The organism is Streptomyces purpureus, from assembly GCF_014648195.1.
GTDB lineage: Bacteria > Actinomycetota > Actinomycetes > Streptomycetales > Streptomycetaceae > Streptomyces > Streptomyces purpureus.
This window is the reverse complement of sequence record NZ_BMQQ01000001.1, coordinates 257,720-369,563: the sequence shown is the minus strand read 5'-3', so window position 1 is coordinate 369,563 and position 111,844 is coordinate 257,720. Positions and strand designations below refer to the sequence as shown.

Annotated in this window: 103 protein-coding genes and 2 pseudogenes (1 of these 105 only partly in view); 54 read left to right on the top strand and 51 right to left on the bottom strand. The window is 72.9% G+C overall.

The features are described from left to right. Both IEZ01_RS01665 and IEZ01_RS01660 read left to right on the top strand, forming a co-directional pair. On the top strand, window positions 1-305 hold the final stretch of the coding sequence (locus IEZ01_RS01665; RefSeq protein ID WP_019890991.1) for an ABC transporter permease. Its footprint begins 451 nt before the window's first position; only the last 305 of its 756 coding nucleotides appear in the window; the start codon falls outside the window, past its left edge; it ends in the stop codon at window positions 303-305. Further along, complete coding sequence (locus IEZ01_RS01660; RefSeq protein ID WP_189199444.1) at window positions 302-2,233, top strand: TOMM precursor leader peptide-binding protein; 1,932 nt, start codon at window positions 302-304, stop codon at window positions 2,231-2,233. The genes IEZ01_RS01665 and IEZ01_RS01660 overlap by 4 nt, the downstream gene beginning before the upstream one ends. Window positions 2,234-2,323: 90 nt before the next feature. Here the strand turns inward: IEZ01_RS01660 and IEZ01_RS01655 are convergent, their stop codons facing one another. Next, complete coding sequence (locus tag IEZ01_RS01655) at window positions 2,324-2,497, bottom strand: thiazolylpeptide-type bacteriocin (protein ID WP_007268044.1); 174 nt, start codon at window positions 2,495-2,497, stop codon at window positions 2,324-2,326. 149 nt (window positions 2,498-2,646) lie between these two features. Here IEZ01_RS01655 and IEZ01_RS01650 point away from each other — a divergent pair, with 149 nt between their 5' ends. Then, window positions 2,647-3,903 carry an amidohydrolase gene (locus IEZ01_RS01650; RefSeq protein WP_189199441.1) on the top strand — a complete coding sequence of 419 codons (1,257 nt, stop codon included), beginning with the start codon at window positions 2,647-2,649 and terminating at the stop codon, window positions 3,901-3,903. A 62-nt stretch (window positions 3,904-3,965) separates the two neighbouring features. On the opposite strand, the gene IEZ01_RS01645 is transcribed toward IEZ01_RS01650, so the two are convergent. The 4 genes from IEZ01_RS01645 to IEZ01_RS01630 form a co-directional block, all read right to left on the bottom strand. Beyond that, window positions 3,966-5,687: an acyl-CoA dehydrogenase family protein gene (locus IEZ01_RS01645; RefSeq protein ID WP_189199439.1), complete on the bottom strand. Its 1,722-nt coding sequence runs from the start codon at window positions 5,685-5,687 to the stop codon at window positions 3,966-3,968. Between the two features lie 39 nt (window positions 5,688-5,726). After that, window positions 5,727-6,293, bottom strand: a complete 567-nt coding sequence (locus IEZ01_RS01640) for a PadR family transcriptional regulator (RefSeq protein ID WP_019890986.1) — start codon at window positions 6,291-6,293, stop codon at window positions 5,727-5,729. Window positions 6,294-6,355: 62 nt separating this feature from the next. After that, complete coding sequence (locus IEZ01_RS01635) at window positions 6,356-8,449, bottom strand: SpoIIE family protein phosphatase (protein ID WP_019890984.1); 2,094 nt, start codon at window positions 8,447-8,449, stop codon at window positions 6,356-6,358. Window positions 8,450-8,548: 99 nt separating this feature from the next. Then, on the bottom strand, window positions 8,549-9,697 hold the full coding sequence (locus IEZ01_RS01630) for a PP2C family protein-serine/threonine phosphatase (RefSeq protein WP_189199437.1): 1,149 nt from the start codon (window positions 9,695-9,697) through the stop codon (window positions 8,549-8,551). Between the two features lie 257 nt (window positions 9,698-9,954). Here IEZ01_RS01630 and IEZ01_RS01625 point away from each other — a divergent pair, with 257 nt between their 5' ends. After that, window positions 9,955-10,833 carry a hypothetical protein gene (locus tag IEZ01_RS01625; protein WP_028798206.1) on the top strand — a complete coding sequence of 293 codons (879 nt, stop codon included), beginning with the start codon at window positions 9,955-9,957 and terminating at the stop codon, window positions 10,831-10,833. Here the strand turns inward: IEZ01_RS01625 and IEZ01_RS01620 are convergent. Then, a complete protein-coding gene (locus tag IEZ01_RS01620) occupies window positions 10,799-12,106 on the bottom strand; it encodes a cytochrome P450 (RefSeq protein ID WP_189199435.1) in 1,308 nt (435 codons plus the stop codon). The two genes, IEZ01_RS01625 and IEZ01_RS01620, sit on opposite strands and share 35 nt — an antisense overlap. Before the next feature lie 92 nt (window positions 12,107-12,198). Here IEZ01_RS01620 and IEZ01_RS01615 point away from each other — a divergent pair, with 92 nt between their 5' ends. Beyond that, entirely contained in the window at window positions 12,199-12,441 is a 243-nt protein-coding gene (locus tag IEZ01_RS01615; RefSeq protein WP_189199433.1) for a hypothetical protein, read from the top strand. Between the two features lie 73 nt (window positions 12,442-12,514). On the opposite strand, the gene IEZ01_RS01610 is transcribed toward IEZ01_RS01615, so the two are convergent. The 6 genes from IEZ01_RS01610 to IEZ01_RS01580 form a co-directional block, all read right to left on the bottom strand. Beyond that, the gene (locus IEZ01_RS01610; RefSeq protein ID WP_019890980.1) at window positions 12,515-12,790 is read right to left on the bottom strand and encodes an SH3 domain-containing protein; all 276 of its coding nucleotides are present in this window, start codon (window positions 12,788-12,790) and stop codon (window positions 12,515-12,517) included. 202 nt (window positions 12,791-12,992) lie between these two features. Then, complete coding sequence (locus IEZ01_RS01605; protein ID WP_158685729.1) at window positions 12,993-13,130, bottom strand: hypothetical protein; 138 nt, start codon at window positions 13,128-13,130, stop codon at window positions 12,993-12,995. Window positions 13,131-13,236: 106 nt separating this feature from the next. After that, window positions 13,237-14,124, bottom strand: coding sequence for an alpha/beta fold hydrolase (locus IEZ01_RS01600; RefSeq protein ID WP_189199431.1), 888 nt, complete (start codon window positions 14,122-14,124; stop codon window positions 13,237-13,239). A 225-nt stretch (window positions 14,125-14,349) separates the two neighbouring features. Beyond that, window positions 14,350-14,601 carry a helix-turn-helix domain-containing protein gene (locus IEZ01_RS01595; RefSeq protein ID WP_189199429.1) on the bottom strand — a complete coding sequence of 84 codons (252 nt, stop codon included), beginning with the start codon at window positions 14,599-14,601 and terminating at the stop codon, window positions 14,350-14,352. 118 nt (window positions 14,602-14,719) lie between these two features. Next, a complete protein-coding gene (locus IEZ01_RS01585) occupies window positions 14,720-14,857 on the bottom strand; it encodes a hypothetical protein (protein ID WP_189199425.1) in 138 nt (45 codons plus the stop codon). Window positions 14,858-15,566: 709 nt separating this feature from the next. Then, on the bottom strand, window positions 15,567-16,043 hold the full coding sequence (locus IEZ01_RS01580) for a hypothetical protein (RefSeq protein ID WP_189199423.1): 477 nt from the start codon (window positions 16,041-16,043) through the stop codon (window positions 15,567-15,569). A 135-nt stretch (window positions 16,044-16,178) separates the two neighbouring features. On the opposite strand from IEZ01_RS01580, the gene IEZ01_RS01575 reads away from it, so the two are divergent. Then, the gene (locus IEZ01_RS01575; RefSeq protein WP_189199421.1) at window positions 16,179-17,390 is read left to right on the top strand and encodes a hypothetical protein; all 1,212 of its coding nucleotides are present in this window, start codon (window positions 16,179-16,181) and stop codon (window positions 17,388-17,390) included. On the opposite strand, the gene IEZ01_RS01570 is transcribed toward IEZ01_RS01575, so the two are convergent. Together IEZ01_RS01570 and IEZ01_RS01565 are read right to left on the bottom strand one after the other, a co-directional pair. After that, window positions 17,375-18,670 (bottom strand): hypothetical protein, encoded by a 1,296-nt coding sequence (locus tag IEZ01_RS01570; protein ID WP_229832592.1) that lies wholly within the window; start codon window positions 18,668-18,670, stop codon window positions 17,375-17,377. The genes IEZ01_RS01575 and IEZ01_RS01570 overlap by 16 nt on opposite strands. A 45-nt stretch (window positions 18,671-18,715) precedes the next feature. Next, the gene (locus IEZ01_RS01565; protein WP_189199419.1) at window positions 18,716-19,915 is read right to left on the bottom strand and encodes an MFS transporter; all 1,200 of its coding nucleotides are present in this window, start codon (window positions 19,913-19,915) and stop codon (window positions 18,716-18,718) included. A gap of 129 nt (window positions 19,916-20,044) precedes the next feature. Between IEZ01_RS01565 and IEZ01_RS01560 the strand changes: the two genes are divergently transcribed. After that, window positions 20,045-20,293, top strand: coding sequence for a hypothetical protein (locus IEZ01_RS01560; protein WP_019890970.1), 249 nt, complete (start codon window positions 20,045-20,047; stop codon window positions 20,291-20,293). A 121-nt stretch (window positions 20,294-20,414) separates the two neighbouring features. Here the strand turns inward: IEZ01_RS01560 and IEZ01_RS01555 are convergent, their stop codons facing one another. Beyond that, window positions 20,415-21,326 (bottom strand): hypothetical protein, encoded by a 912-nt coding sequence (locus tag IEZ01_RS01555; RefSeq protein WP_019890969.1) that lies wholly within the window; start codon window positions 21,324-21,326, stop codon window positions 20,415-20,417. Further along, on the bottom strand, window positions 21,323-21,757 hold the full coding sequence (locus tag IEZ01_RS01550; protein ID WP_019890967.1) for a hypothetical protein: 435 nt from the start codon (window positions 21,755-21,757) through the stop codon (window positions 21,323-21,325). Before IEZ01_RS01550 ends, IEZ01_RS01555 begins: the two co-directional genes overlap by 4 nt. Before the next feature lie 238 nt (window positions 21,758-21,995). Here IEZ01_RS01550 and IEZ01_RS01545 point away from each other — a divergent pair, with 238 nt between their 5' ends. Together IEZ01_RS01545 and IEZ01_RS01540 are read left to right on the top strand one after the other, a co-directional pair. Then, entirely contained in the window at window positions 21,996-25,319 is a 3,324-nt protein-coding gene (locus IEZ01_RS01545) for a CHAT domain-containing protein (protein ID WP_229832590.1), read from the top strand. A gap of 188 nt (window positions 25,320-25,507) precedes the next feature. Then, complete coding sequence (locus IEZ01_RS01540; RefSeq protein ID WP_229832588.1) at window positions 25,508-26,557, top strand: tetratricopeptide repeat protein; 1,050 nt, start codon at window positions 25,508-25,510, stop codon at window positions 26,555-26,557. An 8-nt stretch (window positions 26,558-26,565) separates the two neighbouring features. On the opposite strand, the gene IEZ01_RS01535 is transcribed toward IEZ01_RS01540, so the two are convergent. Then, the gene (locus tag IEZ01_RS01535; protein ID WP_189199415.1) at window positions 26,566-26,826 is read right to left on the bottom strand and encodes an outer membrane protein assembly factor BamB family protein; all 261 of its coding nucleotides are present in this window, start codon (window positions 26,824-26,826) and stop codon (window positions 26,566-26,568) included. Between the two features lie 166 nt (window positions 26,827-26,992). Next, complete coding sequence (locus IEZ01_RS01530) at window positions 26,993-28,087, bottom strand: hypothetical protein (RefSeq protein WP_189199413.1); 1,095 nt, start codon at window positions 28,085-28,087, stop codon at window positions 26,993-26,995. A 1,123-nt stretch (window positions 28,088-29,210) separates the two neighbouring features. Here IEZ01_RS01530 and IEZ01_RS01525 point away from each other — a divergent pair. Then, entirely contained in the window at window positions 29,211-31,970 is a 2,760-nt protein-coding gene (locus IEZ01_RS01525; RefSeq protein ID WP_229832586.1) for a LuxR C-terminal-related transcriptional regulator, read from the top strand. A gap of 67 nt (window positions 31,971-32,037) precedes the next feature. On the opposite strand, the gene rfbB is transcribed toward IEZ01_RS01525, so the two are convergent. From rfbB to IEZ01_RS01505, 4 genes are all read right to left on the bottom strand, one after another. Beyond that, window positions 32,038-33,021 carry a dTDP-glucose 4,6-dehydratase gene (gene rfbB, locus IEZ01_RS01520; protein ID WP_028798202.1) on the bottom strand — a complete coding sequence of 328 codons (984 nt, stop codon included), beginning with the start codon at window positions 33,019-33,021 and terminating at the stop codon, window positions 32,038-32,040. Further along, entirely contained in the window at window positions 33,018-34,082 is a 1,065-nt protein-coding gene (locus tag IEZ01_RS01515; protein ID WP_019890959.1) for a glucose-1-phosphate thymidylyltransferase, read from the bottom strand. The genes rfbB and IEZ01_RS01515 overlap by 4 nt, the downstream gene beginning before the upstream one ends. A 115-nt stretch (window positions 34,083-34,197) precedes the next feature. After that, entirely contained in the window at window positions 34,198-35,424 is a 1,227-nt protein-coding gene (locus IEZ01_RS01510; protein WP_019890958.1) for a cytochrome P450, read from the bottom strand. Further along, window positions 35,421-36,722 carry a glycosyltransferase gene (locus IEZ01_RS01505; protein WP_019890957.1) on the bottom strand — a complete coding sequence of 434 codons (1,302 nt, stop codon included), beginning with the start codon at window positions 36,720-36,722 and terminating at the stop codon, window positions 35,421-35,423. Before IEZ01_RS01505 ends, IEZ01_RS01510 begins: the two co-directional genes overlap by 4 nt. 366 nt (window positions 36,723-37,088) lie before the next feature. On the opposite strand from IEZ01_RS01505, the gene IEZ01_RS01500 reads away from it, so the two are divergent. From IEZ01_RS01500 to IEZ01_RS01420, 17 genes are all read left to right on the top strand, one after another. Continuing rightward, window positions 37,089-38,603, top strand: coding sequence for a flavin monoamine oxidase family protein (locus IEZ01_RS01500; protein ID WP_229832584.1), 1,515 nt, complete (start codon window positions 37,089-37,091; stop codon window positions 38,601-38,603). After that, complete coding sequence (locus IEZ01_RS01495) at window positions 38,600-41,935, top strand: ferritin-like domain-containing protein (protein WP_189199411.1); 3,336 nt, start codon at window positions 38,600-38,602, stop codon at window positions 41,933-41,935. Before IEZ01_RS01500 ends, IEZ01_RS01495 begins: the two co-directional genes overlap by 4 nt. A gap of 46 nt (window positions 41,936-41,981) precedes the next feature. Beyond that, on the top strand, window positions 41,982-43,238 hold the full coding sequence (locus tag IEZ01_RS01490) for a cytochrome P450 (protein ID WP_189199409.1): 1,257 nt from the start codon (window positions 41,982-41,984) through the stop codon (window positions 43,236-43,238). Between the two features lie 85 nt (window positions 43,239-43,323). Next, window positions 43,324-44,148 (top strand): class I SAM-dependent methyltransferase, encoded by an 825-nt coding sequence (locus tag IEZ01_RS01485; protein ID WP_019890953.1) that lies wholly within the window; start codon window positions 43,324-43,326, stop codon window positions 44,146-44,148. 3 nt (window positions 44,149-44,151) lie between these two features. Next, complete coding sequence (locus IEZ01_RS01480) at window positions 44,152-45,570, top strand: NDP-hexose 2,3-dehydratase family protein (protein WP_189199407.1); 1,419 nt, start codon at window positions 44,152-44,154, stop codon at window positions 45,568-45,570. Window position 45,571: 1 nt separating this feature from the next. Beyond that, window positions 45,572-46,582 (top strand): SDR family oxidoreductase, encoded by a 1,011-nt coding sequence (locus tag IEZ01_RS01475; protein ID WP_189199405.1) that lies wholly within the window; start codon window positions 45,572-45,574, stop codon window positions 46,580-46,582. Window positions 46,583-46,613: 31 nt separating this feature from the next. Beyond that, the gene (locus tag IEZ01_RS01470) at window positions 46,614-47,723 is read left to right on the top strand and encodes a DegT/DnrJ/EryC1/StrS family aminotransferase (RefSeq protein ID WP_189199403.1); all 1,110 of its coding nucleotides are present in this window, start codon (window positions 46,614-46,616) and stop codon (window positions 47,721-47,723) included. 15 nt (window positions 47,724-47,738) lie between these two features. After that, window positions 47,739-48,362: a dTDP-4-dehydrorhamnose 3,5-epimerase family protein gene (locus IEZ01_RS01465; RefSeq protein WP_019890947.1), complete on the top strand. Its 624-nt coding sequence runs from the start codon at window positions 47,739-47,741 to the stop codon at window positions 48,360-48,362. A gap of 71 nt (window positions 48,363-48,433) precedes the next feature. Then, window positions 48,434-49,276, top strand: coding sequence for a methyltransferase domain-containing protein (locus tag IEZ01_RS01460; protein ID WP_028798198.1), 843 nt, complete (start codon window positions 48,434-48,436; stop codon window positions 49,274-49,276). 67 nt (window positions 49,277-49,343) lie between these two features. Continuing rightward, the gene (locus IEZ01_RS01455; protein WP_189199401.1) at window positions 49,344-50,969 is read left to right on the top strand and encodes an FAD-dependent monooxygenase; all 1,626 of its coding nucleotides are present in this window, start codon (window positions 49,344-49,346) and stop codon (window positions 50,967-50,969) included. A 169-nt stretch (window positions 50,970-51,138) separates the two neighbouring features. Further along, entirely contained in the window at window positions 51,139-51,675 is a 537-nt protein-coding gene (locus tag IEZ01_RS01450; protein WP_189199399.1) for a hypothetical protein, read from the top strand. Window positions 51,676-51,744: 69 nt separating this feature from the next. After that, a complete protein-coding gene (locus IEZ01_RS01445; RefSeq protein WP_189199396.1) occupies window positions 51,745-52,581 on the top strand; it encodes a DUF4097 family beta strand repeat-containing protein in 837 nt (278 codons plus the stop codon). Between the two features lie 121 nt (window positions 52,582-52,702). Then, entirely contained in the window at window positions 52,703-53,689 is a 987-nt protein-coding gene (locus IEZ01_RS01440) for an ATP-binding cassette domain-containing protein (RefSeq protein WP_189199394.1), read from the top strand. Then, on the top strand, window positions 53,686-54,477 hold the full coding sequence (locus tag IEZ01_RS01435) for an ABC transporter permease (protein WP_019890941.1): 792 nt from the start codon (window positions 53,686-53,688) through the stop codon (window positions 54,475-54,477). Before IEZ01_RS01440 ends, IEZ01_RS01435 begins: the two co-directional genes overlap by 4 nt. Before the next feature lie 91 nt (window positions 54,478-54,568). Beyond that, window positions 54,569-55,783, top strand: a complete 1,215-nt coding sequence (locus IEZ01_RS01430; protein ID WP_019890940.1) for a cytochrome P450 — start codon at window positions 54,569-54,571, stop codon at window positions 55,781-55,783. Window positions 55,784-55,787: 4 nt separating this feature from the next. Continuing rightward, complete coding sequence (locus IEZ01_RS01425) at window positions 55,788-56,003, top strand: ferredoxin (RefSeq protein ID WP_019890939.1); 216 nt, start codon at window positions 55,788-55,790, stop codon at window positions 56,001-56,003. 401 nt (window positions 56,004-56,404) lie between these two features. Further along, window positions 56,405-58,678 carry an MMPL family transporter gene (locus tag IEZ01_RS01420; RefSeq protein ID WP_019890938.1) on the top strand — a complete coding sequence of 758 codons (2,274 nt, stop codon included), beginning with the start codon at window positions 56,405-56,407 and terminating at the stop codon, window positions 58,676-58,678. 42 nt (window positions 58,679-58,720) lie between these two features. Here IEZ01_RS01420 and IEZ01_RS01415 read toward each other — a convergent pair whose 3' ends face one another. From IEZ01_RS01415 to IEZ01_RS01380, 8 genes are all read right to left on the bottom strand, one after another. Further along, the gene (locus IEZ01_RS01415; RefSeq protein ID WP_019890937.1) at window positions 58,721-60,790 is read right to left on the bottom strand and encodes a SpoIIE family protein phosphatase; all 2,070 of its coding nucleotides are present in this window, start codon (window positions 60,788-60,790) and stop codon (window positions 58,721-58,723) included. A 123-nt stretch (window positions 60,791-60,913) separates the two neighbouring features. Beyond that, on the bottom strand, window positions 60,914-62,095 hold the full coding sequence (locus IEZ01_RS01410; protein ID WP_019890934.1) for a cation:proton antiporter: 1,182 nt from the start codon (window positions 62,093-62,095) through the stop codon (window positions 60,914-60,916). Window positions 62,096-62,099: 4 nt separating this feature from the next. After that, window positions 62,100-62,579 carry a cation:proton antiporter regulatory subunit gene (locus tag IEZ01_RS01405; protein ID WP_019890933.1) on the bottom strand — a complete coding sequence of 160 codons (480 nt, stop codon included), beginning with the start codon at window positions 62,577-62,579 and terminating at the stop codon, window positions 62,100-62,102. Window positions 62,580-62,720: 141 nt separating this feature from the next. After that, window positions 62,721-63,866 (bottom strand): hypothetical protein, encoded by a 1,146-nt coding sequence (locus tag IEZ01_RS01400; protein WP_229832582.1) that lies wholly within the window; start codon window positions 63,864-63,866, stop codon window positions 62,721-62,723. Next, on the bottom strand, window positions 63,863-65,068 hold the full coding sequence (locus IEZ01_RS01395) for a hypothetical protein (protein ID WP_019890931.1): 1,206 nt from the start codon (window positions 65,066-65,068) through the stop codon (window positions 63,863-63,865). The genes IEZ01_RS01400 and IEZ01_RS01395 overlap by 4 nt, the downstream gene beginning before the upstream one ends. A 218-nt stretch (window positions 65,069-65,286) precedes the next feature. Further along, on the bottom strand, window positions 65,287-65,880 hold the full coding sequence (locus tag IEZ01_RS01390; RefSeq protein WP_019890930.1) for a hypothetical protein: 594 nt from the start codon (window positions 65,878-65,880) through the stop codon (window positions 65,287-65,289). Between the two features lie 70 nt (window positions 65,881-65,950). Next, window positions 65,951-68,194, bottom strand: coding sequence for a DUF6571 family protein (locus tag IEZ01_RS01385; protein WP_189199383.1), 2,244 nt, complete (start codon window positions 68,192-68,194; stop codon window positions 65,951-65,953). 12 nt (window positions 68,195-68,206) lie between these two features. Further along, window positions 68,207-68,665: a hypothetical protein gene (locus tag IEZ01_RS01380; RefSeq protein WP_189199380.1), complete on the bottom strand. Its 459-nt coding sequence runs from the start codon at window positions 68,663-68,665 to the stop codon at window positions 68,207-68,209. Between the two features lie 456 nt (window positions 68,666-69,121). Between IEZ01_RS01380 and IEZ01_RS01375 the strand changes: the two genes are divergently transcribed. Next, window positions 69,122-70,135 (top strand): PP2C family protein-serine/threonine phosphatase, encoded by a 1,014-nt coding sequence (locus IEZ01_RS01375; protein ID WP_019890927.1) that lies wholly within the window; start codon window positions 69,122-69,124, stop codon window positions 70,133-70,135. A 43-nt stretch (window positions 70,136-70,178) separates the two neighbouring features. After that, window positions 70,179-70,706 carry a MarR family winged helix-turn-helix transcriptional regulator gene (locus IEZ01_RS01370; RefSeq protein WP_019890925.1) on the top strand — a complete coding sequence of 176 codons (528 nt, stop codon included), beginning with the start codon at window positions 70,179-70,181 and terminating at the stop codon, window positions 70,704-70,706. Here the strand turns inward: IEZ01_RS01370 and IEZ01_RS01365 are convergent. Further along, complete coding sequence (locus IEZ01_RS01365; protein WP_028798194.1) at window positions 70,664-71,320, bottom strand: hypothetical protein; 657 nt, start codon at window positions 71,318-71,320, stop codon at window positions 70,664-70,666. The genes IEZ01_RS01370 and IEZ01_RS01365 overlap by 43 nt on opposite strands. 176 nt (window positions 71,321-71,496) lie before the next feature. On the opposite strand from IEZ01_RS01365, the gene IEZ01_RS01360 reads away from it, so the two are divergent. Next, the gene (locus IEZ01_RS01360; RefSeq protein ID WP_019890923.1) at window positions 71,497-71,796 is read left to right on the top strand and encodes a DUF3040 domain-containing protein; all 300 of its coding nucleotides are present in this window, start codon (window positions 71,497-71,499) and stop codon (window positions 71,794-71,796) included. 88 nt (window positions 71,797-71,884) lie between these two features. Here the strand turns inward: IEZ01_RS01360 and IEZ01_RS01355 are convergent, their stop codons facing one another. Continuing rightward, on the bottom strand, window positions 71,885-72,178 hold the full coding sequence (locus tag IEZ01_RS01355) for a hypothetical protein (protein WP_063828511.1): 294 nt from the start codon (window positions 72,176-72,178) through the stop codon (window positions 71,885-71,887). A 265-nt stretch (window positions 72,179-72,443) separates the two neighbouring features. Here IEZ01_RS01355 and IEZ01_RS01350 point away from each other — a divergent pair, with 265 nt between their 5' ends. The 7 genes from IEZ01_RS01350 to IEZ01_RS01320 all read left to right on the top strand — a co-directional run bounded on the left by IEZ01_RS01350 (window position 72,444) and on the right by IEZ01_RS01320 (window position 79,847). Continuing rightward, complete coding sequence (locus tag IEZ01_RS01350) at window positions 72,444-74,294, top strand: NAD-binding protein (protein ID WP_019890921.1); 1,851 nt, start codon at window positions 72,444-72,446, stop codon at window positions 74,292-74,294. Between the two features lie 123 nt (window positions 74,295-74,417). Further along, window positions 74,418-76,340: a glycoside hydrolase family 15 protein gene (locus IEZ01_RS01345; RefSeq protein ID WP_019890920.1), complete on the top strand. Its 1,923-nt coding sequence runs from the start codon at window positions 74,418-74,420 to the stop codon at window positions 76,338-76,340. A 186-nt stretch (window positions 76,341-76,526) separates the two neighbouring features. Continuing rightward, window positions 76,527-77,291: a YhjD/YihY/BrkB family envelope integrity protein gene (locus tag IEZ01_RS01340; RefSeq protein WP_229832577.1), complete on the top strand. Its 765-nt coding sequence runs from the start codon at window positions 76,527-76,529 to the stop codon at window positions 77,289-77,291. Between the two features lie 56 nt (window positions 77,292-77,347). Beyond that, a complete protein-coding gene (locus IEZ01_RS01335) occupies window positions 77,348-77,488 on the top strand; it encodes a hypothetical protein (protein WP_019890917.1) in 141 nt (46 codons plus the stop codon). A gap of 32 nt (window positions 77,489-77,520) precedes the next feature. Next, complete coding sequence (locus tag IEZ01_RS01330) at window positions 77,521-77,991, top strand: cation:proton antiporter regulatory subunit (RefSeq protein WP_019890916.1); 471 nt, start codon at window positions 77,521-77,523, stop codon at window positions 77,989-77,991. A 4-nt stretch (window positions 77,992-77,995) separates the two neighbouring features. Continuing rightward, window positions 77,996-79,240, top strand: a complete 1,245-nt coding sequence (locus IEZ01_RS01325; RefSeq protein ID WP_189199376.1) for a cation:proton antiporter — start codon at window positions 77,996-77,998, stop codon at window positions 79,238-79,240. 283 nt (window positions 79,241-79,523) lie between these two features. Beyond that, window positions 79,524-79,847, top strand: a complete 324-nt coding sequence (locus IEZ01_RS01320; RefSeq protein WP_189199374.1) for a HEAT repeat domain-containing protein — start codon at window positions 79,524-79,526, stop codon at window positions 79,845-79,847. A 129-nt stretch (window positions 79,848-79,976) separates the two neighbouring features. Here the strand turns inward: IEZ01_RS01320 and IEZ01_RS01315 are convergent, their stop codons facing one another. The 4 genes from IEZ01_RS01315 to IEZ01_RS01300 all read right to left on the bottom strand — a co-directional run bounded on the left by IEZ01_RS01315 (window position 79,977) and on the right by IEZ01_RS01300 (window position 82,533). Then, complete coding sequence (locus IEZ01_RS01315) at window positions 79,977-80,330, bottom strand: hypothetical protein (RefSeq protein ID WP_189199353.1); 354 nt, start codon at window positions 80,328-80,330, stop codon at window positions 79,977-79,979. Window positions 80,331-80,332: 2 nt separating this feature from the next. Continuing rightward, entirely contained in the window at window positions 80,333-80,842 is a 510-nt protein-coding gene (locus IEZ01_RS01310) for a TetR/AcrR family transcriptional regulator (protein WP_189199351.1), read from the bottom strand. Between the two features lie 141 nt (window positions 80,843-80,983). Next, on the bottom strand, window positions 80,984-81,775 hold the full coding sequence (locus tag IEZ01_RS01305; RefSeq protein WP_229832576.1) for a DUF2785 domain-containing protein: 792 nt from the start codon (window positions 81,773-81,775) through the stop codon (window positions 80,984-80,986). Between the two features lie 332 nt (window positions 81,776-82,107). After that, window positions 82,108-82,533 carry a winged helix-turn-helix transcriptional regulator gene (locus IEZ01_RS01300; protein WP_189199349.1) on the bottom strand — a complete coding sequence of 142 codons (426 nt, stop codon included), beginning with the start codon at window positions 82,531-82,533 and terminating at the stop codon, window positions 82,108-82,110. 119 nt (window positions 82,534-82,652) lie between these two features. Between IEZ01_RS01300 and IEZ01_RS01295 the strand changes: the two genes are divergently transcribed. The 3 genes and pseudogenes from IEZ01_RS01295 to IEZ01_RS01290 all read left to right on the top strand — a co-directional run. Further along, entirely contained in the window at window positions 82,653-83,585 is a 933-nt protein-coding gene (locus IEZ01_RS01295) for an NADP-dependent oxidoreductase (protein WP_229832574.1), read from the top strand. A gap of 58 nt (window positions 83,586-83,643) precedes the next feature. After that, window positions 83,644-83,782 (top strand): annotated as a pseudogene (locus tag IEZ01_RS36185) (IS982 family transposase); the annotation flags it as partial. 296 nt (window positions 83,783-84,078) lie between these two features. Beyond that, a pseudogene (locus IEZ01_RS01290) lies at window positions 84,079-84,234 on the top strand (IS701 family transposase); the annotation flags it as partial. Between the two features lie 142 nt (window positions 84,235-84,376). Here the strand turns inward: IEZ01_RS01290 and IEZ01_RS01285 are convergent. Further along, window positions 84,377-85,342, bottom strand: coding sequence for a pirin family protein (locus IEZ01_RS01285; RefSeq protein WP_019890910.1), 966 nt, complete (start codon window positions 85,340-85,342; stop codon window positions 84,377-84,379). A 137-nt stretch (window positions 85,343-85,479) separates the two neighbouring features. On the opposite strand from IEZ01_RS01285, the gene IEZ01_RS01280 reads away from it, so the two are divergent. Next, entirely contained in the window at window positions 85,480-85,848 is a 369-nt protein-coding gene (locus IEZ01_RS01280; RefSeq protein WP_019890909.1) for a tetratricopeptide repeat protein, read from the top strand. A 7-nt stretch (window positions 85,849-85,855) separates the two neighbouring features. On the opposite strand, the gene IEZ01_RS01275 is transcribed toward IEZ01_RS01280, so the two are convergent. Further along, the gene (locus IEZ01_RS01275; protein WP_189199347.1) at window positions 85,856-86,689 is read right to left on the bottom strand and encodes an HAD-IIA family hydrolase; all 834 of its coding nucleotides are present in this window, start codon (window positions 86,687-86,689) and stop codon (window positions 85,856-85,858) included. A gap of 99 nt (window positions 86,690-86,788) precedes the next feature. On the opposite strand from IEZ01_RS01275, the gene IEZ01_RS01270 reads away from it, so the two are divergent. Continuing rightward, the gene (locus tag IEZ01_RS01270) at window positions 86,789-88,132 is read left to right on the top strand and encodes a phosphoribosyltransferase family protein (RefSeq protein ID WP_019890907.1); all 1,344 of its coding nucleotides are present in this window, start codon (window positions 86,789-86,791) and stop codon (window positions 88,130-88,132) included. Window positions 88,133-88,449: 317 nt separating this feature from the next. Here the strand turns inward: IEZ01_RS01270 and IEZ01_RS01265 are convergent, their stop codons facing one another. Further along, window positions 88,450-89,319 carry an alpha/beta fold hydrolase gene (locus IEZ01_RS01265; RefSeq protein ID WP_189199345.1) on the bottom strand — a complete coding sequence of 290 codons (870 nt, stop codon included), beginning with the start codon at window positions 89,317-89,319 and terminating at the stop codon, window positions 88,450-88,452. A gap of 205 nt (window positions 89,320-89,524) precedes the next feature. Here IEZ01_RS01265 and IEZ01_RS01260 point away from each other — a divergent pair, with 205 nt between their 5' ends. The 5 genes from IEZ01_RS01260 to IEZ01_RS01245 all read left to right on the top strand — a co-directional run bounded on the left by IEZ01_RS01260 (window position 89,525) and on the right by IEZ01_RS01245 (window position 94,048). Further along, on the top strand, window positions 89,525-90,091 hold the full coding sequence (locus IEZ01_RS01260; RefSeq protein ID WP_019890905.1) for a hypothetical protein: 567 nt from the start codon (window positions 89,525-89,527) through the stop codon (window positions 90,089-90,091). Window positions 90,092-90,465: 374 nt separating this feature from the next. Further along, a complete protein-coding gene (locus IEZ01_RS01255; protein WP_189199343.1) occupies window positions 90,466-91,296 on the top strand; it encodes a hypothetical protein in 831 nt (276 codons plus the stop codon). Window positions 91,297-91,429: 133 nt separating this feature from the next. After that, window positions 91,430-92,530 (top strand): enoyl-CoA hydratase/isomerase family protein, encoded by a 1,101-nt coding sequence (locus tag IEZ01_RS01250; RefSeq protein WP_019890902.1) that lies wholly within the window; start codon window positions 91,430-91,432, stop codon window positions 92,528-92,530. Further along, the gene (locus tag IEZ01_RS35570; RefSeq protein WP_019890901.1) at window positions 92,523-92,657 is read left to right on the top strand and encodes a DUF6841 family protein; all 135 of its coding nucleotides are present in this window, start codon (window positions 92,523-92,525) and stop codon (window positions 92,655-92,657) included. The genes IEZ01_RS01250 and IEZ01_RS35570 overlap by 8 nt, the downstream gene beginning before the upstream one ends. Before the next feature lie 146 nt (window positions 92,658-92,803). Continuing rightward, complete coding sequence (locus IEZ01_RS01245) at window positions 92,804-94,048, top strand: cytochrome P450 (RefSeq protein WP_019890900.1); 1,245 nt, start codon at window positions 92,804-92,806, stop codon at window positions 94,046-94,048. Between the two features lie 75 nt (window positions 94,049-94,123). On the opposite strand, the gene IEZ01_RS01240 is transcribed toward IEZ01_RS01245, so the two are convergent. Further along, window positions 94,124-94,423, bottom strand: coding sequence for a DUF1876 domain-containing protein (locus IEZ01_RS01240; protein ID WP_019890898.1), 300 nt, complete (start codon window positions 94,421-94,423; stop codon window positions 94,124-94,126). A 203-nt stretch (window positions 94,424-94,626) separates the two neighbouring features. After that, window positions 94,627-96,063, bottom strand: a complete 1,437-nt coding sequence (locus IEZ01_RS01235) for a dihydrolipoyl dehydrogenase family protein (RefSeq protein WP_028798189.1) — start codon at window positions 96,061-96,063, stop codon at window positions 94,627-94,629. A gap of 127 nt (window positions 96,064-96,190) precedes the next feature. Here IEZ01_RS01235 and trxA point away from each other — a divergent pair, with 127 nt between their 5' ends. Beyond that, window positions 96,191-96,577, top strand: a complete 387-nt coding sequence (gene trxA / locus IEZ01_RS01230; RefSeq protein ID WP_019890896.1) for a thioredoxin — start codon at window positions 96,191-96,193, stop codon at window positions 96,575-96,577. A 174-nt stretch (window positions 96,578-96,751) separates the two neighbouring features. On the opposite strand, the gene IEZ01_RS01225 is transcribed toward trxA, so the two are convergent. From IEZ01_RS01225 to IEZ01_RS01205, 5 genes are all read right to left on the bottom strand, one after another. Next, on the bottom strand, window positions 96,752-97,939 hold the full coding sequence (locus IEZ01_RS01225; RefSeq protein WP_189199341.1) for a thiolase family protein: 1,188 nt from the start codon (window positions 97,937-97,939) through the stop codon (window positions 96,752-96,754). A gap of 116 nt (window positions 97,940-98,055) precedes the next feature. Then, entirely contained in the window at window positions 98,056-98,325 is a 270-nt protein-coding gene (locus IEZ01_RS01220) for a hypothetical protein (protein WP_028798188.1), read from the bottom strand. 66 nt (window positions 98,326-98,391) lie between these two features. Then, entirely contained in the window at window positions 98,392-99,468 is a 1,077-nt protein-coding gene (locus tag IEZ01_RS01215; RefSeq protein WP_229832571.1) for a LacI family DNA-binding transcriptional regulator, read from the bottom strand. A gap of 229 nt (window positions 99,469-99,697) precedes the next feature. Beyond that, complete coding sequence (locus IEZ01_RS01210) at window positions 99,698-100,870, bottom strand: mandelate racemase/muconate lactonizing enzyme family protein (RefSeq protein WP_158685727.1); 1,173 nt, start codon at window positions 100,868-100,870, stop codon at window positions 99,698-99,700. 131 nt (window positions 100,871-101,001) lie between these two features. Next, window positions 101,002-101,823 (bottom strand): TIGR02452 family protein, encoded by an 822-nt coding sequence (locus IEZ01_RS01205; RefSeq protein ID WP_028798187.1) that lies wholly within the window; start codon window positions 101,821-101,823, stop codon window positions 101,002-101,004. Between the two features lie 181 nt (window positions 101,824-102,004). On the opposite strand from IEZ01_RS01205, the gene egtA reads away from it, so the two are divergent. Genes egtA through egtD form a run of 4 tightly spaced genes read left to right on the top strand, consistent with a single transcriptional unit; the run spans window position 102,005 to window position 106,306 of the window. Continuing rightward, window positions 102,005-103,282, top strand: coding sequence for an ergothioneine biosynthesis glutamate--cysteine ligase EgtA (gene egtA, locus IEZ01_RS01200; RefSeq protein WP_019890888.1), 1,278 nt, complete (start codon window positions 102,005-102,007; stop codon window positions 103,280-103,282). Beyond that, entirely contained in the window at window positions 103,279-104,589 is a 1,311-nt protein-coding gene (egtB, locus tag IEZ01_RS01195) for an ergothioneine biosynthesis protein EgtB (RefSeq protein WP_019890887.1), read from the top strand. Before egtA ends, egtB begins: the two co-directional genes overlap by 4 nt. Then, a complete protein-coding gene (gene egtC / locus IEZ01_RS01190) occupies window positions 104,589-105,344 on the top strand; it encodes an ergothioneine biosynthesis protein EgtC (protein WP_019890886.1) in 756 nt (251 codons plus the stop codon). The genes egtB and egtC overlap by 1 nt, the downstream gene beginning before the upstream one ends. After that, on the top strand, window positions 105,341-106,306 hold the full coding sequence (gene egtD / locus IEZ01_RS01185; protein ID WP_019890885.1) for an L-histidine N(alpha)-methyltransferase: 966 nt from the start codon (window positions 105,341-105,343) through the stop codon (window positions 106,304-106,306). Before egtC ends, egtD begins: the two co-directional genes overlap by 4 nt. Here the strand turns inward: egtD and IEZ01_RS01180 are convergent. From IEZ01_RS01180 to IEZ01_RS01170, 3 genes are all read right to left on the bottom strand, one after another. Continuing rightward, window positions 106,201-107,097 (bottom strand): lysophospholipid acyltransferase family protein, encoded by an 897-nt coding sequence (locus tag IEZ01_RS01180; protein ID WP_019890884.1) that lies wholly within the window; start codon window positions 107,095-107,097, stop codon window positions 106,201-106,203. The genes egtD and IEZ01_RS01180 overlap by 106 nt on opposite strands. Beyond that, window positions 107,094-107,870 (bottom strand): GNAT family N-acetyltransferase, encoded by a 777-nt coding sequence (locus tag IEZ01_RS01175; protein ID WP_019890883.1) that lies wholly within the window; start codon window positions 107,868-107,870, stop codon window positions 107,094-107,096. The genes IEZ01_RS01180 and IEZ01_RS01175 overlap by 4 nt, the downstream gene beginning before the upstream one ends. Window positions 107,871-108,043: 173 nt before the next feature. Further along, window positions 108,044-109,294, bottom strand: a complete 1,251-nt coding sequence (locus IEZ01_RS01170) for an extracellular solute-binding protein (RefSeq protein ID WP_019890881.1) — start codon at window positions 109,292-109,294, stop codon at window positions 108,044-108,046. A gap of 203 nt (window positions 109,295-109,497) precedes the next feature. Here IEZ01_RS01170 and IEZ01_RS01165 point away from each other — a divergent pair, with 203 nt between their 5' ends. Further along, entirely contained in the window at window positions 109,498-109,713 is a 216-nt protein-coding gene (locus tag IEZ01_RS01165; protein ID WP_019890880.1) for a dodecin, read from the top strand. 138 nt (window positions 109,714-109,851) lie between these two features. Here IEZ01_RS01165 and IEZ01_RS01160 read toward each other — a convergent pair whose 3' ends face one another. Further along, a complete protein-coding gene (locus IEZ01_RS01160) occupies window positions 109,852-110,340 on the bottom strand; it encodes a phosphatase domain-containing protein (protein ID WP_019890879.1) in 489 nt (162 codons plus the stop codon). Window positions 110,341-110,402: 62 nt separating this feature from the next. On the opposite strand from IEZ01_RS01160, the gene IEZ01_RS01155 reads away from it, so the two are divergent. Further along, window positions 110,403-111,422, top strand: a complete 1,020-nt coding sequence (locus IEZ01_RS01155; RefSeq protein WP_019890878.1) for an MsnO8 family LLM class oxidoreductase — start codon at window positions 110,403-110,405, stop codon at window positions 111,420-111,422. 48 nt (window positions 111,423-111,470) lie between these two features. Here IEZ01_RS01155 and IEZ01_RS34585 read toward each other — a convergent pair. Next, window positions 111,471-111,844 (bottom strand): tyrosinase family protein (locus IEZ01_RS34585; RefSeq protein WP_229832569.1); only part of this gene is annotated, 374 nt, incomplete at its 5' end.

Sequence of the window (111,844 nt, the reverse complement as noted above, 5' to 3'; positions counted from 1 at the left end):
CCATCGGCGTCATCGTCGGCACGTACGCCAACACGCCCGAGGCCGTCGCCGCGATCGCCAACTGCCTGATGGTGCCGATGGCGTTCCTGTCCGGCTCGTTCCTGCCGATGGACATGATGCCGGGGTGGCTCCGGTCGGTCTCGCTGGTCCTGCCGCTGCGGTACCTCAACGACGCCGCCTCCGGAGCGCTGACCGGCAGGGGGCCCCTGACGGACATCTGGACCGGCTGGGCGGCGCTGCTCGGCTTCGCCGTGCTGTTCGGGGCGATCGGCCTCAAGACCTTCCGCTGGAGCAACCGGACATGACGACGACCGTCTCCGTCCGGGCCGCGGACGGCACCCCGCTGGAGGAGGCCCGGCGCACTCTGGCCGGGGCGCTGGCCGGGCAGGGTGCCGGCGTGGTGACCCTGGGCGTCCATGACGCGCTGGGGCCGCGGTCGGCCGACCCGTTCGCGGCCGCCCGGCCCACCGCGACCGTGCACCTGTCCTCCCGCGCCGTCCTCGTCGGCCCCTGGGGCGGGGACGGCACGTCCCCCGCCTGTGGCCGATGCCTGGCCATGCGCCATCAGCGGCTGCGCAGCCGCAGCGAGCGGGACGCGCTGGAGACCGGCAGCCGGCCGCCGGTCACGGTGACACCGCGGTGGCCCCTGCTGACGCCGTACGTACGGGACGCGACGGCCGCCCTGCACGAGGCGGTGTACGCGGGCACGGTCCGGGAGCCGGGTGAGCCGGCCGACCGGGCGCTGCCCCAGGTGTCCCGGCTGGACCTGGAGACGCTCCAGGTGCGGACGTATCCGCTGCTCGCCGACCCGCTCTGCCCCGACTGCGGTCCGCGCACGCAGGACGCGCCGGCCCCCTTCGTCCCCGCGCCACGGCCCACGCCCCGCCCCGGCGCCCGGTATCTGCGCGCCGCGTCCTCCTATCCGCTGCCGCGCGCCGCGCTGGCCAATCCGGTGACCGGGGCCCTCGGCGGCGGAACGTGGATCAACGTCACCTCGCCGACGACCGCGCCCGTGGCGGGAAGCGTGTTCATGCGTGGTTACGCGGGTCTGACCGACGTGACCTGGAGCGGGCAGGCGAACAGCTTCACCGGCAGCCGCGATCTGGCGTTCCTGGAGGGTCTGGAGCGGTATGCCGGCACCCATCGCCGCACCGGTGGCCGGCTGCTGACCGCCTCCTACGAGGAGTTGGGCGACCGGGCGCTCGACCCGGCCGAGTGCGGCTTCTACGCGCCTGAGACGTACCGGGACGATCCGATGGTCTCCCCCTTCGACCCGCGGCGGCCGATCCCCTGGGTGTACGGGCATTCGCTGCGCGACGACCGGCCGGTGCTGGTGCCGGCCCGGCTGGTGCACTACAGCGCCGGTCTCGCGGCCGACAACTTCGTCTTCGAGTGCTCCAACGGCTGCGCGATCGGCAGCTGCCGGGAAGAGGCCCTGCTCGGGGCGCTGCTCGAACTCATCGAGCGGGACGCCTTCCTGCTGGGCTGGTACGGCGGTCTTCCGCTGACCGAGATCGACCTTGCGAGCCTTGCGAGCCCCGCCGTGCGGGCGATGGCCGACCGGGCCGCGCTGCACGGCTACGACGTGCACGCCTTCGACAACCGGATCGATCTGGCGGTGCCCGTCGTCACCGGTCTCGCGGTGCGGCGCGACGGCGGGCCGGGGCTCTTCTCCTTCGGCGCGGGCGCCGCCCTCGACCCGGAGGCCGCCGTGGAGGCCGCCTTGTCGGAGGTGCTCACCTACATCCCGCACCTGCCCGGCCAGGTGGCCGAGCGGCGGCCCGAACTGGAGGCGATGGCCGACGACTTCACGCTCGTACGGCACCTCAAGGACCATGCCCAGCTGTTCGGGCTGCCCCGGATGGCCCCGCACGTACGGCCGTACCTGGAGCCGGTGGAGGTACGGCCGATGGCGGAGGTCTACGCGTCCTGGAACGCCGTCGAGCGGCCCCGGACCGGAGATCTGCGGGATGATCTCCTGCACTGTGTACGGGAGTTGACCCGGGCGGGCCACGATGTGATCGTCGTCGACCAGACCACTCCGGAGCAGCGCCGGGCCGGGCTGAGCACGGTGTGCGCGGTGGTGCCGGGGCTGCTGCCGATCGACTTCGGCTGGTCGCGGCAGCGGGCACCGTACCTGCCCCGGCTGCGTTCGGCCCCGCGCCGGGCCGGGCTGCGGGAGCGGGACCTCGACGAGGCGGAGATCCGCCGCGTGCCGCACCCCTTCCCCTGAGCGCACATCCTGCGCCCGGCAAGGCGGATGCCCCGGCCCTCCTCCCAGGAGGAGGGCCGGGGCATCCGTGTGCGGCGGTCTGACGGTTGGTCAGGCGCTGCAGGAAGTGGTGCTGGTGGTCGACGAGCACGTCGAGGTGGAGCTGCAGCTCGTGGAACCGGCGAGGACGACCTCGCTGGCGTCGGAGTAGTCGGAGATCTCGAAGGTCTCCGACTCCAGCTCCAGGATCTCGTCGGCGAGGGAGGCGAGGGGCGACTTCTCCATGGTGGCTCCTTGGGTCGAGCGGTGTGTGGACGTTCCCATCCCAGCGCCCGCCGCCGACACCGCACCCATCGTCCCGCTGACAGGTCGCTGACACGACGTGTCAGCGACCCAGGTGGCCGCCGTTCGCCGCGCCGCCGGAGGATGTGCGGATGGACCGCACCGCGCCCGCCCCGCCGACCCGTCTCGGGACGCTCCTGCGCCCGCTCACCGAGTTCTGCCTCGACCTGCACCTGCATCCGGAGCTGTCCGGCGAGGAGCGGCGGACCTCGGAGCGGTTCGCCCGGTGGCTTGACGACGCGGGCCTGCGGACCACCGTCGGGGTGGGCGGCCACGGCGTCGTCGGTGAGCTGGCGAACGGAGACGGGCCGACCGTGCTGGTCCGGGCCGAACTCGACGCGCTGCCCGTGCGGGAGCGGACCGACCTGCCGTACGCGAGCCGCGGCGAGGCCGCCCATGTCTGCGGCCACGACTTGCATCTGACGGCCGCCGCGGGCGCCGCCTCGCTGCTCGCCGGGGCACCGGAGACCTGGCGGGGCCGGCTCCTGGTGGTGGGCCAGCCGGCCGAGGAGACCCTGGAGGGCGCGCGGGCGATGCTCACCGACGGCCTGTACGAGCGGTTCGGCCGCCCCGACCATGTCGTCGCCCAGCACGCGGCGCCGCTGCCGGGCGGCATGGTCGCGCACGGCTACGGTCCGATGACGGCCGGGTCGGTGACGTTCCGGATCGTCGTGCACGGCCGAGGCGGCCACGCGGGCGCCCCGCATCTGGCGGTCGACCCGGTGGTGACGGCCGCGCATGTGGTGACCAGGCTCCAGACGGTGGTCTCCCGCGAGGCCGCACCGGCCGAGCAGGTGGCGGTGACCGTGGGCCGTTTCCGGGCCGGGGAGCGGGCGAACGTCGTACCGGACCGGGCCGAACTCGACGTCACCGTACGGGCGGTGAGCGAGGCCTCCCTCGCCCGGGCCGCGGCGGCGGTCGAACGGGTCGTCCGCGCCGAGTGCGCCGCCTCGGCCTGCCCCCGCGAGCCGGAGATCGTCACCACGTCCCGGTCACCGGTCACCCATCCCGACCCGGCGGCGACGGCGGCCGTACGAGAGGCGCATGTCACGGAGTTCGGTCCGGAGCGGGTGGCGATGTGGCCGCCGTCGCTTGCCACCGAGGACGTCGCGCTCTTCGGGGACGCGGGCCGCCGACTGCACGGCGCGGAGGGGATCGCACTGGTCTACTGGATGCTCGGCACGGCCGGTCCCCGGGCGTGGGCCGAGGCTCCGGGCGCGTCGGCGGCCGAGAAGCTCGCCGCGCTGCCCGCCAACCACTCCCCCGAGTTCGCCCCGGACCTCCGCTCCTGCCTGCCGACCGCCGTCGCGGCACTGACGACGGCGGTGGCGCGGCTGACCCACGCCTGACTCGCGCGGGGCGGCGGCGAGACCCCGGCAGGGCCCCGCCGCCGTCCGCGAGAGGTGTGCGGCTACGGCGCCATCTCGTACGCGCCGGACAGCGCCTCGACCCGCTCCCAGACCCGGGCCGAGCGGGCGTCGTCGACGACCGGGCGCCGCACCGCGCCCAGCGCCCACTCCTGCTGCTGCACGGTGGCGGAGTCCTTGCCGTGCAGCTCGACGGCGTGCGCGGAGAAGTCGCGGACGAGGACGGCGAACAGCTCGTCGAGGACGTCCTCGTCGAGGCCGGTGAGCCGCGCCTGCTCCAGGATCAGCTGGCCGTGGACGACGAGCGCGAACAGCTGGCCGACGGCGAGGAGCAGGTCGAGGTCGCGGCTCTGCTCCTCGTCGGGGGCGGCGGTGGTGACGAAGGCGCACAGCGCGTCCGCCTGCTCGCGGAAGCGCTCGACATTGGCGACGTGCGCGTACGCGTCGTAGGCGGTGCGCCAGTCGTGGAAGCGTACGGAGCCCAGGCCGCGGGCGGGGCCCTGCCGGAAGAGGAAGGTGTCGTCGGCGGCGTCGAGCCGGGTCGGTACCGGCTCGTAGGGCGCGGGGTTCAGCAGGTGGTTGCGCATGAACTTGAGGATCAGCGCGAGGTTGACGTGGACCGTGCCCTCCAGCTTGGGCAGTCCGCGGATCTCGACGGCGGCCTGGGCGAAGTAGTTGTCCTTCTCGAAGCCCTTGGCGGCGATGACGTCCCACATCAGGTCGATGACCTTCTCGCCCTCCGTGGTCACCTTCATCTTCGTCATCGGGTTGAAGAGGAGGTAGCGGCGGTCGTCGGGGCCGGCGGTGCGGAAGTAGTCGACGGCGCGGTCGCTGAACAGCTTCATGCCGACGAGCCGGACGTACGCGTCGGTCAGCTCGCGGCGCACGTGCGGGAAGGCGGTGACGGGGCGGCCGTAGAGGATGCGGTTCTGGGCGTGCGTGACGGCCTCGTACATCGCGTGCTCGCAGATGCCGATGGAGGCGGTGCAGAGGTTGAACTTGCCGACGTTGACGGTGTTGAGGGCGGCGTCGAAGGCGGCGCGGCCGGTGTGCAGCACGTCCTCGGGGCCCACCGGGTAGTCCTCGAGGCGGAACTCGCTGACGTACTTGGAGGAGTCGACCACGTTCTTGACGAGGTGGTACGACGGGTGGCGGCTGTCGGCGGCGAAGAAGACGTATCCGTCGGGGCCTTCGACGTCGGTGCGGCGGCCGAAGACGGAGACGAGGCCCGCGGCGTTGCCGTTGCCGATGTAGTACTTGGAGCCGGTGGCCCGCAAGCCGCCCTGGCCGTCGGGCTCGAGCAGCATGTCGGTGGAGTAGATGTCGGCGCCGTGCGTCTTCTCCGACAGGCCGAAGGCGAACACCTCACCCTCCGAGAGGAGTTCGGCGGCGCGGGCGCGGGCGGCGGCGTTGTCGCTCTGCCAGACCGGGCCGAGGCCGAGGATGGTGACCTGCCAGGCGTACCAGTAGTCGAGGCCGTAGAAGCCGAAGATCTCGTTGAGGGCGGCGATCCGGGCGGTGTCCCACCGCTTGTCCGGGTGGCCGTCGGCGGCGGCGGCCGGCGTGAGGAAGGCCGCGAACAGGCCCTCCTTGGCGGCGAAGGCGAGGAAGTCGCCGAGCCAGGCGCGGGAGCGGTAGTCCTCGATGAGCCGGCGCTTGCCGCGCTCCTCGAACCAGTCGACGGTGGCGCGCAGCAGCCTGCGCGTCTCGGGGTCGAAGTGCTGCGGGTCGTAGGTGCGCGGGTTGAAGAGCAGCGGGTCGGACATGGTGGTCCGCCTTTCCGGGAGGTGTGTTCGTGAGGGTGGTCAGCGCTCGGAGGCGAGCCGGCGCAGGGTGGCGAGGACGTCGTCGAGCCAGGCCAGCGTCATCCGCTCGTAGGCGATGCCGCCGCGCAGCACGACGTGCTGGAGCTCCCGCCCGGCGTCGGGCGGTACGGGGGCGGTGGGCGCGTCGGGGCCGGTGAAGTCGCGCAGCTCGCCGGCGAGGTAGCGGGTGAGCCGTTCGGTGTGGGCCTGGTGGTGCCGCTCGACCTCGCGGATCAGCGCGGCCGGGTCGTCGAAGGCCGCGCCGCGGATCTTGACGGCGAGGTCGTGACGGACGCTTTCGAGCTCGATCGGCTCGTGCAGCCAGGAGGAGAGGGCGGCGCGGCCGGGCTCGGCGACGGAGTACTCCTTCTTGTCCGGCCGGTCCGCCTGCGGCACCTCGCGTACGTCGACCCAGCCGTCGGTCTCCATACGGCGCAGGACGCGGTAGATCTGCTGGTGGGTGGCGGTCCAGAAGTAGCCGATGGACCGCTCGAACCGCCGGGCCAGCTCATAGCCGGAGCCCGGCTTCTCCAGCAGGGAGACGAGGATCGCGTGTTCGAGCGCCATACCCCGATCCTTCTATGCAACTCGTTGCATAGACAAGCGCCAGGGCCCGGGTGAGACACGGCTCACGGCGCGGTCACGGATCCCGGCGGAGCGGGGAGCCGGCCGCGGCGGACCCGGGCGAGGACGATCACCGTGTCGTCGGTGGGCGCCTCGGGCAGCAGCCGCTCCAGGATGCGGTCCGCGGTCTCCTCCAACGACCCTGAAGCGACGCTCAGTTCGGCGCGGAGGACGTCCATGCCCGCCTCGATGTCCTGGCCGCGCGCCTCGACCAGACCGTCGGTGTAGAGGGCGACGACACTGCCGTCGGCGAGCTCGGTCTCGGTCGTACGGAACGGCACGCCGCCGACCCCGAGAGGCACCCCGAGGAGCTCGTCGACGGCCTCGACCGTGCCGTCCGGGTGCCGCACCAGGGGCGGAGGGTGTCCGGCGTTGGCGATCCGGGCGCGGCCGGTGGTGGGGTCGTAGCGGAGGTAGAGGCAGGTCGCGAGCTCGATACCGGCCTCCTGGGCGCAGACGTCGAGGTCGGCGAGCAGGTCGTCCGGTTCCCTGTGCCGGGCCAGCGCCTTGGCGGTGATACGCAGCCGCCCCATGGCCGCCGCGGCCGGGACGCCATGGCCCATGACGTCGCCGACGACGAGGGCGACCCGGCCGCCGGGCAGGTTGATCACGTCGTACCAGTCGCCGCCGACCTCGGTGATGTGGCTGCCCGGGAGGTAGCGGTGGGCGACCTCCACGAAGGGGCTGGCCCCCAGGGCGGTGGGGAGCAGCGCGCGCTGAAGGGTGAGCGCGATGTCCTGGACCCGGCTGTAGAGCCGCGCGTTGTCGAGGCAGAGCGCGGCGCGGGAGGCCAGCTCACCGGCGAGGCTGAGGTCGGGTGCGGCGAACGGCGGCCGCGCGGCGGACCGGCCGAACATGGTGAGGCCCTGGACGGTGTTACGGGCGATGAGCGGGGCGATCAGCAGGCTGGTCAGACCGCTGTCCAGGAGCAGCCGGGCGCGTTCCTGGTGGATGACCGTCCTGGTCATGAAGTCGGCGTCGACCGGGACACAGACGGGGCTGCCCGTGCGCAGCATCTCGTGGATCGCGGAGCCCGGCGGGTAGGTCACGTGCTCAAGACCGACGACGAGTTCCGGGGCGGGCGGCGGCAGGACGGTGCCGGCGGCGATCCGGCGGGTGAACAGCGGCAGTTCCGGCTGGAAGACCTCCGGCTCGTCCATCCACTCCACGACCTCCACCACGGCCCCGTCGCAGAAGTCCGGAACGGTGGCGTCGACCAGCTCCCGGGCCGTGACGCGCACGTCAAGCGTCGTGCCGATGAGGGTCGAGGCCCGGTCCAGCAGCGCGAGGCGCCGCCGGCCCGCGGTCGCCTCGACGATGGCCTGCTCCCGGTCGGTCACGTCGACCAGCAGCCCGCCCACCCCGGGCCGGGTGTCCCCGGCCTGGCTGAGCGGGAACCAGCTCACGGAACGTACCTGGTCGTCGTCGGGACGGCCCGCCGTGCGCAGGCCCAGGAGGGCGTTGACGACCGGCGGCCCGCCCGCGGCGACCCGCTCCAGGAGGCGCTGGTGCTCGCCACCGTCGGTCGTGATCATGATGTCGTCGGTACGCCGCCCGAGATGCTCCTGGATGGAGACGCCGTCCATGTCGGCGAGGGCCTGGTTGAGGTGGACGTAGCGCAGCTCCGGGTCGAGCATGACCAGGCCGATGGGGCAGGTCTCGAAGAGGGAGTCGAGGAAGGCGAGGTTCGTCTTCACCCGGTCGAGCTCGTCGCCCCGGCTCGCCAGGGCCATGACGACGGTGCCGCCCGCCGCGCCTGTGAGCGGGAACACCCGGAAGCCGCATTCGAGGACGGTGCCGTCCCGCCGGCGGACCGGCAGCCTCCCGCGCCAGTAGCCCAGGGTCCGGCCCTGCGCCGCCAGCCACCGGGCCGGGTCCAGGGAGCCTGGCGGCGGCGTGGGGAAAAGCATGGAGGCGGGCCGGGACAGCACGGCCGCGGAGCCGTGCCCGAAGAGGGTGTGCGCGCCCGATCCCCAGTAGCAGATCCGGTCGTCCTCGTCGACGCCGAACACGGCCACGGCCACATGCCCCAGCAGCGGCCCCGGCTCGGACCACAGCGGGGCCTGTCCCCTCTCGCCCCCCGGCCGCTCCGACGACACCAGGTGTCCCCTTCCACCGAGGCACACGGTGGCTGTGTCCGTCCGCGCGACGGCGGACGGTCCTGGGAGCAATTCTGCCCGCCACCGCCTCCTCGCACATCACGGCGGAGCCGCGGCCTGTGCGGGCCGCGGCTCCGCCATGTACTCGATGGCCACGAGCGCGGCGTCGTCACCCAGATGCCCCCCGGCGTGCTGGAGCAGGTCGGCGCAGACGTACCGCAGGAGGGCCTCCGGGCCGTCGCCGGACCAGGCGGCGACCCGCGCGGCGAGAGGGTAGAAGGTGCCCTGCCTGTCCCGGGCCTCGACGACGCCGTCCGTGTAGAGCAGGAGGATGTCACCGGCCCGGAAAGGGAACGTCTCGGCCGCGAATCCCGAGGTCATGAAGGACGTGAGCCCCAGCGGCGGTGCCTGCCGGCGCATCTCCAGCGGGACGACCCGGCCCTCGCTGAGCCGCAGCGGCGGCGGATGCCCGCAGTTGATCATCTGGAGGGACGAGCTGCCGTCCGGCAGATCGAGCACGGCCGCGGTGGTGAACGACTCCCCGGCGTCCTCGCCGTCCCCGCCGGACGCGCCGGTCCCGTCCGTGTCGGAGGAGACGGTCGCTTCCAGATAGGCGACCAGGTTGGGCAGCTCGGGTTTCCAGTGGGCGGCGGCCCGGAACGCGCCGAGGAGCCGGGCGGCCTCCCCGATGGCCTCAAGCCCCTTGCCCCGTACGTCCCCGATGATGAACCGGCTCCCCTTGGCCGTACGCACCACCGCGTACAGGTCCCCGCCGATCCGGGCCTCCGCCTCGGCGGCCAGGTAGACCGAGGCCAGCCGACAGGACCCGATCCGCTGCGGCAGCGGCCGCAGCACGACTTCCTGCGCGGCCTGCGCCACCGACCGCAGCTGGGTCAGCTGCTGCTCGTGCCGCTCCCTCGCCCGGGCGAGGAAGGTGACCAGCACCGAGATGAGGATCAGCGCGCTGATCTGGAGGGTGTGGTTGAGGTCGGTCAGGCTGGTGCGCACGACGGCGACCACCGCCTGGGCGAACACGGCGAGCGCGCCGATGGCGGCCGTGGCGCGGGGACCGGCCAGCGAGGCGGTGATGGCGGGCGCGGCGACGAGGAAGGGCCCCAGGTGGACCTCGGGCGGGGCGAGGATGTCGACGACGGTGACGATCACGATCAGGGCGATCGGCAGGGCCAGTCGCGCGCCGGGAGACTTCCACGACCGGCGGTGGCGTCCGGGCGATCGTCCAGGCCCCATGCATCCTGGATACACCCGTTGCCGAGCCGCCGCCGCACAGGGCTCGCGGCGGCCGGCGAATCGCGCAGACGAATGAGTCAACGGCGCCCCTGGTCCGTACTGGTGGGCGAAGGACAAACCCTGCGGCCGCAGTCATCACCGGACCGTCACGGACGGCGCGTGGAGCGCCGGTTCCGCTGACCGTCCACCGAACACAAGGCAGGCCCGTGCCGTCCGGACCGGACGGCACGGGATGGTGCCGGCCGAGGAGGACCGCTGTGCACGGTGACCACGACGACCCGCAGGGAACGCCCGACACGGAGCCGCTCTCCGTGGAGTCGATCAGGGAGTCGTTCCAGAAGGTGCTGGACGCCCTGGACGCCGCACGCGCCGATCTGTACAGGAGCGATCCCTGGGGGCTGCGCGACGGGCAGGGGCGCGGAGCGCCGTCCGGAGCCGCCCCCGGGGCCGAGGCGGAAGCGGGTACGAAGGCGCATGCGCAGGCGGATGCGGACAGGCCCGGCGCGCGGGCCAGGAGCACCTTCGAGGACCTGATCTTCTTCCGCAGGGAGGTGGCGTGGGGCGCGGGCGACGCACCGGCGCCCGCCTCGCCGCCGGTGCCGGTGGAGCCGCTGTGGGCCCGTAACGCGCCCGCGCCGGAGCCTTCGTCCGCCGCCCGGCCGGAGACCGGGTGCACCCCCGAAGCTCCCGCGTGGCCGGAGGAGATCCGGGTGACGGCCGGGGCCGCGCGGGGGTGGGGCCCCTGGCGGGGAGCGCCCGGCCGCAGGCGTCGGCCTCCGCTGGGACGGCGGGGCCAGCTGGCGGGGGTGTGCGGGGTGGGGGCGGTCGGCGGGCTCATCGTCGCCTCGTCGCTGCTGGCCGACGGCCGTCTGGTGCCGGGCGGCCCGGTGCCCTCCGTACAGCCGGACCGGCCACTGCCCGTCGGCACCGACGCCGGGCCGGCCGGCGCCCCGCGCGGATGGGGGGCGCCGGCCGACAGGATACGGGTCGTCTCGCCCGGTACGGACGGCGGGGCCGGCGGCCGGTACACCGTGGAGGTGCGGGTCGCCGAGGCACGGTTCCAGGACCCGGCCGCCCAGGCCGGAGCGGGTGCGTCCCCGGTCAGGCCGCAGGGTCCGGAGCGAGAGTGGTGGTGACGGGGCCGACGGGGTTGATGGTGACGGCGAAGGCCGCTCCGGGCGGGGCGCCGTGGAGCGTCGGGACGAAAGCCGGCAGGAGGTGTTCGAGCAGCGCGGTCGCCTCACGCAGGGCGAACTGCGCGCCCAGGCAGGCGCGCGGGCCGAGGCCGAAGGGGTAGTAGGCACCGGGCCGGGTGGGGCGGTCCTCGCCGGTGAGGAAGCGCCGGGGCCGGAAGGCCTCCGGCTCCGGCCAGAGGCCCGGGTCGCGGTGGGTGAAGTACGGGCTGCTGAGCACGGTGGTACCGGCCTCGATGCGGTGTCCCGCGACGGTGTCGTCCTCGATGGCGTGGCGGGGCAGCAGCCAGGCGGCCGGATAGAGCCGCAGGCATTCGCTCAGCAGTGCCTGGAGCGAGGCCGTGCGGGCGGCGGAACCCCTTGGCCCGGCGGCCAGGGCCAGGGCCCGCTCCCGCGGGTTCCGGTCGAGGAGGAGAAACAGCCAGGTCAGGGTCGTGGCGGTGGTCTCGTGCCCCGCGACGATCAGAGTGACGATCTCGTCGCGGATCAGCCGCTCGGTGTATTCGGGGTGCTCGGCCGCGGCGTCGAGGAGGGTGTGGAGCAGACCGGGGTCCTGCGTGGGCATGGAGTGCGTCGCGGCCTGCCGGGCCTGCTCGATCGTGTGTGCCACGACCGCGTCGATGCGGGCGACGTGCGGCGCCAGACTGGGCTGTTCGCCTTGGCCCGGCAGCACGGGCAGGGCGGCGAAGATGCTCTGCAGCGTCTGCAGTTCACGCTGGGTCGAGGGGTCGATGCCCCGGCCGGTGAGGGCGCGCCAGATGACATCGAGCGAGTACCACCGCATCTCCTCCACCAGGTCGAAGGCCTCGCCGGTGCGCGCGTACGCCTCCCAGCGGCCGGCCGCGCCACGGGCGGCGTCCTCGATGGCCCGGTGGAAGCGGCGGATGCCCTGCCCCGTGAAGTGCCGCTGCAGGAAACGGCGCTGACGCTTCCACGGCTCGCCTTCGGCGCACACGACTCCGTCACCGAGCAGGGCGCGCAGCCGGTGGGAGCGTTTGACGTACCGGTCGGGGTGGCGGGCGAGCACATGCTGGACGCCCTGCGGGTCGGTGAGCAGGGCGGCGGTCGTGCCGCCCAGGCGGAGCACGCAGACCGGGCCGACGGCGGCGGCCCGGGTGAGCAGCTCGATCAACGGCTCGCCGGCGGAGCGCCATTGCAGGACGACGGCCGGGGAGAGTTCCGGGGCGGGGGTGGGGGCGGGTGCTTCCGTGGCCACAGCGGGTGCTCCTGACGGGAGTTCCGAGGGGTCGTGCCGGACCTTCGAGGGTAGCGGACGGTGACATCGCGGATACGTTCCGCCGGGGAAAGGTGGCCTTCAGCATCGGCGACCAGGAGCAGATCGTGCTCGGCGCGTTCATCGAGGCGGGCACCGAGGCGGCGCGCCGCGAGGACGGCCGGCTCGGTGTCTGCCCGGACGTGGTTCCGGCCGGCCGGAGCGTCACGTGCGTCACCGCCGTGGCGCCGCTCGCCTCGTCGCCGTACCTCGACATCTCCTTCGCGCCGACCGACGGCCACGAGAGCGGCACCTGGAAGCTGCCCACGGGAGGCTGAGGCGCGTGGAGTTTCGGGGGCAGCCGGAGGCTGCCCCCGTCGGCCGTCACCGGCCGTCACGGACGGGCGCGGGTCAGCCGCCGCCCGGGCCGCCGCCGTCGACGTCCTTGGACAGCGGGACGTTCCCGGTGTTCTTGACGTGCCGGGCCGCCACCCAAGCGAGCTGGTCCCTCAGCCGGTACCAGATGTCGTTGCCGTCGATGTTCTGCGCGTGCACCTTGCTGTGCAGGCCGACCTCGACGCCGTGGTTGATTCTTCCGATGACGGCGGAGTCCGTGCTCGGGAACTTCCTGATGTTCACGCCGATGTCGCTGACGACCGTGCCGAACGGCTGGGGTGGACTGGGCATCTCATCCTCCTTCAGGTGGCGCCCGGGGCTCCGGGCGGGCTGTTTCGGAGAGTAGGCCCGGCTCCGGCCGTCGAGCCGGAGGTGAGCGGCGGCGGCGCGAGGTGGGCCGGACAAGTCATTCCGATGGTGCCGTCCACCCGGCGGGTACGAGCCCCCGCCCGGCCCCTGCGCTCCGCGCACACCCACCCTTCACCGTCACCCCTCACCGGGACCGGTCGTCCGCGTCCTTGGCGGAAGGGGAGCCGGGGCGGGTGCGCGGTACGTTCTGGTCGTCCGGGACCCAGTACCAGTCCCCGTGCCAGACGATGAGGACGAGCACCGCCACCACCAGGGAGGACACCCCGACCACCGCCCAGGCCGCCGGGTCCCCCGCGGTCGCGATCGGTATACCCCGGCCCGGCCGCGACACGGGTCACCCGGGCGCGGGTGACCCGGCGCGGCGACCGTCAGCGGGCCGACCCCAGCGCCTCGCGCAGGGCCTTCGCGAACTCCACCGGGGCGCCGTGCTGGCCGTACTCGCCGCCGAGGAAGCCGCCGTGGTGGCTGGGGAACACGGTCAGCTCCGTGCCGAGTCGGTCCGCGATCTCCGCCGCGGAGCGGGCGGAGAACTCCCCTTCGGACTCCTCACCGGCCGCGATGACGATCCGGGTCGACGCCGCCCGCAGGGCGGCGAAGTCGGGCCGGTAGGAGGTGCAGCCTCGCATGTTCTGCCCCAGCAGCGGGTCGTCGCGGGTGCCGTCGTCCTCGGCCGGCAGCCCGAAGTCGGCGGGCGAAGGGGCGGGCCGCTCCGTCCAGTCGGCCGGGAAGAGCCCCTTGTGGCTCGTCAGCGCGATGAACTTCGCCATCGCGGGGCCCGTGCCCTCGCGCAGGTACGTCGTGTGGATGTCCGCGCAGGCCGCGAGCGCCTCCTCCCGGTCCGGGAGGACCTGCGCCGTCGGCGGCTCGTGCGCGACAAGGGTCCGTACGAGATCTCCGTGGAGCGCCACCAGGGCGAGCGCGTTGATCGCCCCGCCGCTGCTCGCGAACACATCCACCGCCCCCGCGCCCAGCGCCTCGATCACCCGCCGCAGGTCCTCGGCGTGCTCCTCGGGCGCCGTCTGAGCTGCGCCGTCCGTACGCGGGCTGCGGCCGACGCTCCGCGGGTCGTAGGTGACGACGGTCCGGTCGGTGAAGTGCGAGGCCAGCGTGGTGAACCCGGTGGCGTCCATCGGCGAACCGACCAGCAGCAGGACGCGCTCACCGGCGTCCGCGCCCGCCGGGCCGCGGTGGATGTCGTAGGTCAGCGTGGCGCCGGGCGCCTCCACCGTGCGCGTCTCCGTCTGAACCTGGGTCATCGGTGTCTCCTCGATTGCCGTGCTGTCACAGAAGAAGACCGCCGGCCCCGCCGAAACTCATCGCCGGCAGGCGAACTCCCCCGAAATCTTTTCAACGGAGCATGCCGACGATCATGGACCGCGGCCGGACGCTACCGGTGGGTTGACGGGCGGGGGGAATGCGCAGTGCAGAAAGCCGCAGGGGGTGGATTCCATGCCATAAGGGTCGATGGGGCATGGTCGCGCTCACTCCTCCTGGAGGTGGCCACCCGTCGCCAGGAGGTACGCCAGGTTGGCCCGGCTGCGGCTGCCCAGCTCGTCGGAGGCCCGCTTGATGTGCGCCGCCACCGTCCGGGGGCTCATCCCCAGCCGCGCCGCGATGGCCGCGTCCGTGTACCCCTGGACCATCAGGCGCAGGGCCGTGCGCCGCTGCTCGTCCGTCAGCGGCGCGGGCCTGGCGTGCGGTGCGTCGAGACCGACCGGCTGGGCGCTTCCCACGCATGGTCGAAGACACCGGCGAGGAAGCGCGCGACTCCGGGGTGTTCGATGAGCAGGCCGTGGTCGAGCCTTTCGTACCGGTCGTCGGGGATGAGCGCCACGGACCGGTCGTAGACGATCACCGGTCGAAGAGCGTGTCCAGCGTGCGGAACTGCCCGCCGGCGCTGTGGACGGCCGCCATGTACTCCAGCATCGAGCGGTGGGTGCGGACCGTGTGCTGGTACAGCGTGCGGTGTTGTACGCCCCGGCGCAGCAATGCCGTAAGGGCGCCAGGTTCTCGTCGAGGATGTCCTGCGGCCGGGGGCCGCCGGGCTGGGCCGCCTGCAGTTCAGGCCGGCAGGTGGCGCGGAGCGTGCGGCGCGTGCGCTGATGACGTCGGCTCCGCGCAGCAGCCGGACCGGGGAGCCGCCGCGCCGGCCCTCCTCGCGGTAGACGGCCTCGGCCTGGGCGATGGTCCGCCTGATGGCCAGCAGCTGTAAGCGGCCGTGGACCAGAGCCTGTTCGACGGGCCGGGACAGTCCGTGCGCGGCGATGTCCGGTGGTACGCGGACGAAGTCGGCCGAGCCGTCCGGGCCCGGCCGGAGCAGACCGGTCCCGGTCAGGCACGACGGCACGGGGCCGGGCACGCTGCCCCGGCCGAGCGCGGTGCGGTAGACCTCGATTCCCTCGGGGCACAGGTCCGCGGGGCCGAGGGAGCCCTCGGCGCCGGCGGGTAAGGGTTCCTGTCCGGACAGGCACATGTCATCCCCCCTGGATTGCGCGACGCTCGATCATCCATCTCGATTGCCCATGGATGACAGCGAGTTCCGAGGGGTGGGACGTGGTGCGCGGGCCGCGAGGCGGCGGGCGGCCGCCTCCGGCTCAGCTGCGACCGTTGGTTGTCAGCAGTCAGTTCTCAGCCGTCAGTTGTCAGCCGTCTGTCAAAAGCTGTCACTTGTCAGCCGTCATCTGTCAGTGGTCATCTGTCAGCTGCTCTGCTGGCGGTGACCGCCGAACGGGCCCGGCAGCACACCGGTCTTGGCCGCCGCCAGGATCGCGTCCGCCTGTTCCCGGGTGAGCTTGCCGTCCTTGACCGCCTGGTCGAGCCGGTTGGCGAGCTTCTGCCGCAGCGCGGTCCCGTCCGGCCGCTTGCCCTCGCGGTCCTTCCGGTGCTTCTCGCGGATCTCGGCCCGCTCCTCACGCTGCGCGGCCCGGAACTTCTCCAGGGAGGCGTTCACCTTCTCCACGGGCACGCCGAGATCCTTGGCGAGCGCCTCGGCCAGCGCCTTCTGCCGCTTTTCCCGCTGCTCGGCCGCCTTGCCGCGCTCCGGACGGGCCTCCTCCTGGGCGGCGGGTGCTCGTTCGGAGCCGTCGGCGAAGGCCACGGCCGGGAAGACCAGCCCTGCGCCGACCAGGGCCGCCGCCCCCGCGGCGAGACCGGCACGCTTACGGACACTGTTCATGGTTGCCTCTCCCTGTTCGCGGCCCCGTTCATGACCGACGGTGGCTCATTGTGGACGGCGGGGCTGAGGGGTGGCTGAACGCCGTATGAGAAATCCCTGAGGCGCGGGCGCCCGGCCGCGTCGTAGCATCCGCGGATGTCGAACATCGAACTGCTCACGCCGGAAGTCGGCGCCGTCGATTCCGCGGGGCTCCGCGCCCAGGACGCCGACGTGCTCGCGCGGTGGGCGGCCGACCGCGCGCAGCCGTGGTGGCGCCGGACGGCCTGCCTCGGCGCGCTGGCCGGGCGGGTGCCCGAGGCGCGGGTCGGCGAACTGCTGGAGTGTGTACGGGATCCCGGTGACGACGGGACGGTACGCAGGGCGCTGCTGGAGCTCCTCGCGGACCGGGAGGAGCTTCTGCCGTGGCTGCGGCACGAGGACCGGCGCTCCGAGGCCGCGTACGGCCTGCCGGAGGCGGTGCTCAAGGCGCGCGGCGCCGTCGGTGACCTTTCGGCGGCGGGCGAGCTGGCGACGCTGGCGTTCAGTGAGTGGCGGCATCAGCGGCAGCTCGGGGAGGCCGGGCTCGACGCGCTCGCCGACCGCCACGGGGCGGCGGCGGTGCTCGCCGGGCTCGGCGGCGGGCGGCCGGAGGACCGTGCCTATGCCGTGCGGCTGCGGGCCCGCGCGGACGAGGACGTGTTCGACGCGCTCGCCGATCCCGACCGGCGGGTCGCCCACCTCGCGCAGTGGCTGCTCGACGACCCGGACCGGATCCGCCGCCAACTCGCCGGGGCTCCGACGGTGGACGCGGCGCTGTGGGCCGCGTACGCGCTGCACCGGCTGACCGACGACGTGGCCGAGACCCGGGCCGTGTACGAGGCGCTGGGGCGGCCCCGGGTGGAGGTCGAGGGCCTGGACGAGGAGCTGCGCCGGGCGATCGTGCACGAGTACGGTCCGGGGTGCGCGGAGGGGAGCGATCCGCGGTGGCGGATCGAGGCCCTGTGCACCGAGCCTCCGCAACTACTTGATGTGGAGCAGCAGTTGGGGTCGGCGGTGTCCGCCCTGGCCGCGGCGGGGCTCGCGCCGCGGCCGCCGGTCTCCTGCGGCGAGGCGAACCAGCAGGGGGGCGGTACGTACCACGTGATCGGGTACGGCGAGGACGGTGGCGAGGTGTTCGTCAGCACGCTGGGACGGTTCGCCGGCGACTACGAGGACGACCCGGTCGTCCGGGAGGCGCTCGAAGGGGCCGGCCTGCGCTGGATCGACGGCTCCACCGGCGCGATCCGGGTCACCGGCCTCGGTGTCTACTACTTCGGCAGTCGTGACCCGCTCGATGTCCACACGCTGCTGTTCTATTGGCAGGACTGAGGGGCGGGGGGCCTTCCGGGGCGACGGCGTCGGAGGTGGCGGACCAGCGCGGGCAGCCAGGGCGCGGCGGCGAGCAGGAGCAGTGTCGAGAGCAGGGGCAGCCGCCACCAGGGGGAGACGCTCGGGGGTGGCGGGGACGGTGTGGGTTCCACCCAGGGGCGAGCGGTCTTCGACCATGCCAGGAAGGCGTCGCCGACCGGGAGCAGGCCGAAGGCGTACCGCTTGGTCCAGGGTGTGCCGACCGGGAGGCCTGCCACTTCGCTGTGGTTGGCCAGCGCGCCGGCGAGTGGGGCGTCGCCGTGGACCTGGGCCGCGCCGAGGGTGACGACGGTCGCGGACAGGCTCACGCCGAGCGGGAGGGGGCCGGAGTCGACGTCGGCCGGGCCGTCCATGCCGTCGGGGTATTCACGTACGGCGGGCCCGAGGCCGAGGAGTGTGCCGACGTACTGGTCGCGGAAGCGCTGGTACTGGTCGCGGGCGAAGGCGGGGTCGATGTCGACGAGGAAGCGCTGGATCATGCTCTGGGAGGTGCCTCGGGCGACCTCTGCGGGGGTGCCGGTGGCGGCGTCGACGCGGTGGGGCAGGAGGCCGGTGCGGGGGTCGAGCCGTCGGCGGGTCTCGGTGAGCCACCGGTCGACGGTGCCGGTGAACCGGTCGGGCCGCAGGGTGTCGTGCAGGCGCAGTGAGGCGATGGCGACGGTCGAGTCGACGGGCCAGGCCTGGCCGGGGTAGGCCGGCAGGTAGGGGGTGGCGGAGGCGTCGAAGGCGGCGCCGATCGCGGCGGAGTCGTCGGTGAACCGGCGCAGTTCGGCGGGGTCGCGCCGGGAGGGTTCCTGGAGGCTGAGCACTCCCCCGCGCAGCCAGTTGCTCCAGCCTCGGTAGAAGATGCCGTACGAGGGGGTGAGGTCGGCGCTGAAGGGGGCGCGGCCGGAGGGCCCGTCCAGTCGTTCCAGTGCCCAGCGGGCCTCGTGGAGTGCGGTGGCCCGTTCGCCCGCCGGCCTGCGCATGCCGATCTCGGTCCAGCTGAGTCCGTACAGCACGTGGAGGAAGAAGTAGCCCTCGGGGAACAGTGCCTGGGCCTCGTCCCCGGCGCCGCGGTCCAGTTCGGCGCGGAGGAAGGCCAACTGCCGTTCGGCCCCGGGGGGTTCGGCGGTGGGGCCCGCGGTGGCGGGTGCGATGAGCCGCACCGCGCCGAGGAGCGCGCAGAGGCTGACGGTGGCGGCGACGAGCCGGCGTGCCCACCGCAGGACGTGACGCACCGTTGTTCGAGGTCCGGACATGCGCCGATCCTATGAGGGGGCGGTGACGGCCGGGACGGCGGTCGGTCAGACCTTCGGGTGCGGGGCGGTCACCGGGCGCCGGAGGAGGTACGCGGCGGCGGAGGTGACCAGCAGGAGCATGCAGGCGATGAAGACCAGTCCCGCGCCTTCGAGGCCGAGCGGGTCGGCCAGCAGGCCCACGCCGATCACGGGGACGGAGATGCCGGTGTAGGCGACCACGAAGAGGGTGGAGATGACCGCGGCGCGGCGGTCGTCCGGTGAGGCGCCGGCGACGGCGGAGAGCGCGCCGCGGAAGGCGAGGCCCTGGCCTGTGCCGCCGACGACGGCGGAGAGTACGACCAGTGCCAGGAGGTCCCAGTGCATCGCCCCGGCGAGCAGGAGCAGGCCGGCGAAGAGGCCGGCGCATCCCAGGGGGAGGGACCGGGCGACGCCGACGCGGCTGACGGCGAGTTGTCCGGCGGTGGAGGAGAAGAAGGCGAGGGCGACGACGAGGCCGCTCACGGCGTGGTTGTCGACGTGCAGGAAGCGGGCGAGGAACGCGGGGCTGACGGAGGTGAAGACTCCGAAGAGGGCGAAGCCCACGAAGGAGGCGATCGCGGCGGGGACGAACACCGCCCGTACCCGTGCGGGCAGGGCGGGTCGCTGCGGTCGTACGGCGGTCAGGGGTTGTCGCTCGCGTACGGTCTCCGGGAGTCGCAGCAGGACGGCGGCGGAGGCGGCCACGAGGGCGAGGTGGACGGCGAAGGGCAGCAGCAGCGGCGAGGGGGCGTATTCGGCGAGGAGGCCGGCGAGCAGTGGGCCGCAGCCGAGTCCGCCCATGTTGGCGGCGGTCGCCACGAACGTGGCGCGGGAGCCGCCGCCGGGCGGGGCGAGTTCCAGCACATAGGCGGTGGCGGCGCCGGTGAACAGGCCCGCCGACAGGCCCGAGAGGAGCCGTCCCGCGTACAGCCAGCCCAGGCCGGTGGCGCAGAGGAAGCAGACGGCGCTCGCCGCGGCGAAGCCGAGGCCCCACAGCAGTACCTGCCGTCTGCCCACCGTGTCCGAGGCGTTGCCGGCGAGGAGCAGTATGCCGATGACTCCGAAGGCGTACACGGCGTAGACGACGGTCACGATCAGCTCGGAGAATCCGAATTTCTCCTGGTAGAGGGGGTAGAGCGGGGTCGGCAGTGTGGTGCCGGCCATGCAGACGACGAATACGGCTCCGCCGAGCAGGCATCGGAGCCACCCTTGACGATCACCTTCCATACGGCCGACCGTATCCGGGCCGGGGGTGCGTGGCGCGGCAGCGCGGCGTGCCGGGCGTGAGTACGGGGGCGGGGCGGTTGAGTACGTCACCCCATGCCGGCGGGGTGGGGTGGGCGGTCGAATGGGGTCATGACCTCGAAGGCTTCGCGGTACGTCCGCGTCCAGCACGTGACCTGCGCCGGTACCGCCCTGGCGTCGGCGCTCCTTCCGCTGGCCGTCGGCGTACTGATGGCCAAGGCGATGGCGGCGGACCCGCTGACGCCGGTGAACGCGCTGATCACGGGTGGTGGTCACCGGGCGCGGATACCGCGCTGCCAGTGGCGTCGCTGCGGGCGGGCCGCGCTGAGGCTGCGTCCGCGGCTGCGGCGGGCGGTGTGAGAAGCGGTCCTCCACGGGGGAAGGAGGACCGCTTGCGGCCACCATGCCAGTTCGGCGCGGCGGACACCAGGGGTGTGCGCGAATCGGCCGGGGGCATATGCGGGTGGATCTGGGCGCGCGCTCAGGAGGGCTTGCGGAGGGTTTGGGAGAGGCGTTCGCCGAGGGCGCGGTCCAGGGGGGTTTCGGAGGGGATGCCGAGGGTGGCGGCCAGGTCGCGGAGGTGGAGGTCGGCGAGGGCCTCGGTGAGTTCGGCGAAGGACTGGGCGGCGGACCGGCCGCGGTGGAGGGCGGTGGCGGTGGCGGCGAGGCCGATCAGGGCGGCCGGCCACCACCACAGGCCGAGGACCAGGTAGCCCGCGCCCCAGGCGCACAGGCGTGCGGCGGCGGCGAAGCGGACGCGGGCGGCGTGGAGTTCGGCGCGGGTGCCGTCGGCGGCGAGGAGCCAGAGGTGGGGCCAGGCCGCCGCGAGATCGAGGCGGTAGGTGCGCCAGAGGCGTTGGCCGGGGGCGGCGAGCCGGTCGCCCATGGCGAAGGGGTGTCGGGGTGGGGCGGCCGCGATGCGGTCGCGGTCGGCGTAGCGGCTCTCGGCGAGGCCGGCGAGCCGGTCGGCGTCGTCCGCGCCGGCGATACGGGCCCGGCCGGCCGTGACCAGCGCGGTGCGGAACGCGGCGTCGGCGGCGCGCCAGCGGCGCAGCCGGCGGTCGGCGAGGCGCCGTAGCAGGGGCCCGCGGGGTTCGGCGCACCAGAGGAGTTCCACCGCGGCGCCGAGGGTCTGGGCGGCGGTGCCGACGGCGGCCGCGCCAAGCAGCAGGCCGAGGGCGACGAGGGCGACGGTGCCGGCGCTCCGGGAGGCGGGTGCGGCGGCCAGCGTGTCGAGCCAGGTCCGCAACTTCCCCGCGTCGGACCAGTGTTCGTGGCCGAGTACCGTCGCCGTGGTGGCGGCGGCGATGAAGAGCAGTCCGGGCAGGGCCAGCAGCGTCAGCCACCGCTCGGCGATCCGGCCGCCCAGGGCGCTGAGGAAGGCACTGGTCACCGGAGGGGCACCGGGTTCAGGGGGCGGCCGAGGATGCCGCAGGCGGGCCGGTCGGGGGCGTCGGCGTCCGGTGCCTCCACCCGCCCGCAGTGGCCGGTGGGGCAGGCCAGTACGTACAGCGCGGGGTGCCCCGGCCCGGCCACCGGCAGGCTCTGGAAGCCGGGGACGGGCGGCGGGGGCGTCGTGCGGTAGGAGCCGAGCCCGGCGCTGTGTCCGGCGGCCAGCAGCAGCTCCTCCAACTCGTCGAGCAAATCTTCGAGTTGCGTCGGGGGGCGGCCGTCGCGCAGGGCGGAGACGATGGTCTCGACGAGCCGCGTGCCCGGCTCGCCCAGGGCGCCGAGCTCCGGCGAGGAGGAGGGGTCCGCGAGCCGGCGGCAGAGCTCTCCGAGCCGTGTGTCGCCTGTGTCCGCCCCGTCGGCCGTGTTCGCCACGCTTCCGCTCCCCCTCGGGCGCCGGTTGCCACTTCGGGGGCGATTGTACGGCCGGAGGGCGGCGGGCCGAGGGCTCCTTGGCTATCGTGAACACGGGCCGTAACGTGGACGATACGGGCGGCGCGTGGTGCGGTCACGCGGTCCGGGGCGGCGTCAACCGGGGGTGGTCGTGGTCAGCGCGGCGGATGCGACGGCGGCCGGAGGTTCCGGCGCGGGACCCGGTGCCGATCAGTGGCTGATGCGCCATCTGACGACGGGTGACCTGGGGGCGCTCGACGAGGCCGTCCGGGCGTACCGCCGGGAGCTCGCGGCCCTGGCGCCCGGCGACGCCTCCGTACCGGCCCGCGCCGGCAATCTCCTGGTCGCCCTGCACCGGCGGTGGCAACTGTCCGGTGAGGCAGCGGACTTGGCCGCGCTGATCGCCCTCGGCCGGGAACGGGCGTCCGTCGGTCGCCCGCGTGCGCAGGACGTGACCCTTCTGGCGCTGGCGTACCGTCAGCGGTTCGGCCTCCTCGGGCAGATGCGCGATCTCGACCAGGCGATCGAGCTGCTCGACCGGGCGGCGGACATTCCGCAGAAGGCCGACACCGGTGCGCAGGTGCTGGCGTCGCTGGGCGAGGCCCTGCAGGAGCGGCACAGAAGGGGCGGGGGCCAGGAGACGGCCGACGGGACGGACCTGGCCCGGGCGGTGAGCGCCCTGCGGGACGCGCTGGAGATCCTGCCGCCCGCGTCGGCCGACCGGCCCGGCTACCGCAACAACCTCGCCTCGGCGCTGCACAGCGCGTACGAGCACAGCGGTGACACCGGTGCGCTGCGGGAGGCCCTGGACCTGTGGCGGGCCGTGCTGCGCGAAAGCCCTCCGGGCAGCGAGGTGCGTCCGCTCGCGCTGGGGAATCTCTCCCAGGGTCTTCGCCAGTGGCACGAACACGACGCCGACGATGCGGGCCGGGCGGAGATGCTGGAGGTGCACCGCGCCGCCCTGGCCGAGACCGGCGTGGGTCACCCGGGCCGTGCCGAGCGGCTCGCCGGCCTCGGGGTCGCGCTGCGTCTTGCCGCCGACGGCACCGGCGACCCGACGCTGCTGCGGGAGTCCGCGCGGGTGTTGCGTGAGGCGCTGACGCTGTTTGCTCCCGACGCCCCTGAGTGGGCCGTGAGGATGAACAGTCTCGGCAACACCCTGCACCGCCTCGCCCAGTCGACCGGGGACGGCGCCGCGCTCGACGAGGCGGTTGCCGTCCTGCGGTCCGCCCTGGCCCGGCAGCGGCCGGGCACCGCCGCGTACGCCGACACCCTGGGGAATCTCGCGGTCACCTTGCGGGAGCGTGCCCTGCAGACGGACGACCTGGACTCGCTGCGCGAAGCCACGCGGCTGGCCCGGGAGGCGGTCGACGCGGCTCCGCCCGCCCGTACGGCGCGGGTGGGGCGGCTGGGCAACCTCGGTGTGGTGCTGCAGAGCTGGCACGAGACGACCGGGGACACGGCCGCCGCGGACGAGGCGATCCGCGTGGCGCGTCGGGCCCTGGCCATGGGCCCGGCGACCGGCCTGCCCCGTGCGGACCGGCTGAACCACCTGGCCAACGCGTTGCGCGCGCGGTTCCAGTCCGCGGCGGACCCGGCGGACCTGGACGAGGCCGTCACCCTCCTCGATGAGGCGACCGAGCACGTCCCGTACGGCGATCCGGCGCTGTCGCTCGTACTCGCCAACCTCGGTTCCGCCAGGCTGACGCTGCATCATCACCGTGACACCGAGGGGCTGCTGGAGCTGGCGGTGAGCGATCTGGGGCGGGCCGTCTGGTCGGTCACGGAGGGCAGCTCGTCCCACGGCACGTATCTGCGGTCGTACGGCGACGCATTACGGGCGCTGCACCACCGGGACGGTGACACGGGGGTTCTGCGGGCCGCCGAGGACGCCTACCGGGAGGCCGCCGGCACGAAGGCCCTGCCCGCCTACACGCGGGTTCTCGCGGCCTGGGACTGGGGGGCCGCGGCGGCGGCCGGCCTGCGTTGGGAGGAAGCGCTGCGCGGCCATGAAGCGGCCCTGGAGCTGCTGCCGTTCGCGGCGTCCGGCCGGCTGGCCCGCCGTGACCAGGAGCGTGGCCTGTCGCGGGTGCGGGGTCTGGCCGCCGAGGCCGCCGCGTGCGCGGTCAACGCGGGGCGGCCTGAGCGCGCGGTGGCGCTCCTGGAGCAGGGCCGGGGCGTGCTGCTGAGCCGGGCCATGGACACCCGGGACGGGCTCGGGCGGCTGCGCGGCGCCCATCCGGATCTCGCCGAGCTGTTCGTCGCGGTCCGGGACCGGCTCGACGCGCTGGAGGCGGTCGACGCGGCGGACACGGCCCTGGGCAGGCTGCTGGATGCCTCGGCGGACGAGCGGCACCGGCTGGCGAGCCGGCTGGAGGAGCTGGTGGCCCGGATCCGCGAAGCGCCTGGCTTCGGCGACTTCCTCGCCGCGCCGGACGAGCGTGCCCTGTCGGCGTGCGCGGAGGAAGGCCCGGTGGTGCTCGCCTACTGCAGCGGCTACCGCAGCGACGCCCTGGTCCTGCGCGCCGACGGCGTCCTGCTCGTACCGCTGCCGCGGGCCGCGCCCCAGGCGGTCGGCGAACAGGCGGACCGGCTGCGGCGCGCGCTCGTCGACGCGATGGACCCTGCCCGCGACAAGGCGGCCCAGCGGACGGTCGCCGAGGTCCTGGCGTGGACGTGGGACCACGTCACCGGGCCGGTGCTCGACGGGCTCGGGCTGCGGGGCGCTGCCGTCGCCGGGGGCGGGCTGCCCCGGCTGTGGTGGTCGCCGGGCGGGCCGCTGGCCGCGCTGCCGCTGCACGCGGCCGGACACCACGGCGAGAGCGCCGGTTCGGCGCCGCGGACCGTGATGGACCGGGTGGTGTCCTCCTACACGCCGACCGTGAGGGCCCTGCGGTACGCCAGGGCACGGGCCGCAGCCCCGCGGCCGCCCGGTCGGCTGCTCGCCGTGGCGCTCCCGCAGACCCCGGGGGCGCGGCCGCTCGGCGGGGCGCGCCGCGAGGTGGAGGCGCTGCGCGCGCTGCTGCCGACCGACGTGCTGTACGGCGAGGGGGCCACCTTCGACCAGGTCATGGCCGCGCTGCCCGATCATCCTCATGTGCACTTCGCCTGCCACGGGGTCAGTGAGCCCGACGATCCTTCGGCGGGGCGGCTCCTTGTGCACGACCATTCGACACGGCCGCTGACGGTCCGGCAGATCGCCCGGCTCGACCTGCCGGCCGCGCGTCTCGCGGTGCTGTCGGCGTGCGAGACGGCGCGCGCCGAGGGGGATCTGGCCGACGAGTCGATCCACATCACCTCCGCGTTCCAGCTCGCGGGGTATCCCCACGCCGTGGGCACGCTCTGGCCGGTGCACGACGCCGTGGCGGTCCGGGTCACCCGCCTCCTGTACCGGGGGCTGCGTACCGACGGCGGCGGGGACGGCGGGCCGTGCCTGGACGACAGCCGGACGGCGGCCGCGCTGCACCAGGCGGTGCGGGAATGCCGCGCCGCGTTCACCGCCAGCCCGAGCCTGTGGGCCGCCCACGTGCACGCGGGTGCCTGAAGCAGTCACACGGACAAGAGGGGGAAGTCGCGATGGGCCGGTGGTGGCGGCGGCGCAAGGCCGCACAGGGGGACGCGGGGAGCGGCGAGGCGGCGAGGGGCCCGTCCGGAGGCGGCCGGGGCCAGGGACCGGAAGGGGAAGGGGACGAGGTCTGGCGGCCGGCCGGCGGGCACATCGTCATCACGGAGGTGACGGAGGGAAGTCCGGAGGAGGAGATCACGCGGATCGAGGTCTCCCCCGAGGAGTGGCACACCATGCGCGCCCGGGCCGCCATGGCGCAACTGGGCGCCGAGCACCCGGACGCGCTCGCCGCGGTGCGTGAACTGGCTCGGGTACTGGCCTCGACGCCCGGACGCGCCGAGCAGGCGGTGACGTTCTACCAGCACCTGGCCCGGTCCCAGTGGAACGTCCTCGGCCCGCGCCACCAGGAGACCCTGCTCACCTCCGCCGAACTCGCCGACGTGCTCCACACGACCGGACAGCTGCAGCTGGCCGAATCGGCCTGGCGGGACACCTTCCGCAAGCAGGCGGACACCCTCGGGCGCGATCACCTCGACACCCTGCGCAGCGCGGCGGGGCTTGCGGCCGTGCTGGAGGACCTCGGGCGCGCCCCCGAGGCCGAGCCGTTGCAGCGGGACGTACTGGAGCGCCGCACCCGTCTGCTCGGGCCCGACCATCGGGATGTGCTGACCGCCGCCAACTCCCATGCCTCGTCGCTGCTCAAGTGCGGCCGCCACAAGGAGTCCGAGCGGGCGCTGCGGGGGCTCGTGCCCCGGCTTGAGCAGCGTTACGGGCGTGACCACGAGCGCACCGCGTCCGCCCGGGCCAATCTCGGTGCCGTACTGGTCCGGCTGGACCGGCACGCCGAGGCGGAGACGGAACTGCGCGCCGTGATCCGGTCCTTCGAGGCGACCGTGGGGGCCCAGGACGAAGCCACCTTCACCGCGCGGAACAACCTGGCGGCCGTCCTGCACGCGATGGAGCGGTACAAGGACGCCGCGCGCGTCCTGCGTGAGGTCCTGGCCGGCCGGGTCGCCCTGAACGGCGAGGACCATCCGACCACCGTGTCGACCCGGGACAACCTCGCCAACGTACTGATCGACGTGGGTCGTCGCGCCGAGGCGGCCGAACTCCTGGAGCGCTGCGTCCGCGACTACCGGCGCATCTACGGCCCGGGGCACCCGCGTCAGCGGGCGGCCGAGGAGAAGCTGGCCTGGCTGCGGGACGGCGCCGGGTAGGGGGGTGTCTACCGGGTGGGGCGTGCGCCGGTGGCCGCGTCCAGCGCGTACACGCTGCCCTTGCCTTTGCGGACGTACAGCGTGCCGCCGGCGATCAGCAGGGCGCCGCCGCCGGTGACGGACGAGGTCCATTTCGGCCGGCCGGTGGCCGCGTCCAGCGCATGTACGTGGGGGTCGTCGGCGGTCCCGTTGACGTACACGGCCCCTGCGGCCACCACCGGAGCGGTGACGAAGGTATCGCCCGTGCCGGCCTCGCCTTCGGCAGGCATCCTGCCCGATCAACTCCCGGCGCACGCCGTCATGTTCGGGACGCCTCGGAACGTGTCGGAGCGCCCCTTCGGCGTCGCTCGGCCGCCGCGGCCGTGCGCACGGCTCCGCCCGGGCAGCGGGGCTGCCCGGGCGGAGGTGATCGGTGTGCCGCGTTCGGCTGGTGTGTCAGGTGCTGTCCGTCGCGTCGGTCGTCCGCATGTACCGCACGAGGATCGAGCCTGCGAGCAGGACCACGGCTACGGCACCCAGCAGTGCGATGGCCTTCGCCCAGGTGTACGTGAAGCCTGGGCTGCTGCTGAGCAGATTGACCGCACCGGCGCCTTCCAGTGCATGCAGCACGATGATGCCGGTGGCGAGCCCCGCAGCGGCGGCCCAGACGGCCACGGCATCGCGTACCGCGAGCCAGACCCCGCCGAGCAGGCAGAGCACGGTGACGACCGCGGAGAGCGCCGCGGCCTGGCCGCCGGCGCGCAGTTGCGCGAGGTCCATGGGCACATGGACCAGCGCGCAGGCGATCAGCGCGACCGCCGCGGGCCAGCGCAGCACCGACCGCAGCGCCGAGGAGGTGGTGTGGCTGCCGGGACCGGCGGCCAGGGCTCCGTCGAGGGCCGACCGCGCCCACGTGACCGAGCTTCGCCGCTTCGGGGCGGCGGCGGGGACTGCGTCGGCGCCGGCGTTCGCGCGGTCGTCCTGGCGGGGGGCGCTCTCAGGCTCCTCGGCGTTCCTGCCGGCGGGGAGCCAGTCGACGTTGTCGTGGCCGATGATGTTCACCAGCTTGACGACGTCCTCGATCGGCCGGCCCACGGCCGCGGCGCGGAGGGTGGTTTCGGCCCGTTCGAGGTCGTACCCCGAGGCGTTGAGCAGCACGACCAGTTGCCGTACCTCGTCCAGGGGACGGGAGACGGCGGCCGCGCGGAGCGCCACGTCGGCGGGGCAGGACAGCTCACCGGTCTCCTGAAGACGGGAGACCAGCGAGGCGACCTCGTCCACGGGACGCTCGGTGGCCGCCGTCCACAGGAGGGTGTGAATCGCCTCGTCGCCGTTCTCGTGCTTGTCCTGTGCCGAAGGGGCGCGCTTCCCCGGGGCCGGAGGGGCCGGCGGGGCCGGCTGGGCGCTCTTGGGGACGCTCTTCACCTCGGGCGCCGGGACCGGCGGAGTCCTCTTCGGAGGGCTCTTCACCACGGGCGGCGCGGCCGGCGGGGCGGTCTTCGGGGCGCTCTTCACGACGGGCGGCGAGACCGGCGGGGTGGTCTTCACCACGGGCGGCGGCGTCGGCGCGGCTGTCGGCGGAGGCGGCGTCGGCGCAGGCGGCGAGGCCGGCGGGGCCGGCGGGGCGCTCTTCACCAGGGGCGACCAGGCAGGCGGGGCGCTCTGCGCCGCCGGGGTCGGCGGGGCAGGCGGCGCGGGCGGCGCAGCCGGCGGGGTCGGCGGAGTCGGTGCGGCCGGCGAGGTCGGTGCGGCAGCCGGCGGGGGCGACGAGGCGCCCTGCCCCAGAGGCGACCAGGCCGGCGGGGCGCTCTGCGCCACGGGCGGCGGGGTCGGCGGGGTGGCCGGCGGAGGCGAGGAGGCGCTCTGCACCCTGGACTGCGGGACCGGCGGGGCGACCGGCGGAGGGGGCGGGACAACGGTGCCTGGCGCGCTGGGAGCCGGGTGCGGGGGGACAGCGGATTGGGGGTCGAGCGCGGGGCCGGTCTCGGCGTTCCGTATTCCGTCGTCTTCCGCCGGATTGATGCTGAAGGGGTTGAGGGTCATGTCGGGGGCTCCGTTCGTGGAACATCCGGTAGAACGTCCACCGTGGCTGTCTCGTGACGCGCTGGAAAACGCACGTGAATACAACTAGTGCGCACTTCACAGCACTGCGCCATCCGGAAGCGGTCCCGCTGGGCCGTCGGGGCGAATACGAGGCCCGGTCCGCCCCTCTCGCACGGCCCACCCCTCTTGCACGGTCCGCCCGTCGGCATGGTTCACGCACAGGGCGGACCGGCGGGCCCTCGTGGTTCGCGGCGGTCACGGGCGGTCATGGAGGACGAGCCATGGCGAGAATCCCTCCGCCAAGAACGGCCAGGAGCCCCCTTTCCCTTTCACCCCCGGCCGCTTTACGCGAATACCGAAAAGGCGTGGCCCGCATCAATCACCAATTGACACACGAACAACAATTGACACATCAACTCGGCGTGAGCCAAAGGGAGTTGTGACTTATCTGACACTTCCACCCATGAACCTTCGCCTGTGGGAAATCGTGTTCCCGAAAGCGGGGCGGAGAACCCCCATCCGTCCCCTCGGAATCGTGAGATGGAGCGCCATGGGTCCCAACACACGACCGTTACCGCAGATACGAGGCCGGGAACACCAGCTGGCACAGATCGGCGCACAGTTGCACAGCGTGACGAGCGCCGGGCGGAGCAGGGTCCTCCTGCTGGAGGCGGCGCCCGGAGCGGGCAAGACCCGCCTTCTGCTGGAAGCCGCCGACATCGCGAGAAGAAACGATTTTGCGGTCGTCACCGGCGTCCCGGCCGGTGCTGACACCGCCCCCAGGACGGCTTCCGCCCGTCCCCGGTCCCGCCCCCAGGGCCCCGCCGACGACGGTTTCCACCACCACGGCACGTCCGCCGCGATCGAGACGGCACGAGCATGGCTGCGCGACGACGCGGAACACCTCCGCGCCGTCGTCACCCTCGACGATCTGCATCTGGCGACTCCCCGCGCCCTGACGGCCCTGTGCGACCTCGTCGCGGCCCTCCGGGGCCGGCCCATCCTCTGGCTGCTCGCCTTCGCCCCGGACCGGGAGACCGCGTCGGGCGAGCCGGCGAAGGCCTGTCTCGGCAAGCTGCGCGGCAGGCTCCCGGTGGAACGCGTGCGGGAGCTCGGTCCGCTCGTGGGCGAGGCCTTGGCGCAGCTGGTCGCGGACCACGCCGGAGCCGCCCCCGCTCCCTCGCTCCTCGCCCTGGCGCAGAGCGTCAACGGCACCCCCCGTACGGTCGCCGAGCTGGTCCGCGGGCTCCTGGAGGACGGCGACCTGTGCGCGGTCGACGGCACCGCGCGGTGGCAGCCCGGCGTACCCGGCCACGCCCCCGACGGGGACGGCGTACGCATGCCCGCGCCGGTACCGGAACGCTTCTCCGCGCTGGTCCAGAAGGACCTCCGGTCGCTCTCCGAGCCCACCATGAAGGCGCTCAGGCTGGCAGCGGTGCTCGGATCGCCGTTCGCCCCGGAGGATCTGTCGGCCATGCTCGGCGAAGCACCGGTCGGCCTGCTGGCGGCGGTGGACGAAGCGGTCGGCCGGGGGCTCCTGGTCTGCGGTGAGCACGACCTCGCGTTCCGCACCGAGCCGATCTGGCGGGTGCTGCTCGACTCCGTACCGCCGCCGGTGTGCGCGCTGCTGCGCCGGCAGGCGGCGGAGATGCTGCTGTCACGGCCCGACGGCGTCGAACGCGCCGCCCTCCAGCTGGTGCACATCGCCCAGCCGGGCAACGCCGAGACCCTGCGGGTCATCGCCGAGGGATCCCAGAGGCTGCTGGCCGCCGATCCGTCGACCGCGGCGTCGCTGGCGACCCGCTGCATGGAGCTGGTGGCGCCCGGGCAGGCCGAGCGGGTGCGGCTGGCGCGGACGGCGGTGGAGGCGTTGACCAGGGCGGGCAGTCTGGACCGGGCCATCGCCCTTGCCAAGGCCACGATCGAGGAGACCACGAGGCTGGCGGCGCCGTTCCCCGCGGGGCTCGCCGCGGACGTCGCCGCGCTGCGGGCGTCGATGTCGGCCGCGCTGCTCCTGCTGGGACAGACGGGGATGGCGCGCCGGGCCGCCCGCGAGGCGCTCGCGGCGCAGGAGGGCGGATTCCAGCACCGCGAGGCTGTCATCACCCATATCGCCGCCTCCTACTTGAGCGGCGACGGCGCCGCGGTGGAACGGGCGCAGAAGATCCTCAGCGCACCCGACGTGCACGCCCAGGCCGTGCACGTGGGCGCGATGACCTTCCACGCGTTCGGCCAGTGGCGCGAGGGCCGGGTGGGCGACGCGGTCGGCACGCTGCGCAAGGCCGTCGCGCTCGACTGCGGCGGCGAGGAGGTGCAACTCCTCGATCCACGCTGGTTCCTCGCCTTCGCGCTCACCAGGACCGACGAGTACGAGGAGGCGGCGGCGGTCATCGAGAGCTCCGCCCGGGCAGCCGCCCCGGAGGCGCGGACGCTGGCCGCCGCCGTCCCGGCCGTGCTGCGGGCACCGCTGCACCTCGCCGAGGGGCGCCTGGACGAGGCCGAGGAGGCGGCGCGGGCGGGGGTGGGCGCCGACGGCCCGTACGTGCCGATGCTCGCCCCGCAGGCGTGGCTGGTGCTGGCCCAGGTCGCCCTGCGCCGGGGGGCGCTCGGCCAGGCCGAGGACCATGTCCGGACCCTGGAGAAGGACTTCCCGCAGGATGCCGCCGGCCCCTGGTGGGCCGCGCACGTGCTGCTGACCGCGCAGTTGGCCGAGGCCCGGGGGGATCTGCGGGCGGCGACGGACGTACTGGCGGAGCTCGCGGCGCGCGACGGTGCGCTGCGCGCGCTCGTGCTGGAGGATCCGGCCGCCGCGGCCTGGTGCGTACGCTGTGCGCTCGCGGCGGACAGGCCGGACCTGGTCCGGGCGGTGGTCGGGACGACGGAGTGCCTCCGCGCGCGCAACCGGCTTGTGCCCGCGGTGCTCGCCTCGGCCACGCACGCCCGCGCGCTCGCGGAGGGGGACACGCCCGCCCTGGCCCAGGCGGCGCCGCTGCACCGTAACCCGTGGGCCCGGGCCGCGGCGGCCGAGGACCACGCCGGTCTCCTGCTCGGCGGTGGCGACCACGAGAGCGCGATCGGCGAGCTGGACCGGGCGATGAGCGCCTACGGCGCGCTCGGCGGCGAGCGGGACGCCGCACGCGTCCGGGCCCGGCTGCGCGCGCTCGGGGTGCGGCGCCGGCACTGGACGCACGCGAAGCGCCCGGTCTCCGGCTGGGAGAGTCTCACCAAGACGGAGCGGAAGGTGGCGGAGCTGGTGGCCGACGGGCTCACCAACCAGCAGGCGGCGCACCACCTGTTCATCTCCCCGCACACGGTGGGGTTCCACCTGCGGCAGATCTACCGCAAGCTCGGGATCCGGTCCCGTACGGCGCTGATCCGGCTCAGGGCGTAGGCGCTCCGTGGGAGGGCGGGATGCGGGGTCCGGGATCGCCGTGATGTGCCGTCGGGCGTCCGAGGCTTCATCGTGGCTGGTGGCGCAGTTCTCCGCGCCCCTTCGGGGCGCTCCTCTTCAGCGGCTCCCACCAGGGGCGGTTGGCGGCGTACCACTCGACGGTCTCGGCGAGGCCCCGTTCGAACCCGATCCGGGGCGTGTGCCCGATGGCCCGGATTTTGGCATCGGTGAGGGAGTAGCGGCGGTCGTGGCCCTTGCGGTCGGGGACCCTGTCGACGCGGCGCCAGGGGGCGTTGAGCGCCCTCAGCAGCCGGTCGGTGAGTTCCAGGTTGGTCAGTTCGGTGGTTCCGGCGATGTGGTAGACCTCGCCCGCCCGGCCGTGTTCGACGACGAGGCGGACGGCGCGGCAGTGGTCGTCGACGTGGATCCAGTCGCGTACGTTGCCGCCGTCGCCGTACAGCGGCACGTTCAGGCCGTCGAGGAGGTTGGTGACGAACAGGGGGACGACCTTCTCCGGGTACTGGTACGGCCCGTAGTTGTTGCCGCAGCGGGTGATGCTGACCGGCAGGCCGTGGGTGCGGGCGTAGGCGAGCGCGATCAGGTCGCCGCCCGCCTTGGCGGCGGCGTAGGGGGAGTTCGGGGCGAGCGGGGCGCTCTCGTCCCAGGAGCCGGTGTCGATGCTGCCGTACACCTCGTCGGTGGAGACGTGGACGACGCGCGGGGTGCCCGCGTCGAGGCATGCCCGCATGAGGGTCTGCACGCCCAGGACGTTGCTGCGGACGAAGGCGTCCGCGGCGGCGATCGACCGGTCGACGTGTGTCTCGGCGGCGAAGTTGACGACGGCGTCGTGGCCGGGGACCACGGCCTTGAGCAGCTCGGCGTCGCAGATGTCGCCGTGGACGAAGGTGAACCGGCCTTCGGCGGGCGTGAGGTTGGCGAGGTTCCCGGCATAGGTCAGCTTGTCGAGGACGGTCAGCGTGTCCTGGTCGGCGAAGGAGCGTACGAAGTGGGAGCCGATGAAGCCGGCGCCGCCGGTCACGAGAATCCTCATGAGGCGACCTGCACCTTGCTGTGGTCGCCGAGGACGAGGCGGTGGGCCCTGAGGATGCGGGGCGTCGACACCACCTCGACCTCGCGGCCGATCAGCGAGCGTTCGACGCGCCGCACTCCGGCGATGGACGCGCCGCGCAGCACGATGGAGTACTCGACCTCGCTGTCGGTCACCGCGCAGTCCTTGTCGATGGAGGTGAAGGGGCCGATGTAGGAGTCGCGGATCCGTGAGCCGGCGGCGACGACCACCGGGCCGACGATCCGTGACCCGGTGACGGTCGCGCCCTTCTCGATCACCACGCGGCCGACGAGTTCGCTGGAGTGGACCTCGCCGGAGCAGTCGGCCTCGACGCCGTCCAGGACGAGGCGGTTGACCTCCAGCATGTCGGCGACGTTGCCGGTGTCCTTCCAGTAGCCGGAGACGACGGTGGAGTCCACGCGGCAGCCCGCGTCGACCAGTTCCTGGATGGCGTCGGTGATTTCCAGCTCTCCCCGCCACGACGGTTTGAGCCGGCCGACGGCGTCGTGCACGCGGGCGGTGAACATGTAGACGCCGACCAGCGCGAGGTCGCTCCTGGGATGCTCGGGTTTCTCCTCGAGACCGGTCACCCGGCCGCTGGGGTCCAGCTCGACCACGCCGAACGCCCGCGGGTCCGAGACCCGGGTCAGCATGATCTGGGCGTCGGGGCGGCTTCGCCGGAAGCGCTCCACGAGCGCGCTGATGCCGCCGACGATGAAGTTGTCGCCGAGGTACATGACGAAGTCGTCGTCGCCGAGGTAGTCGCGGGCGATGTGCACGGCGTGGGCCAGGCCCAGCGGTGCCTCCTGCGGGAGGTAGGTGACGTCCAGCCCGAACCGTGAGCCGTCGCCGACCGCGGACTCGATCTCGGCGGCGGTGTCGCCGACGACGATGCCGACCTCGCGGACGCCGGCCTCGGCGATCGACTCCAGGCCGTAGAACAGGACCGGTTTGTTGGCGACGGGCACGAGTTGCTTGGCCGAGGTGTGTGTGATCGGCCGCAGCCGGGAGCCGGACCCGCCGGCGAGTACGAGCGCCTTCATCGGCGTCCCTCTCTCAGGCTCGGGCGGTCGCCTCGTACATGAGCCTCACAGGTAGGAGTCATCTTCTCCCCAACTCTGGCGTGGAAGCAGGGTGGTTCGGGCCGGCCCGGCCGGGCTAGGCCAGCAGGGCGGGCAGCACGCTCATCCGGCGGATCATCCACTCCGACTCCCACTCGACGGCGGTGGAGGTGCTCAGCCGCGCCCGGGGGAACCGGCGCAGGAATCCGCGAACCGCGATCTGTGCCTCGAGCCGGACGAGCGAGGCGCCGATGCAGTAGTGCATGCCGAGGCCGAAGGAGAGGTGGCCCTGTCCGCGCCGCTCGGCGGCGAAGCTGTCGGCTCCCTCGCCCGGCCGGCGGTTCGCCGCCGCGATGCTGACCTGCACCGGGGCGCCCTTGGGGATCAGGTAGCCGCCGAGGTCGATGTCCTCGGTGGCGAAGCGCCAGGTGGGGTGGGGGAACGGCGGGTGCACCCGGAGGGCCTCCTCGACCCACGCCTTGATGTCCTCGTCGGTGCGGGGCCGTTCCTCCGGCGGCCGTCGCAGGGCCTCGTACAGCGACGCGGAGATCAGGCTGCCGGTGGTCTCGTAGCCGGTGATGATCATCCCGAGGGTCCAGACGATGACCTCGCCCTCGGTGACGGCCGCGTCGGGGCCGTCGGAGGAGTCCAGCAGGCCCGTGATCACCCCGTCGGCCAGCGGCTCCGGGTCGCGCACCCAGCCTTCGACCGCGCCGTACAGCGCCCCGACGGCCTCGGTGCGGGCCGGGTAGTCGGAGGAGTAGAGCATGACGTCGGTGATGGCGCGCAGCTGCCGCTCCGCCTCGGGCGGCAGGCCGAGCATCTCGGAGATGAAGGCGAGCGGGATCCGGTGCGTGTAGTCCGTGACCACGTTGACCTCGGCGGTGGCTCCGGAACGGGACCGCTCCAGCTCGTCCAGGAACCCCTCGACCTTGACGGCGACCCGCTCGCCCCATTTCTCGGTGTTCCGTGGGCTGAGCACCGGCGCGTGCAGCCGCCGGATCCGCGCGTGGTGCTCTCCGTCGCTCATGATCATGGCGCGGGCGTACTCCGGGTCCGGCTGGGAGCCCACCATCAGGCCCGGTTGGCGCATCCAGTCGGGGACCCAGGTCAGGTCCTTGGCGAACTTGGGGTGGGTGAGTGCCTGCCGTACGAGTTCCGGGTCGCACACCACCCAGGCGTGCTGGCCGAGGTACGGGATGCGGACGACCGGGGCCACCTTGGCGGCCGCCAGCAGCTGGGGCATGCAGTCGAAGGGCCCGGGGTCCGTCGGCATGGTGGTGACGGGGGCTTCGGACAGTCCGGTTTTCGTCGTGGTGTTCAACGTATGACCTCTTCGGTGGGAATCTGGCCCTGGGAATCGGCCAGGGCTTCGATGAGTTCGGCGGCCCGGCGTGGGGCGTCGCGGCTCTTGTGCTCGCCGGACAGGGCGCGGGCCCGCCGCCGGTAGCGTTCGTCGTTCAGGACGGTGGTGACCGCGTCGCGCAGGCCGGCCTCCGAGACGGAGCGTCGTCCGAGGACGACACCGGCTCCGGCCCAGGCGACCCGTGCCGCAACGTCCGGGTTCTCCTCCGAGCGCGGTGCGACGACGAGGGGCACGCCGTGGGCGAGGGCGGCGTTGACGCCGTTGTAGCCGCCGTTGGTCACCATCACGTCCACATGGGGCAGCAGGTGGTGGTAGGGGACGAACCGCTCCAGCCGGACGTTGTCGGGGACCGGCCGCAGCAGGTCGACGTCGAGGGTGCTCCCGGTGGTGACCACGACGAGGACGTCCTGGTCGGCCAGGGCCCGTACGGCGGGGACGAGCAGCCAGCCGACGTCGTTGGCGGTGGTGCCCTGGGTGAGCAGCACCACCGGCCGTCCGCCGTGCAGCTCCTCCCACCAGCCGGGCGGGTCGAAGTGCTCCGGCGGGAGTCCGAGGAGCCCGCCGACGAAGTGCGTGCCGGGCAGCAGGTCGCTGCGGGGGAACTCGAAGGACGGCACGGTGCTCATCAGGTAGAGGTCCGGCGGGCGGGCGATGTTCTCCATGGCGCCCGTCCTCAGTCTCGGCAGGTTCACCCGGGCCCGGGTCCGGTCGGCCTCCAGGCGCAGGTCCCGCATGACCACGTGGTCTCCGGCGAATCTGAGCAGCGTGTTACGGAGCCGTGCGAGCGGTGTCGAGCTCGGCGGCAGGCCTTGGCCGAGCGGGCCGGTGTCCCGGCTGCCGAGGATGTAGATGGAGTTGTTGAGCCAGGCCAGCGGGGTGCCGGTGCGTTCGGCGGCGAAGCAGGCGCCGTAACACATGTCGTCGGCGAGGACGCAGTCCGCCGGGAACCGGCCCAGCAGCGCTATCAGGTCGTCCATCTGGCCCGGTGCGGTGCGGTAGAAGATGTCCCGGACGCCGGTCTTGAAGCTGGCGATGCCGGTGAGCCCGGCGTGGTGGGGGAAGGCCTCCTCCCGGCTGTGGCCGCCGAAGTCGAGCCCGGCGCTCATGGGCTCGAAGCGGGCCCCGGCCTGCTCCACCTGTTTCTGGAAGACGCGGCCCGTGTACCAGCGGACCTCGTGGCCGCGCCGGGTCAGTTCGCGGGCGACCTCGAGCATGCTGACGACGTGTCCGGGTGCCGGGGTGGTTGCGATCAACACTCGTGTCAACGTCGCCTCCGTGGGGGTGTCGTGTCACCGTTCTCACCGGTCGGCCCGGGCACCCACGGGCCGGGGCCGACCGGCCACGCACGTCAGCATGGCCCCGCCCGGGGCCGTGGACGGCGGTGCGGGGAAAACCCCGCGCGTTCGCGTGGGATGGCGCGGCCCTGCCGGGCCGATCGCGTCGGCGGACCGCCGGTCATCCCATCCGCGCCGCGGCCCGGCGGGGGATACGAAGGTCCGGCAGGCGCCTGAACAATTGACGCAAGCAATCCCCGGCATCGCCCTTTCCGGGACCGGGAAAGGCGCTGGCGTTCATCCAGGACATGTTCCCGGCCTTGGACATCGCGTACTGGAGGAGGACCTGTGACGGCACCCTTGCGGGAGATTGACGGGCCGGACGGCGCCATCGGTGGACCGAAGAAGGTCACCGTCATCGGCGCCGGTATCGCCGGCCTGGTGGCGGCATACGAATTGGAGCGCCTGGGACATGACGTCGAGGTCATCGAGGGAAGCCACGACATCGGCGGCCGTATTCACACCCACCGTTTCTCCGGCGACGGCCGGACCGGGCCGTTCGCCGAGCTCGGGGCGATGCGGATCCCCGCCGGGCACCGGCTGACCATGCATTACATCGCCGAACTCGGCCTGCAGAACCAGGTGCGGGAATTCCGGACGCTGTTCTCCGACGACGCCGCCTATCTGCCCAGTTCCTCTGGATATCTTCGGGTGCGTGACGCGCATGAAACCCTTGTCGAGGAGTTCGCCGCCGCGCTGCCAGAGCGGAATTACCGCGACAACACGCTGCTGTTCGGCGCCTGGCTGGACGCAAGCATCAGGGCGATCGCCCCGCGGCAGTTCTACGACGGGCTGAACAACGAGATAGGCGAGGAGCTGCTGAACCTCGTCGATCACATCGACCTGACGCCGTACCGGTGCGGCAGCGCGCGGAACAGGATCGACCTGCACGCCTTCTTCGCCGACCATCCCCGGGTGCGGTCGTGCTGCCCGCCGCGCCTGGAGCGTTTCCTCGACGACGTGCTGGACGAGACCAGTTCCACCATCGTGCGGCTGCGGGACGGGATGGACGTACTCCCCCGGCGCCTCGCCTCCCGGATCCGGGGAAAGATCATGACCGGTCAGGAGGTCGTGGGTATCGACGTCCGGGACGACGCGGTGACCCTGCGGATCCGCCAGGGCGTCAGGACGGTCACCAGGACGTGCGACTACGTGGTGTGCACCATTCCGTTCACGGTGCTCAGGAGGATGCGGCTGACCGGCTTCGACCGGGACAAGCTGGACATCGTCCACCGTACGAAGTACTGGGCGGCCACGAAGATCGCCTTCCACTGCCGTGAGGCGTTCTGGGAGAAGGACGGGATCAGCGGGGGCGCCTCCTTCACCGGCGGGCACGTGCGGCAGACCTACTACCCGCCCGCCGACGGCGATCCGGCGCTGGGCGCGGTGCTGCTGGCGAGCTACACCATCGGGCCGGACGCCGACGCCCTCAGCCGACTGGGCGAGGCGGAGCGGAACGCGGTCGTCAGCAGGGAACTGAGCGCGATGCACCCGGAGTTACGGCGGCCGGGCATGGTCCTGGGGGTGGCGGGCCGGGCCTGGGGCGAGCGCCGGTGGTCCTGGGGGGCGGCCACGGTCCGCTGGGGCCAGGAGGCGGCTCTGCGCGAGGCGGAGCGGCGGGAGGCCGCCCGGCCGCAGAGGGGCCTGTTCTTCGCCGGTGAGCACTGTTCGTCGAAGCCGGCGTGGATCGAGGGCGCGATCGAGTCGGCGATCGACGCCGCGCACGAGATCGAGTGGTACGAGCCGCGGGCGAGCCGCGTGTTCGCCGCCACCCGGCCGAGCCGATCGGACAAGTCGGCGTGAGCGTCTTCGACCTGCCCCGGCTGCACTTCGGCGGAACGGCGACGACCCACCTGCCCACCGGGGCGCGCGGCGGTCTCGTCGACCTGGCGACGAACACGGCGCTCACCGCCGGCGGGCAGCCCTTCCCGGCGCACCGCCCGCCCGGTGAGTACCACGACCACCTCGACCGGCTGGGGCCGAGGTACGACGCCACGGGCCGCCCGGCGCCCGACGGGCCGTTCAGCGCGGCCAAGGGCGAGGACTTCGCCGGCAACGGACACTTCGCGATCGACGCCCGGATCACCGGCGTCGAGACCCGGCCGGGCGGGATCGACACCGCCGATCCGGTGGTCGGGCGCACCGTCGACATGTGGGGGCACTACAACGAGTATCTCGCCACCACGGTCAACCGGGCCCGTGTCTTCGACGTCGACCCGTCCTCGGACTGGACGACGACGCTCATGGTCGGGCAGTTCTGCTTCGGGCGCGAGGGACGCTCACACGACGTGGGGTACATGGCCACCGGGATGGTCCGCGGCTTCCATCCTCCGAGGTGGCACAACGCCGGCCACGTCGTCGGTGCCGGCGAGCACTGGCTGGGGCAGCGGCTGCGCCGGTCCGTGGTGCACCAGTTCGTCGTGGACGCGGACGACGGACTGACCTGGCTGGAGGAGGCGGCCGTCTCTCCGGCCGTGCGGCGGCTGCGTGCCACGGTGGCCGGCCTGGAGGCCGGCGGTCTGGTGGTGCAGTTCGCGCTGAGCCACATGTCCGCCCCGCAGGCACCGGACCGGCCGAGCCGGTGGCAGCTGCGCGGGACGATCGCCCCCTGGCGTCCGCGGGAGCCGCGTACGTACCCGGCGGGCCGCCTGCTCGTCCCGGCCCGCCGCACACCTGGCCGGGCTTCCGGCGAAGGGGCCGGCGAGGGCGCCCTGCACAACCTCTCCGTGGAGGTGACGGACGACCACGTCACCCTCAACATGATCACCGCGGTGCCCACGTCCGCCGGGTCCGGGACGGGGGCGGGGACCCCCCGGCCGGTCGACCTCGGCGATCTCGAACTGCGTACGGCGGACAGCGGACGGCTGGTGGCCCGGGTGCCCCGGGAGGCGTACCTCGGCGAGGAGTTCGCCCTGGGCGGTGGCCTGGTGACGGTGCCCGGCGAGATGGCCGCGGGCGATGCGGCCGGGGAGGGGCTGAGGCTGGTGGGCACCGGCCCCGACGGCCCTGTGGTGCACCTGCGGGAGAAGGAGGTCAACGTCCAGGTCGACGACGCCTGCCTCGTCCTGGAGCACCCTCGGAACGCGGAGGACGCGGACCACGACGTCGAGGTGCGGGTGCGGTCGTATCTACGGGGCCGCCCGGCCGCCGTCGGCGGGATCCGCGTACGGCAGTTCTTCAACCCCAGGGCGCTGCCGCGAGATCCGGCCGCCCGCTCCCCCGAGGCGCGCTGCTCCGACGTCGACATCGTCCGGCTGCGCGCGGGCCGTGGGGACGGCTCGGGCACCTGGTCGAGCTCGTGCGTCCTGGACACCGACCACGCGGGCCGCGGGTGGTTCACGATGCGGGGCGCGGCGGCCGGCAGCACCCGTCTCCTGCTCTCGACCGGCGCCGGTGACCTGCCGTGCGACGTGGACCTGCCCGGCTCCGCGGCCCGCGGCTACGACCACGACGACGCACTCGGCTACTGGCCCGGTGCCGGGTACCTGTCGGTGCGGGTCCTGCCCGACGACTGGCGGCTGGCCGGGCTCGGTCCGGACGAGGCGACGTTCGACCTGGTGTACCGGGAGGTCTTCGCCTTCTACGAGCAGCTGTACTCCTTCATGAAGGCGGAGGTCTTCAGCCTGGCGGACCGGTGCAAGGTGGAGACGTACGCGAAGCTGATCTGGCAGATGTGCGACCCGCGCAACAAGACCAAGACGTACTACATGCCGCCGACGAGGGACCTGTCCGAGCCCAAGGCACAGCTACTGCTCACCTTCCTGCGGGCGCGGCAGGCGCCGGACGAGGTCCTCCTGACGGCGCCGGCGGAAAAGGTCCGCCGGGGTGGGGAGATCACCACCCGGACCCGGCTGGTCGAGGTGCTGCGCAACGCGGCCGCGATCGAACTGGCCGTCATGCTGCAGTACTTGTACGCGGGCTACTCGGTGCCGACGCACGGCGCCGGGCTCGCGTACGTACGGCGGGGTCTGTGGACGCCCGAGCAGCTCCGGCTCGCCTGCGGCGACGGCGGGGAGACCCTCGACGGGGGCATCCGCTCCATGCTCCTGGACGTCGCTCGCGAGGAGATGATCCATTTCCTTCTCGTCAACAACATCCTCACCGCGGTGGGCGAGCCGTTCCATGTGCCCAGGATCGACTTCGGCGCGCTCGGCCACGAGCTGCCGGTGCCGTTGGACTTCTGCCTGGAGCGGCTGGGGCCCGGCAGCGTCGAGCGGTTCATACAGATCGAGCGGCCCGGCGACCTCGTCGGCGAGGTACGCCGGGGAGACACGGCCGCGGCCGCCGCGGCCTGGGACGACCGGCACCCCTACGCCTCGCTCAGCGAGCTGTACGCGGCCCTCCGGGAGGGGCTGCGGCGCGTCCCGGACCTCTTCCTGGTGGAGAAGGGCAGAGGCGGCGGGGAGCACCACCTCTTCCTGCGGGAGTCGGTCAACCAGCGCCATCCGGACTACCAGTTGGAGGTCGACGACCTCGCGAGCGCGCTGTTCGCGATCGACGTCATCACCGAGCAGGGAGAGGGCGGGGTGCTCGGTCCGCGAGAGGTGCCCGGCCCGCGAGGCGCAGGCGGCCCGGCCAAGGCCGAGGAGTCGCACTACGCGTCGTTCCTGCGGATCTCCGAACTGCTCCGCGCGGCACCGGCCGCGGGGACGCATCCGGGCGGCGAGCGGTGGAACCCGGCCTATCCCGTCGTACGCAACCCCACGCTCCGGCGAGGCAACCCGGCCATGGAGAGGGTCACCGATCCCGAGGCCCGGTCGGTCATGGAGCTGTTCAACCAGTCGTACTTCATGGCGCTGCAGCTCATGGCCCAGCACTTCGGGGAGCGCCCCGACGCGAGCCTGCGCCGGTCCGACCTGATGAACGCATCGATCGACATGATGACGGGCCTGATGCGCCCGCTGGCGGAACTGCTCGTGACCTTGCCCTCGGGGCGCCGGGGCACGACCACCGGGCCGTCGTTCGAACTGGCCGAGCAGCCCGCGCCGGTGTCCCGACCGGACGTGGCCAGGCGCGGCATCGCCCTGCGCCTGGACCACCTGGCGGCGGCCTGCGGCAAGCATCCCCTGGTGCCCGCCCGCGTGGGCGAGATGAGCGCGTTCTGGGCCGATCACTTGCGGCTGCCGCGCCCGTAGGGCGCCCCCGGGCCGTCCGCGACTTCCTACGACGCAAGGAGACCGCATGTCATCCGCGACGCTGCCGCGGTTCGACCTCAAGGGCTGGGACAGGGCCGACATCGCCGACCCGTACCCGGTGTACCGGCGCTACCGGGAGAGCGCGCCGGTGCACCGCGGGGTCTCGGGGACGGGCGGGCCGCAGACCTTCTACGTGTTCTCCTACGACGAGGTCGTCCGGGTGCTGTCGGGCCGGCGTTTCGGCCGGGACGCGCGCGTGGCGTCCGGCGACACGGGCGCGGCGGCCGGCCCGGTCCCCGCCGAGTACGCGGCCCTGCGGGCCGTGGTCGAGAACTGGCTGGTCTTCCTGGACCCGCCGCGCCACACCGAGCTGCGCGCCCTGCTCGGCGCCGAGTTCTCGCCGTCGGTCGTCGCAGGCCTGCGGCCCCGTATCACCCGGCTCGCGCACGAACTCCTGGAAGGGCTCGGACGGGACCGGGAGGCCGATCTGGTCGAGGGGTTCGCGGCGCCGTTCCCCATCCTCGTCATCTCCGAACTGCTCGGCATCGCACGGGAGGACCACACCTGGCTCCGCGCCAACGCGGTGGCCCTCCAGGAGGCCGGCACCACCCGGTCGCGTGGCGGTCCGGACCGGTACGTACGGGCCGAGGCGGCCGCCGGGGAGTTCGCGCGCTACTTCAGGGCCGAGGTGCGGCGGCGGCGCGGGGACGAGCGCGGCGATCTGCTGACGCTGCTGGTCCGCGCCCGGGACGGCGGTGCGCCGCTGAGCGTGGACGGAATCGTGGGAACCTGCGTCCATCTGCTCACCGCCGGACACGAGACGACCACCAACTTCCTGGCGAAGGCGGTGCTGGCGCTGCGGGCGCACCCCGAGGTCCTCGACGAGCTGCGGGGCGCTCCCGGGCTGACTCCGGGGGCGGTCGAGGAGCTGTTGCGCTACGACTCGCCGGTGCAGGCGGTGACGCGCTGGGCGTACGAGGACACCCGGCTCGGCGGTCTCGATGTGCCGCGCGGCAGCCGGGTGGTCGCCCTGCTGGGCTCCGCGAACCGGGACCCCGCGCGCTTCGCGCGCCCCGACGACCTGGACGTGCGCCGCCCCGCCGACCGGCATCTGGGCTTCGGGCTCGGCATCCACTACTGCCTGGGCGCGACGCTGGCCCGCGCCGAGGCCGAGATCGGCCTGCGGGCGCTGCTGGACGGCCTCCCGTGGCTGGGCCTGGGCGGTCAACGGGTCGAGTACGCCGACGACATGGTTTTCCACGGGCCGACCCGGCTGGTGCTCGGCACGTCCGACGGTCCGTGATCCGACGGCTCATGACCCGCCCGCCCGAGATCCGCCCGCCCGCGATCCCCAGCGGCACACCGACACCGAACGAAGGAAGGCAGCCATGACCCGACAGCCCAACACCGCCACCCCCGACTCCATCGGGCAGGTCTACGACGAGTTCACCGGCATCGGCGCCACGGCCGTCCTGGGCGGCAACATCCACGTGGGCTACTGGGACGACGACCACGACGTCCCGATCGCCGAGGCCACCGACCGCATCACCGACCTCGTCGCCCAGCGCCTCGCCCCACGGCCGGACGCGCACCTCCTGGACGTGGGCTGCGGAAACGGCTTCCCGGCCGTGCGGATCGCGCGGGCGCACGACGTACGGGTGACGGGCATCACCGTCAGCCGACAGCAGGTCGCCCAGGCACAGGAGCTGGCGGCCGACGCCGGCGGGCGGGCCTCCTTCCTCTTCGCGGACGCCATGCACCTCCCCTTCGACGACGGTTCCTTCGACGGGGCCTGGGCGATCGAGGCGCTGATGCACATGACCGAGCAGACCCGGGCCCTGTCGGAGCTCCACCGCGTCGTACGGCCCGGCGGCCGCCTGGTCGTCACCGACCTGTGCCAGCGGCAGCCGTTCACGGGCGAGGACAGGGCGCTGCTGGACGGCATGCTGCGCGCGTACGAGATCGTCGACATCAGCACACCCGGGGAACATCGCGCGCGCCTGGCGGAGGCGGGCTGGGAGCTTCTGGAGATGACAGACATCGGCGAACGGGTCCGTCCCAGTTACGGGCACGCCGCGGCCGCCTTCCGGGAGCTCGCCACCTCCCTCGACGCCGGCGCGGCGGAGCAGATCACCGCGGCGGCGGACGCGATGGAGGCGTTCGGGAAGCATCCGGACACCGGCTATGTGGTGATCACCGCGCGGCGGTCCTGAGCGATGACGACCAGCCTCGGCGCACCACCCGCCCCGCCGGCCGCCGTGCGCTCGCGCCAGGACCGCGGGCTCGCCGACCGCATCGCCCTGTCGGCCGCGACCCGCCAGGGGGTGCACCTGCGGACCGCCGACGTCCACGCCTGGCTGACCGAGCGGCGCCGGGTCAACGCCTTCCAGGTGGACCGCATCCCGTTCGCGGAGCTGACGCAGTGGCGCTTCGAGGACGGCAGCGGCAATCTCGTGCACCGCAGCGGCAGGTTCTTCACCGTCGAGGGCATGCGCGTGGTGGACCGCGACGGCCCCGGGCGGGAGTGGCGGCAGCCGGTCATCCGCCAGCCCGAGATCGGCATCCTCGGCATCCTGGCCAAGGAGTTCGACGGCGTACTGCACTTCCTGATGCAGGCCAAGATGGAGCCGGGCAACCCCAATCTGCTCCAGCTCTCCCCGACCGTCCAGGCCACCCGCAGCAACTACACCAAGGCCCACCGGGGCGCGAACGTCACCCTCATCGACCACTTCCACCGGCCCGACCGGCACCGCGTCATCGTCGACGTCCTCCAGTCGGAACAGGGGTCGTGGTTCTTCCACAAGTCCAACCGCAACATGATCGTCGAGACCGTCGGCGACGTCCCCGAACTGGACGACTTCCGCTGGCTCACCCTCGGTCAGATCGCCGAACTCCTCCACGAGGACGATCTGGTCAACATGAACGCCAGGAGCGTGCTGTCCTGCGTGCCGCACCAGGACACCACGCCCGGTGCGCTGCTCTCCGATGCCCAGCTCCTGTCCTGGTTCACCGGCGAACGCTCCCGCCACGACGTGTACGCCGAGCGCGTGCCGCTGTGCTCCGTGAGCGGCTGGCGGCGCGGGAAGGAGACGATCGAGCACGAGGAGGGCCGCTACTTCAAGGTCGTCGCCGTCTCCGTACGGGCCGGGAACCGCGAAGTGGTCCACTGGGACCAGCCGTTGATCGAACCGGTCGGCGTGGGCGTCACGGCGTTCCTCGTACGGACCATCGGCGGGGTGCCGCACGTCCTGGTGCACGCCCGGGTCGAGGCCGGCTTCCTGGACACGGTCGAACTGGCCCCCACCGTCCAGTGCACGCCCGCCAACCACGCCCATCTGCCGCCGCGGCGGCGTCCGCCCTTCCTCGACGCCGTCCTGGGCGCCCCCGCCTCACGTATCCGCTACGAGGCGATCCACTCCGAGGAAGGGGGGCGCTTCCTCAACGCACGGAGCCGCTACCTCGTCGTCGACGCCAACGCGACCGAGGCCGGGCTGGACCCGCCGCCCGGCTACGCCTGGGTCACCCCCGCCCAGCTCAGCGCCCTCACCCGGCACGGCCACTACCTGAACGTGGAGGCCCGCACGCTGCTGGCCTGCCTCAACGCCGGCGCTCTGCGGCCCCAAGGAGGGATGTGACATGACACGTACACCGGAAACGCCCCCGCCGCTGATCACCGTCCTCGGCGCCTCGGGCTTCGTGGGTTCGGCCGTCGTCCGCGCGCTGGCGCGCCGCCCGGTCCGCCTGCGGATGGTGGCACGCAGGGCGAGCGTGCCGCCTCCCGGCCCGGCCCGGACGACCGTCGTCACCGCCGATCTCACCGACAGGGATGCGCTCGCCGAGGCGGTCGCCGGATCGGACGCGGTGGTACATCTGCTCCTCGCGGACGGCGGGTGGCGGGCGGCCGAGAGCGACCCGGGGGCCGAGCGCGTGAACGTGGGCGTGATGCAGGACCTGATCGACGTGGTACGGCCGGGGCCTGGCGGGGCGCCTGCGCTGGTCGTGTACGGCGGCGCCGCCTCGCAGGTCGGCGCGCCGCCGCGGGAGCCGCTCGACGGCAGCGAGCCCGACCACCCCGAAACCGCCTACGACCGGCAGAAGCTGACGGCGGAGCAGGTGTTGGAGAAGGCCACGGCCGAGGGCCGGGTGCGCGGCATCGGTCTGCGCCTGCCCACGGTCTTCGGCGAGGCCGCCGCTCCCGGCGCCGCCGACCGTGGCGTCGTCTCCGCCATGGCACGCCGCGCACTGGCGGGCCGGACGCTCACCATGTGGCACGACGGCACCGTGCGGCGGGACCTGGTCCATGTCGAGGACGTCGCGGCCGCGTTCGCCGCGGCGCTCGACCACCCCGACCCTCTCTTGGGCGCCCACTGGCTGGTCGGCGCGGGCCGCGGCGACGCGCTCGGCGACGTCTTCCGGCTCGTCGCCCACGCGGCGGCCGAGCACACGGGCCGGCCGCCGGTCCCCGTGGTGTCCGTGGAACCGCCCGCGCACGCCCCGGTCACCGACTTCCGCAGCGTGACGATCGACTCCTCGCCGTTCCGGGCGGCCACGGGCTGGCGGCCCCTCGTCCCGCTCGCCGGAGGGATACGCCGCACCGTCGCGGCCCTGGCCCGGCAGCGGGAGAACGACCCGGCGGCGGTCCGGTGAAAACAACCACCCCCGACAGAAGGGCCGGCACATGACCACGCGCGTATGGGACTACCTCACGGAGTACGAGACCGAGCGTCAGGACATCCTCGACGCCGTCGAAACGGTCTTCGCATCGGGACAGCTCGTGCTCGGCGAGAGCGTGCGCGGCTTCGAGGCCGAATTCGCCGCCTACCACGGGGTGGACCACTGCGTCGGTGTCGACAACGGCACGAACGCGATCAAGCTGGGACTCCAGGCCCTGGGCGTCGGACCGGGCGACGAGGTGATCACGGTGTCGAACACCGCGGCACCGACCGTGATCGCCATCGACGCCACGGGCGCCACCCCCGTCTTCGTCGACGTCCGCGCGGACGACCACCTCATGGACACCGCCCAGGTCGCGGCGGCGATCACCCCGCGCACACGCTGCCTCCTGCCCGTACACCTCTACGGCCAGTGCGTCGACATGGCTCCCCTGACGGAGCTCGCCGACCGGCACGGCCTGGCCGTCCTGGAGGACTGCGCCCAGGCGCACGGAGCCCGGCAGGGCGGCAGGACGGCGGGCACGACGGGTGACGTGGCGGCCTTCTCCTTCTATCCCACCAAGGTCCTCGGCGCGTACGGGGACGGCGGCGCGGTGCTCACCTCGGACGCGTCCGTGGCAGAGCGGCTGCGGCGGCTGCGGTACTACGGCATGGAAGAGCGCTACTACACCCTGGAGACGCCCGCCCACAACAGCCGTCTCGACGAGGTCCAGGCCGAGATCCTGCGGCGCAAGCTCAAGCGGCTCGACAGCTACGTCGCCGGCCGCAGGGCCGTCGCCCGGCGCTACGCCGACGGTCTCGCCGACACCGGTCTGCACCTTCCGCACACCGCCCCGGGCAACGAGCACGTCCACTACGTGTACGTGGTGCGCCATCCCCGCCGCGACACCGTCATCGAGCGCCTCAAGGCCTACGACATCCACCTGAACATCAGCTATCCGTGGCCGGTGCACACCATGACCGGCTTCGCCCACCTCGGGTACGCGGCGGGCTCGCTTCCGGTCACCGAGGCGCTGGCCGCCGAGATCTTCTCGCTGCCGATGTACCCCTCGCTCTCCCCCGACCAGCAGGACAAGGTCATCCACGCCGTGCGCGAGGTACTGAAAACACTGTGACATCCGGGAGCCGACATGAAAGCACGCGAACTCACCGTCGACGGCGCACTCGAGTTCACCCCCCGCGTCTTCCCCGACGAACGGGGCCTGTTCCTCTCGCCGTTCCAGGAGGAGGCGTTCACCGAGGCGCACGGCGCCCCGCTCTTCCGCGTCGCGCAGACCAACCACAGCGTGTCCCGGCGCGGGGTGGTCCGGGGAATCCACTACACCGTGACGCCGCCCGGGACCGCGAAGTACGTCTACTGCGCCCGCGGGAAGGCCTTGGACGTCGTGGTCGACATCAGGGCCGGCTCGCCGACGTTCGGCCGGTGGGACTCGGTGCTGATGGACCAGCGGGACCACCGTGCCACCTATCTCCCCGTGGGAGTGGGCCACGCGTTCGTGGCGCTCGAGGACGACACCGTCATGGCGTACCTGCTCTCCGAGAGCTATGTGGCCGAGCACGAACTCGCCCTGTCCGTCCTCGATCCGGCTCTCGGGCTGCCTCTGCCCCGGGACACCGAACCGGTCCTCTCCGAGCGGGACCGTGCGGCGCCCACGCTCGCCGAGGCACGGGAGCGGGGCCTGCTGCCGGAGTACGACCGCTGCCAGGAGATCGAGCGGGGGCGGCTCACCGACACCCCGGCCCTCCCCCGATGATCCCGATGCCCCCGAAGCGTTCCCCGATCCGCGCCACCCTTCCCGCACCCACCGACCGAAAGGCCACCGCCATGACCGACTCCGCCCAGACGCTGCCGGTGCCGGAAGCCGTCGGCGAGCTGTACGACCGGCTGACGCTGAGCGCGATGAACGACGGCACGTTCAACACCAACGTCCACATCGGCTACTGGGACACACCGGACTCCGAGGCCACCGTCGAGGAGGCGATGGACCGGCTCACCGATGTGTTCATCGACTGGCTGAAGGTGGACCGTTCGTCCCATGTCCTGGACCTGGGCTGCGGGGTGGGCGGCCCCGGTCTGCGGGTCGTGGCGCACACCGGCGCGCGGGTCACCGGCATCAGCATCAGCGAGGAGCAGATCAGGACCGCCAACCGGCTGGCGGCCGAGGCCGGCCTCGCCGACCGGGCCGTCTTCCGGCACGGCGACGCGATGGAACTCCCCTTCGCGGACGCCTCGTTCGACGCCGTCATGGCCCTGGAGTCCATCTGCCACATGCCGGACCGGCAGCAGGTGCTCACCGACGTGGCCAGGGTGCTCGCCCCCGGCGGCCGGCTCGTCCTGACCGACATCTTCGAGCGCCACCCGCGCAAGGAGGTACGCCACCCCGGCATCGACAAGTTCTGCCGCGACCTCATGTCGACCACCGCGGACATCGACGACTACGTCGCCCTGCTCCACCGCTCCGGCCTGCGGCTGCGCGCCGTCCTCGACATCACCGAGCAGACCACGCTGCGCCTCGCCGACGAGCTGGCGAAGCTGGGAGGCGCCGAGGAGCGCCCCGCGGCGATGAACGAGGGCAACTTCGACTTCTCCGACGACGCCTTCCGGCCGTCCGACCTGGCGGGGGCCGACGACTTCGGCTGCCTCCTGGTCGTCGCGGAACGCCCCTGAGCCGCCGAGGCGCCGGGAGCGGCCCCGCGCCCCGGCGCCTCCTGTATCGAGGAAAGGCTAGGACGACATGACGCGTTCCGATGATTTCACCGATGTGCTGATCGTGGGCGGCGGCCCGGTCGGGATGGCGCTGGCGCTGGACCTGACGTATCGCGGGATCGACTGCGTGGTCGCCGACGCCGGTGACGGAACGGTCCGGCACCCCAAGGTGAGCACGATCGGTCCGCGCTCGATGGAGCTGCTGCGCCGCTGGGGTGTCGCGGACGCCGTCCGCGGCGCAGGATGGCCGGCCGGCCATCCCCTGGACATCGCCTGGGTCACCCGGGTCGGCGGCCACGAGGTGCACCGCTACCGCCGGGGGACGGCCGGTGACCGCCCGGCCTTCGCGCACACTCCCGAGCCGGACCAGATATGCCCGGCGCACTGGCTGAACCCGGTGCTGACGCGGGCCGTGGGCGTCCACCCGGACGGTCCGCTCCGGCTCCGTACCACCGTCGACCGGGTGGTGCGGGGCGAGGACCATGTCGAGGCCACCCTGACCGACCATGCCACCGGCCGGGCCGGCACGGTCCGGGCGCGGTTCCTGGTCGCCTGCGACGGCGCCGCCTCCCCGGTCCGGCAGGCGTGCGGCATCGACGCGCCGGCCCGCCACCGTACGCAGGTCTTCCGCAACATCCTCTTCCGCGCCCCCGAGCTGCGGGAGCGGCTCGGGGAGCGGGCCGCGCTCGTCCACTTCCTGTTGCTGTCGTCGACGCTGCGCTTCCCCCTGCGCGCGCTGAACGGCCGCGATCTGTACAACCTGGTGGTCGGCGTGGACGACGACTCGGCCGGCCGTGCGGACGCGCTGTCGTTGATCGGGGACGCGCTCGCCTTCGACACGCCGGTGGAGGTGTTGAGCGACGGCGAGTGGCATCTGACCCACCGCGTCGCCGACCGGTACCGCGCCGGGCGCGTCTTCCTGGCCGGCGACGCCGCGCACACCCTGTCGCCCTCGGGTGGCTTCGGGCTCAACACCGGCATCGCCGACGCCGCCGACCTGGGCTGGAAGATCGCCGCCACGGTCGACGGCTGGGCCGGGCCCGGGCTGCTCGACACGTACGAGACCGAGCGCAGGCCGATCGCGGTGGAGAGCCTGGAGGAGGCCAACCTGAATTTGCAGCGCACGCTGGGCAGGCAGGTGCCGGCCGAGATCCACCTGGACGGGCCGGCGGGTGAGCGGGCCCGCAGGGAGATGGCCGGGCGGCTGGAGAGCAGCGGCGTGCAGCGGGAGTTCGACGCCCCGGAGATCCACTTCGGGCTGCGCTACCGCTCCCCGATCGTCGTCGAGGACCCCGGCGTGCCCGTACGCCAGGGCAGGCCGGACGCCGACTGGCGCCCCGGCAGCGAGCCGGGCTACCGCGCCGCGCACGCGTGGTGGGACGCCACCACGTCCACGCTCGATCTGTTCGGGCAGGGATTCGTCCTGCTGCGCTTCGCGGAGCACGGTGAACTCGCCGGTGTGGAGCGGGCGTTCGCCGATCGCGGCGTGCCGCTGACCGTGCTCGGCGGTGGCGACGGGGAGGTCGCCAAGCTCTACGAACGGCCCTTCGTGCTGGTCCGCCCGGACGGCCATGTGGCCTGGCGGGGCGACGAGCCACCCCGGGACCCGGCCGCGCTGGCCGACACCGTACGGGGCGCGGGGGCCGGGGAGTAGCGGGAGAGCGGTCCGCCGAAGGACGTGGGCCGGGCGCGACCGCCCTGGCGCCGGCATGGCATCACCGCGCCACCACCTGGCACCGCGTGGCGCCACCTGACACCTAACTGGTGCCCGGTGGCGCCACTTCTGCTTGCCATGGCGCCATTTTGGTGCCACTATCTTCTTCATGGACCTGACCCCCTACGTCGATCACCTCCGCCGTGAGCTCGCGGTCGCCGCGAACGCCGGCGGGGACGAGGCACGCGCCCTGGCCGAGCGGCTGACCGCGCCGCTGGAGTCGGCCGCCCGGCTGACCCTGCTCAACGCGCTGTCCGCCGCGTCGAACGAGATCACGCGTGACCTGGCGCCGGGGTCGGTGGACGTACGGCTGCGGGGGCTCGACCCGGAATTCGTGGTGACGGCTCCGCTGGCCGCGGAGGGCTCCGGTGACGTCGCTCCCGACGTGGCGGCACCGATGGCGCCACCTGTGGCACCGGTGGCGCCACACGCCGCGGACGGCGAGGAGGGCGGTACGGCCCGGATCAACTTCCGGCTCCCGGCGCCCCTCAAGGCCCGCGTCGAGGACGCCGCCGGCCAGGAGGGCCTGTCGGTCAACGCCTGGCTCGTACGGGCGGTGGCCCTCGCCCTGGAACCGGGCGGACCGGCCCAGCCGGCCGCACGCGCCACCGGGTCGGGCAAGAGCTACCGGGGCTGGGTCCGCTAGCCGGAGCACCACCGCATCACCCGCGCCATCCGCGCGAACACCCACCAGAGCCAAGAGGACGGGACAGCCATGCCTTCTTTCGAAACCCCCGAGCCCATCACCGCGGTCGTCGAGATCGAGGTCGGCAACGTGCGGATCGCCGCGAGCAAGCGCACGGACACGGTCGTCGAGGTGCTGCCGAGCGACGGCGCCGAGGAGGTCGACGTACGGGTGGTGCAGCAGACCAAGGTCACGTACGCCAATGGCGTCCTGACCGTGAAGGGGCCGAAGAAGCGCTCGCCGTTCGGCAAGTACGGATCGGTCGACGTGACCGTCGAACTGCCCGCCGGCTCCCACCTGCGGGGCACCACCTCCGTGGGGGACTACACCTCCGAAGGGCCGCTCGGGGAGTGCCGGGTCAAGACCTCGCTCGGCGACATCCGGCTCGACGAGACCGGTGTCACGAACCTGCGTACGGGCACCGGCGAGATCCGTGTCGGCCGGGCCGTGGGTGACGCCGAGATCCACGGGATGGGCCGGGCCGAGATCGGCAGCATCACGGGTGCGGCGACCGTCAAGAACGGCAACGGCGACACCACGATCGGCGAGATCACGGACCACCTGAAGGCCAACTCCTCCAACGGGCACATCACGGTCGGCGTGGCCCACGGGTCCGTGGAGGCCAAGTCCGCCAACGGCGCCATCCGCCTCGGCGAGGTGGCCCGCGGCGTGATGCGGCTCCAGACCGCCGCGGGCGACGTGGAGGTCGGCATCCGCGAGTCCACCGCGGCCTGGCTGGACGTCAACTGCCGCATCGGCACCGTCCGCAACTCCCTCGGCGCCGCCGAGAGCCCCGACAGCTCCGACGAGACCGTCGAGATCCACGCCCGCACCGGCGCCGGCGACATCGTGATCCGACGCGCCTGACCCCTCCCCCGCCGCCGGACAGACACACCAGGCACCTCTCGCACCACAAGTCACACCACGATCAGGCCCGTGTGGCATGTCACGGTGACATGTCACACCTCACAGAGAGATGTGACCGCGCATGACCGCGCCCACTACCGCGCCCATCCTCACGGCCCCGCCGGCGATCTCCGCCCTGGGACTGCGGAAGTCCTACGGCGACAAGGTCGTCCTGGACGGCATCGACCTGACCATTCCCGAGGGCAGCATCTTCGCCCTGCTCGGCCCCAACGGCGCCGGCAAGACCACCACCGTCCAGATCCTCTCCACGCTCATCGCCGCCGACGGCGGCCAGGCCCAGGTCGCCGGCCGCGACCTGACGCGCGAAGCCGACGGCGTACGCGCCGCCATCGGGGTCACCGGCCAGTTCGCCGCGGTCGACAACCTCCTCACCGCCGAAGAGAACCTCCTCCTCATGGCCGACCTCCAGCACGTCCCCCGCGCGGAGGGCAGGCGGCGGGCCGCCGAACTGCTGCGCCGGTTCGAGCTGACCGAGGCCGCCCGCAAGCCCGTCGTCACCTTCTCCGGCGGGATGCGCCGCAAGCTCGACCTGGCGATGACCCTGGTCGGCGACCCGCGGATCATCTTCCTCGACGAGCCGACCACCGGGCTCGACCCCCGCAGCCGCCGCACCATGTGGGAGATCATCCGCGACCTCGTCGTCGCCGACGGCGTGACCATCTTCCTCACCACGCAGTACCTGGACGAGGCCGACCAGCTCGCCGACCGGATCGCCGTCCTCGACCGGGGCAGGCTGGTCGCCGAGGGCACGGCGGACGAACTCAAGCGCCTCATACCCGGCGGGCACATCCGCCTCCAGTTCGCCGACCTCACCGAACTCGACGCCGCCGCACGGCACTTCGGCGCGGCGGCCCGCGATCCGGAGGAGCTGACGCTGCGGATCCCCAGCGACGGCAGCATCCCGACCCTGCGCGCCGTACTCGACGTCCTGGACGACGCCGCCGTACGGGCCGAGTCCCTGACCGTGCACACGCCCGACCTCGACGACGTCTTCCTCACCCTCACCGGTCACGGCACCCCCGACACCACCACGGAGATGGCCCGATGAGCTCCCTCGCGTACGCCGTCAGCGACTCGATGACGATGCTGCGGCGCAACCTCAAGCACGCACAGCGCTACCCCGCGATGTCCCTCTCCGTCGTCATCATGCCCGTGATGATGCTGCTGCTGTTCAACTACGCCTTCGGCGGGGCGCTCGGCGCGGGCATCTCCGGCGGGCCGACCGGCGGCGGCTCGTACATCGACTACGTCGCGCCCGGCATCATCCTGATGACCGCGACCGCCGGGGCGGTGTCGACGGCGGTCGGCGTCTGCGTCGACATGACCGAGGGCATCGTCAACCGGTTCCGTACGCTGTCGATCTCCCGCGCCGCGTTCCTGACCGGGCACGTCCTCGGCAGCGTCATCCAGACCCTGATCGCCATCGCCCTGGTCATCGGCGTCGCGCTCGCCATCGGCTTCCGCCCCGACGCCTCCGCCGTCGAGTGGCTCGCCGCGATCGGCCTGCTCACGCTGCTCGCCCTGGCACTGACCTGGCTCTCGGCCGGCATCGGCCTGGTGTCCAGGACGCCGGAGTCGGCGAGCAACACCCCGATGCCGCTGACCTTCCTGCCCTTCCTCGGCAGCGCCATCGTCCCGACCGACTCGATGCCGGCCGGACTGCGCTGGTTCGCCGAGTACCAGCCCTTCACACCCGCCATCGAGACCCTGCGCGGCCTGCTGATGGGCACCGGGATCGGCAACAGCGGGTACATCGCGGTCGCGTGGTGCGTCGGGCTCACCCTCGTCGGCTACTTCTGGTCCCGGTCCGCCTTCGGCCGCACCTCCAAGCGGTAACCGCCGCTTCCCTCATGCCACTTCGCACTACTGCACCGTCCATGCGTCACAGGTCACCGTTCACCGCACGTCACTCTCCACGGAGGACACCATGCAGCACGAACCGTCGCTCACCGAGCCGGTTACGCTTCCGACGCAGCGCGCCGCCGGCTGCCCCTTCGACCCGCCCGCCGGCCTCGCGGAGCTGCGCGAGCAGCGGCCGCTGACCCGGATGACGTACCCCGACGGGCACGTCGGCTGGCTGGCCACCGGATACCCGGCGGTCCGTGCGATCCTCGGCGACCCCCGCTTCAGCTCACGGTACGAGCTGCTGCACTACCCCTTCCCGGGCGGCCCCGAGGGCCCGCTGCCGCCCGCGCCCGTCGGGGACATGACGGGGATGGACGCGCCCGAGCACACCCGCTACCGGCGGCTGCTGATGGGGAAGTTCACCGTCCGCCGGATGCGCCAACTCACCGACCGCGTCGAGGAGATCACCGCCGAGCACCTGGACGCCCTGGAACACCGAGGGCCCGGCGCCGACCTGGTGAAGGCCTTCGCCCGGCCCATCCCCGCGCTGGTGATCTGCGAGCTGCTCGGCGTTCCGTACGCCGACCGCGACCGCTTCCAGGGCCACGCCGACACGATCATGTCCATGGACGCGCCGCCCGAGGAGGGGTACGCGGCCATGGCCGCCCTCCAGGAGTACATGGCCCATCTGGTCGCCGCCAAGCGCGCCGACCCCTCCGACGACCTGCTCGGCGACCTGGCCTGCGACTCCGACCTCACCGACGAGGAACTGATCGGTATCGGCGCCTTCCTGCTCGCCGCCGGTCTCGACACCACCGCCAACATGATCGCCCACGGGACGTTCGCGCTGCTCACCAACCCGGCCCAGGCCGAGGCCCTGCGCACGGACCCGGACCTCGCGCCCCGGGCCGTCGAGGAACTGATGCGGTATCTGACCGTCGCCCCCACCACCGTGAGGTCCGCGCTGGAGGACGTCGAAGTGGAGGGACAGATGATCAAGGCCGGTGAGAGCGTCACGATCTCGCTGGAGGCCGCCAACCGCGACCGGGAGCGGTTCCCCGACCCGGACGTTCTCGACCTGCACCGCAAGGCCACGGGGCATCTGGGCTTCGGGCACGGCATCCACCAGTGCCTGGGGCAGCAACTGGCCCGCGTCGAGCTGATGGTCGCCCTGCCCGCGCTGCTCGGCCGGTTCCCCACGCTGCGCCTGGACGTGCCGGCCGACGAGGTGCCGCTGCGGACGAACATGAACATCTACGGGGTGCACCGGCTGCCGGTCACCTGGGACGAGGACTGATCCCATGGACGTCCGCGTCGACCGCGACCGGTGCATCGGCGCCGGAATGTGCGCCCTCACCGCCCCCGAGATCTTCGACCAGGACGAGGACGAGGGCCTGGTCGTCCTCCTGAACACCCGCCCGCCGCAGGAGCGGCGCGCGGCAGTCCGTATCGCCGCCGGCGCGTGCCCCGCCGCGGTCATCACCCTCACCGAGCAGGACACCTCCACCGCCCCTTAGGCGCGGCCCCGCCGCCGTCATCACCCTCACGGAGCCGGGCACCTCCACCGCCTCCCAGGCGCGGCCCCCTCCCCGCGCGTCGCCCCCGAGGCGACCTCCACTCCCGGCGGGCAACTCCCCCGCCGCCAGGCGCCGGGCACCGCGGTTCACACCCGACGCACCTCGCGATCCGGCCCGCAGCGCCGCCGCGGTGTCGGCACGACGCCCCGCCCCGGCACACCGCCGTCAACGTCCCCGCCGAAACACCCGATGCGGCCCTGCCCGCACGCCATGGCGGCCGGCCAGGCGGTGTCCCCGGCCGGCGCGACCGAGCGCCTCTCCCGCCCGCGGAAACACCGTCCCGCCGCCGACGGCACCGCACGTGTGCCGCCGGCGGCGGGACCACCTCCCACCCGGCCCCTATGCCCACCCACCACCACCTCACCGACAGGACCTTCCCCACCGTGGCTACCTTCCTCTCCCATCTGGGCCGTTTCGCCTTCCGAAGGCGGGGCCTGGTCGTCGTCCTGTGGCTCCTGGCCCTCTTCGGCGCGGGCTTCGCGGCCTCGACCGCCCCCGCCCCGCCCGCCGACACCTTCTCCATGCCGGGCACGGAGTCGCAGAAGGCGTTCGACCTCCTCCAGCGGAAGTTCCCGGACGCTCGCGCGGACGGCGCCACCGCCCGCGTCGTCATCCGCGCCCCCGGCGCCGAGAAGATCACCTCCCCCACCCGTAAGGCACAGGTCGACCGGCTCGTCGCGGACGTGGCCAAGGCGCCTCAAGTCGCCGGCGTGCCCGACCCGTTCGCGGCGAACGCCGTGAGCGGCGACCGTACGACGACGTACGCGTACGTCACGTACGAGACGAAGGCGACCGAGCTGACCGACGCCGCGCGCAAGGGACTTGACGACGCGATGGAGCGGGCCCGTGACACCGGACTCGTCGTCGAGGCGGGCGGCGACGCCGTCAGGATCGAGCAGACGATGGGCGGTACGGGCGAGCAGATCGGCATCCTCATCTCCGCCGTCGTCCTCCTCCTCACCTTCGGCTCCCTGATCGCCGCCGGGATGCCGCTGCTGACGGCCCTGATCGGCGTCGGCATAGGCATCAGCGGCATCACCGCGCTCGGCAGCACGCTCGGGTTGTCGTCGACCACGTCGACGCTGGCGATGATGATCGGCCTCGCCGTGGCCATCGACTACGCCCTGTTCATCGTCTCCCGCTACCGTTCCGAGATCGCCGAGGGGCGTGAGCGCGCCGAAGCCGCCGCACGCGCCGTCGGCACCGCGGGCTCGGCCGTCGTCTTCGCCGGACTCACCGTGATCATCGCCCTGGCGGGCCTCGCGGTGGTGAACGTCCCGATGCTCACCAAGATGGGCCTGACCGCGGCCGGCACGGTCGCCGTCGCCGTACTCGTCGCGATCACCTTCGTCCCGGCGCTCCTCGGCTTCGCCCCCGTCAGGGTCCTCGCCCGCCGGGACCGCAAGCAGTACACCGGCAAGCCTCTGTCGAAGCGTCAGCAGCGCAAGGCCGACAAGCGCGCGGCCCGCCGCAGGCCCAACCTCGGCGCCCGCTGGGCGGGGCTCGTGCTGCGCCACCCCGTCGCCGTCCTCCTGATCGGTGTGGTCGGCCTGGGCACGGTCGCCGTGCCCGCCGCGAGCCTCGAACTGGGGCTGCCGGGCGAGGGCACCATGGCGCCGCACACCACCCAGCGCAAGGCGTACGACATGCTGTCGGACTCCTTCGGGCCCGGCTTCAACGGGCCGCTGACGGTGACCGTCGAGGCGAAGGACGTGAAGACGACGGCGGAGCGGGTCCGCACGGCGCTGAAGGAGGTCCACGGCGTCGACGCCGTCTCCCCCGCCACCACCAACCCGTCCGGCGACACCGCCCTCGTCAACGTCGTCCCCAGCACCGGTCCGACGGACACCAGGACCGAGGAGCTGGTGCGCACGCTGCGCGGCATGGCGGGCGGTCTCGAATCCCGCACGGGCGCCACGGAGATCATGTTGGCCGGTCAGACCGCGATGTTCATCGACTTCTCGCAGACCCTGGACGACGCGCTGCTGCCCTACCTCGGCCTGGTCGTCGGTCTGGCCTTCCTGCTGCTGATGCTGGTCTTCCGGTCCGTGCTGGTCCCGCTCAAGGCGGCCCTCGGGTTCCTGCTGTCGGTGGGCGCGGCCCTCGGCGCCGTCGTGGCCGTCTTCCAGTGGGGCTGGCTCGCCGGCCTGGTCGGCGTCGACCAGCCGGGCCCCGTCATGAGCACCCTGCCGATCTTCATGATCGGTGTGGTCTTCGGCCTCGCCATGGACTACGAGGTCTTCCTGGTGTCCCGGATGCGTGAGGCGTACGTCCACGGAGCCCGGCCCGGCGAGGCGGTCGTCACCGGCTTCCGGTACGGCGGCCGGGTGGTCGGCGCGGCCGCGATCATCATGACCAGCGTCTTCTCCGGCTTCATCATGGAGGACAACGACTTCGTCAAGATGATCGGCTTCGGCCTCGCGGCAGCCGTCCTCTTCGACGCCTTCGTCGTCCGCATGGCCGTCGTACCCGCCCTGTTCGCCCTGCTCGGCAGGTCCGCCTGGTGGCTGCCGAAGTGGCTCGACCGGCTCCTGCCGGACATCGACGTCGAGGGCGAGAAGCTGACCCGGCGGCCCGCGGCGCACTCGGCCCGCGAGACCCACCTCGTGGGCTGACGCACCGCCACCACCCGCCACTCCCACGCAGCGGGCGAAGGCTCAACCGCCGGCGCTGATACGGGCGATGAGCAGGGCGATGTCGTCGTCGGCGGCGGTGGGGACGAGGTGCGTGAGCAGGCTGTCGCACAGGGCGGTCAGGGACGGCGTGGGCTGTGCGAGCACATGGGTCAGTTCGGTGAGGCGTTCGTCGATGTCGCAGCCACGGGCCTCGATGAGGCCGTCGGTGTACAGGACGAGGAGGCTGCCCGGTGGCAGGGCGAGATCGGTGGTGGTGAAGCGTGTACCACCCACGCCCAGCGGGACACCGGGCGGCACGTCGACAAGGCGCGCGGCGCCGTCCGCGGTGACGATCGCGGGCGGCGGGTGGCCGGCGCGTGTGATGCGGCAGTGGCCGGTCGCCGGGTCGACCACGATGCAGAGGAAGGTGGCGAGCATCGGTTCGGCGAGGTCCTGCAGGGCCGCCTCCAGGTGGTACAGCAGCTCTTCGGGCGCGAGGTCGAGGCGGGCGAGCGCTCTGACGCTGGCGGAGAGTCGTCCCATCACCGCTGCGGCCGCGGTGCCGTGTCCCATCACGTCGCCGATGACCAGCGCGGCCCTGCCGCCCTTCAGGGGGACCACGTCGTACCAGTCCCCGCCGACTTCGTTGACGTCGCTGGCGGGCAGGTAGCGGTGGGCGATCTCGATCCCCGGCGGCGGGGCGATGTGCTGGGGCAGCATGCTGCGTTGCAGGACGGCGGCGGTGTCGTGTTCGCGGTGGTAGAGGCGGGCGTTGTCCACGCACACGGCGGCGCGGGCGGCCAGCTCCCGGGCCAGGGCGACCTCGTTCTCCGTGAACGGCCCCACGGGGCGGGTGCGGTAGAAGGTGGCGGCCCCGAGCACCACGCCGCGGGCCAGCAGCGGCGCCATCACGAATGAGTGCACCCCCTGCTCCAGCAGTCGTGCGGGCACGGCCGGGTGACGGGCCGCCGGGGCGATGGTCTGCTCGTCGAAGTCGGCGACGACGTACGGCTGCCGGTCGGCGAGGGCCCTGGCGTAGGGCGCGGCGGCGGGAAAGGTCAGCGTGTGCCCGAGCGGGGCCAGGACGGTCGCGACCTGTGAGCCGGTCGAGGGCGCCTTTCCCACGCGGCGTAGCTCGGCCCCGCCGACCAGACCTGGACCGAGGTCGCCTCCCGCCACCAGGGCGTCGAGGACGTCGACGGTGACGGCGTCCGCGAGGTCGGGCACGGCGATGTCGGCGAGTTCCTGAGCGGTGCGCTCCAGGTCCAGCGTGGTGCCGATCTTCACGCTGGCCTCGTTGATCAGAGCGAGGTGGCGCCTGCCCGCTTCGGCTTCGAGCTGGGCCTGCTGCTGGACGGTGATGTCGATCAGGGATGCGGCCAGGCCGATCGGACGGCCGTCGGCATCCTCCAGGCGAACGTACGACCCGGACCAGACGCGGTCGTGGTCCGGGTCGGCGGGGGTGCGGCCGGTACGGCGGGAGTCCAGGACCGGTTCCCCGCTTTCCAGGACCCTCCGCATCGCCCCCTCCATGTCCGCGGCGTTCACATCCGGCAGGATCTCCACCAGGCGGCGTCCGATGTGCGCGGCCTGCGGGAGCCCGTTCATCGCCTCCAGTGCGGGATTGACACGCAGGAACCGCAGCTTGGTGTCGAGCACCGCGATGCCGACCGGGGAGCGGGAGAACAGCCCGTCCCACACGGCCGACGATCCACGGATGCGCCGTGCGGCATGGGAATCCGCGGCGAACACCAGCACCGTCGTCCCGCCCCGGTGCCGGGCCGGGACCGGGGCCGCCCAGATCTCCAGCTCCAGCGGGTGCCCCTCGCTGTGCCAGGCGGTCACCATCCCCATGACCCCGCGGCCGGTGACGGCGCTCTCCCACAGCGAGCGGCCGAGGCTCCGGTCCGCGTCGGGGTGCAGCAGATCGGCGATATGCCGGCCGAGCACCTCGTGGGGTGGGTAGCCGAGCAGGTCCTCGGCGGCAGGGTCCCACCGTACGATCCGCCCGTCCGAGCTGGTCGCCACCACGGCAACCGGCAAGGCCCCCAGCCACCCGCCCGCGTCCCGGGCTGCGCCGGTGGTCACCTCTTCGAAGGGCACCTGCTCCATCGTCGCCGCACTTTCCGTGCACGACCCCGCACGACCGTCGTCCCCACCAGTATGGGCCCGCGCCGCCGCCCCGTCGCCCGGGCGTGTCTCCTCCTGGGCCGGCTCGGGTGCGCCTCCCGGCTCCTAGCCCTGAGGCAGGCCGTTCCGCGGGTCGGCCACCTGCCTGGAGGGGCGGGGAGGACCGCCGACCAGGCGGGTGAGAAGGGGGCCGGCGATGGCGAGGACGAAGACGTACGCGGTCACCAGCGGGCCCAGTGTGTCGTGCATGGTCCCCACGAGCCCGACGATGACCAGGGAGAACTCCCCGCGGGCGACGAGTGCGGTGCCCGCGCGCCGGCGCCCGCGGCGACCGACCCCGTCGCGCGAGGCGGCGTACCATCCGGTGACGACCTTCGTGACGAGCGTGACGGCGGCCAGTGCGAGCGCGGCGGGCAGCACGGCCACCAGGTCGCCGGGGTCGACGGACAGGCCGATCGCCAGGAAGAACACCGCGGCGAAGAGGTCACGCAAGGGGCTGAACAGGGCCCGCGTGCGGGTCGCGGTCTCCCCGGTCAGCGTCAGCCCGACGAGGAAGGCGCCTACGGCGGCGGAGGCGTGCACGAGCTCGGCCAACGCCGCGACGATCAGGGTGAGGCCCAGGACCCGTAGCAGCAGCTGTTCCGCATCGGGGTGGGCGACGAGCCTGCCGAGGTGGTGCCCCCACCTGTAGGAGAGGGTGAACGCGACGAGGACGGCGCCGGCCGCGGCGAGCACACCGAGGGCCGCCTGCCACCACGCCCCTCCGGAGGCCAGCACGGCCAGCACGGGCAGGTAGAGGGCCATGGCGCAGTCCTCCAGGACCAGCACCGACAGGACCGACGGTGTCTCACGGTTGCCCAGGCGGTGCAGATCCGACAGCAGGCGGGCCACGATGCCGGAGGAGGAGATGTACGTGGCGCCGGCCAGCGCGAGGATGCCGATCCCGTCCATGCCGAGCAACCACCCGGCCACCGCGCCGGGCGCGGCGTTCAGTAACAGGTCGACCAGGGCCGAGGGCACGTGCCGGCGCATGCCGGCGGCGAACTCGGGCAGCGAGAACTCCAGACCGAGCACCAGAAGAAGCAGGATGACCCCGATCGCGGCGCCGGTCTCGACGAACGCGCCCGCCGCCGGGACGGGGGCGATTCCCCCTTCGCCGACGGCAAGTCCGGTGAGCAGGTAGAGCGGGATCGGCGAGAGCGTATAGCGCCTCGCCAGTGTCCCGAGCATGCTCAGGGCGGCGAGAATCACGCCCAGCTCCAGCAGCAGCGCGACCGGCGTACGCACGCGCTCAGCCCCGGATGATCTGTTCCACGCCCCCGATGCCCTCGTGGGTACCGATCACCACCAGGACGTCCCCACCCAGGAGAAGCTCCTGCGGGGTGGGTGAGGCGATCACCTCATCGCCCCGGACCACCGCGACGATCGACGCCCCGGTCCGTGTCCGCGCCCGCGTGTCACCCAGCGGTCTGCCGTCGAAGGCGCTCCCCGCCCGCACCTCGACCTGCCCCGACGCCAGACCGGGCACCTCCTTGGTCAGGTCGGCGAACCGTTCGGCGATCCTCGGGGCGCCCAGGATCTCGGCGACCGCATCCGCCTCCTCGTTGTTGAGCTCGATCAGCGGCCGGCCCTCGTCCGGATCCTCCGACCCGTAGACGACCAGCTCGAAGTCGCCCGTACGCCGGGCCACCACCCCCACCCGCTCACCCCGGTGGTTCGTGAACTCGTAGCGCAAACCCACGCCGGGCAGCAGCACCTCCGTGACGTCCATCCACCCATCGTCGAACCGCACGGGACGGGCGGCACGCACAGAGGGCCCGAGCGGGTACCGGGGGCGGTTTCGGTGGGAACCGGACCGCTTCGTGGGCGCTGGGCGGAATGGCCCGAGCCCACGAAGCCGGTTCTCCCCCGGTCACGGTTCGGTGGTGGTCGTGGGCGCGGCGGGCGCGGCGCAGCGGTGGGCCGCGGCGGAGCGCTCGGCGAACGCCTTCAGCACGGAAAGCGCGTACGCCCGGTCGGCTTCCGGTCGCTTGGCCTTGTCGTCGTACGGAACGAGCGTGAAGAGCGCCGGTTCGCCGCCGCCGGGGCAGGTGGCAGTGGTCCAGTAGCTGCCGTTGGCCAGGACACCCGACCGCTGCCCGGCCGCGATCGGGTCGGGGTCCCCCGAGCGCTCGACGTGGTCGTGGCGTGCGCCTTCCGTGTATGGGCCGTAGTGCGCGGCGAGCCGGTAGGTGGTGTGGCCCTCGGCGTTGCCCAGGATGCATTCCTCGAACGGTGCCGTGCCGCGTTCGCTCTCCCAGGCCCGGGCCACGGCCTTCCCCCGGGCGGTGATGCCGGAGCAGGTCCCCTTGGCGTCCGCCGGGGCCACGTACTCGTCCTTGTTCACCGGCAGGGGCACGGTGGTCAGCGCCTCGCCGAGGTCGGCGTCGCAGTTCCACCGGCGGGAGGCGTTGGTGGCCGTGTCGGTGGCGATGCGCACGAACGCGGTGCGGCGCTCGGGGTTGTCCAGGGGGCTGTCGTCGACGTATCCGTCCACGTTGACCGAGACGGTGACGAGCAGGTCGCCGCGGCCCGGGGCGCAGTCCAGCAGGACGGCGGTGGTGGCTTTGCCCTCACCGTGGGAGTCACCCACGCTGAACACGCCGTTCCATCCCTGCCCCAGAGGGGCGGGCGGCAGGCCGGACCGCACCGTGGGGTAGAGGCTCTCGTACCGCCGGTCCTCGCGGTCGAGGGTCGGTACGCCGTTGACGGTGACCGTCACCGATCCGTCGTCGGCGTGCTTGCCGGCGTTCTTCTCGGTGTCCCGGCTGACGCCGCACACCACCCGCAGGGAGGTCGAGGTGTCGTCGAGGCTTCCCTTGCTGTCGTCGTCGGCCTTCAGGTGGCGCTCGCCGAGGACGGAACGCACTCCGGCGGCCGGAAGCACACCGTCACACGCGTTCGTGAGCAGCCGTCCGGTGGACCAGCGGTCGTAGCCGCCGCCGAAGCAGAAGATGCCGCCGGCGAGCAGCGCCAGCGCGCCCAGCCCCGCCCCGGCTCGCGCCACGTGTCGCTTCATCGGAGCCACTGCTCCACCTCGCCCAGGATCTTGGTGTCGCGGCAGTGTGAACGCTGCGGCCAGCTGTCCGACGCCGCCAGGTAGCGGTCGAGCGCGGCGCGCGCGTCCGTCGAGAACCTCTTGCGGTCGTCGCCTTCCACGACGACTTCCTTCTTCTCCCCGATGGAGAGTGCCGGGGTGACGGCGATCCGGTGGTAGCTCGGGCCGCCGTCACACACCGACTCGGCCCACAGGGCCAGCATGGGCGGGGAGCCCGAATCCTTGATCACCATGCTGCCGGTCGGGGTGGCGGGTGCCGGTGCGCGCCGTCCGGGGGCGGTTCCGGCGTAGGCGTGGCGCTCGTATGCGCCGCGGGCGAATTCGCCCGACCAGCTCTCGGCCGTCACGCCCACGACGGGCATGCTCGCGGGGGCGCCGTATCCGGCGATGCGGCCGGCGCAGGACCCGACGCGCCGGTCGTACGTGCCGTCCCCGGAGAACTCCCACTCATCGTCGGCGAATCCCAGCTCGTCCGGGTCCAACCACGCGCAGAGCTTCGTCGGCGTGGAACCTTCGACCGGGCGGGGCGAGGCGTCGGTACGGATCGGCTCGCGGCCGCAGTTCTGGCGCCCGAGGACCCAGTTGGCGACGCCGACCGCCGTGCGAGCCGCGGCCAGGTGATCGGCGGCGGGGACGTCGTACTCGCTGTCCGCCTTCGACGGCAGCTCCACCAGGACCTGGAACCTCTCGGCCGGCCGGCTCCGCCCGCGCAGCCCGCGAGGACACTCCACCTGCAGCGACGCGCTCACCTCGCTGCCTTTGACGCGGTCGTCGGCCCCGGTACTGCCCCGCGCGCCGGGCGGGAGGGGCATCGGGAAGTCGCCGATGGACCGGTCACCCGCGTCGGCCGCCTCGGCCTGCGTCGCGATCAGCGCCTCCGCCCGCACCCGAACCAGCGCGTCGGGCCCCCACTTACCCGCACCCCAGGAGAGCGTGCAGGCCAGCAGCGCCCGGCTCTCCTGGCGCGGGTCGAGCATCGTGCCGTACTCCTCACGGAATCCGGCGCTGTCCCCCGGCACGAAGCCCCGCAGTTGCTCACGGGGCAGCAGCCCCGCACACGCCCCCTCCAGTTGATCCAGATTCGCCGCGCGCTGCTGGGCCCGCCCTGCCGAGAACCACACGGCGACCCCGGCGACGACGGCGGCGAGCGTCCCGACGACCATTGCGTACAGGAGCCATGTGCGGCCCCGTATGCCGCGTATTCCGCGCCTTTGGGCCGCTGATCCGGCCGGGGCGGTGGTGTTGTTCTTCACGTGGTTACGAAACCGATCAGTGGGACGTCCCGCGAGATGGTCATCGCGCGGGGAGGATGGCGCGGGCGATCGCCCGCCGCAGCGGAGGTCCACGGCGACGGGCGACCCGGCCTCGGTCGGGCGGCCGGTCAGGCGGCGCAGTCGTACTGCTTGGTCAGGTTCTCCACGGCCTCGAGGATGGTGGTGCGCGAATCCTTCATCAGCGACGCGTAGTTCCAGTCCCGTCCGACGATGGCCACGGGCGAGATCTTGAGGGTGACCGTGATGTACTCCGCGTCGGGTCTCCTCATCTTCTTCGCGCACCCGCCCGGCAGCTGGACCTCGCTCTGCCGCTGGCCCACCCAGCCCGTGCGGCCCGCCCCGACGAGAGTGGAGCCCTCCGGGGCATCGTGCAACGTGCTGGTGGAGCGCACGTCCAGGGTGTACATGAGCCGCATACCGCCCTTGCCCTCGGAACCGGAATTCTCCCGATTGACGAAGCAGGTGGTGTCGAAGACGGGATCCGCCGACTTGGCGGTGGCCCCCGAGCTGTCGTCCTCGATGACGCGGACGGCCCCGCCCTTGCCGTCCTGAAGGAGCCCCGCCGTCTTCTGCGTCAGCATCCCCAGGCAGAGGTTCTGCCCGCGCTGCTTCCTGGCCTCGGTGGGCCAGAGGCTGACCGCCGTGACGACGGCCGCGGCGACGACGAGCACGGCGGGCAGGACGAGGTACTTCTTGTTCATCAGCAGCCCACCTTGCGCGCGAGGTTGGTGGCCGCCTCCCGCACCACAGCCGCGTTGCACTTCTTGTCCATCACGGCTGGCCCATCTTCATCTGGGCGTCCTGGATGCCGTTCTGGTACCACTGCTCGGCGGTCGGCTGGAGGCCGTCCTCGTATTCGCCCGGGCTGACGTCCAGCTCCGTCTTCGGGTCGAGGCCCTTCTCCGTCGCCATCTTCCGCATCATGGCGTACATCTGGTTCTCGCCGTTTTCGAAGTGGTTGACCATGTCGTTACGCGTGTCCGCGTCGACCTTGGCGTTGAGGTCGTTCATGTACGCGGCCGTGCCGACGTCGACCGAGCGCTGGATCGCGTCGCCGACGATCGGGATGGCCGTCAGGGGTGCGCCGATGGTGTGGTAGTTCATCATCTTGTTCCAGCCGTTGGCGTCCTTCTCCGCCTGGCCGAGGTCGTATATGACGTCGCCGCGCACACCGTCGAGGTGGCCGAGAACCGACGCGGACTGCTTGACCCAGGCGCGCAGCTCCGGGTCCTCCTTGCGGTACGAGTCCTCCGGGAAGCGGCTCAGCCCGTCGCCGATGACCACGGTCTGGGAGTGGTGCATGACCGCGAACGCCTTGGGGTCCTCGGCGACGCCGCGCATGAGGCGGGTGAGGTCGCCCCGCTCGATCGTGAGGTTGTTGAAGTCGGTGGGCCCGTCCATGTTCTTGCCGAGGATCTGGTGCACGTCCGAGGCGTAGTCCCCGATCATGTTGCCCATGCTCGTGCGCATGGCCACGGGCACGGGGCTCTGGTTCTTCTGGTCGTCCTTGTCCGTGTACTCCGCGGCGATCCGCTCGAAGATCGCGGTCTCCGCGCGATCGTGGTGCGCGGGGACGCCGTGCAGGGGACTACCGGGCTCGCGGCCCGTGGCCGCGGCTTCCAGAGCGGCGCCGAACTCGGTGCGGGCCGAGGTGCGCTGCGTCTCCTCGGGCATCTCGAACTCGACGTCGCCGCCCGGCCACTTGCGGTCCTCCAGGAAGTACTTGAGGTTGTCCGTGGCGTTCGGGTCGAAGTAGTGGGTGGCGGCGGAGGGGTTGCGGCTCATGGCGTTCATGAGCCCCTTCATCGGGTCCTCCAGGGTGCCCTGCCAGTTCTTCATGTAGCCGTCGTAGGCGTCGTCGTTGCCCGTCTCCCACTCGCGGATGGTGTCGCCGACCTCGGTCAGGAACGCCTCGCTGTAACGCGGGTCGTCCTTGTCCTTGTCGTACGGGGAGGCGTTCTTGTCGTTCGGGTCGTACGCCTTGTCTCCGGCGTCGGCCGCCATCAGGTCGGTGAGGTCCTTCAGGCTCGCCGCGCCGCCCCCGATGTAGCCGGGGTGCCGGTTGGACAGGCCGTTGCCGTCGCGGGCCGTGGTGATGAGCTTGTCCGTCCAGGCGGACGTGACACCGCCCGGGGAACCGATCGAGGAATCAGGTCCAGTGGCGGTGGCGAGCGAGCCGGACAGGGCCTTGTAGAGGCGGGCGTCGGTGCCGGAGAGCTGGCCGTCGCGGCCGCCGGACTCCAGGCTGCCGGCGAGCAGCAGCACGGCCTCCTGCTGGTCGCGGCCCCGGTAGCTGAGGTTCGTCATCAGCTGCTCGGCGAAGGCCGGCGAGTCCTTGCCGCCCTCCGCCAGCTGCAGCAGCCGCTCGCGCTCCTTGTCGTCGAGGTGCTCCCAGCGGGCGTAGAGCTTGGCGGCCTCCCGGCCGTTCTCGGCCTGCTGCTTCTCCTCCGCGCGCATCTTCTTGGCGTCGGCGATGCCGCCGAGATCGGCGGAGCCGAAGTCGTTGGGGTGGTTCTTGATCAGGGCGCGCAGGCCCCAGGCGCACAGCTCGTCCGCTTCCGCGGCCCGCTTGAGGATGCCCTCCAGCTTCTCGCGCAGGGCCTCGAACTGCGCCTCGGTGGCGACGGGCTCGGTGCTGTCCTTGGACCGGCGGTCGGGGTGGACGCGGTGACTGATCACGCCGTTGGGGTGGATGGTGATGCCCGGCGGCGGGTTCTCGTAGGCGGACTTGAGGTCGGTCTGAGCGGTCTTGAGCAGGGTGCCGGCGTCTTTGAGGAGGTCGCGTACGGACTCGGCCTCGGTGACGGCGTCGCTGAACTCCTTGGCCGTCTTGGTGACGAACTCCTTGGTGATGCTGGCGTTCTCGCCCTTCCAGGTGGACTTGTCGGCCTTGGACTTCATGGCCTTGGCGTCGGTCTGGAGTGCGGTCAGCTTGGTGATCATCTCGGTCCACTGGGTGACCGCGGTGTCGAGCGGGCCGAACTTGGCGTTGAGGAGCTGCTCGAAGGTGGGCATGGCGGCGGCTCCTTAACGGAAGAACTTGTTTATCTGCGAGGCTGGCAGGGCGCCGTCGTTCCCGGGTACCACCGGTCCGACGATGCGCAGCTGGGCCTGGATCCAGTCGTCGTCCTCCTTGCGGGACTTCTTGGTGTGATCCAGGTGGTTGGAGATGTGCGCGCATGCCTGGAGGAGGGTCTTCACCTGCTTCTCCCAGGTCTGGTTCACCTCGGTGAGGGCGGCACCGGAGTCGAAGCCGTCGCCCTTCAGGCTCGTACCGGCGGTCTCGCTCGCCGCGGCCGCGTGCTTGCCGCCGGGCTCCAGGCCGTTGAACAGACCGTAGGCGGCATGGCCGATGTCACCGAGCTCGTCGTCCTCCACCACATAGCTGGCGGAGCCGGGCTTCGGCGCCGAACCCCCCGTACTGCCGGCCTGGTTGAGACGCATGGCCGACGCCTTCGTCTCGCCCCACTCGTCGTCGAACGACATCCTCGACACCCCCGTGTCCTGGGAAATTGGCTCACGCAAAGCTAGCTGCTTGATCGACAGCCCGCCATAGTTGATCGATCATTTGCACGGTTTCTTGCGGCGGAGCCCGCCGCCTCCTCACATTCGCGAACGATGCCGGCCGGCACTCCGTCCACCCGATTCGGCTACGCGAAGCACGTCGGAGACCCCGAGGCCGGGGAGGCGGTCGCAAGTGACTGCCGCGACACGGTGGACACCCGGATCCGTCGTCGCCGGAATCGATTCCGTAACCCCGGGGCAAGGAGCCCCCCACGCACAGGATCGTTGCATAGGCTAAAGGTAGCCGGACACCTTCGTCGGGTTCGCAGCGGGGACGCCGGGCGGGCCCGGGGTGCCACCGAACGACCCACGGGGAGTGCCTTGTCCAACCCGCCGCCGGCCGGAACACGCGCTCTGTCCGTTCTGCCCTACCTCGTGATGGCGGTCACCACGCTCGCCGACGTCACCGCCGGGCCAACCGTCGGTCTGCTGCCGCTGGTCGCCCTGGGGCCCGCTTTCGCCGGGCTCACCGGCGGACCGCGCCGCACCGCCGCGATCGGGGCGCTGGCCCTCGTGCTGTGCCTCGCGCTCGGCTGGTACGACGGCCTCTTTCCCGGACGCCGCGGTACGACGGCGCTGGTCTCCGTGGCCGGGGTCACCGCCGCCGGCCTGCTCGCGGCCGTCATGCGTGATCGCCGTGAGGCCGAGCTGGCCAGTGTCCGCTCGATCGCCGAGGTGGCACAGCGGGTCCTGCTCCGTCCCGTGCCCCGGACCGCCGGCGAGCTGAGTGCCGCCGTCTCGTACACGGCCGCGGTCGCCGAGGCGCGCATCGGCGGGGACCTGTACGAGGTCGTCACATCGCCCGGTGGCGTACGCGTCATCGTCGGCGACGTCCAGGGCAAGGGGCTCGACGCGGTCGAGACGGCGGCCGACGTGCTCGGGGCCTTCCGCGAAGCCGCCCACGACGAGCCCGATCTCGCGGGCGTCAGCACCCGGCTTGAACGGGCCATGAACCGAGCCCTGGGTGGGGAGCGATTCGTCACCGCGGTGATCGCCGAGATTCGGGAGGACCGGACCGTGGCTCTGCTCAACTACGGTCATCCCTCGCCCCTGCTCGTTCACGCGGACGGCTCGGCACAGTTCCTCGATCCGAAGAAGCGGGCACTGCCCCTGGGGCTCGGCCTCCACGGTCCGGAGGGGCCCGAGATGTTGAGGACGGTGTTCCACCCCGGTGACCAGCTGCTGCTGTACACGGACGGCGTCACCGAAGCGCGCGACGGCCGGGGAGAGTTCTACCCCCTTGCCGCACGGCTCCATCTGCTGACGGCCGACAGCCCGGAGCTCGCCCTCGACGCCCTGCACGGCGACATCGTCGCGCACGCCGGCGGGCCGCTCGGGGACGACGCCGCCATGCTGCTGCTGCGCTACCGCCCGCACGAGACGGCGGACTGAGCCGATCGCGGCCTTCCCCCGGGCAGGCGGTACAAAGGTCCGTATGCGAGAGCACGAGAAGGCCGACCCGGCCCACGACGACATCGAGGCCGTCACGCGTGCCGTGCTGACCGCTTCGCGGCTACTCGTGGCGGTCTCGGCCCGGTCGCTCGCGACGGTCGAGGACAGCATCACCCTGCCCCAGTTCCGCATGCTCGTGGTGCTTTCCACCCATGGCCCGTCGAAGCTGGTGGTGCTGGCGGAGCACCTCGGCGTACAGCCGTCCACGGCCATGCGCATGGTGGACCGGCTGATCGCCACCGGCTTGATGAGCCGTCGGACGAACCCGGACAACCGCCGGGAGACCGAGCTGAGCCTCACGGAGGAGGGAAGCCGGGTCGTCCAGGACGTGACCAGCCGTCGGCGGGCGGAGATCACGGCTGTCCTGCGGCGGCTCGAACCGGCCCAGAGGCACGCCCTCGTGGAGGCGCTCGACGCCTTCAACGCGGCAGGGCTGGAACCGCCCGTCGACGACGCCGGCATGGGCCCTCATCCGCTCGGCTGGCCCGATCTGGTGGACGGCACACGGTAGGACCGCACGACGGCGAGGAGACAGAGCACGGTGAACGCGAGCAGAAGCACCGCGGTCATGGCGAGGCCCCGTACCAGCGAGCCCGGCCCGTCGACCCCACGCGGAGCCACCCTGCCGGCGGGGTCGTAGACCATGCCGATCAGGTCCCCGGGATTCACCGAGGGGCCGCAGCCCCTCCACAGCCTCGCCTCGACCGGAGAGCCGTCCTGTCGTCGGACGGAGCAGTAGTACGCGGGGTTTCCCGCCGGCTCGTGGGCGACCGTCGTGACGACCACGTCCTGGGTACGTCCCGCCCCGGTCAGCACCGCCTCTGCCACCACACCTGACACACCGGAGGCGAGCAGAGCACCGAGGACCGCGACACCCGCGACGAACACATGACCCGCCCGGGTGATCAGAAGGTACAGCGCGACGGCGGCCGTGGCCACGGCGACAGCGCCCGCTGTTTTGGACGGGGACATGCCGGCGAGAACGGACAGGACACCGGCGCTCACGATCAAGCCCGCGCCCACGCCGGCGACCACCAGTCCCTCGGTCACCAGCCACAGCGGAGGGGAGCCCTCGTACGCGGCGGGACCGAGCAGCCTGTCGACCAGCCGCTTCCTCACCCTCACGTTTAGACTATGCAATGGTTGACGCTTGATGAGTAACACCGGCCGACGAGCTGTTACCGAACCGAAGCCGCCTGGGCAAGCCGCCCCTGCGCCAGGACGACCGTCAGAGGCATCCATGGGGGCCGCAGCGGGCACACATATTGCAGGAAGCCCGCCGCAGTCGTGGAGGAGTCACCATGAGTCACTCCGCAGACGATCAGCGCAACCTCGCGGCGATCGAGCGCGCCCTCACGGAGGATGATCCCGCTCTCGCCGCCACGATGGACACGCTGAGCCAGCAGTTCACCGATCAGCCGACAGCGCCCGCCGAGGCCCCCGCCAAGCGCCGCGACGGTCGCGTCGTCGCGGCGATCGTTCTCGGCGTCATCGCGCTGCTGGCACTCGTGATCACCGCCGCCCTGGACTCGTCGTCCACAGCGCCGGATGAGGATTTCGTCCGCCCCGGGGCACTCTCCGTAGCCACTTCCGTGTACTAGCCCGATTCCTGGGGCGAGGGAGCCCGCACGGACCGGGAGCACGCCGCTTCCGCCCCCGTCACGGCGAGCATCCTTGCCGGCCAAGAGCTCACGCCGACGTTTCCGGCGCACCCGTACCGGTCCGCCGGCGGTGCCGGCCCAGTTCGAACATGCCGAGCAGCGCGGTCGCCACGTTCAGCGGCAAGGCAACGGCCTCGGCGACAGCGGTGACGCCCCAGGCGCGGCCGATGCTCGCCGCCAGCGCGCAGCACAGCAGCAGCGCCGGCAGCGCCCGCCGCCACGGCGGCAGTTCGGTGAGCCGCCACACCCGCACGCACAGGGCCACGTTGAATGCCAGGAAGGCCAGCGCGAACAAGGCGAGGAACAACAGCGAAAGTGGCATGACCGGGTACTCCAGGGCCAAGGGTCGGGGAGCCGACCATACTCACCGGCCGACGAACCACGAACCTGGCGGTGGAGATGTGCATCCCCGGTCGTCGTGTCAGGCGTCCCGGTACTTCGGCGACGGCATCAAGACCGCGTAAAGATTGCCGGATTCCGGCAGTGAATCGGCACGAGCGTTCGTGGAACGATTCCTCGACGCCACAGGGGGAGACATGACGGCCGTGCCGCAGCAGGGAAACACGGAGGCACCTGTCCGTGGGCACATGGTGGTCTGCGGCGACGACGGGCTCGCGCGCCGGCTGGCCGACGAACTGCGGGAGGTCTACCGGCAGCGGGTCGTCCTGGTCGTCACGGAGGAAGGGGCCGAGGAGCGGACCGCCGGGCCGGTGACGGAGCCGGCGGGCACATCGAGCGGCGGCGCGGTCGTGCCCGTGCGGGTGTCGACCGCGTCGGCTCCCACACGGGAGACCCTGCTGCGGGCCGGAGTGGACCGCGCGCAGGCGCTGGCGCTGCTGTACGAGGACGACGAGACGAACCTGCGGGCCGCGCTCGCCGCGCGGCGGCTCAGCCCCGGGCTGCGGCTGGTGGTCCGCATGTACAACCGCAAGCTGGGCCAGCATCTGGAGGAGCTGCTCGACCAGGCCGCCCTGGTGCACTCCCCCGGCATGGACCGGGCCGTCCTCGACGCCTCCACCACCGTCCTGTCCGACGCCGACACCGCGGCCCCGGCGCTCGCCGCCACCGCCGTCGCGGGCACGAGCAAGGTCGTGCAGGCCGACGGCGTCCTTCTGCGGGCCGCCGAGCGCATCCCGCCCGGGCGCGGCGAGGTGCCGGACACCGGGCTGTGCACCCTGGCGCTGCTGTCGTCCACGACCACCGATCCGGCGGGCGCCGAGGGCTCGGAGGCCAGCGGTCCGCAGGGCCCCGTCCTCCTGCCGGACGACCGCACCGTGGCGGGCGGCGCAGGGCGCGGCAGCGTCGTCCTGGAAACCGTCCAGTACGCCGGTCCCGCCCTTCCCGCGCGGCGCCTGGCCCGCCGGGGGGCGCCGCTGCGCGAGCTCTTCTCCAGCCGTCTGCGGTGGGCGCTCGCGGGGATCGTGGCCTCCGTACTCGCCCTGACGCTCACCACCACCGCGCTCACCGACGCCGGCCCGGTGCACGCCGCGTACATCACCCTGCTCGACCTGTTCTCCATCAACGACCCCGCGCTCGACGCGCCGGTCACCCACCAGGTCCTCCAGCTCCTGTCCGGTCTCGTCGGCCTCGCCCTGCTTCCCCTCCTCATCGCCGGAGCGCTGGAGGCGCTCGGCACCTTCCGTGCCGCCGGCGCCCTGCGCCGCCCGCCCCGCGGTCTGTCCGGCCACGTCGTCCTGCTGGGCCTCGGCAAGGTCGGCAGCCGGGTGCTGGCGCGGCTGCGGGAACTGGACATCCCCGTGGTCTGCGTGGAGGAGGACCCCGACGCCCGCGGTATCCCCCTCGCCCGCGGCCTCCACGTGCCGGTCGTCCTCGGAGACGTCACCGACGACGGCGTCCTGGAGTCCGCGAAGATCCACCGGGCCCACGCCCTGCTCGCCCTGACCAGCTCCGACACCACCAACCTGGAGGCCGCGCTCTACGCCCGTACCGTGAAGGCCGATCTGCGCGTGGCCCTGCGGCTGTACGACGACGAGTTCGCCACCGCCGTCTACCGCACCTTGCGCACCGCCCACCCGGACGCCCTCACGCGCAGCCGCAGCGTCACCCACCTTTCCGCGCCCGCGTTCGCCGGGGCCATGATGGGGCGCCAGATCCTCGGCGCGATCCCGGTCGAGCGCAAGGTCCTCCTCTTCGCCGCCCTCCTCGTCGCCGGCCATCCTCAGTTCGAGGGCCGCACCGTCGCCGAGTCCTTCCGCCCCGGCGCCTGGCGCGTCCTCGCGCTCGACATGGCCACCCCCGGCACACGCCGTCCCGACCTGGCATCCGCCCGTCACGACGGTGAGCAGCCCCAGCTGCTGTGGGACCTCCACTCCGGCTACGTCCTGCAACCGGAGGACCGCGTCGTCATCGCCACGACCCGTCGCGGTCTCGCCGAACTGCTCGGGAGACATCGGGCGAGTGACCGTACCGACGCCTAGTCGGCCGGACTGATCGGCCGGCGCGCGGATTCGTCTCCCGCCGCCCGCCGGGATACGGAGCGGCGGTCTGGGTACGCGCCCTCGGGAAGGAGGATTCGCGGCTTCGATGCCGGAGGCACGGAGATGGACACGGCCGAGCGGAGCCACGCCAACCGCACGCCCGAGCAGAAGCAGGAGGCGCTCCATGACCCGGTCAGGGCGCGCGCGATGAGCGCGTGGCTTCCTCTCGTCCGGCAGGACGGATACCTGCCGCTGGAGGACCATGGGCTGATCGGCGACGGGAGTACCTGCGCGGTGGTGGGGCGGGACGGATCGACAGGTTTTCTGTGCGTGCCGAGATTCGACTCACCCGCTCTGGTCTGCCCTCTGCTCGACCGGGAGCGCGGAGGTGCCTTCGACCTCACCGTGGCCGCCGCGGCAGAGAGCCGGCAGGACTACGTCCCGGGCACCGGTGTGCTCGTCACGGAGATCCGGTCGGCGGAGGGAACCGTCCGGATCACCGACGCCTTGCTCCTGCGTCCTGGCGCGGCGCTCGAAGAGGACGTCCCCGCGGGTACCGGGACATTTCTGCGCCTGGTGGAGGTGGTGCGGGGGCGGGCCGAGATCGGGCTCCGGCTGGAGCCCCGAGGCGGAACGACAACTCGGCACGCCGGAGAAGGCGTACAACTCGCCTGCCCCGCCCAGGGGGTGGAACTGCTCCTACGGACCTCCCGGCCCCTGCCTGCCTGGCCAGGTGTGACAAGTCTGCGACAGGGGGACCGTTTCTGGGTCTGCCTGCAGTGGGAGCCGGGCGCCCGACCGCCCCATGACGCCGACGGCGCCGTGGAGGAGACGGTACGGAGCTGGCGCCGCTGGTCCGGCTTCCTCGCGCAGCACGTCCCGTACCGCGATCTGGTGCACCGGTCGGCCATCACTCTGAAGCTGCTGGACTACTTCGCCAACGGCGCGATCGTCGCCGCCGCGACGTCCTCGCTTCCGGAGCGCATCGGCGGTGACCGCAACTGGGACTACCGCTACGCCTGGGTCAGGGACGCCGCCTACACCGTCTTCGCGCTCCGCCGGATCGGGCTTCCCATGGAGGCCGGCGGGTTCCTGACCTGGGTACTGGACGCGGTCGAGGGTTCGGGCGGGCCACGCGTCGTCTACGACGTCGACGGCCGCCCGGCACCGGTGGAGACCATCGACCCCGAACTCGAGGGCTATCGCCGCTCCTCCCCCGTGCGCTGGGGGAACGACGCGGCCCATCAGGTCCAGCACGACGCGTACGGGGAGATCCTGGACTGCGCGTTCCAGTGGGCGGCGACCGGCGGGTCCTTCGACGCCCGGCTGTGGGAGCGGCTCCGGTCCCTGACCGAGGCCGCCCGTACGGCCTGGGCGAGGCCGGACCACGGCATCTGGGAGGTACGGTCGCCGGCGCGCCCGTTCACCTACTCGGCGGCGATGTGCCACGTGGCACTGGACCGCGCGGCGCGGCTGTCGCGGCGTCTGCGTCTGCCCGGCGACCCGCGGGTCTGGGAGCTGGATGCCGAAGCGATCAGAAGCCGCATCCTCTCCGAGGCGTGGGACCCCACCGTCGGCGCCCTGACCGAACACCTGAGCCCCGGTGGAGGGCTGGACGCGTCCCTTCTGGCGCTGCCGCTGCGCCGGGTCCTGCCGGCCGACCATCCCAAGATGGTCGCCACCTGCCGGGCGGTGGCCGAGCGGCTCGACGCGGGCGGCGGGCTTCTGTACCGGTATCTGCCCGCGCGGTCCCCGGACGGCGTCGGCGGCCCCGAGGGGGCGTTCGTGCTGTGCGGTTTCTGGCACGTGGACAATCTGGTCGGCCAAGGGCGCATCGCCGAGGCCACCGAACTCTTCGAGCGGCTGTGCGCGTACGCGAACCCGCTGGGCCTGCTGCCGGAGCAGATCGATCCGGGCACGGGCGCGTTCCTCGGCAACGTTCCCCAAGCCCTCAGCCACGTCGGGCTGATCTCATCGGCCGTACTCATCGGCCGCGCCGACCGCGGGCTGAAACCCGAACTCTCCACCCATGCCTGGTTCGAGTGAGTCGTGCCGCAGGCGTGGAGACGGCGCGGCGTGCGTCGGAGCACCAGCCCACGGCTGCCCCCGTGGTAGTCGAGTCCCATGTCTTCCTCCGGAGATCAAGATGAGCGGTCGTCGATCCGGCGTCTGGGGCGCCGTATCCGCGAAGCCCTCAACCCTTCAGGTGCGAAGGGCGGCGGGCTTGAACTGATGAACCGTTCCATGGTCTTCGCCGCCCTGGGATTCCTGGCTCTCGTGCCGCTCATGACGGTCATCGCCGCCGCCGACCCCGCCCGGGCGGCCGGGTTCGGGCGCTGGCTCGCAAGGGCGTTGAGCGCGTCGGAGCCGGCCGAGCGCGAGATCCTGGACCTGTTCACCCGGCCCCGTCGCGTACTGCGAGAGATCACCGCCTTCGGTCTGGCGGCGTTGTGCGTCTTCGGCCTGACGTTCGCGGCGCACGTGCGGAAGGGGTACGAGGCGGTGTGGGAAGTGAGCCGGCCCGACGGTCGGGGCGCGGGGCCCTGGCTGCGGGACGTGACCCGCCACGTACTGTGGCTCGCCCTGCTGATCGGCTGTCTGCTCCTGTCCGCCAACGCCCCTGTGCGCCGTGCGGAGATGGTTTCCACGCCGCTGGGTACGGCGGTCGCCCTTCTCGTCATCTTCCTGTTCGCCTGGATCTCGCAAAGGATCCTCCTCGGCCGACGGCCCGGCTGGAGAGCCCTCGTACCGGGAGCGGTCGCGACCACCCTCGGCCTGGTGGGCCTGCGCCTGTTCTCCTGGCTGGTCTTCTCGCCCCTGATCGTGTCCCGGGCGACCACGTACGGCTCCGTCGGGACGGTGATGATCATCCAGTCATGGCTTGTCGGCGTGGGCTTCGTCCTCTACGGAGGCGCCCTCGTCGGCAGGATCGCGCACGAGGGATCAGCTTCGTGGCCACGCCGGCAAGGACGCGTCCGGCGGGGATCGCGCGGCTGATCCGGCCGCGTTTTCCGGAAAGGAGGCGCCGGTGACGGGGGCGCGGCGCCGCCGCGGTGGGAGCCGACGACTTCGCGCCGGTGGACGGGTACGAGTGCCACCGCGCGGTGACCTCTCCCACCTGGCAACATGAGCCCGTGCCGCGCCGGATCACCCGCCCGATCCCGCCGCTCGGCAACACCATCGCAAAGGTCTGAACTGAGAGGGATGGGCTGTGCCTGCTCCACGGATGCGTACGACACCACTGCCGGGCATAGGGGTCCAGTACGACCTCAGCACCCGCGAACACCGGCACCTGTCGGTGATCGCGCACCGAGACGGAACCCGGACGGTGAATGTCTACCGTGCCGACGATCCCGATGCCTGCGCGCAGTCGCTACACCTGACGAGTGGGGAGACGGCGTCGCTGATCGATGCGCTGATGCCCGCGCACCACAGCCCGAACCTGCTCCACACCACCGATCTGGGACTGGTCGCCGAGCGGATCGAACTGTCCGCGCACTCCTACTGGAACGGCCGGGTGCTGGGCGAGACCCGGATGCGTACCGAGACCGGTGTGTCGGTGGTCGCGGTCCTGCGCCGGGCGGAGGCCCGGCCGTCTCCGGCGCCGGATTTCCGCCTGGCCGGCGGGGACACCCTCATCGTGATCGGCACCCGCGAGGGCGTCGACGCCGCCGCCGCGATACTCGGACGGGAGTGAACCTGTGCACTCCGCGGTCTTCCTGATCGAGTTCGGCGCGATCATCCTCGGCCTCGGCCTGCTCGGCCGGGTCGCCGGCAGGCTCAAGTTCTCGCCCATACCCCTGTACCTGCTGGCCGGTCTCGCCTTCGGCGAAGGCGGTCTGCTTCCCCTGCCCGCCAGTGAGGAGTTCGTCGCGATCGGCGCCGAGATCGGCGTCATCCTCCTTCTGTTGATGCTGGGGTTGGAGTACACCGCGAGCGACCTCGTCTCCAACCTCAAGACCCAGTACCCGGCGGGGCTGGTCGACTTCACGCTGAACGCCGTACCCGGCGCCGTCGCGGCGCTGCTCATGGGCTGGGGGCCGGTCGCCGCGGTGGTGCTCGCCGGGGTGACCTGGATCTCCTCCTCCGGCGTCATCGCCAAGGTGATGGGCGACCTGGGCCGCCTCGGCAACCGCGAGACCCCGGTGATCCTCAGCGTCCTGGTCCTCGAAGACCTCGCCATGGCCGTCTTCCTGCCGATCGTCACCGCCCTGCTGGCCGGAGTGAGCCTGGCGGCCGGCAGCGCCACCCTGGCGATAGCCCTGGGCGTCGCCGGAGGCGTGCTGTTCGTCGCCGTCCGCTACGGAAGACTGATCTCCCGCTTCGTCTCCAGCGACGACCCCGAGAAGCTCCTTCTCGTGGTCCTCGGCCTGACCCTGCTGGTGGCGGGCATCGCGCAGCAGCTCCAAGTCTCCGCCGCCGTCGGCGCGTTCCTGGTCGGTATCGCCCTGTCCGGCGAGGTCGCCGAGGGCACCCACACGCTGCTGAGCCCGCTGCGGGACCTGTTCGCCGCGGTGTTCTTCGTCTTCTTCGGCCTGCACACCGACCCGGCGAGCATCCCGCCCGTACTGCTGCCCGCCCTCGCTCTGGCCGTCGTCACCGCCCTGACGAAGATCGCCACCGGCTACTGGGCCGCGAAGCGCGCCGGCGTCGGCGTCAAGGGCCGCTGGCGTGCCGGCGGAACCCTGGTCGCCCGCGGCGAGTTCTCCATCGTCATCGCCGGTCTCGCCGTCACCGCCGGCATCGAACCGGCGCTGGGCCCGCTGGCCACCGCGTACGTCCTGATCCTGGTGGTGATGGGGCCCCTCACCGCCCGCTACACCGAACCCGTGGCCACCTGGATCAGCAAGCGCCGCGGCCCCGAAGGCCCGCACGCGTCCACGACGCCCGCCCCGGCGAAGCCGCAGGAGACGGTCCCGGATCAGGACCCGGCCGGCCGCGTGTGAGCGAGGACGACCGGGCGGCGCTCACCGGCACGCACGCCGCGCCGCTGCTCGCCGCCCTGACCGTCCAACAGGCCCAGTCGCCTTGGCTCAGCGCACCCGGCCCCGCGGTTTCAGCGCCGCCGGCGGCATGTCGGGGGCATCGCGACCCGCTGCGACAGGCCGACCTCACCCGCACCAGAGGCGACAGACGCGCAGGTCATCGAACTCGGACGAAGGAATCCGAAGCGCGGTTGTGGGCACACTCGGTAGTCACGGAACAGAGCCAGGAGCCATCGACCTGCTGTTGAACCTGCTGGATGATCCCTCCCCGCAGGTGCGAATCTCCACCCTCAGTTCCCTCGGCTTCCTCCAGCAGCCCAGAACACTGGGGAAGATTCGCCTGCTCGCGAACGACGACGACCCCCGCGTCCGAGCCTGGGTGGCGATCGCCTTGGGCCACTTTTCCGCCCTGGAGCCCGCAGACCCCGCGACCGCGTCCGTGCTCGACCAGCTGGCAGCAGACGCCGACCCGTACGTTCGTGACCAGGCGACCGAGGCCCGCCAGCGCAAGCCCCTCCAGAGCACCACGCGCGGCCGTGGGGAAGATTCGGGATTCGCATCGCCGTGAGGGAGGCGTGCGCTTCATGCGGCGGCCAGTGCCGGTACTGGTGGCTGAGCTGTCCATCGACGTTGGTCAAGGAGCGCCACAGTCGGCGACTCTCGCCAGCTGCGGCGCTCAGGATCCACCCGGAGTCGCCTACCGAGTGGTTGCCTGCTCTATCAAGGTGACCACCGCTCGCGGATCGTCCACTTCCACCACCAGCCGGGTGTAGCGCTCGTCCGCCAGCTCTATGACGATCGCCTTCGCGGGGATTCGTACGTCCCAGAAGATGCGCTCGCCCTCGTGGTGCCAGGTGCCGGCGGTGATGACTCCGGGGAGATGGGTACCGGGGGCGCGGACACCCTTGCGTTCGCGGATGATGCCGGGGTCGTGGGTCGCGCCGCGCACATTCACCAAGGGGATCTCCAGGCGGCTCTTCAGCGCCCACAGCTTGTCCAGGCCCTCGACCGTGACGACCAGGGTGGTGTTCTCGACGGTGATGCGGGCCATGCTCAGTCTCCTGTCGGTCGGATGTACCGGGCGAGGTGGGCCACGGGTACAGGATGCTTGCGGATGCGCGCGCCCAGGACGGTCGCGGTGAGCGCGGGGGCCAGCTCGGGCGGGGCGAAGTCGGCCAGGGCCTGGTCCAGGGCCTGGAAGGCATCGGCGACCAGCTCCGCGATCTCGGGGTCGTGCGGGGCTCGTTCGACCGCGGCCAGCAGGAGCAGGCCTGCCGCCGGGCCGCTGTCGTACGAGGCCGCCGCTGACGCCAGGGCCTGCGCGAGGTCGCCGCTCGCGGCGAGCGCGGCCGCGAGCGGGCCCACCTGCTCCTCCACGTGAGTGCGCAGAGCGGAGACGTACAGGCCGCGCTTGCTCCCGAACACCTTGTAGAGGCTGCCCCGGTGCACGCCGAGGCCATTGACGAGATCGTCTATCGACGTGCCCTCGTAACCGTGAGCCGCGAACAGCTCGGCGGCAGCCCGAATGACGTGTCCTTCGTCGAAGGCGCGTGGTCTTCCCATGCCTCGACCTTACGAGTTTGAGAACGGTCGGTCAAGAACGATCGTTCTTAAAAGCGGCGCGCAGAACGGTTGAGGCAGTCGTGGCCCAACCGGCCCAACGAGGTGGCGGGTTGATGCCGACCCGTCTTCAACTGTCGTCGGTCAGCGTTTGACGATCCGGTCGAGGACGGTGGCGATGGCGGACTTGACCGCGTCGCGGTGAGGGAGGGGTTCCTCGGGCAGTTCGGCGGTGGGGCGCACGCCTCGGTCGGCCAGGATGTAGAGCAGGCGCAAGGTGCGCAGGCAGTTGCTGATGTGAGCGGGCACCGGGGTGCTGATGCGGTCGGCCCCGAAGCGGTCGGCGATCGGAGCGAGCCAGCCGACGGCGTCGCGTTCGCTCAGGTCGGTGCGGGTGAGGACACGGGCGATCGCCCGGGCCAGGCGGTCGTCCTCCAACTGGTCGTAGACGTGGTCGGTGGGCGCCGTCAGCCGCGCGGCGGCGAGGTCCAGCATCCGCACGGGCGCCACTTGGGAGTGGCGCCCGAAGCCGGCGAGCAGGTCCGCGCCGTGCGCCACCGCGTGGAGCCAGCCGAGGGTCTCGTCGTGGCCGCGCAGATCCCGCTCCGCCGGGTACCAGCGCTCGAACGCGTCCACCCACCCGGGCTTGAAGTCCCCGGCGGCCACCAGCATGTCGAGCACGAGGGGCGCGAAGGTACGGGCCTCGACCCGCGGATCGGCGAACCGCTCGGCCATCTCGTCCCCCAGCTCCAGCCGCCGGGACGCTCCGATCGTCCCGCGGGCGATCCAGGTCGCGAGGACGGTGTAGGGCGCGCCGTCCCGGATCAGCGGATCGGGATCCGCCAGGGCGCGGGACAGCCCGCGGACGAGGTCGTCCATGGGGTGGCCGACGGGCACGGCACAGTCGGTGGCCTCGATGTCCATCCAGTTGATCACGGTCGGCAGGGTAGATCCGTGCCCTTGCGGTACGCCTGCGAATTTGTCTTGGAGCCGCCCTCCGACCCCACAGCCGGCCAACCCAGCGGCGGGGCCCCAGTCGGCCAACTCGCAGGCGCGGCTGGATAGTCCAGCACTCGTCCGCCAGAACGCTCACGAAGGTGAGCAAGAACCGCCAAGCTGCGGGGATCGGCGGTGCCGGTCACCACCCGTCGGAGGACTGGCCACAGGGAGTAGTCGCACCAGAGAAGTTGGACCAGAGCCGGGACTCGCCGACAAGGCCAAACAGCACTGAGGCCGCACACCCGCTGGCGTCATCGCTCGCGTCATGCCTAGTGGTCGCTGGTCGGCCGCACGGGCTCCACCTCGGCTGCCGCGCGCCGGTCGTAGGTCCGGCGGGCGGCGAGAACCTCGTCTTGGTGTTCCTCGGACCAGTCCTGGATCGCCGTCAGCAGGCCGGTGAGGCTGTGACCGAGCTCGGAGAGTTCGTAGACGACCTTCGGCGGGATCGTGGGGTAAACGGTGCGGGTGACCAGGCCGTCGCGCTCCAGGGTGCGCAGCGCCTGCGTGAGCATCTTTTGCGTGACGCCGTCCAGGCTGCGGCGCAGTGCGTTGAAGCGCAGCGGCCCCTGTTGGAGCGCGCCGACCGTGAGCAGGGCCCATTTGCTGGTGAGCAGTGACAGTACCGGGCGGGACGGGCACGTCTGGAAGTACGCGTGGGCGCCGCCGTATTGCCGCAGGTCATTCCAGGTATCCATAGGGAACCTGGATATCAGGAGGGTGCCTTCTTCTCAACTGTCAGTGCGTGGCGCAGGCTGGTGTGCGCCGCGCGGCGACCGTGAGAGATCAGCAAGACGATCAGTAAGAGGGGTACGCCATGGGTGTACGTATGCGCGCCGTCAGTCAGCTCGTCTTCGGAGGTCCCGAAGAGCTGTTGGTGGCGGAGGTGGAGCGTCCGGAGCCGGTGGCCACCGAGGTGCTGGTGCAGGTCAAAGCGGCTGGCGTGAACCCGGTGGACGCAAAGTTCCGGGCAGGCGTGGTCCCTTGGGCAACGCTGCCGTTCACCCCCGGCTGGGATGTGTCGGGGGTGGTCGAGGCGGTCACGCCCGGCGTCACCCGCTTCGCGCCGGGCGACGAGGTGTACGGGCTGGTGCACTTCCCGTGGCGAGGTGGCGGCTACGCCGAGTACGTCACCGCCCCGCCCCGCCATCTGGCCCACAAGCCCGCCGCCCTCACACACGCCGAGGCCGCGGCACTACCGATGGCGGCGCTCACCGCCTGGCAGGGTCTGGTGGACACGGCGCGGGTGTCGAGCGGGCAGCGGGTGCTGATCCTCGGGGCGGCGGGCGGGACAGGCCACCTGGCCGTACAGGTCGCCAAGACGCTCGGGGCGTACGTGATCGGCACCGCGCGGAAGGAGAAGCACGCGTTCGTGCGCGGCTTCGGCGCGGACGAGATCGTCGACTACACCACGACCGACGTCGCAGAGACGGTACGGGACGTCGACGTGCTCTTCGACTTGGTCGCAGGTGACGACGCGGCGGCGGTGGTGGAGGTGTTGCGGCCCGGAGGGATCCTGGTGAGCGCCACCCGTGCGGCGGCCGTGCCGGGCCTGGCCGAGCGGGGGGTGCGCTTCACCAGCCTCGGCGTCGAGCCTGACTACGCCTCATTGGAGATGCTCAATGGGCTCATCGAGCAGAAGTGGCTGCGGGTGCACGTCGAACGCCGCCTGCCTCTGACAGAGGTGGCTGAGGCTCACCGCCTGATCGAGAGCGGGCGAGTGAAGGGAAAGATCGTCCTCGTTCCCTAGACGATCGATTCCTAGACGTCGGCTGCGCGAACGCCAGAAGGGAGTCCAACCTCAGTTCGTGAAGACAGAGTTGGACTCCCTCACGACTGGCACCGCACGTCAGAACCGACGACCTGCTGAAGGCATCGCCGCATCTCGCGCCGCGGCGTCCGGCCGTCCCAATCGCCCCAAAGCTCAGCGATGCCGAGCTGGTCACGTCGCCGTCACGCACGGAACGTCGCACCCGAGGCCGGGCGGCGGGTAGCCCCTACACGGCGCCTGCCTGCCATGCGGCAAGCGCCTGGTCGACGAACTCCCCACGTGTGACTTCGTAGTTCCACATCACATCGCGCGCTGGTTACTGGGCGGTGTGCTGCCCGATCGCGCGGAGGACATCAGCGATCGATGTGTTGCAGTGCCAGCTCGAAGGCGTGCCGGAGCTGATCAAGCGGGATCTGCAGAGGTTCGCTGTTCCATGCTCCCATCTTGTCGGCGGGCGATGTTCGACCAGGTCATGGGCCGGATCGCGGGGCGGTTCAGGCGGGTGGAGACGCGGGCCACCGCCCGCGCGTACCTGCTCGGACTGCTCTCCGGCGTGGAGCGGAAGAACTGCTGGGGACTTGCCGAGCAGGCTGGTCACGCTCGTCCCGGGCCGATGCAGCGTCTGCTGTGAAGTGCCCGCTGGAACGCTGATCCGGTCCGTGACGAAGTCCGCTTGAACCTGCCTACAGACGACCACACGGCCGGCCACGCTTACGACGTCGAGTTTCCCCGCGAGGCAAGGTGACTTGCTCCGGCAATATCACCGCAGTTCAGCGCACCCGGCCCCGCGGTTTCAGCGCCACCGGCGGCATGTCTGGGGCGGGCAGCGGGGCGCCGTCGTAGCCCTTGACCTCGCCGAAGCGGGTTCCGGTCATCCAGTCCGTGCGGGCGGCCTCGATCTCCTCGTGGGAGCGGCCGATGAAGTTCCACCACATCACGATCTCCTCCTCGAACGGCTCGCCGCCCAGGAGCATCAGGCCGGCGTCCGACTCGGCGCGCAGGGGGAGTTCGGTGCGGCCGCAGCCGAGGTAGAGCATCGAGCCGGGCAGCAGCGGGACCGTGTCGACGTGGGCCTCGCCGGACATGGAGAGGACCGCGTACTCGAAGTCGGGGTCCAGCGGAAGGCGCGCCTCGGCGCCGCGGGCCAGGGCGATGTCGGCGCCGATGATCGGGGTGTAGGCGGTGCCGGGTGAGCGGGCGCCGTCGAGGGTGCCGAGGATGACGGTGGCGGTGAGGCCCGGGGCGGTCACGTGGGGGAGGTCGGCGTGGTGCTGGAAGTGCGGCTCGACGTGGCGGTGGGCCTCGGGCAGGGCGACCCAGAGCTGGGCGCCGTGGAGGAAGCGGGCGTGGGCCTTGGGGCTCTCCTCGGAGTGGGAGATGGCCCGGCCGGACGTCATCAGGCCCAACTCGCGCGGGCGGACCGTCTGGAGGCTGCCGGTGCTGTCTCGGTGGAGCACCTCGCCCTCGTGGAGCCAGCTGACGGTCTGGAGTCCCATGTGCGGGTGCGGGGGCACCTGCATGCCGGGCTCGTCGGCGATGTCGTCGGGCCCGTAATGATCGACAAAGGCCCAGGCGCCGATCATGCGGCGGCCGAGGTTGGGCAGCAGACGGCGTACCTCGGTCGACTCGCCGAGCTGGACGTGGCGGGGGCTGAGGAGCTCACGCACCGGCTCGGCCGCGACGAAACCGCGGCCGCCGCAGACGGAGAGCGCGGCCTGGCGATCAAGATTGCTCATGGCACTCAACCTATTCCCGAGAGGGACTCCGGCGTGCCGGTACCCACGCGAAAATTGTAGTGGAAGGTTCAATCACGCCGGTGGGTTGAGCAGTGCGGAAGAACGGACCCGCAGCAGCGACACGTCAGGAGGCGTCCGTGAGCGAGACGAGCAGCGAGACCTACTACGAGCACGGGACGGCCGCCGAGCGCTGGGACCGGGCGCGGCTGTTCTTCGACGCGAAGGAGTACCTCACGGCGGTACGGATCCTGCGCGGCCTCGTCGCCGAGGTGCCCGAGCAGACCGCGGCGCGGCTGCTGCTCGCCCGCGCCTACTACCACTCGGCGCAGCTGGGGCGCGCCGAGACCGAGCTGCGGGCCGTCCTGGAGCGTGATCCGGTCGAGCACTACGCCCGGCTGATGCTCGGCCGCACCCTGGAGCGGCAGGGCCGGTCCGCCGAGGCCGCGCCGCATCTGCGGCTCGCCGCCGCGATGTCCGGGGAGCTGCCGCCCGGCCCGGACGCCTGAGAGCGGTTCACGCCCCGCCGAGCCGGTCGAGCAGGGCCGGCAGGCCGGCGAAGGAGTCGATGACGTGGTCGGGTGTGCCGTCGGCCGCCTCGACCGCCTCGGCAAGGTACTTGCCGGTCTTGACCAGGACGCCGGTGAGGCCGGCGCGCTGGGCGGCCAGGACGTCGGACTCGACGTCGTCGCCGACCATGAGGGCGTCCGCCGGGTCCGCGCCGAGCCGGTCGAGGGCGGCGGCGAAGAACGCGCCCGAGGGCTTGCCGGTGATCTCGGCCTCCACGCGGGCGGCCCGTTCGAGGCCCAGCAGGAAGGCGCCCGTGTCGAGGTCGAGCCCCTCGGCGGTGCGCCAGTAGAGGTTGCGGTGCATGGAGACGAGCCGGGCTCCGCGCTGCACGTGCCGGAAGGCCTGGTTGAGGGCCTGGTAGGTGAAGTCGCCGCCCGCGCCGCCGAGGACGACCACGTCGGCGCCGGACGCGTCCGCCTCCACCGCGTCGACGAGTCGCACGCCGTCGAGGTCGGCCGTCACGTCCCCGGTGTTGATCAGGAGGCAGCGGGCGCCCGGGTGGTGGTCCCGCAGGTAGGCGGCGGTGGCCGCCGGGGCGGTCAGGATGTCGTCCGCGCCGACCGGGAAGCCGGCGCCGGCCAGCCGCTCGGCGATGACGGCGCGCGTCTTCGAGGTGGTGTTGGTGACCAGCGCCAGCGGCATGCCGTCGGCGCGCAGCCGCTCCATCGCCTCCACGGCCCCGGGGAGAGGCTTCCACGACACCGTGAGGACGCCGTCGACGTCGATCAGGACCGCCCGGACGGGTCCCCGCTCGGATGGTGCACGCTGCGTACTCTCCATGGAACCGACCGTTGCCGACTTGCGCGGTGACCGCAAATGGGGTTGCGTCGAAGTAGGTGTGGACGTGGTGTCTGTTCCCCTGGTTGGGGGTGAACAACCGTGCTGTTCACCGATCGGACGGACGCGGGCCGCCGCCTCGCCGAGGCGCTGCGGCATCTGGAGAAGGAGCACCCCGTCGTCCTGGGTCTGCCCAGGGGCGGGGTACCGGTCGCCTTCGAAGTGGCCCACGCGCTCGGCGCCCCCCTCGATGTGATCGTCGTGCGCAAGCTCGGAGTGCCGTACCACCGTGAGCTGGCCTTCGGTGCCATCGGTGAGGGCGGGGTACGGGTGATCAGTGACGACATCGTCCGGCGCAGTGGCAGCGACCGCGCCGATCTGATGGCCGTGGAGGAGGCCGAGCAAGCCGAACTGGAGCGCCGGGCGGGCCGGTTCCGGCAGGCGAGGGAGAGGGTCCCGCTGAGCGGCCGTACGGTCGTGGTGGTGGACGACGGCATCGCCACGGGCGCCACGGCCGCCGCCGCCTGCCAGGTCGTACGGGCCCAGGGGGCCGCCCGGGTCGTGCTGGCCGCGCCGGTCGCCCCGCCGGACGCCGTCACCCGGCTGCGGCCCGCGGCCGACGACGTGGTGTGTCTGTCGACGCCGGCCGGGTTCCGGGCCGTCGGCGAGTGGTACCAGGACTTCTCCCAGACGGAGGACGAGGAGGTGCTCGCGCTGCTCGCGGAGGCGTCGGCGTGGGTACCCAAGGAGCCGGAACCGGCCCAGGACACGGCCCGGGAGTCCGCTCAGGACGGCGGGGCGGCGGACGTGGGCGGGCCGGTCGAGGTGGACGTCGGCGACGGCCTGCGGCTGGCCGGTGACCTGACGCTGCCGCCAGGTGCCTCGGCGGTGGTGATGTTCGCGCACGGCTCCGGCAGCAGCCGCCACAGCCCCCGCAACCGGGCGGTCGCCGAGGCCCTCAACGGGGCCGGGCTCGGCACGCTCCTGTTCGACCTGCTCACGCCCGCCGAGGAGGCCGACCGGGCGAACGTCTTCGCCGTCGACGCCCTCGCCGAGCGCCTGCGCGGCGCCACACGCTGGCTGCGCGGCCGTGGGCACGCCGCCATCGGCTACTTCGGGGCGAGCACCGGCGCCGCGGCCGCGCTGCGGGCCGCCGCCACGCCGGACGCGGCGGTCAAGGCCGTGGTCTCCCGGGGCGGGCGCCCCGACCTGGCCGGGCCCGCGCTCGCGGATGTACGGGCGCCGACGCTGCTCATCGTGGGCGGCCGGGACACCGTGGTCCTCGACCTCAACCGGCAGGCGGAGGCGGAGCTGCGCTGCGAGAAGAAGCTGGAGGTCGTCCCCGGTGCCACACACCTCTTCGAGGAGCCGGGCGCACTGGACGCGGTCGCGCGCCTCGCGCGGGACTGGTTCACGTACCACCTGACCCCAGGCGGGCGGGCCTGAGGGCCGGGCCGAGCGGCGGTGCGCCGCCAGCGACCGCGACACCGACCCGTACCGACTCCGAGGCCGCCGTCGCGGTCCCGAGGGCCGGGCCGAGCGGCGGTGCGCCGCCAGCGGCAGCGGCACGGGCGTACGAGGGCCCCGGGCAGGTGCCGCTCCGGGGCAGTCAAGGCCCATCCCCGGCATCCGATCGGGCCGCAGCTCTCGCCCGGCACCCCGGCCCGTACCGCCCCGGGGCCGCCGTCGACGTCCCGACACCGAGCTGCCGCCCGCCGCCGGCCACCCCCGCGCTCCGCCCCGCGTCCGCGCGGGCCGGGCGCCTACGGCGACGGAAGGCGGCCCAGGAGGGCGCCGAGGATCTCCTCCGCGTGCGTCCACAGCAGGGCGCCGCCCGCCCGCGGTACGCGGTGGTGTACGGCGCCCGGGATACGCGCGGCCAGGGCGGCGCCCTGGTCGGGTGAGTGGGTGAGGTCCAGTTCGCCGTACCAGAGGTCCACCGGCGCCGTGACCGACCGCAGGTCGATGCCCCAGCGGCCCATGGCGAGGACGGTGTCGCGGGCGTAGCCCATCGGGCCCTGGGCGAAGGCGTCGGCGAGCGCGGCGCGGTACGCGGCGGCGAAGCCGGGCTCACGGTAGACCGCGAGGTCGGCCTCCGGGCTGCTCGTCATCACCAGATCCCACATGGCATCCGGGCTGAAGCGGGCGAACAACTCCTCCGCGGCGCCTGGATCGGCCGCCGTCAGGTCCACCAGCCCGCGCAGCTCGGCGGGCAGGGCCCCGGCGAAGTGCGGCGCGGCGACCTCGTCCGCGCCCGAGACCACGGCCAGCGCGCCGGCCACCCCGACCGCGGCGCAGGCCAGCGCGAACGGCGCCCCTTGCGAGTGGCCCACCATCGCGGGCCGGCCGAGCCCCCGCAGCCGGGCGAAGGCGCGCATGTCCTCGGCGAAGTCCGTGAAGGTACGGCCCGGAGCGGGCGTCGAGGCCCCGAGGCCGGGCCGGTCGACGCTGATCAGCCGGACGCCGAGCCGGGCCACGGCGGTCGCGCCGAAGCCGAGGCGCCGGGTGGTCGCCGCGCCCGGTACGCACAGCACCGGCGTCCCGCCGGGCGGGCCCCACTCGGCCCAGCCCAGCATCCTTCCGTCCGGCAGATCCTGTCGCCCCGCGCGTGCGGGGGCCGTCACGATGTCCATGGGCCTGATCGGACCACGCCCCCGGGGCGGCCTGCGACGCCTTTTCCCGCCGTCGCCGCCGGGCGCCGACGCGGCCCATCGAAAATCGGGGGCGTCGTACCGACACCACTCTTACGGGCGTATGGGTAACGTGGGTCACAGACGGGAGGCGGACGAGGGTGCCCTCGATCGCCTCACGAGGAACGACCGAAAGGCACGGCTGCTCATGCCACTCGTCTCCTCGCGTCCTGCCACGGCTCGACGCGCGCGCCTGCAGGACGTCAACGCCATCGTCCGGCTGCTCTCCGGTGGCCGGCGACAGTTCGCCGAGGAGGCGCAGCCCGAGCTGCGTCTCACCCTCGCCCACTTCGGGCTGGAGACCGGCGAGGTGTGGGTCACCGAGTCCCCGGCGGGCACGCTGGAGGCGGCGGCGGTGTGGCTGCCGCCGGGCGCCGTCATCGACGAGGGTGAGTACCGCGCCCTGCTGCGGCTGCACGAGATCGGCCCGTCCGAGCGGACCCCGGCCACGCACCATCCCGTACGCCTCCAGCCGGACGACGACCACTGGCTGCTGGCCGCCCTGGGCACGACCGCCGACGGCGGGCCGGAGGCCGCGGGCGCCGTGCTGGCGCCGGTCCTCGGCCTGATCGACGAGGCGATGGAGCCGGCGTACGCGAGCCGTCCGGCGTCCTTCCAGGCGCGGCTGCTGAGCCGCTGGGGTTTCGTGCCGTGGAGCGACGGCCGCCCCGGCCTGCTGCGCCGCGAGCCGGTGGTCCGGGACGCGGCGGTCTGACCCGGGCCCTCACGAACCGGCTGTCCGGGACGCGGCGGCCTGACCCAGGTCAAAACGAACCGGTCGTTCCGGACGCGGCGGACTGACCCAGGCCCTCACGAACCGGTCGTTCCGGACCCGGCGGCCTGCCCCAGGTCAAAACGAACCGGTCGTTCCGGACGCGGCGGACTGACCCGGGCCCTCACCACCCCGACTCCAAGGCCCACACCGCCCGACCCCCGGGATCGACACGCAGACCTGGACACTCCACCTGAAGCGGACATACGGTCCAAGGGTGGGCGGCTGTCCGGTTCCGTCCGGGCCCCCTGGCCGGTCCCGGCACCGGTGGGATACACCTCCGGCGGACGACGGTCCCCGACGAGTGGAGGTCCCGCATGGGCGGAAGCGCGAGCAGCTCGGAACCGGGCAAGACGCGGTTCGACGACATCTACGACCGGCCGGACCCGCGCGCCTACTTCCAGCGGCTCGGCCCGCTGGCGTACGAGATCCCGCACCACGCGCAGGAGGTCTTCCGCCGGATCCGCGAGGAGCGGTCGGCGGCCTCCGGTGGCGTGCCCGTCACGGTCCTGGATGTCTGCTGTTCGTACGGGATCAACGCCGCACTGCTCAACCACGACCTCACCCTGGACGACCTCTACGCGCACTACACCGGCGCCGAGGCGCTCAGCCCGACCCGGGCCGAACTGGTCGACCGGGACAAGGAGTTCTACCGGCACCACCGGCGCGCCGACGCGGGCCGGGTCATCGGCCTCGACACCGCGAGCAACGCCCTGCGCTACGCCCTGGACGTCGGACTGCTCGACGAGGCGTACGCCGAGAACCTGGAGGAGCGACCGCCGGGCGCGGCGCTTCGGCGCGCGCTGGCGACGACGGGCCTGATCACCCTGACCGGAGGCGGCAGCTACATCACACACCGCACCTTCGGCGCCCTGCTCGAAGCCGCCCGCATGCCCGTGTGGGTCTGCGCGTTCGTGCTCCGCACGGTCAACTACCGGCCCGTGGCCGAACTCTTCGAGGCGCACGGCCTGGTCACCGAGTCCGACCCGTCCTGGACCTATCCGCAGCGGCTGTTCACCAGCTCCGTGGAGCAGGCCGACGCGGTCGAGCGGGTCCGGCGCGCCGGTGAGGACCCGGCGGGGCGGGAGAGCGAGGGGCGTTACTACGCGCGTCTGTATCTGTCGCGGCCTCGGCCGCGGGCGAGCTAGCCCGCCCGTCGGGCCACCGGGCCGGGCGCCTACGGTGTCCAGGTGATCGTCCGCCGTGCCGCGGACCTCGGCTCCTGGAAGGAAGCGACGACATCATGCGACGCATCGCGGTCCGGCGCCCGGCGGGTGCCCTGTGACGAGCGGCTCCCCCGCGCCGGCCGGCGCCCAGGGCTCCTCCCTGGACACCGTGGTGGTGCGGACCGAGGGACACCTCGGCCGCATCGTCCTCAACCGCCCCAAGGCCCTCAACGCCCTCACCCACGCCATGGTGCGGCGGATCGCCGACGCCTTGAGCGCCTGGGAGGACGACCCGGCCGTACGGGCGGTGCTCGTCACCGGCGCCGGTGAGCGGGGGCTCTGCGCGGGCGGCGACATCCGCGCCATCCATGACGACGCCCGCTCCGGCGGGACGGCGTCGGCCGGCTTCTGGCGCGACGAATACCGCCTCAACGCGCGGATCGCCCGCTTCCCCAAGCCGTACGTCGCCGTGATGGACGGCCTCGTGATGGGCGGCGGTGTCGGGATCTCGGCCCACGGCGGCGTACGGATCGTCACCGAACGCTCCCGGGTGGCAATGCCGGAGACCGGAATCGGCTTCGTCCCGGACGTCGGCGGTACGTACCTGCTCGCCCGCGCCCCCGGCGAGCTGGGCACCCATCTGGCGCTGACGGCCACGGCGGTGGGCGCCGGCGACGCACTGCTGTGCGGCCTCGCCGACCACTTCGTACCCTCCGCGCTGCTGCCGCGGCTCGCCGAGGACCTCGCGCGGGAACCCGTGGCCGAGGTCCTGCCCCGGTACGCCCGCCCTGCGCCGGAGGGCGAGCTTGCGGCGCAACGGGAGTGGATCGACGCCTGCTACGCGGCCGGGACCGTCGAGGAGATCGTCGAGCGGCTCGAGAACCACGGCGGGCCCGCGGCGAAGGAGGCCGCGGCCGCCGTCCTCGCGAAGTCCCCGACCGCGCTCAAGGTCACCTTTGAGGCGCTGCGGCGCGCCCGCCGGCTCGGTTCGCTCGAGCGAGTCCTGGAGCAGGAGTACCGGGTCTCCTGCGCGGCGCTCACCTCGGCCGACCTGGTGGAGGGCATCCGCGCCCAGGTGATCGACAAGGACCGCCGGCCGCGCTGGTCGCCGCCCACGCTCGCCGACGTCACGGACGCGGACGTGGCCCGCTACTTCACCCCGCTCGGCGACCGGGAACTGCGCCTCGGCGGCGACTCCCGAGGGGCCCTTGGCTGACGCCCCGGAGACCTGGGCGCGCCAGGACCGCCAGGGGCGGGAGTTCCAGCGGGTCCGTGTGCTCTACCTGGTTGCCCGGACCGACGCGGGCTGGCGGACAGTCGCCTCCATGATCCTGGCCGGCTGACGAAGCCGCAGCTCGCGCGGGGCCCGCGGCGCGCGGTCGGCGGAGGTGGCCGGAGCCCTGGCCGCCCGCGTGTCCGGGCGCGCCCTGGCGGGTGATCGGGGGAACGGCGCGGTGATGTCCCGGTCCGGCCGGGGTACGCGTGGTGCATGGCGGCCTTGGTATCGGATCTCGGGGACAGTACGGCGGCGCTGCTGCTCAAGGGCTACACCTGGCTGCCCGACCGGCTGCGCCGCGGCGGTGCCGGGCCGGTGCGGACCCGGCTGCTGGGCCGGCCGGCCGTCGCCCTGCACGGCCCCGAGGCCGTCGGATTCTTCTACGACGAGCGGAACGTACGGCGCCGGGACGCGCTGCCGGGGCCGGTGCTCGACACCCTTTTCGGGCGGGGCGCGGTGCACACCCTGGACGGCGAGGCCCACCGCGTGCGCAAGGCGCTGTTCGTGGAGCGGCTCACCGACGCCGAGGCGGTCTCCGCGCTGGTGGAGCGGGTACGGGAGGAGTGGCGGCGGGCGTTCGAGGCGCGCGGCGGCACGGTGGTGCTCTTCGACGAGGCCGCGCTCGTGCTGGCCAGGGCCGTCTCCGCCTGGGCCGGCATCGCGCTCTCCGAGGCATGGACGCGGCGGCTGGCGCGGGACGCGGTGGCGATGGTGGACGGCTTCGCCACGCCCGGCCCGCGCCATCTGCGGGCGCGCGTGGCCCGGCTCCGCCAGCAGCGGAGGATCGAACGGCTCGTCAACCGGCGGCGCTCGCACGGTGACGGGCCGGGGCCCGCGCCGACGGTGCTGTCGGCCGTGACCTGGCACCGCGACGCCGACGGCAGGCTCCTCGACGCCCGCACCGCCGCCGTGGAACTCCTCAACGTGGTCCGGCCGACGGTGGCGATCGCGTGGTTCGTCACCTTCGCCGCGCACGCGCTGCACCGCTGGCCGGAGCATCGCGACCGGCTGGCCGACGAGCCCGCGTACGCCCTCGCCTTCGCCCATGAGGTGCGCCGCTTCTACCCGTTCGCGCCGTTCCTCGGGGGGCTCGCCGCCCGCGACACCACATGGCAGGGCACGCCCGTCCCTGAGGGCACGATGCTCCTGCTCGACGTCTACGGGCACAACCACGATCCGGCCCTGTGGCCGGATCCGTACCACTTCCACCCCGACCGTTTCCTCGGCCGGGCCCCGGGCGCCGACGAGATGATCCCGCAGGGCGGCGGCGACGCGGCCACCGGCCACCGCTGCCCGGGCGAGGACATCACCGTGGCGGTGCTCAAGGCGCTGTCGGCGGAGCTGGCCACCCTGGATCACACCGTGCCCGACCAGGACCTGCGCATCTCGCTGCGCCGGATCCCGGCACGGCCCCGCAGTGGCTTCCGTATGACGCTCGGCGGGCCCGGGGGCCGCTGACCCGCTGAGGGCCTCCCCGGGTCCGGTCGGTGCGCCGCCGGCCGGGTGCACGGGCCCCGGCCGGCGGCTCTCATCTCACTTCGCCGTGTCCGACCAGCCGTACTCCGTCCCCTCCTGCGTGGGCGCGGTCACCGCGCCCGCCGCTTCCATGTCACGGTCCGCCGCACGCATGAGCTGTGTGGCGAGGTCCTTCATCGCGCGGCTCGCGGCGAGTTCGTCGCCGATCGCGGGGATGTCGACATCGGAGGGATTGCACCGTGCGGTGCCCTTGCCGGTGAGCGTCGAGGTGCCCGTGTCGAGTTCCGCCTGTGCCTTCGTGGTGCCGTCCTCCTCGACCAGATTCAGGCCGACCGTCCACTGATGGGTGCGTGTCATGGCCGCCCGCCTCCTTGCAGTCCGCCGTCACTTGCGCCTGTCCTACCCGCGCCGGGGCGACGCGGGGCGTCTCCCCTCCCCTGCGTTCCAGGATCCTCCCGTGCCGGGGCAACGGCACGTCCGCGGCGCGGTCAACTCCCCGGCAGCCACTCGGCGAGGCCCGCGCGGACCCGCGCGTGCCGGCGCTCGTACGCCGTCCCCGTTCAGCCGCGGTACGTCTCCAGCAGCCGCAGCCACACCTCGCTGATCGTGGGGAAGGACGGGACGGCGTGCCACAGGCGGTCGAGGGGGACCTCGCCGGTGACCGCGATCGTCGCGGAGTGGAGGAGTTCGCCGACTCCTGGGCCGACGAAGGTGGCGCCGAGGAGGGTGCGGCGGTCCTCGTCGACGATCATGCGGGCGTGGCCGCGGTAGCCGTCGGCGTACAGGCCCGCGCCCGAGACGTTCCCGAGGTCGTAGTCGACGGCGCGGACCCGGCGGCCCTGCTTCTGGGCCTCGGCGAGGGTGAGGCCGACCGCCGCCGCCTCCGGATCGGTGAAGACGACCTGGGGGACGGCGGAGTGGTCGGCGGTGGCGGAGTGGGCGCCCCAGGGGCCGGTCTCCAGCGGGGCGGTGCCGCGGGCGCGGGCCGCGATGGCTGCGCCCGCGACGCGGGCCTGGTACTTGCCCTGGTGGGTCATGAGGGCGCGGTGGTTGACGTCGCCGACGGCGTAGAGCCAGTCGCTGCCCGTCACCCGCAGGGTCTCGTCCACGGGCAGCCAGGACCCCGGTTCCAGGCCGACGCTCTCCAGGCCGATGTCGTCGGTGCGGGGCGCGCGGCCGGTGGCGACGAGGAGTTCGTCGGCGTCGATGTGGTCGCCGCCTTCCAGGACCACGGTGAGCGGGCCGGTGCCGCCGTCGCGGACGACCGCGGCGACGGCTGTGTCCGTACGGATGTCGGCGCCGGCCTCGGTGAGGGCGGCGGCCACGTGTTCGCCGACGAACGGTTCCATCCGGGGCAGCAGGCCCCCGCCGCGTACGAGGACCGTGACCCGCGCGCCCAGCGCCTGCCAGGCGGTCGCCATCTCCGTGGCGACCACTCCGCCGCCGATCACGGCCAGGCTGCCGGGGACGCGGTGGGAGCTGGTGGCCTCGCGGCTGGTCCAGGGTTTCGCGCCGGTGAGGCCGGGGAGTTCGGGCAGGGCGGCGCGGGTGCCGGTGCACACGGCGACGGCGTGGCGGGCGGTCAGGACGTGGTGTTCACCCTCGGGGCCGGTGACGGTGACCCGGCGGGGGCCGTCGAGGCGGCCGTGACCGCGGTGGATCCGGGCGCCGACGGACTCCAGCCAGGAGACCTGGCCGTCGTCCTTCCAGTCGCCGGTGAAGTGGTCGCGGTGGGCGAGGACCGCCTCGGTGTCGAGCGGGCCTCCCACGGACCGGCGCAGCCCGGGGACCCGGCGGGCGTCGGCGCGGGCGAGGGCCGGGCGCAGCAGTGCCTTGCTGGGGATGCACGCCCAGTAGGAGCATTCGCCGCCGACCAGTTCGCTCTCCACCACGGCCGTGCTCAGACCGGCGGCGCGGGTCCGGTCGGCCACGTTTTCCCCGGTCGGCCCCGCACCCAGGACGACTACGTCATATTCCACTTCCACGGCTCGTGTCATACCCGACAGTCTGGAGGCAGGTGTGACCGCCTGCCATGGGGGCATGCGGAGAGGACGTCCGGAATAGCGGGGCCGTGTGCGCCGTTGAGCGGGGCGAGTCGATGACGACCGGGAAGAGGTAGGAAGCATGAGCACTGTCGAGCTCACCAAGGACAATTTCGATGAGATCGTCAGCGGGAACGAATTCGTTCTCATCGATTTCTGGGCTTCCTGGTGCGGTCCGTGCCGTCAGTTCGCCCCTGTCTTCGAGCAGGCGTCCGAGCGCCACGACGATCTGGTCTTCGCCAAGGTCGACACCGAGGCGCAGCAGGAGCTCGCCGCCGCGTTCGAGATCCGCTCGATCCCCACGCTGATGATCGTCCGCGACAACATCGCGGTGTTCGCGCAGCCCGGGGCGCTGCCCGAGGCCGCGCTGGAGGACGTCATCGGGCAGGCCCGCAAGCTGGACATGGACGAGGTCCGCAAGTCCGTCGAGGCCGCCAAGCAGGCCGAGGGCGACGCCGCCGCGAGCTGAGGGCCGAGGGCGGGCCCCCACCTGGCGTGGGCGGCCCGCCGCCCCGTCGGTACAGCCGGACACACAGGCGCTGGACACCCGCCGCCCACGTCCCGCGAGCGGCGCGGCGTTCGCGACGAACAGCGCGCGCCCGTCCCTGCGTCCGCGTTCGGCAGCCGCGCTCAGCGGCTTCGTTCAGCGCTCCAGGACGAGCGCCAGTCCCTGGCCGACGCCGATGCACAGCGCCGCCAGGCCCGTGCCCGAACCCGCCGCCGCCAGCTGGTGGGCGACGGAGCCGGCCAGCCGGGCGCCCGAGGCACCGAGCGGATGGCCGATGGCGATGGCCCCGCCGCGCGGGTTGACGACCGCCGGGTCCAGCTCGGGCCATTCCGCGAGGCAGCCCAACGACTGGGCGGCGAACGCCTCGTTGAGTTCGAAGGTGGTCAGGTCGGCGAACGTGCGGCCGGACTTGTCCAGTGCGCGGCGGACCGCCTCGACCGGTCCGAGGCCGAAGAGCTGCGGCTCGATGCCGGTGACGGCGGAGGCGCGGATCCGGGCGAGCGGCTCGCGGCCGCAGGCCCGCATGCCCTCGTCGTCGACGAGCAGCAGGGCCGCGGCGCCGTCGTTGAGGGGCGAGGCGTTGCCGGCGGTGACCGTGCCCCCGTCGGCGCGGAACGACGGCTTCAGCTTGGCCAGGGCCTCCATCGACGTGGAGTCGCGGATGCACTCGTCCCGCGCCGGCTCCACGCCCGGGTAGGGGACGACCTCGGGGTCGTACAGCCCCTTGTCCCACGCCTCGGCGGCCTTGCGGTGGCTGGCGAGGGCGAAGGCGTCCTGCTGTTCGCGGGTGACGGCGTGCTTGTCGGCGACGAGTTCGGCGCCCTCGCCGAGGGAGACCGTCCACTCGGGCGGCATGGCGGGGTTGGTCATGCGCCAGCCCAGCGTGGTCGAGTACATCTGCTGGTGGCCCGCGGGGAAGGCCCGCTCGGGCTTCTGCAGCACCCAGGGCGCGCGGGACATCGATTCGACGCCGCCGGCGACCGCCACGGTCGCATCGCCCAGGGCGATGGCCCGGGCGGCCTGGATGACGGCTTCGAGGCCCGAGCCGCAGAGCCGGTTGACGGTGACGCCGGGCACGGAGGTGGGCAGGCCGGCGAGGAGGACCGCCATCCGGGCCACGTCGCGGTTGTCCTCCCCGGCGCCGTTGGCGTCGCCGAAGTACACGTCGTCGATGCGGGCCGGGTCGAGCTGCGGGGTACGGTCGACGAGGGCCCTGACCACGTGGGCGGCGAGGTCGTCCGGGCGTACGGAGGAGAGGGCGCCGCCGAACTTTCCGATCGGGGTGCGGACGGCGTCGACGATGTACACGTCGCGGATGCTCATCGGATCTCTCCCACATTCACCCGGCGTTCGCCTGGTGAACTATCGTTCGGAACTGGCGTCGCCCGAGTCTCCGCCGGGCGGCCCCGCCTGTCAACGGTACGAGGACCGCCGCCGTCTCACCCGCGCGAGAGGTCCCAGACCAGCGCCGTCAGGCCGTAGTCCAGCTCCGAGCCGTCCACGAGCAGCGCCTCCACGGTCCGGGTGGCCGGGTCGATGTCGGCGACGATGCCGTGGCCCGCGTACCGCGGATAGCCGGAGGCACCCATCTCGCCGGTCAGCTCGACGACCGCCGAGCGGATGGCGCTGTCACGCACGGAGGCGTCACCGCGGTCCTCCACGTGCTCGGGCACCAGCAGGATCTCGAAGCGCTTGGGCACAGTGCTCATGTACGTGACGCTAAGTCGTGCCGGGGCCGTACGCGCGCCGGGGCGGCGCCGCGGGAGGCACCGGGCTCAGCTGGACTCGCGGTGGATCGCCCGCGCACCCATCAGGTCGTGCCGCTCCGGCGTCCCGTCGGGGTCGCGTACGACGCGGTCCACCAGCTCGGCCAGGTGCCGCCCGGTGACCAGGTCGATCTGGACGGTGCTCAGGCGGGGCCGCAGCAGCCTGCCGAGCAGCAGGTCGTCCGAGCCGATCACGGCCGTCTCGCACGGGACGTCCACGCCCGCGTCCTGGAGGGCGCGCATGAGGAGCATCGCGTACTCGTCGTTGTAGGCGTACACCGCGTCGAGGCCGCGCTCACGCCAGGCGGCCGCGAGCCGGGCCGCCGGCTCCTCCTCGTAGGCGAGCGGGAGCGGCTCGATCACCGCGCCCGTACCGGCGGCGGCGCGGCGCGCGCCCTCCAGCCGGGGCCCGGAGAACATCTCCAGGCCCGGCTCCTCGGGGACCACCACGCCGATCCTGCGCTGGCCACGCTCGATCAGATGCCGGGCCGCGCAGCCGCCGACCTCTCGCTGGTCCATGACCAGCGAGTGGGCGCCCTCGACGCGCTGGGGGCCGAGGGTGATGACGGCCTTCGCGCCGGAGCGCTTGAGGACCTCCACGCCGTGCGGGGTGAGGTCGGCCTCGCCGAGGGAGAGGACCGCGACGGGGCGCAGTTCGGCCCAGGCGCGGGCCGCCTCCTCGCCGTCGAGGCCGAGGCTGCCGTACTGCACGACGGTGTAGTCCAGGCGGCGCAGCGCCCACTGCAGCTCGTTGAGGAAGCGGCTGTAGAGAGGGCCGACGGGGACGCGCGAGGTGGGCAGCAGCACCATGCGGCTGTGCCCGGCGCGCAGGCTGCGGGCGGCCGCGTGCGGCACGTAGCCGAGCTCCTCGGCGGCCTCCCGGACGCGGCGGCGGGTGGGCTCGCTGATGCGCACGGCCGAGGTGTTGTTGAGCACGTAGGAGACGGTGGCCCGGGAGACGCCGGCAAGTCGCGCGACATCGGCGCTGGTCGGGACCGGACGCTCGGCGGACCGCACGGCACGCCCGGCGGAGCTTCCGGTGGCCGGGCGGGGCGGACGGGGGCTCGGGTGGGGTGTCTCGCTCATCGCCCTCGGCATCTTTCCAGACCCGTCCGGGCCAGGGTCTGGCGGATGGCCTGATTCGAGCGCTACAAGCGCTTACACGTGTCACGCCTGTCGCGTCCAAGACGGTTCCCGGCCGCGTCCCCCTCGCCCCCCCGGCCTCCCCGTTAGGTCCTGGGCGCGGGCCATACGATCCACCGGGACGACTTCGCCGGGTTCATGGCCGCGCTGGAAGGCTGGATCTGATCCTCCGTCACCGCCGTGCGGGCCGGTGCGCCTCCATGCGGCCGCTCCAGACGCGGGTGACCGAGGGGTGCGCGGTGTCGAGCTCCAGTCCGGTGCCGGGGGCGTCGGGGAGGGTGAGACGGCCGCGTTCGACCCGTTCCGCCCCGCGCACGAGGTCGGAGCGCCAGGCGGTCGGCCCGTAGGCGTACTCCATCGGTTCGGCGGCGCCGCAGACCGAACTGAGGTGGGCGGAGTGGAGGGTGGCGACCGGCCCGGTGGGGTTGTGGACGGAGATCCGGGCCGTGCCGGCGGCGGCCAGGCGGGCCGCCTCCAGGGTGCCGCCGGCGTGCTTGACGTCCGGCAGCAGGACGTCGATCAGGCCGTCCACGTTCCACACGTCGGCCGGGTCGCAGGCGAACTCGCCGCCCGCGAGCGGGATCGCGGTCCTGGCCCGCAGTCGGGCCAGTTCCCTGGGGCGGCCGATGCACACCGCGTCCTCCAGCCAGTGCAGCCCGAGCTCGCTCAACGGGCCGAGGAGAGGGACGAGTTCGTCGAAGGTGAGCCGTTCGTGGGCGTCGGCCATGAGGCGGACCCCGCCGCCGACGGCCTGACGTACGGCGTGCAGCCGGGCCAGGCCCAGTTCGGGCAGCGGCCGGTCGCCGGGCGCGTCGAAGGGGGCGACCTTCAGTGCGCCGAACCCATCGGCGAGGGCGCGTTCGGCGGTGGCGGCGACCTCCCGCGGAGTGCTGCCGCCGGGGGTGCGGTTGAGGTTGGCGTACAGCTCGACGGGCGCGGGCGGGGCGCCGCCCATCCAGGACCACAGGGGGACACCGTCGAGCCGGGCGGCGAGGTCGGTACGGGCCTGCGCCATCCCGCCGGCGACGGTGACGCCTGCGAAGCTCGGCTCGGTGCGGCGGTCGGGCGCCTCCCCGAACTCGGCGTCGTGGAGGGCGGCGAGGGCGTCCCGCAGGCCGGCCGGCCGCTGGACGCGGGCGCCCCTCCGGACGGCGGCGTCGAGTACGGCGACCACCTTCGCCAGGGGCCCGGCGTCCGAGCACTCCCCGTACCCGTACACGCCCGCCGCCCCGTCGGCACGCAGCCGCAGCACCAGCCACTCCGCGCGCACGCCGACCGCGATCCGGAACAGCTCCCAGGTCTCGCCGCCCATGCCCTCCCCTGTCGCCCCGCCGCTGTCGTTCAATGCCGGAAATTAACCGACCGGCGCGGAATGCGGCGCAAGCGGCCGGGGGCATGTATGTCACATTGCACGAACGTGCCTGTGTCATCGCACGGTTGCCGTGCGGACGCCGTACGGCCGCCGTGCGGACATGGTCAGGCCGCGAACGCGGCCCGGAACGCGCCCAGCGTGGTCTGTGCGGGCGTGCGGTCCAGGACCGCGAAAACGACCTCGTCGAAGTGGGCCGCGAACCGCCCCTCGCCCGTGAGCAGGGCCCGGAAGGCGTCCGCCACGTCGGCCGGGTCGTTCTGGAAGACGCCGCAGCCCCAGGCGCCGAGGACGAGGCGGCGGTAGCCGCCGGTCACGGCCGTCTCCAGGACCCGCTCGGCCCGCGCGTCCAGGGCGGGCCGGATGCCGCCCGCCCGCTCCGGGGTGCGGCGCCGTATCACCCCGGCGTTGGGCGCGGGCGAGGTCAGGAAGCCGACGGTGTACGGGGAGGCGAGGAGGCGTCCCTTGTCGTCGCGGAAGACCGGCACGCCGGGCGAGTGGATGACCCGGTCGGAGTAGAACGGGTCCCGGTCGGCGCGGTGGTGGTCGTAGTACTCCGGGGCGCGCAGCAGGGCGGCGTACAGCGCGGAGGACCGGCAGACGGCCTCCTCCTGGGCCTGCGCGCCGTTGAGGTAGCCGCCGCCGGGGTTGCGGGCGGAGGCGAAGTTCAGGGCGGCCACGGGGCCGGGAGCGGCGGAGGTGAGCCGCCGGGTGGCCTCGGTGGTGGTCTCGGGGGTGACCTCGACGAGGGTCGTACGGTCGGTGTCGGGGGTGACCGGGAGCGGCTCGGGGCCGTACATCCGGGTCCCGGCCAGGGCGGTGTCCAGCGCGGCGCGCAGGTCCACGTCCTGGCCGTCGGGTGTGGTGTAGCGGCCCGCCGCGACGATCTTCTCGGTGTCGTGGGCGATGGCGCGCAGTCGTGCACTCATACCCGTGATCATGACGGCGCATTCCTCTTCGCCGCCAGGGATTTTCCCGGTGTTTGCCCAGGCCACGGCGGTGTCACACGGCGTGATGGGTGGTGACGGCGGGCGCCGTGGGGGCGCACTTGTGCGGGTGGCTGCTGTGGCCTTAGGTGGATTCAGCGCCTTCGACAGGAGGATCCGAATCATGTCGCCCAGCGATACCGACGAGGGCGGCCCGCCGCTCACCGAGGACGAAGCCGAGGATCTGTTGCGATGTATCTGCTTCAAGACGGGCCCGCCCCGGACGGTCGGCGTGGAGGTGGAGTGGCTCGTCCACGAGCTGCGTGATCCGCGGCTCGCCGTCTCCGGCCGGCGCCTGGAGGAGGCCTTCGGCGGCCTTCGTTCCGTGCCCCTGCGCTCGGCCCTCACCTTCGAACCCGGCGGTCAGCTGGAGCTCAGCTCACCGCCCGCCATGTCCCTGATGGAGTGCGTGGACACCGTGTCGGCCGACCTCACGGCGGTCCGCACGGCACTGCGCCCGCACGGCCTCGCCCTGGCCGGTCATGGTGTGGAGCCCTGGCACGCGCCCCGCCGCCGCCTGCTGCGCGAGCCGCGCTACGACGCCATGGAGGAGGCCCTGAACCGCAGCGGCCCCTCGGGCCGGGCCATGATGTGCGAATCCGCCTCGGTGCAGATATGCCTGGACGCCGGGCACGAGGAGCCGGGGCCGCTCGGCTACGGGCGCCGCTGGCAGCTGGCGCATCTGCTGGGCGCCGTGCTGGTGGCGGCCTTCGCGAACTCGCCGGTGCACGGCGGGCGCCGCAGCGGCTGGCGGTCGATGCGGCAGGCGCTGTGGACCGACATCGACCCCGTGCGGGGCCTGGCGCCGCCGCCGTTCCAGGAGCCGCGGGCCGCCTGGGCCGCCCATGTGCTGGACGCCCCCGTGATGTGTGTGCGGGCCTCCGAAGGGCCCTGGGAGGTGCCGGAGGGACTGACGTTCCGGGAGTGGCTGCGCGACGGGCGGCGCAGGCCCCCGACCGCCGCCGACCTCGCCTACCACCGCACCACGCTCTTCCCGCCCGTACGTCCCCGCGGCCATCTGGAGCTGCGCATGATCGACGCGCAGCCGGGCGACGACGGCTGGATCGTGCCGCTGGCGGTGACCACCGCGCTGTTCGAGGACCCGGCGGCCACGGAGAGCGTCTACCGGGCCGTCAAACCGCTGGCGGAGACGGCCGGTTCGCTGCCCGCCCCGCGCAACCCGCTGTGGGAGAGCGCCGCGCGGGACGCGCTGACCGATCCGGATCTGCACGCGGCGGCCGTCACCGCCTTCGAGCTCGCCCTGGAGGCGCTGCCCCGCCTCGGCGCGACGGACGCGGTCCAGGCGCGGGTGGCCGCGTTCCACGAGCGTCATGTCGTGCCGGGCCGCTGCCCGGCCGACACCCCCCATCCGCCCGCACCCGGGAAGGACACCGGCCGATGACCGATCCGGAGAAGCTGCGGGGGCGGGCGCTCGACGCCCTGACCGCCGCCCGTGCCCGTACGGCGGTGCTCACCGACTGCGTCGACGACCGTGACCTGACCGCCCAGCACTCGCCGCTGATGTCCCCGCTGGTGTGGGACCTTGCCCACATCGGCAACCAGGAGGAGCAGTGGCTGTGGCGGGCGGTCGGCGGGCGCGACGCGCTGCGCCCCGAGATCGACTCCGTCTACGACGCGTTCGAGCATCCCCGTGCGCTACGCCCCACGCTGCCGCTGCTCTCCCCCGCCGAGGCCCGCGCCTACGCCCTGGACGTCCGCGGCCGGGTCCTGGACATCCTGGAGGGGGTGGAGCTGGAAGGGCGGCGGCTGACGGACGCGGCCTTCGCCTTCGGGATGATCGCCCAGCACGAACAGCAGCATGACGAGACGATGTTGATCACCCATCAGCTACGCAAGGGGCCGGCCGCGCTGTCGGCGCCCAAGCCGCCGGCCGCCCCCGACCTGTCGGGGCTGCCGGCCGAAGTACGGGTCCCGGGCGGGCCGTTCACCATGGGCACCTCCGCAGAGCCGTGGGCGCTGGACAACGAACGCCCGGCCCACGCGCGGTTCGTCCCGGCGTTCTTCATCGACACCGTGCCCGTCACCAACGGCGCGTACATGCGCTTCATCGACGACGGCGGGTACACGGACGAGCGCTGGTGGGCGCCCGAGGGCTGGGAGCAGGTGCGGCGGCACTCCCTCACCGCGCCGCTGTTCTGGCGGCGGGAGGGCGGGCAGTGGCTGCGCCGCCGCTTCGGGGTGACCGAGCCCGTACCGGCCAACGAGCCGGTGCTGCACGTCAGCTGGTACGAGGCCGACGCCTACGCCCGCTGGGCGGGCCGGCGGCTGCCGTCGGAGGCCGAGTGGGAGAAGGCGGCCCGGCACGATCCGGTCGCCGGGCGTTCGCTGCGCTACCCGTGGGGCGACGCGGACCCCACCGAGGACCACGCCAACCTCGGGCAGCGGCATCTGCGGCCGGCGCCCGCGGGGGCGTATCCGGCCGGGGCGTCGCCGCTGGGGGTGCGGCAGCTGATCGGGGACGTGTGGGAGTGGACGTCCAGCGACTTCCTGCCGTACCCGGGGTTCGTGGCCTTCCCGTACCGCGAGTACTCGGAGGTGTTCTTCGGCAGCGCGCACAAGGTGCTGCGCGGCGGGTCGTTCGCCGTCGACCCGGTGGCCTGCCGGGGAACGTTCCGCAACTGGGACCTGCCGGTGCGCCGCCAGATCTTCTCCGGCTTCCGTACCGCCCGAGACGCGGAGGATGTCTGATGTGCCGTCACCTTGCCTTCCTGGGGCCGCCGACGGCCCTCCGTGAGCTGCTGATGGAGCCCGGGCACTCGCTGTACCGGCAGGCGTGGGAGCCGCGCCGGCAGGCGTCCGGTGTGGTGAACGCCGACGGGTTCGGGGTGGGGTGGTACGCCGAGGGCGATCCGGTGCCCGCCCGCTACCGCAGGGCCGGGCCGATCTGGGCCGACCTTTCCTTCACCGATCTGGCGCGGGTGGTGCGCAGCGGCGCGCTGCTGGCCGCCGTACGGGACGCCACGGAGCCCGGCGCGGACGGTGAGGCGGCGGCCGCGCCGTACGCCGACGGGCCGTGGCTGTTCAGCCACAACGGCGCGGTCCACGGCTGGCCGCGGTCCATGGGGCCGCTGGCAAGCGGCCTGCCCCCGCAGGAGCTGCTGTCCCTCGAGGCGCGCTGCGACTCGGCGCTCGTGTGGGCGCTGGTGCTGCGGCGGCTGCGGGAGGGCGAGGAGGCGGGGCGGGCGCTGGCGGCGACGGTCCTGGAGGTGGCCGCGCTGGCGCCCGGGTCCCGGCTCAATCTGCTCCTCACCGACGGCCGGACGGTGACCGCCACCACCTGGGGCGACTCCCTGTGGTTCCTCGCCGGGCCCGGCGAGCGGGTGGTCGTCGCCTCGGAGCCGTACGACGAGGATCCGGGGTGGCGGGAGGTACCGCCGCTGAGCCTGCTGGCAGCCACCCGTACCGATGTGTCCCTGCACCCGCTCAAGGAGATCGACGCGTGAGCCCGTTCCTGCTGACCCGCACCCTGCCGGAGGACGCCGTCGGCGCGGAGCTGCGCGCCGACGTGCTCCACGGGCTGACCCGCACCCCCAAGGAGCTGCCGCCCAAGTGGTTCTACGACGAGCGCGGCAGCGAGCTGTTCGAGGAGATCACGCGGCTGCCGGAGTACTACCCGACGCGCGCCGAGCGGGAGATCATCATCGCCCGCGCACCGCTGGTCGCGGCCGCGACCGGGGCGCGGACGCTGGTGGAGCTCGGTTCGGGCTCGTCGGAGAAGACCCGTTTCCTGATCGACGCGCTCCTGCCGGAGCTGGACAGCTATGTGCCGGTGGACGTGAGCGAGAGCGCGCTGCGCGGGGCCGCCGAGGTGCTGATCGCCGACCGGCCTGGGCTGCATGTGCACGCGCTGGTCGCCGACTTCACCCGGGGTCTGGTGCTGCCGGGGACGCCGGGGCCGCGGCTGGTGGCGTTCCTCGGCGGCACGATCGGCAATCTGCTGCCGCAGGAGCGGGCGGCGTTCCTCGGCTCCGTACGGGCCATGCTGACGCCGGGCGACTCGCTGCTGCTCGGCACGGACCTGGTCAAGGACGAGGAGACGCTCGTCGCCGCCTACGACGACGCGGCCGGGGTGACGGCCGCGTTCAACAAGAACGTCCTGTCGGTCATCGACCGGGAGCTGGGCGCGGACTTCGATCCGGACGACTTCGCGCATGTGGCGGTCTGGGACGCGGAGCGGGAGTGGATCGAGATGCGGCTGCGGGCCCGCGCCGAGGTGACGGTGAAGATCCCGGAGCTGGATCTCGCGGTGCAGTTCGCGGCGGGTGAGGAGATGCGGACGGAGGTGTCGGCGAAGTTCCGTCAGGACGGCGTACGGGCCGAGCTGGCGGCGGCCCAGCTGGAGCTGACGCACTGGTGGACGGATACGGCCGGGCGGTTCGCGCTGTCGCTGGCGACGGCCCGCTGAGGCACCAGGTCCGGGCCGTCCCCGCCCACGGCGTGCTGGGCGGCCCGGGCCAGTGACCGGCGGTCGGGGTGACGGCCGACCGGGATCGGGGGCAGGATCCTGATCTCGGCGGTGATCGCGCCCGTTGCGGCGATCCGCCACAGCGAGGCGGTGAGCGGGTCGTCGCCGACGAACGCGGCGGGTCCGGTGGGCGCGTAGGAGATCCGTACGGGCTGGACGGTGGCGGACGCGTCGAGCGCGGCCTGGAACGTGGCGGGCCGGAAGCGGCCCTGCGCCCGTCCGCACCAGGTGGAGCCCTCGGGGAAGACGATCACGCGGGCGCCGCCGGTGAGGGCGTCGGCGATCTGCCGGACGGTGCCGGGCAGGGCCCGCAGCCGGTCCCGGTCGAGGAAGAGGGTGCCGCCGCGGGCGGCGAGCGGGCCGAGCACAGGCCAGTGGCGGACCTCGGTCTTGGCGAGCATCCGGCCGGGCAGGACGGCGGCGACGAGCGGGATGTCGAGCCACGAGATGTGGTTGGCGACCACGAGCAGCGGCCCGCCGGTGGCGGGCGGCACCCCGGTCACCCGGATCCGTACCCCGAAGGCGCGCAGGACCCACCGCGCCCACAGACGGGTCAGGCGGCGGCGCCCGGCGGCCGGAAGGAGGGCGGTCAGGGGGGCCAGGAGCACCCCGGCGAGGACGGCGATGATCCCGGCGGCCAGCCGGCCGGCGGTGGCTCCCCGCCCCTTGGTCCCCCGGTGCGCGGCGCAGCCGGCGGGGGTGCAGGGGGCGGTGGGCAGCCAGAGGCTCATGCGACGGGGGCGAGGGAGAGGAAGTGCCGCAGGTAGCGCGGGTTGGTGCGGCGCAGGGAGAGCAGGACGTACAGGTCGGCGACGCCGAAGTCGGGGTCGTGGGCGGGGGCTCCGCAGATCCAGGCGCCGAGGCGGAGGTAGCCGCGGAGCAGGGGCGGCAGATCGGTGCGGCCCGTGGGGCGGGTGATGCCCTCGGGGGACCAGAGTTTGTGCGGGGTGACCCAGTACTCCTCGGGCGCGAGGTGCTTGGCCTTGACGGTGTCCCAGGTGGCGGCGGCGAGCGCGCCTCCGTCGCCGAGCGGTATCGAGCAGCAGCCGGCCAGCCAGGTGTGGCCCGTGCTGGTCATGTAGCGGGCGAGGCCGGCCCAGATGAGGGCGATGACGGCGCCGTTGCGGTGGGCGGGGTGGACGCAGGAGCGGCCGACCTCGACGAGGTCGTCGCGGATGGGGGCGAGCCGGGTGAGGTCGAACTCGCTCTCGGAGTAGAGGCGTCCGGCGATCCGGGCCCGGTCGGGCGGCAGCACCCGGTAGGTGCCGACGATCTCGCCGGTGGCCTCCTCGCGGACCAGGATGTGGTCGCAGTACGCGTCGAAGGCGTCGGAGTCGATGCCGGGTTCGGGTCCGTCGAGACGGGCGCCGAGCTCCCCGGCGAAGACCAGGTGGCGCAGCCGCTGCGCCGCCCTGACCTCCTCCTGGTCGTGGGCGAGGGAGACCGTGTATCGGGGCAGGGCTTCGGTGGGCGGTGCGACGAGGGCGGCGGTCGGTGCGGACATGTGTCGGTCTCCTCCGGCGGACGGAAGGTCTGGAGGCCGGGCCGCGGGGTGGGGCGGCCCGGCTCCTTACTTCTTCCGTGACCGGCTGGATTCGACATGACGGGCCGGGGGACCGTGGATGTGCGAACGCTGAATGCCGGGATTCCCGACGTGGGTGCCGATGACGGCCGGGGTCAGCGGCCGAGCGCCGCGGTGATCTTCTGGGAGGCGGCCTGGGCGGCGAGCTCGGGATCACGGCCCTGGAGCACGGCCGTCATGTACTGCTTTATCGGGTTGTCGGCCTCCACCTCCGCCCACTGCGGGGAGTTGGGGGTGGCCCGGCCCCGGGCGGCGCCTGCGGCCATCGCGGCGGTGGCCTCGTCGCCGCCGACGGCGGAGGCGAGGGAGGTCTTGTTGGGGACGTAGCTCATCGTACGGGCGAGGTCGGACTGCCACTTCTCGCCGGCCAGCGCCTTGACGACCTCGATGGCGGCGCCGCGGTCGGGCGCGTTCTTCGGGATGATCAGGTCGGAGCCGCCGGTGAAGACGGCGCAGGGCTGGCCGGCCTTCTTGCCGGGCACGGGGAAGAAGCCGAGCTTGCCCTTGAGTTCGGGGTTGGCCTTGTGAATGAGGGCGGCGGCGCCGGGGGTGGAGATGATCTGGGCGACCTTGCCGGTGGCGAAGACGTCGGACTGCGGCGGGGTCTGCTCGTCGGCGTCCTTGGGGCCGGAGCCGAGCGCCTGGAGTTCCTTGTAGAACTCCATTCCCTTCAGGGCTGCCGGGCTGTCCAGCGCGCCGGTCCACTCGCCGCCCTTGTCGACGGCGAGGTCGCCGCCCTCCTCCCAGATGAATCCGGCGAGGGTGTACCAGTCCTGCCCGGCGAGGTAGATGCCCTGGGTGCCGCCCCTGTTGAGCTTCTCGGTGTCCTTCAGCCACTGCGCGCGGGTCTTGGCGGGGCCGGTGATGCCGGCCTCGGCGTAGAGGTCCTTGCGGTAGACGACCACCCGGTTGGCCGCGTACCACGGTATGCCGTACTGGATGCCGTCGACGCTGCCGGGCTGGGCGAGTCCGGGCAGCCATTCCTCGTGGCCGAGGTCGCGTACGGACTCCAGGGTCAGGTCGAAGAGCCGCTGGGTCTCGGCGTACTGGGCGACCTGGGTGTTGCCGACCTCGATGACGTCGGGTCCGCCCTCGCCCTGGAGGGCGGCGGTGACCTTCTTGCCGATGCCGGTCCACTCCTGGAAGGTGAACCTGAGCTTCACCGAGGGGTGCTCGTCCTCGTACTCCCGGGTGAACCGCTGGAGGAAGTCGTCGGTGACGCTGTCCTTCATCAGCCAGACGTCGACCGTGCGGGTGGCGGTCCCGCCGCCCGGCACGAGCCCGCAGCCGGTGAGCGCGGCGGCGGACAGGAGCGCGAGGGCACAGACGGGCAAGCGGTTCTTCACGTGTGGGTCACCTTCTGCGTTTCAGCATGGGAGAACAGACCCGACGTGGGGGGACGAACGGTGCGTTCGCACGGGCTTGTGGCCTGGATTTTGGTATGGACCAAGTGGAGGGTCAAGCCCCGGCCGCGACGGGATCTCCCGGATCGCGGACCGGGGCCGCGTGGGGCACGGTGGAGGGGACCAGATCAGAGAGGCGGACGGACATGTCCCAGCACACCTACCGCGTCATCGAGATCGTGGGCACCTCCCACGAAGGCGTCGACCAGGCCATCCGCAACGGCATCGCCCGGGCCGCGCAGACCACCCGGGGCCTGGACTGGTTCGAGGTGACCGAGGTCCGCGGCCATCTGGCCGAGGGGAAGATCGGGCACTACCAGGTGGGCCTCAAGGTCGGCTTCCGCATCGAAGACACCGAGTAGCGGACCTGCTGGGGTGTCCTTGAGGCCGATGCCACCGCGCACCGGCCGGGTGCCCTTGCCCTCCGGCGCCATCGCACGGGCCGGGTGCCTTAGAGGTCGGAGCCGCCGCCCCGGCCCTGCGCACCGCCCGCGCCGACGTCAGGTGCGGCCCTCCTTCTCCTGGGCGTCCCGGAGCTCCTGCGAGGCGGCGCCCCAGCGGGCCCGTACGACCCGGAAGCCGGCCTGCTCGGCCGCGTCGCAGACCAGTTCGTCGTCGTCGACGAGCATGCGGACCTCCCGGTCCCGGGCGAGGCGGCGCAGGATGTCCATCTTGGTGTGCCGGGCGGGCCGCCGGTCGTGGTTGCGCCGCATGTGGATGCGGCCCTCGGGCAGGCCTTGGGCGGCCAGCCAGTCCACGGTGTCCTGGCGGCAGCGCTCCGGCCTGCCGGTCAGGTAGAGCACCTCGCACTCCTCCGCCGCGGCCAGGCAGAGCGTCACGCCCCTGGGTAGCGGCGGGTCATCGGGCGCCGCGGCGAAGAAGGCGTCCCAGTCGCGCGGTGAGCGCTCCAGGAAGTGCTGGCGGTGCGCCGAGTTCGAGAGGGTTCCGTCCAGGTCGAATACGGCCAGTGGCCTGTTGTCGCGCGTCACGGGTCCAGCCTAGGCAATCGGCGCCGCGGGAATCCTCGCGCGGTGTGGGCGTTGAACCCTGCGTGAGCACTCTCGGCGATTCGATCCGCATCTCCGTTCTGGACCGCTCCCGGATCCGGGCGGGCGAGGACGGCCCGCAGGCTCTGCGGGACACCGTCCGCCTCGCGCGGGAGCTGGAGGCGTACGGCTACCACCGCTTCTGGGTCTCGGAGCACCACAGCGTGCCGGGGGTGGCGGGGTCCGCGCCGACGGTCCTCGCGGCGGCGGTCGCCGCGGCGACGTCACGGATCCGGGTCGGTACGGGCGGGGTGATGCTGCCGAACCACCAACCGCTGGTGGTGGCCGAACAGTTCGGGGTGCTTGAGGCGTTGTTCCCGGGGCGGATCGACATGGGGCTCGGCCGCTCGGTGGGGTTCACGGACGGGATCCGGCGGGCGCTGGGCCGGGACAAGCGGGACGCGGGCGACTTCGCCGGGCAGCTGGCGGAGCTGCTGGGCTGGTTCACCGGTGAGCAGAGCGCCCATCCGCAGGTGCACGCCCGCCCGGCGGAGGGGCTGCGGGTGCCGCCGTTCGTGCTGGCCACCGGCGAGGGGGCGGCCGTCGCGGCCGCGGCGGGCCTGCCGCTGGTGATCGGCGACCTGCGCGGCCGGGAGAAGCTGCTGGCGGCCGTCGAGCGCTACCGCGAGCTGTTCACGCCCTCGGTGTGGGCGGCGGAGCCGTATGTGGTGGTGTCGGGCACGGTCGCGGTCGCGGAGAGCGAGGAGGAAGCCCGGCGGCTGCTGGTGCCGGAGGCGTGGTCGCTGGCGTGCTCGCGCACCCGTGGCTCCTTCCCGCCGCTCGCCTCACCCGAGGAGATCGCGGCGCTGACGATGACGGCGAAGGAGCGGGGGTACTTCGAGGGCGGGCTGCGCGGCCATGTCCACGGCACCGAGGAGCAGGTGCGGGACGCGCTGGAGCGGGTGGTGAAGGAGACCGGCGCGCAGGAGCTGCTGGTGACGACCAGTACGTACGACCGGGCGGCGCTGCTCGACTCGTACCGCCGGCTCGCCCGGATCACCGGGCTGACCGGTGCCCACGCCTGATCTGAGCGGGCCCGGCCCCCGTGCGCGGGGACCGGGCCGCGGCCGTGACTAGGCGGCCGTGTCGAAGGTGTAGTGCTTGGTGTGGTCGAGCATGTCGGCGGGGGTCACGTCGTTCCAGGGCCGCATGGTGTCGTTGAGGTCGACGACGTTCGGGGTGCCCGCGGCCGGGAGATACGTCGAGTCGGGGTGGCGGGCCTGCCAGTCGGCCCACAGCTTGTCGATGAACGCGTGGTGCAGCCAGAACACTGGGTCGTTCGGGGAGACACCGGTGGCCATCTGGCCGCCGACCCAGACGTGGACGCGGTTGTGCAGATTGACGCCGCGCCAGCCTTCGAGGTGGTTGCGGAAGCCCTCGGAGGAGCTGTTCCAGGGCGCCGTGTCGTACGTGGACATGGCGAGGACGGTGTCCACCTCGGCGCGGG

What these genes read in the sequence shown, in the direction of transcription:
- IEZ01_RS01535 (WP_189199415.1), bottom strand. Translation starts at nt 26,826, where the DNA reads ATGCCTGCCGAAGGCGAGGCCGGCACGGGCGATACCTTCGTCACCGCT.
- IEZ01_RS01445 (WP_189199396.1), top strand. Translation starts at nt 51,745, where the DNA reads ATGCCTTCTTTCGAAACCCCCGAGCCCATCACCGCGGTCGTCGAGATC.
- IEZ01_RS01470 (WP_189199403.1), top strand. Translation starts at nt 46,614, where the DNA reads ATGACCACGCGCGTATGGGACTACCTCACGGAGTACGAGACCGAGCGT.
- IEZ01_RS01515 (WP_019890959.1), bottom strand. Translation starts at nt 34,082, where the DNA reads ATGAAGGCGCTCGTACTCGCCGGCGGGTCCGGCTCCCGGCTGCGGCCG.
- IEZ01_RS01660 (WP_189199444.1), top strand. Translation starts at nt 302, where the DNA reads ATGACGACGACCGTCTCCGTCCGGGCCGCGGACGGCACCCCGCTGGAG.
- IEZ01_RS01355 (WP_063828511.1), bottom strand. Translation starts at nt 72,178, where the DNA reads ATGCCACTTTCGCTGTTGTTCCTCGCCTTGTTCGCGCTGGCCTTCCTG.
- IEZ01_RS01630 (WP_189199437.1), bottom strand. Translation starts at nt 9,697, where the DNA reads ATGGGGCCTGGACGATCGCCCGGACGCCACCGCCGGTCGTGGAAGTCT.
- IEZ01_RS01565 (WP_189199419.1), bottom strand. Translation starts at nt 19,915, where the DNA reads ATGGAAGGTGATCGTCAAGGGTGGCTCCGATGCCTGCTCGGCGGAGCC.
- IEZ01_RS01435 (WP_019890941.1), top strand. Translation starts at nt 53,686, where the DNA reads ATGAGCTCCCTCGCGTACGCCGTCAGCGACTCGATGACGATGCTGCGG.
- egtB (WP_019890887.1), top strand. Translation starts at nt 103,279, where the DNA reads ATGACCGATCCGGAGAAGCTGCGGGGGCGGGCGCTCGACGCCCTGACC.
- IEZ01_RS01255 (WP_189199343.1), top strand. Translation starts at nt 90,466, where the DNA reads ATGGGCGGAAGCGCGAGCAGCTCGGAACCGGGCAAGACGCGGTTCGAC.
- IEZ01_RS01610 (WP_019890980.1), bottom strand. Translation starts at nt 12,790, where the DNA reads ATGCCCAGTCCACCCCAGCCGTTCGGCACGGTCGTCAGCGACATCGGC.
- IEZ01_RS01260 (WP_019890905.1), top strand. Translation starts at nt 89,525, where the DNA reads ATGCCACTCGTCTCCTCGCGTCCTGCCACGGCTCGACGCGCGCGCCTG.
- IEZ01_RS01165 (WP_019890880.1), top strand. Translation starts at nt 109,498, where the DNA reads ATGTCCCAGCACACCTACCGCGTCATCGAGATCGTGGGCACCTCCCAC.
- IEZ01_RS01405 (WP_019890933.1), bottom strand. Translation starts at nt 62,579, where the DNA reads ATGGACGTCACGGAGGTGCTGCTGCCCGGCGTGGGTTTGCGCTACGAG.
- IEZ01_RS01220 (WP_028798188.1), bottom strand. Translation starts at nt 98,325, where the DNA reads ATGAGCACTGTGCCCAAGCGCTTCGAGATCCTGCTGGTGCCCGAGCAC.
- IEZ01_RS01490 (WP_189199409.1), top strand. Translation starts at nt 41,982, where the DNA reads ATGTCATCCGCGACGCTGCCGCGGTTCGACCTCAAGGGCTGGGACAGG.
- IEZ01_RS01420 (WP_019890938.1), top strand. Translation starts at nt 56,405, where the DNA reads ATGCCCACCCACCACCACCTCACCGACAGGACCTTCCCCACCGTGGCT.
- rfbB (WP_028798202.1), bottom strand. Translation starts at nt 33,021, where the DNA reads ATGAGGATTCTCGTGACCGGCGGCGCCGGCTTCATCGGCTCCCACTTC.
- IEZ01_RS01340 (WP_229832577.1), top strand. Translation starts at nt 76,527, where the DNA reads ATGAACCGTTCCATGGTCTTCGCCGCCCTGGGATTCCTGGCTCTCGTG.
- IEZ01_RS01485 (WP_019890953.1), top strand. Translation starts at nt 43,324, where the DNA reads ATGACCCGACAGCCCAACACCGCCACCCCCGACTCCATCGGGCAGGTC.
- IEZ01_RS01640 (WP_019890986.1), bottom strand. Translation starts at nt 6,293, where the DNA reads ATGGCGCTCGAACACGCGATCCTCGTCTCCCTGCTGGAGAAGCCGGGC.
- IEZ01_RS01655 (WP_007268044.1), bottom strand. Translation starts at nt 2,497, where the DNA reads ATGGAGAAGTCGCCCCTCGCCTCCCTCGCCGACGAGATCCTGGAGCTG.
- IEZ01_RS01350 (WP_019890921.1), top strand. Translation starts at nt 72,444, where the DNA reads ATGGTGGTCTGCGGCGACGACGGGCTCGCGCGCCGGCTGGCCGACGAA.
- IEZ01_RS01650 (WP_189199441.1), top strand. Translation starts at nt 2,647, where the DNA reads ATGGACCGCACCGCGCCCGCCCCGCCGACCCGTCTCGGGACGCTCCTG.
- IEZ01_RS01360 (WP_019890923.1), top strand. Translation starts at nt 71,497, where the DNA reads ATGAGTCACTCCGCAGACGATCAGCGCAACCTCGCGGCGATCGAGCGC.
- IEZ01_RS01580 (WP_189199423.1), bottom strand. Translation starts at nt 16,043, where the DNA reads ATGAACAGTGTCCGTAAGCGTGCCGGTCTCGCCGCGGGGGCGGCGGCC.
- IEZ01_RS01430 (WP_019890940.1), top strand. Translation starts at nt 54,569, where the DNA reads ATGCAGCACGAACCGTCGCTCACCGAGCCGGTTACGCTTCCGACGCAG.
- IEZ01_RS01570 (WP_229832592.1), bottom strand. Translation starts at nt 18,670, where the DNA reads ATGTCCGGACCTCGAACAACGGTGCGTCACGTCCTGCGGTGGGCACGC.
- IEZ01_RS01460 (WP_028798198.1), top strand. Translation starts at nt 48,434, where the DNA reads ATGACCGACTCCGCCCAGACGCTGCCGGTGCCGGAAGCCGTCGGCGAG.
- IEZ01_RS01400 (WP_229832582.1), bottom strand. Translation starts at nt 63,866, where the DNA reads ATGAAGCGACACGTGGCGCGAGCCGGGGCGGGGCTGGGCGCGCTGGCG.
- IEZ01_RS01560 (WP_019890970.1), top strand. Translation starts at nt 20,045, where the DNA reads ATGACCTCGAAGGCTTCGCGGTACGTCCGCGTCCAGCACGTGACCTGC.
- IEZ01_RS01380 (WP_189199380.1), bottom strand. Translation starts at nt 68,665, where the DNA reads ATGTCGTTCGACGACGAGTGGGGCGAGACGAAGGCGTCGGCCATGCGT.
- IEZ01_RS01545 (WP_229832590.1), top strand. Translation starts at nt 21,996, where the DNA reads ATGCGCCATCTGACGACGGGTGACCTGGGGGCGCTCGACGAGGCCGTC.
- egtC (WP_019890886.1), top strand. Translation starts at nt 104,589, where the DNA reads ATGTGCCGTCACCTTGCCTTCCTGGGGCCGCCGACGGCCCTCCGTGAG.
- IEZ01_RS01475 (WP_189199405.1), top strand. Translation starts at nt 45,572, where the DNA reads ATGACACGTACACCGGAAACGCCCCCGCCGCTGATCACCGTCCTCGGC.
- IEZ01_RS01300 (WP_189199349.1), bottom strand. Translation starts at nt 82,533, where the DNA reads ATGGATACCTGGAATGACCTGCGGCAATACGGCGGCGCCCACGCGTAC.
- IEZ01_RS01275 (WP_189199347.1), bottom strand. Translation starts at nt 86,689, where the DNA reads ATGGAGAGTACGCAGCGTGCACCATCCGAGCGGGGACCCGTCCGGGCG.
- IEZ01_RS01450 (WP_189199399.1), top strand. Translation starts at nt 51,139, where the DNA reads ATGGACCTGACCCCCTACGTCGATCACCTCCGCCGTGAGCTCGCGGTC.
- IEZ01_RS01315 (WP_189199353.1), bottom strand. Translation starts at nt 80,330, where the DNA reads ATGGCCCGCATCACCGTCGAGAACACCACCCTGGTCGTCACGGTCGAG.
- IEZ01_RS01180 (WP_019890884.1), bottom strand. Translation starts at nt 107,097, where the DNA reads ATGAGCCTCTGGCTGCCCACCGCCCCCTGCACCCCCGCCGGCTGCGCC.
- IEZ01_RS01600 (WP_189199431.1), bottom strand. Translation starts at nt 14,124, where the DNA reads ATGACCCAGGTTCAGACGGAGACGCGCACGGTGGAGGCGCCCGGCGCC.
- IEZ01_RS01295 (WP_229832574.1), top strand. Translation starts at nt 82,653, where the DNA reads ATGGGTGTACGTATGCGCGCCGTCAGTCAGCTCGTCTTCGGAGGTCCC.
- IEZ01_RS01395 (WP_019890931.1), bottom strand. Translation starts at nt 65,068, where the DNA reads ATGGTCGTCGGGACGCTCGCCGCCGTCGTCGCCGGGGTCGCCGTGTGG.
- IEZ01_RS01265 (WP_189199345.1), bottom strand. Translation starts at nt 89,319, where the DNA reads ATGGACATCGTGACGGCCCCCGCACGCGCGGGGCGACAGGATCTGCCG.
- IEZ01_RS01215 (WP_229832571.1), bottom strand. Translation starts at nt 99,468, where the DNA reads ATGAGCGAGACACCCCACCCGAGCCCCCGTCCGCCCCGCCCGGCCACC.
- IEZ01_RS01390 (WP_019890930.1), bottom strand. Translation starts at nt 65,880, where the DNA reads ATGAACAAGAAGTACCTCGTCCTGCCCGCCGTGCTCGTCGTCGCCGCG.
- egtA (WP_019890888.1), top strand. Translation starts at nt 102,005, where the DNA reads ATGTCGCCCAGCGATACCGACGAGGGCGGCCCGCCGCTCACCGAGGAC.
- IEZ01_RS01240 (WP_019890898.1), bottom strand. Translation starts at nt 94,423, where the DNA reads ATGACACGCACCCATCAGTGGACGGTCGGCCTGAATCTGGTCGAGGAG.
- IEZ01_RS01440 (WP_189199394.1), top strand. Translation starts at nt 52,703, where the DNA reads ATGACCGCGCCCACTACCGCGCCCATCCTCACGGCCCCGCCGGCGATC.
- IEZ01_RS01425 (WP_019890939.1), top strand. Translation starts at nt 55,788, where the DNA reads ATGGACGTCCGCGTCGACCGCGACCGGTGCATCGGCGCCGGAATGTGC.
- IEZ01_RS01235 (WP_028798189.1), bottom strand. Translation starts at nt 96,063, where the DNA reads ATGACACGAGCCGTGGAAGTGGAATATGACGTAGTCGTCCTGGGTGCG.
- IEZ01_RS01205 (WP_028798187.1), bottom strand. Translation starts at nt 101,823, where the DNA reads ATGAGTGCACGACTGCGCGCCATCGCCCACGACACCGAGAAGATCGTC.
- IEZ01_RS01345 (WP_019890920.1), top strand. Translation starts at nt 74,418, where the DNA reads ATGGACACGGCCGAGCGGAGCCACGCCAACCGCACGCCCGAGCAGAAG.
- IEZ01_RS01415 (WP_019890937.1), bottom strand. Translation starts at nt 60,790, where the DNA reads ATGGAGCAGGTGCCCTTCGAAGAGGTGACCACCGGCGCAGCCCGGGAC.
- IEZ01_RS01455 (WP_189199401.1), top strand. Translation starts at nt 49,344, where the DNA reads ATGACGCGTTCCGATGATTTCACCGATGTGCTGATCGTGGGCGGCGGC.
- IEZ01_RS01310 (WP_189199351.1), bottom strand. Translation starts at nt 80,842, where the DNA reads ATGGGAAGACCACGCGCCTTCGACGAAGGACACGTCATTCGGGCTGCC.
- IEZ01_RS01175 (WP_019890883.1), bottom strand. Translation starts at nt 107,870, where the DNA reads ATGTCCGCACCGACCGCCGCCCTCGTCGCACCGCCCACCGAAGCCCTG.
- IEZ01_RS01385 (WP_189199383.1), bottom strand. Translation starts at nt 68,194, where the DNA reads ATGCCCACCTTCGAGCAGCTCCTCAACGCCAAGTTCGGCCCGCTCGAC.
- trxA (WP_019890896.1), top strand. Translation starts at nt 96,191, where the DNA reads ATGAGCACTGTCGAGCTCACCAAGGACAATTTCGATGAGATCGTCAGC.
- IEZ01_RS01370 (WP_019890925.1), top strand. Translation starts at nt 70,179, where the DNA reads ATGCGAGAGCACGAGAAGGCCGACCCGGCCCACGACGACATCGAGGCC.
- IEZ01_RS01330 (WP_019890916.1), top strand. Translation starts at nt 77,521, where the DNA reads ATGCGTACGACACCACTGCCGGGCATAGGGGTCCAGTACGACCTCAGC.
- IEZ01_RS01245 (WP_019890900.1), top strand. Translation starts at nt 92,804, where the DNA reads ATGGCGGCCTTGGTATCGGATCTCGGGGACAGTACGGCGGCGCTGCTG.
- IEZ01_RS01575 (WP_189199421.1), top strand. Translation starts at nt 16,179, where the DNA reads ATGTCGAACATCGAACTGCTCACGCCGGAAGTCGGCGCCGTCGATTCC.
- IEZ01_RS01645 (WP_189199439.1), bottom strand. Translation starts at nt 5,687, where the DNA reads ATGTCCGACCCGCTGCTCTTCAACCCGCGCACCTACGACCCGCAGCAC.
- IEZ01_RS01285 (WP_019890910.1), bottom strand. Translation starts at nt 85,342, where the DNA reads ATGAGCAATCTTGATCGCCAGGCCGCGCTCTCCGTCTGCGGCGGCCGC.
- IEZ01_RS01465 (WP_019890947.1), top strand. Translation starts at nt 47,739, where the DNA reads ATGAAAGCACGCGAACTCACCGTCGACGGCGCACTCGAGTTCACCCCC.
- IEZ01_RS01225 (WP_189199341.1), bottom strand. Translation starts at nt 97,939, where the DNA reads ATGAGCATCCGCGACGTGTACATCGTCGACGCCGTCCGCACCCCGATC.
- IEZ01_RS01480 (WP_189199407.1), top strand. Translation starts at nt 44,152, where the DNA reads ATGACGACCAGCCTCGGCGCACCACCCGCCCCGCCGGCCGCCGTGCGC.
- IEZ01_RS01375 (WP_019890927.1), top strand. Translation starts at nt 69,122, where the DNA reads ATGGCGGTCACCACGCTCGCCGACGTCACCGCCGGGCCAACCGTCGGT.